The organism is Flavobacterium nitrogenifigens, from assembly GCF_003254565.1.
GTDB classification, from domain to species: Bacteria; Bacteroidota; Bacteroidia; order Flavobacteriales; family Flavobacteriaceae; genus Flavobacterium; species Flavobacterium nitrogenifigens.
The window spans coordinates 1-96,437 of sequence record NZ_QJRI01000162.1; the positions used below are offsets into that span (position 1 = coordinate 1).

87 protein-coding genes are annotated in these 96,437 nt (G+C 38.9%); 33 read left to right on the forward strand and 54 right to left on the reverse strand.

Annotation, left to right across the window (positions count from 1 at the left end; translation table 11 throughout):
* From DM397_RS03580 to DM397_RS03625, 9 genes are all read right to left on the reverse strand, one after another.
* A partial coding sequence (locus DM397_RS03580; protein WP_111376229.1) for a xylulokinase occupies window positions 1-1,479 on the reverse strand: 1,479 nt, incomplete at its 3' end.
* A gap of 164 nt (window positions 1,480-1,643) precedes the next feature.
* Window positions 1,644-2,678: a glycoside hydrolase family 43 protein gene (locus DM397_RS03590; protein ID WP_111376230.1), complete on the reverse strand. Its 1,035-nt coding sequence runs from the start codon at window positions 2,676-2,678 to the stop codon at window positions 1,644-1,646.
* 21 nt (window positions 2,679-2,699) lie between these two features.
* A complete protein-coding gene (locus DM397_RS03595; protein WP_111376306.1) occupies window positions 2,700-4,133 on the reverse strand; it encodes an MFS transporter in 1,434 nt (477 codons plus the stop codon).
* A 256-nt stretch (window positions 4,134-4,389) separates the two neighbouring features.
* Window positions 4,390-5,496 carry an endo-1,4-beta-xylanase gene (locus DM397_RS03600; RefSeq protein WP_111376231.1) on the reverse strand — a complete coding sequence of 369 codons (1,107 nt, stop codon included), beginning with the start codon at window positions 5,494-5,496 and terminating at the stop codon, window positions 4,390-4,392.
* 51 nt (window positions 5,497-5,547) lie between these two features.
* A complete protein-coding gene (locus DM397_RS03605; RefSeq protein WP_111376232.1) occupies window positions 5,548-8,154 on the reverse strand; it encodes a glycosyl hydrolase 115 family protein in 2,607 nt (868 codons plus the stop codon).
* Window positions 8,155-8,292: 138 nt separating this feature from the next.
* Complete coding sequence (gene uxuA / locus DM397_RS03610) at window positions 8,293-9,456, reverse strand: mannonate dehydratase (protein WP_111376307.1); 1,164 nt, start codon at window positions 9,454-9,456, stop codon at window positions 8,293-8,295.
* Between the two features lie 123 nt (window positions 9,457-9,579).
* On the reverse strand, window positions 9,580-10,317 hold the full coding sequence (locus tag DM397_RS03615) for an SDR family NAD(P)-dependent oxidoreductase (protein WP_111376233.1): 738 nt from the start codon (window positions 10,315-10,317) through the stop codon (window positions 9,580-9,582).
* A 167-nt stretch (window positions 10,318-10,484) separates the two neighbouring features.
* Window positions 10,485-12,638 carry an alpha-glucuronidase family glycosyl hydrolase gene (locus DM397_RS03620; protein WP_111376234.1) on the reverse strand — a complete coding sequence of 718 codons (2,154 nt, stop codon included), beginning with the start codon at window positions 12,636-12,638 and terminating at the stop codon, window positions 10,485-10,487.
* 258 nt (window positions 12,639-12,896) lie between these two features.
* A complete protein-coding gene (locus DM397_RS03625; protein ID WP_111376235.1) occupies window positions 12,897-13,925 on the reverse strand; it encodes a LacI family DNA-binding transcriptional regulator in 1,029 nt (342 codons plus the stop codon).
* Between the two features lie 299 nt (window positions 13,926-14,224).
* On the opposite strand from DM397_RS03625, the gene DM397_RS03630 reads away from it, so the two are divergent.
* Window positions 14,225-16,852 (forward strand): glycoside hydrolase family 3 C-terminal domain-containing protein, encoded by a 2,628-nt coding sequence (locus DM397_RS03630; RefSeq protein ID WP_111376236.1) that lies wholly within the window; start codon window positions 14,225-14,227, stop codon window positions 16,850-16,852.
* A gap of 72 nt (window positions 16,853-16,924) precedes the next feature.
* Entirely contained in the window at window positions 16,925-18,961 is a 2,037-nt protein-coding gene (locus DM397_RS03635; RefSeq protein WP_111376237.1) for a transketolase family protein, read from the forward strand.
* A gap of 220 nt (window positions 18,962-19,181) precedes the next feature.
* Here DM397_RS03635 and DM397_RS03640 read toward each other — a convergent pair whose 3' ends face one another.
* From DM397_RS03640 to DM397_RS03750, 24 genes are all read right to left on the reverse strand, one after another.
* Window positions 19,182-19,514 carry a helix-turn-helix domain-containing protein gene (locus DM397_RS03640; RefSeq protein ID WP_111376238.1) on the reverse strand — a complete coding sequence of 111 codons (333 nt, stop codon included), beginning with the start codon at window positions 19,512-19,514 and terminating at the stop codon, window positions 19,182-19,184.
* Window positions 19,511-19,822 (reverse strand): hypothetical protein, encoded by a 312-nt coding sequence (locus DM397_RS03645; RefSeq protein ID WP_111376239.1) that lies wholly within the window; start codon window positions 19,820-19,822, stop codon window positions 19,511-19,513. The genes DM397_RS03640 and DM397_RS03645 overlap by 4 nt, the downstream gene beginning before the upstream one ends.
* A 22-nt stretch (window positions 19,823-19,844) precedes the next feature.
* Entirely contained in the window at window positions 19,845-20,978 is a 1,134-nt protein-coding gene (locus DM397_RS03650) for a hypothetical protein (RefSeq protein WP_239457787.1), read from the reverse strand.
* 30 nt (window positions 20,979-21,008) lie between these two features.
* Complete coding sequence (gene traN / locus DM397_RS03655) at window positions 21,009-21,842, reverse strand: conjugative transposon protein TraN (protein WP_111376240.1); 834 nt, start codon at window positions 21,840-21,842, stop codon at window positions 21,009-21,011.
* A gap of 12 nt (window positions 21,843-21,854) precedes the next feature.
* Window positions 21,855-23,147 (reverse strand): conjugative transposon protein TraM, encoded by a 1,293-nt coding sequence (gene traM, locus DM397_RS03660; protein ID WP_111376241.1) that lies wholly within the window; start codon window positions 23,145-23,147, stop codon window positions 21,855-21,857.
* 4 nt (window positions 23,148-23,151) lie between these two features.
* The gene (locus DM397_RS03665; protein ID WP_111376242.1) at window positions 23,152-23,403 is read right to left on the reverse strand and encodes a hypothetical protein; all 252 of its coding nucleotides are present in this window, start codon (window positions 23,401-23,403) and stop codon (window positions 23,152-23,154) included.
* A gap of 7 nt (window positions 23,404-23,410) precedes the next feature.
* Window positions 23,411-24,031 (reverse strand): conjugative transposon protein TraK, encoded by a 621-nt coding sequence (gene traK / locus DM397_RS03670; RefSeq protein WP_111376243.1) that lies wholly within the window; start codon window positions 24,029-24,031, stop codon window positions 23,411-23,413.
* Window positions 24,032-24,043: 12 nt separating this feature from the next.
* Window positions 24,044-25,252 carry a conjugative transposon protein TraJ gene (traJ, locus tag DM397_RS03675; RefSeq protein WP_111376244.1) on the reverse strand — a complete coding sequence of 403 codons (1,209 nt, stop codon included), beginning with the start codon at window positions 25,250-25,252 and terminating at the stop codon, window positions 24,044-24,046.
* A 4-nt stretch (window positions 25,253-25,256) separates the two neighbouring features.
* Window positions 25,257-25,892: a TerB family tellurite resistance protein gene (locus DM397_RS03680; RefSeq protein ID WP_111376309.1), complete on the reverse strand. Its 636-nt coding sequence runs from the start codon at window positions 25,890-25,892 to the stop codon at window positions 25,257-25,259.
* A 4-nt stretch (window positions 25,893-25,896) separates the two neighbouring features.
* Window positions 25,897-26,517 (reverse strand): hypothetical protein, encoded by a 621-nt coding sequence (locus tag DM397_RS03685; protein WP_111376245.1) that lies wholly within the window; start codon window positions 26,515-26,517, stop codon window positions 25,897-25,899.
* Window positions 26,518-26,528: 11 nt separating this feature from the next.
* Entirely contained in the window at window positions 26,529-27,215 is a 687-nt protein-coding gene (locus DM397_RS03690; RefSeq protein ID WP_111376246.1) for a conjugal transfer protein TraI, read from the reverse strand.
* Window positions 27,212-29,701 carry a TraG family conjugative transposon ATPase gene (locus tag DM397_RS03695; RefSeq protein WP_111376247.1) on the reverse strand — a complete coding sequence of 830 codons (2,490 nt, stop codon included), beginning with the start codon at window positions 29,699-29,701 and terminating at the stop codon, window positions 27,212-27,214. The genes DM397_RS03690 and DM397_RS03695 overlap by 4 nt, the downstream gene beginning before the upstream one ends.
* Window positions 29,702-29,728: 27 nt before the next feature.
* Window positions 29,729-30,043 (reverse strand): DUF4133 domain-containing protein, encoded by a 315-nt coding sequence (locus DM397_RS03700; RefSeq protein ID WP_111376248.1) that lies wholly within the window; start codon window positions 30,041-30,043, stop codon window positions 29,729-29,731.
* The gene (locus DM397_RS03705; RefSeq protein WP_239452901.1) at window positions 30,043-30,306 is read right to left on the reverse strand and encodes a DUF4134 domain-containing protein; all 264 of its coding nucleotides are present in this window, start codon (window positions 30,304-30,306) and stop codon (window positions 30,043-30,045) included. The genes DM397_RS03700 and DM397_RS03705 overlap by 1 nt, the downstream gene beginning before the upstream one ends.
* Before the next feature lie 210 nt (window positions 30,307-30,516).
* Window positions 30,517-30,960, reverse strand: a complete 444-nt coding sequence (locus DM397_RS03710) for a hypothetical protein (protein ID WP_142479119.1) — start codon at window positions 30,958-30,960, stop codon at window positions 30,517-30,519.
* Between the two features lie 77 nt (window positions 30,961-31,037).
* A complete protein-coding gene (locus DM397_RS03715; RefSeq protein ID WP_111376250.1) occupies window positions 31,038-31,271 on the reverse strand; it encodes a hypothetical protein in 234 nt (77 codons plus the stop codon).
* A complete protein-coding gene (locus DM397_RS03720; RefSeq protein WP_394364554.1) occupies window positions 31,244-31,780 on the reverse strand; it encodes a YoaK family protein in 537 nt (178 codons plus the stop codon). Before DM397_RS03720 ends, DM397_RS03715 begins: the two co-directional genes overlap by 28 nt.
* Entirely contained in the window at window positions 31,711-31,887 is a 177-nt protein-coding gene (locus DM397_RS23770; protein ID WP_162615457.1) for a hypothetical protein, read from the reverse strand. The genes DM397_RS03720 and DM397_RS23770 overlap by 70 nt, the downstream gene beginning before the upstream one ends.
* Before the next feature lie 259 nt (window positions 31,888-32,146).
* On the reverse strand, window positions 32,147-32,896 hold the full coding sequence (locus DM397_RS03725) for a hypothetical protein (RefSeq protein ID WP_142479120.1): 750 nt from the start codon (window positions 32,894-32,896) through the stop codon (window positions 32,147-32,149).
* A gap of 52 nt (window positions 32,897-32,948) precedes the next feature.
* Window positions 32,949-33,875 carry a PTS sugar transporter subunit IIC gene (locus DM397_RS03730; RefSeq protein WP_111376252.1) on the reverse strand — a complete coding sequence of 309 codons (927 nt, stop codon included), beginning with the start codon at window positions 33,873-33,875 and terminating at the stop codon, window positions 32,949-32,951.
* Window positions 33,876-34,135: 260 nt separating this feature from the next.
* Window positions 34,136-34,432, reverse strand: coding sequence for a hypothetical protein (locus DM397_RS03735; RefSeq protein ID WP_142479121.1), 297 nt, complete (start codon window positions 34,430-34,432; stop codon window positions 34,136-34,138).
* Between the two features lie 40 nt (window positions 34,433-34,472).
* Window positions 34,473-34,655 (reverse strand): hypothetical protein, encoded by a 183-nt coding sequence (locus DM397_RS23775; protein ID WP_162615458.1) that lies wholly within the window; start codon window positions 34,653-34,655, stop codon window positions 34,473-34,475.
* Between the two features lie 305 nt (window positions 34,656-34,960).
* Window positions 34,961-36,508, reverse strand: a complete 1,548-nt coding sequence (locus tag DM397_RS03745; protein WP_111376254.1) for an alkaline phosphatase family protein — start codon at window positions 36,506-36,508, stop codon at window positions 34,961-34,963.
* Between the two features lie 178 nt (window positions 36,509-36,686).
* Window positions 36,687-37,865, reverse strand: a complete 1,179-nt coding sequence (locus DM397_RS03750) for an FAD-dependent oxidoreductase (RefSeq protein ID WP_111376310.1) — start codon at window positions 37,863-37,865, stop codon at window positions 36,687-36,689.
* 263 nt (window positions 37,866-38,128) lie between these two features.
* On the opposite strand from DM397_RS03750, the gene DM397_RS03755 reads away from it, so the two are divergent.
* Complete coding sequence (locus tag DM397_RS03755; protein WP_111376255.1) at window positions 38,129-39,109, forward strand: AraC family transcriptional regulator; 981 nt, start codon at window positions 38,129-38,131, stop codon at window positions 39,107-39,109.
* Window positions 39,110-39,188: 79 nt separating this feature from the next.
* On the opposite strand, the gene DM397_RS03760 is transcribed toward DM397_RS03755, so the two are convergent.
* Window positions 39,189-39,869, reverse strand: a complete 681-nt coding sequence (locus tag DM397_RS03760; RefSeq protein ID WP_111376256.1) for an aspartate/glutamate racemase family protein — start codon at window positions 39,867-39,869, stop codon at window positions 39,189-39,191.
* Window positions 39,870-40,308: 439 nt separating this feature from the next.
* Here DM397_RS03760 and DM397_RS03765 point away from each other — a divergent pair, with 439 nt between their 5' ends.
* Complete coding sequence (locus DM397_RS03765; protein WP_142479122.1) at window positions 40,309-40,563, forward strand: hypothetical protein; 255 nt, start codon at window positions 40,309-40,311, stop codon at window positions 40,561-40,563.
* A 232-nt stretch (window positions 40,564-40,795) separates the two neighbouring features.
* Here DM397_RS03765 and DM397_RS03770 read toward each other — a convergent pair whose 3' ends face one another.
* From DM397_RS03770 to DM397_RS03815, 8 genes are all read right to left on the reverse strand, one after another.
* A complete protein-coding gene (locus tag DM397_RS03770; protein ID WP_111376258.1) occupies window positions 40,796-41,563 on the reverse strand; it encodes an HD domain-containing protein in 768 nt (255 codons plus the stop codon).
* Between the two features lie 72 nt (window positions 41,564-41,635).
* A complete protein-coding gene (locus DM397_RS03775; RefSeq protein WP_317048798.1) occupies window positions 41,636-42,418 on the reverse strand; it encodes a YoaK family protein in 783 nt (260 codons plus the stop codon).
* Between the two features lie 126 nt (window positions 42,419-42,544).
* Window positions 42,545-43,228 (reverse strand): Crp/Fnr family transcriptional regulator, encoded by a 684-nt coding sequence (locus DM397_RS03780; RefSeq protein ID WP_111376259.1) that lies wholly within the window; start codon window positions 43,226-43,228, stop codon window positions 42,545-42,547.
* 489 nt (window positions 43,229-43,717) lie between these two features.
* Window positions 43,718-44,104: a DUF983 domain-containing protein gene (locus tag DM397_RS03790; protein ID WP_239457789.1), complete on the reverse strand. Its 387-nt coding sequence runs from the start codon at window positions 44,102-44,104 to the stop codon at window positions 43,718-43,720.
* Window positions 44,105-44,178: 74 nt separating this feature from the next.
* The gene (locus DM397_RS03795) at window positions 44,179-44,757 is read right to left on the reverse strand and encodes a PhnA domain-containing protein (protein ID WP_111376262.1); all 579 of its coding nucleotides are present in this window, start codon (window positions 44,755-44,757) and stop codon (window positions 44,179-44,181) included.
* A gap of 122 nt (window positions 44,758-44,879) precedes the next feature.
* Window positions 44,880-45,476 carry a class I SAM-dependent methyltransferase gene (locus tag DM397_RS03800; RefSeq protein ID WP_111376263.1) on the reverse strand — a complete coding sequence of 199 codons (597 nt, stop codon included), beginning with the start codon at window positions 45,474-45,476 and terminating at the stop codon, window positions 44,880-44,882.
* A gap of 818 nt (window positions 45,477-46,294) precedes the next feature.
* The gene (locus tag DM397_RS03810; protein WP_111376265.1) at window positions 46,295-46,603 is read right to left on the reverse strand and encodes a hypothetical protein; all 309 of its coding nucleotides are present in this window, start codon (window positions 46,601-46,603) and stop codon (window positions 46,295-46,297) included.
* A gap of 781 nt (window positions 46,604-47,384) precedes the next feature.
* Window positions 47,385-48,338 (reverse strand): hypothetical protein, encoded by a 954-nt coding sequence (locus DM397_RS03815; protein WP_142479123.1) that lies wholly within the window; start codon window positions 48,336-48,338, stop codon window positions 47,385-47,387.
* An 836-nt stretch (window positions 48,339-49,174) separates the two neighbouring features.
* Between DM397_RS03815 and DM397_RS03820 the strand changes: the two genes are divergently transcribed.
* Together DM397_RS03820 and DM397_RS03825 are read left to right on the forward strand one after the other, a co-directional pair.
* Window positions 49,175-51,622 carry a TonB-dependent receptor gene (locus tag DM397_RS03820; protein WP_111376267.1) on the forward strand — a complete coding sequence of 816 codons (2,448 nt, stop codon included), beginning with the start codon at window positions 49,175-49,177 and terminating at the stop codon, window positions 51,620-51,622.
* Between the two features lie 45 nt (window positions 51,623-51,667).
* Window positions 51,668-52,789 carry a PepSY-associated TM helix domain-containing protein gene (locus DM397_RS03825; RefSeq protein WP_111376268.1) on the forward strand — a complete coding sequence of 374 codons (1,122 nt, stop codon included), beginning with the start codon at window positions 51,668-51,670 and terminating at the stop codon, window positions 52,787-52,789.
* Here DM397_RS03825 and DM397_RS03830 read toward each other — a convergent pair.
* The gene (locus DM397_RS03830; protein WP_111376269.1) at window positions 52,774-53,799 is read right to left on the reverse strand and encodes a hypothetical protein; all 1,026 of its coding nucleotides are present in this window, start codon (window positions 53,797-53,799) and stop codon (window positions 52,774-52,776) included. The genes DM397_RS03825 and DM397_RS03830 overlap by 16 nt on opposite strands.
* A 198-nt stretch (window positions 53,800-53,997) precedes the next feature.
* Between DM397_RS03830 and DM397_RS03835 the strand changes: the two genes are divergently transcribed.
* The 9 genes from DM397_RS03835 to DM397_RS03875 all read left to right on the forward strand — a co-directional run bounded on the left by DM397_RS03835 (window position 53,998) and on the right by DM397_RS03875 (window position 61,381).
* Window positions 53,998-54,513: an RNA polymerase sigma factor gene (locus DM397_RS03835; RefSeq protein ID WP_111376270.1), complete on the forward strand. Its 516-nt coding sequence runs from the start codon at window positions 53,998-54,000 to the stop codon at window positions 54,511-54,513.
* Between the two features lie 49 nt (window positions 54,514-54,562).
* On the forward strand, window positions 54,563-55,462 hold the full coding sequence (locus DM397_RS03840; RefSeq protein WP_111376271.1) for a FecR family protein: 900 nt from the start codon (window positions 54,563-54,565) through the stop codon (window positions 55,460-55,462).
* Window positions 55,463-55,546: 84 nt separating this feature from the next.
* Entirely contained in the window at window positions 55,547-57,997 is a 2,451-nt protein-coding gene (locus DM397_RS03845; protein ID WP_239457790.1) for a TonB-dependent receptor, read from the forward strand.
* Window positions 57,998-58,137: 140 nt separating this feature from the next.
* Complete coding sequence (locus DM397_RS03850; protein WP_111376273.1) at window positions 58,138-58,542, forward strand: winged helix-turn-helix transcriptional regulator; 405 nt, start codon at window positions 58,138-58,140, stop codon at window positions 58,540-58,542.
* A 29-nt stretch (window positions 58,543-58,571) separates the two neighbouring features.
* Window positions 58,572-58,964 (forward strand): OB-fold protein, encoded by a 393-nt coding sequence (locus DM397_RS03855; RefSeq protein WP_111376274.1) that lies wholly within the window; start codon window positions 58,572-58,574, stop codon window positions 58,962-58,964.
* A 23-nt stretch (window positions 58,965-58,987) separates the two neighbouring features.
* The gene (locus DM397_RS03860) at window positions 58,988-59,830 is read left to right on the forward strand and encodes a DUF5777 family beta-barrel protein (protein ID WP_111376275.1); all 843 of its coding nucleotides are present in this window, start codon (window positions 58,988-58,990) and stop codon (window positions 59,828-59,830) included.
* Between the two features lie 19 nt (window positions 59,831-59,849).
* Window positions 59,850-60,254: a cytochrome c gene (locus DM397_RS03865; RefSeq protein ID WP_111376276.1), complete on the forward strand. Its 405-nt coding sequence runs from the start codon at window positions 59,850-59,852 to the stop codon at window positions 60,252-60,254.
* A 5-nt stretch (window positions 60,255-60,259) separates the two neighbouring features.
* Window positions 60,260-60,814, forward strand: a complete 555-nt coding sequence (locus DM397_RS03870; RefSeq protein WP_167511675.1) for a YceI family protein — start codon at window positions 60,260-60,262, stop codon at window positions 60,812-60,814.
* A 120-nt stretch (window positions 60,815-60,934) separates the two neighbouring features.
* Entirely contained in the window at window positions 60,935-61,381 is a 447-nt protein-coding gene (locus DM397_RS03875; protein ID WP_239457791.1) for a hypothetical protein, read from the forward strand.
* Between the two features lie 253 nt (window positions 61,382-61,634).
* Here DM397_RS03875 and DM397_RS03880 read toward each other — a convergent pair whose 3' ends face one another.
* The 4 genes from DM397_RS03880 to DM397_RS03895 form a co-directional block, all read right to left on the reverse strand.
* Window positions 61,635-61,835, reverse strand: a complete 201-nt coding sequence (locus tag DM397_RS03880) for a YqaE/Pmp3 family membrane protein (protein WP_204251872.1) — start codon at window positions 61,833-61,835, stop codon at window positions 61,635-61,637.
* A gap of 109 nt (window positions 61,836-61,944) precedes the next feature.
* A complete protein-coding gene (locus DM397_RS03885) occupies window positions 61,945-63,123 on the reverse strand; it encodes a hypothetical protein (protein ID WP_142479124.1) in 1,179 nt (392 codons plus the stop codon).
* Between the two features lie 50 nt (window positions 63,124-63,173).
* Window positions 63,174-64,040, reverse strand: coding sequence for a helix-turn-helix domain-containing protein (locus DM397_RS03890; RefSeq protein ID WP_111376279.1), 867 nt, complete (start codon window positions 64,038-64,040; stop codon window positions 63,174-63,176).
* A 42-nt stretch (window positions 64,041-64,082) separates the two neighbouring features.
* A complete protein-coding gene (locus tag DM397_RS03895; RefSeq protein WP_111376280.1) occupies window positions 64,083-64,766 on the reverse strand; it encodes a hypothetical protein in 684 nt (227 codons plus the stop codon).
* A gap of 325 nt (window positions 64,767-65,091) precedes the next feature.
* Between DM397_RS03895 and DM397_RS03900 the strand changes: the two genes are divergently transcribed.
* Together DM397_RS03900 and DM397_RS03905 are read left to right on the forward strand one after the other, a co-directional pair.
* Window positions 65,092-66,762 (forward strand): helix-turn-helix domain-containing protein, encoded by a 1,671-nt coding sequence (locus DM397_RS03900; protein WP_111376281.1) that lies wholly within the window; start codon window positions 65,092-65,094, stop codon window positions 66,760-66,762.
* Between the two features lie 74 nt (window positions 66,763-66,836).
* On the forward strand, window positions 66,837-67,013 hold the full coding sequence (locus DM397_RS03905; protein WP_111376282.1) for a histone H1: 177 nt from the start codon (window positions 66,837-66,839) through the stop codon (window positions 67,011-67,013).
* 61 nt (window positions 67,014-67,074) lie between these two features.
* Here DM397_RS03905 and DM397_RS03910 read toward each other — a convergent pair whose 3' ends face one another.
* On the reverse strand, window positions 67,075-67,356 hold the full coding sequence (locus tag DM397_RS03910; RefSeq protein WP_111376283.1) for a helix-turn-helix domain-containing protein: 282 nt from the start codon (window positions 67,354-67,356) through the stop codon (window positions 67,075-67,077).
* A gap of 499 nt (window positions 67,357-67,855) precedes the next feature.
* Here DM397_RS03910 and DM397_RS03920 point away from each other — a divergent pair, with 499 nt between their 5' ends.
* From DM397_RS03920 to DM397_RS03930, 3 genes are read left to right on the forward strand one after another with little or no spacing between them, the layout of a single operon-like run.
* Window positions 67,856-70,879 (forward strand): SusC/RagA family TonB-linked outer membrane protein, encoded by a 3,024-nt coding sequence (locus DM397_RS03920; protein WP_111376285.1) that lies wholly within the window; start codon window positions 67,856-67,858, stop codon window positions 70,877-70,879.
* A gap of 10 nt (window positions 70,880-70,889) precedes the next feature.
* Window positions 70,890-72,272 carry a RagB/SusD family nutrient uptake outer membrane protein gene (locus tag DM397_RS03925; RefSeq protein WP_111376286.1) on the forward strand — a complete coding sequence of 461 codons (1,383 nt, stop codon included), beginning with the start codon at window positions 70,890-70,892 and terminating at the stop codon, window positions 72,270-72,272.
* Window positions 72,273-72,284: 12 nt separating this feature from the next.
* Window positions 72,285-74,942 (forward strand): S9 family peptidase, encoded by a 2,658-nt coding sequence (locus tag DM397_RS03930; RefSeq protein WP_111376287.1) that lies wholly within the window; start codon window positions 72,285-72,287, stop codon window positions 74,940-74,942.
* Window positions 74,943-75,000: 58 nt separating this feature from the next.
* On the opposite strand, the gene DM397_RS03935 is transcribed toward DM397_RS03930, so the two are convergent.
* The 5 genes from DM397_RS03935 to DM397_RS03955 all read right to left on the reverse strand — a co-directional run bounded on the left by DM397_RS03935 (window position 75,001) and on the right by DM397_RS03955 (window position 79,102).
* Entirely contained in the window at window positions 75,001-75,276 is a 276-nt protein-coding gene (locus tag DM397_RS03935) for a DUF6520 family protein (RefSeq protein WP_111376288.1), read from the reverse strand.
* Window positions 75,277-75,400: 124 nt separating this feature from the next.
* On the reverse strand, window positions 75,401-75,670 hold the full coding sequence (locus DM397_RS03940; RefSeq protein WP_091133775.1) for a DUF6520 family protein: 270 nt from the start codon (window positions 75,668-75,670) through the stop codon (window positions 75,401-75,403).
* An 87-nt stretch (window positions 75,671-75,757) separates the two neighbouring features.
* Complete coding sequence (locus DM397_RS03945) at window positions 75,758-77,290, reverse strand: MauE/DoxX family redox-associated membrane protein (protein ID WP_111376289.1); 1,533 nt, start codon at window positions 77,288-77,290, stop codon at window positions 75,758-75,760.
* Between the two features lie 298 nt (window positions 77,291-77,588).
* Window positions 77,589-78,650: a DUF932 domain-containing protein gene (locus tag DM397_RS03950; protein ID WP_111376290.1), complete on the reverse strand. Its 1,062-nt coding sequence runs from the start codon at window positions 78,648-78,650 to the stop codon at window positions 77,589-77,591.
* Between the two features lie 29 nt (window positions 78,651-78,679).
* Window positions 78,680-79,102, reverse strand: a complete 423-nt coding sequence (locus DM397_RS03955) for a single-stranded DNA-binding protein (protein WP_111376291.1) — start codon at window positions 79,100-79,102, stop codon at window positions 78,680-78,682.
* 487 nt (window positions 79,103-79,589) lie between these two features.
* Between DM397_RS03955 and DM397_RS03960 the strand changes: the two genes are divergently transcribed.
* The 7 genes from DM397_RS03960 (at window position 79,590) to DM397_RS03990 (ending at window position 91,107) form a co-directional block, all read left to right on the forward strand.
* Window positions 79,590-80,699 (forward strand): DUF4238 domain-containing protein, encoded by a 1,110-nt coding sequence (locus DM397_RS03960; RefSeq protein ID WP_111376292.1) that lies wholly within the window; start codon window positions 79,590-79,592, stop codon window positions 80,697-80,699.
* A gap of 288 nt (window positions 80,700-80,987) precedes the next feature.
* A complete protein-coding gene (gene avs4 / locus DM397_RS03965) occupies window positions 80,988-85,697 on the forward strand; it encodes an AVAST type 4 anti-phage nuclease Avs4 (RefSeq protein ID WP_111376293.1) in 4,710 nt (1,569 codons plus the stop codon).
* A 200-nt stretch (window positions 85,698-85,897) separates the two neighbouring features.
* Window positions 85,898-86,920: a hypothetical protein gene (locus tag DM397_RS03970; RefSeq protein ID WP_111376294.1), complete on the forward strand. Its 1,023-nt coding sequence runs from the start codon at window positions 85,898-85,900 to the stop codon at window positions 86,918-86,920.
* Window positions 86,921-87,225: 305 nt separating this feature from the next.
* A complete protein-coding gene (locus DM397_RS03975) occupies window positions 87,226-87,684 on the forward strand; it encodes a heme-copper oxidase family protein (protein WP_111376295.1) in 459 nt (152 codons plus the stop codon).
* A 99-nt stretch (window positions 87,685-87,783) separates the two neighbouring features.
* Window positions 87,784-88,758, forward strand: a complete 975-nt coding sequence (locus DM397_RS03980; protein WP_111376296.1) for a hypothetical protein — start codon at window positions 87,784-87,786, stop codon at window positions 88,756-88,758.
* A gap of 231 nt (window positions 88,759-88,989) precedes the next feature.
* Window positions 88,990-90,072, forward strand: a complete 1,083-nt coding sequence (locus tag DM397_RS03985; protein ID WP_111376297.1) for a hypothetical protein — start codon at window positions 88,990-88,992, stop codon at window positions 90,070-90,072.
* Between the two features lie 189 nt (window positions 90,073-90,261).
* Window positions 90,262-91,107: a hypothetical protein gene (locus DM397_RS03990; protein WP_111376298.1), complete on the forward strand. Its 846-nt coding sequence runs from the start codon at window positions 90,262-90,264 to the stop codon at window positions 91,105-91,107.
* A gap of 178 nt (window positions 91,108-91,285) precedes the next feature.
* On the opposite strand, the gene DM397_RS03995 is transcribed toward DM397_RS03990, so the two are convergent.
* Window positions 91,286-91,597, reverse strand: a complete 312-nt coding sequence (locus DM397_RS03995; protein WP_111376299.1) for a hypothetical protein — start codon at window positions 91,595-91,597, stop codon at window positions 91,286-91,288.
* Window positions 91,598-91,935: 338 nt separating this feature from the next.
* Between DM397_RS03995 and DM397_RS04000 the strand changes: the two genes are divergently transcribed.
* From DM397_RS04000 to DM397_RS04025, 6 genes are all read left to right on the forward strand, one after another.
* A complete protein-coding gene (locus DM397_RS04000) occupies window positions 91,936-92,370 on the forward strand; it encodes a hypothetical protein (RefSeq protein WP_239457792.1) in 435 nt (144 codons plus the stop codon).
* Window positions 92,360-93,049, forward strand: coding sequence for a VIT1/CCC1 transporter family protein (locus DM397_RS04005; protein WP_111376301.1), 690 nt, complete (start codon window positions 92,360-92,362; stop codon window positions 93,047-93,049). Before DM397_RS04000 ends, DM397_RS04005 begins: the two co-directional genes overlap by 11 nt.
* Window positions 93,050-93,162: 113 nt before the next feature.
* A complete protein-coding gene (locus DM397_RS04010; RefSeq protein WP_111376302.1) occupies window positions 93,163-93,600 on the forward strand; it encodes a thioredoxin family protein in 438 nt (145 codons plus the stop codon).
* On the forward strand, window positions 93,584-94,534 hold the full coding sequence (locus DM397_RS04015) for an FAD:protein FMN transferase (protein WP_239457793.1): 951 nt from the start codon (window positions 93,584-93,586) through the stop codon (window positions 94,532-94,534). The genes DM397_RS04010 and DM397_RS04015 overlap by 17 nt, the downstream gene beginning before the upstream one ends.
* On the forward strand, window positions 94,531-94,764 hold the full coding sequence (locus DM397_RS04020; RefSeq protein WP_111376304.1) for a DUF4266 domain-containing protein: 234 nt from the start codon (window positions 94,531-94,533) through the stop codon (window positions 94,762-94,764). Before DM397_RS04015 ends, DM397_RS04020 begins: the two co-directional genes overlap by 4 nt.
* Window positions 94,765-94,780: 16 nt before the next feature.
* Window positions 94,781-95,965: a DUF3570 domain-containing protein gene (locus DM397_RS04025; protein WP_111376305.1), complete on the forward strand. Its 1,185-nt coding sequence runs from the start codon at window positions 94,781-94,783 to the stop codon at window positions 95,963-95,965.
* Window positions 95,966-96,437: the final 472 nt, after the last annotated feature.

Genomic DNA, 96,437 nt, shown 5'->3' on the forward strand with positions numbered 1-96,437 from the left:
TTTAGTTGTTAATATTAATTCTAATTCTTGTTTCCATTTCTTATAAGCAGCTTCGTAAGGTTCTTTATTATGAAGCGGCAAAAACGTCATTACATGGTCGTTATCGCTTACATTAGCTCCAAACTTGCTATAATTACCATCTTTTAAGCCAACTGCTCTTGCCGCGCCAACCGCTCCGGTTGTATTGTAAATTTCAATTTCATGGCCAATTAAAGTCGCCACAGTATTGGAGAAAATCTCAGAACGGAAAAGATTATCATTTCCGGCTCTTATGACGTTAATAGCTGCATTATCATCTTTTAAACATTCCATTCCGTAGACAAACGAAAAAGCGATTCCTTCCAAAGAAGCTCTGAATAAATGCGCGCTATTATGAATATTCAGGTTGAGGTTTAAGAAATGCGTACCAATTGTTTTGTTGTTGAACATACGCTCAGCACCATTTCCAAACGGAATCACAACAACGCCTTCTGATCCAATTTCAATATTTGAAGCCTTTTCATTCATTGCCTCATAACTTTCGTTCCCCATATTATTGCGAAGCCATCTGTACTGAATTCCAGCTCCGTTAATATTCAAAAGTTTACCCACTCGTGGCGTTTCCAGTTCGTAGTTTACATGGACGAAATTGTTTACTCTAGTGCTTTTTCCAGAAGACATTTCGCTAACTGCATAAAAAACCCCAGAAGTTCCGCCCGTAGCCGCCACTTCTCCAGGGTTTAATACATTTAATGAAAGAGCATTATTAGGCTGATCTCCTGCTCTATACACAATAGGAATTCCCGCAGGAAGACCAGACTCTGCTGAAGCCTTTTCAGTAACAACTCCCTGATTTGTAAAATTCTCTACAATTTTTGGAGTCATAGACTGGTCGATTCCGTAGTAATCCAAAAGCCAATCGGCTACTTTATTTTCTTTATAATCCCAAAGCATTCCTTCAGACAAACCATTTTTAGTAGTCGTTACTTCGCCTGTCAATTTCAAAGCGATGTAATCTCCCGGAAGCATGTATTTAGCAATTTTGCTATAAAGCTGAGGTTCATTTTCTTTAACCCATTTTAGTTTTGAAGCCGTAAAATTCCCTGGCGAATTCAATAAATGCGACATGCATTTTTCTTCTCCAATTTCGGAGAAAGCCTTATTTCCAATTTCAACGGCACGGCTATCACACCAAATAATTGAATTTCGTAAAGGAGCGCCTTCTTTGTCGACAATTACCAATCCATGCATTTGGTACGAAATACCAATTCCCTGAATTTTAGAAGCATCAATATTCGCTTCTTTAATGGCTCTTTTTGTTGCCGTACAAATGTGCTGCCACCAGATTTCAGGATCCTGCTCTGCCCAATCTGGGTGAATAGAAAGGATTTCCATTTCATTTTGAGGCTCATTCAGAACAATGATTTTTTTGCCTGTTTCTGCTTCTACCAAAGCTGCCTTGACAGAAGAACTTCCAATATCATAACCGATATAATACATACTATAATGATTCTCTTATTATTAATTTTGTCGGCACATAACACCTTGTTTCTTCGTCATGTGCAATAAATGCCGCTGCTTTGGTTCCCATTTCGTTAAAATCAGTCGAAATATAGCAACACAACCGATTGTAATTTTTGCGAAATTTTTTTACGCAAAAAGCCCTAATCAATCAATCTTCTTATTCCGTATGGATCAATCGTAATTATAGAACCATCTTCCAAATAATCAATTTTGGTTACTTTCATGCTTCGCAAATGCGTTACCCCTTTTGACAAACTCGAATCGTGGTAAAACAAATACCATTCGCCTTCTACTTCACAAATTGAATGGTGCGATGTCCAACCTACAACTGGATTCAAAATTCTTCCCTGATACGTAAATGGCCCATACGGATTATTGCCAATAGCATAACAAATAAAATGCGTATCGCCTGTCGAATACGAGAAATAATACTTTCCGTTGTATTTGTGAACCCAAGAAGCTTCAAAAAAACGTCTGGCATTATCTCCTGCCAAAATCACTTTTCCGTTTTCATCCAAAATTTGAATTTCTTTTGGTTCTTCGGCAAATTCCAACATATCATCTCTTAACAAAGCTACTATTGGCCCTAAAGCTTTTTCTTCAGCCAAAGGTTCTTCGTTATTTTGATCGTACTGATGATTACGGTACTTCTGAAGCTGTCCGCCCCATATTCCTCCAAAATAAATATAATGTTTACCATCTTCATCTTCAAAAACAGCAGGATCTATGCTGTAACTTCCTTTTATCGCTTCTTTTTCAGGAACAAAAGGCCCAACTGGCGAATCCGAAATGGCAACGCCAATCTGAAAAATTCCGTTAGCTCGTTTAGCTGGGAAATACAGATAATACTTTCCGTTTTTATGAGCTGCATCAGGTGCCCACATTTGCTTTTCAGCCCAGTCAACATCATTTACATGCAACGCAACACCATTATCAACTGCTTCTGATGAAATATCTTCCATAGAAAAAACATGGTAATCTTCCATTCCGAAATGATCGCCATTATCATTAAACGGAATTCCGGCATCAATATCATGAGATGGATAAATGTAAATTTTTCCGTTGAATACATGCGCCGAAGGATCGGCTGTGTACATATGGGACACTAAAGGCTTTGAAATCGCCAGGTCATTAATTTCCTCAAAATTAATGTGTTCAATGCTATCTTCAGGCATAGTTATATTTTGTTTAAATGATTAAGCTCTTCTTTGTTTTAGTTCGGTTTCGATCTGCACTTCCATTTCTTTGTTAATTTTATAGAAAAACAGCAATCCGGCTCCAATTAAAAATGGAATTGCAGGAAAAATACTCACCAGTAATTTGATTCCATTTATGGCAGTTTGAGACTGCTCTGGTGCATTTGGAACGTAATGGAAATAACCCAAAAATAAAGTGGTTAAAGCACCTCCAACACTTAATCCCGTTTTTAGTCCAACCATCATTGCAGAGAATATAATAGCAGTTGCGCGACGGTTATTGAGCCATTCTGAATAATCGGCAACATCGGCAATCATTGCCCAAAGAATCGGAATCGTGATTCCGTAGAAAAATCCGTGCAGAATTTGAGAGAAAAACATCAGACTAATTGATGTTGGCGGATAAAAATAGAATGCAATAATGAATAAAGTCGAGATGAATAAAAACACCCCAAAAACATTTCTTTTTCCGTACTTGTCTGCCAGATTTTTAGAAAGTGTAATGCCAACAATCATAAAAATAATTCCGCCTGCATTAAACAGTCCGAAACCTGCTGAAACGGGGTCATTCCCAAAATGATTCAATCCGATATTGGATAAAGCATCTAAAATAGGCTGAATAAAAATGGCTAATTGCTCTTTATCAACATAATTTTCAAAATAATACACATACGAACCACCTTTCATTGCCAAAGTCACAAAAACCAAAGTCGTTAGCGAAAGCATAATTATCCAAGGCCTGTTTTTGATTAAATCGCTTAAATCTTCTCTTACGCTTGACTTTTGTTCTGGTTTGGGAATGATTCGTTCTTTTGTAGTTAAAAAAGTAATTAAAAGCATGATTGTTCCAATAATGGCCAGCGCAGTCATTACTTTTTCGATTCCGATCGCTTTATCTCCGTTTCCGGCACTTTTGATAATGCCAAGCATAAAAACCTGAACAAAAAACTGGGCAAACATCACCGCAACAAAACGATAGGACGACATACTATTTCGTTCTTTCATATCACCCGTAATAACACCGCTTAAAGCAGAATATGGCAGGTTGTTTCCTGCATAAAAAAGCAGCAGCAAAGTATAGGTGATAACTGCATAAATTACTTTTCCTTTGTATGAGAAATCGGGAGTTGAAAACGCCAATAAAGCAACTGCTCCAAGCGGAATCGCTGTCAATAAAATCCACGGCCTGAATTTTCCCCATTTGGTACTGGTTCTGTCTGCCAAAACCCCAATAATCGGATTAAAAATAAAAGCTGCTACCAATCCAACAATCAGCATAATGATCGAAGAATCTGTTGGCGATAAGCCGTAAATGTCGGTATAGAAATACGCCAAATACGTCATCAGAGTTTGAAAAACTAAATTGGCTGCTAAGTCTCCTAAGCTGTATCCAATTTTTTCTTTGATGGATAGTTTTTGTGAAATGTTAGTCATTCGTGGGTTTGTGGTCATTTTATTGATTAGTTATGTAAGCAAAAGTGTTTTCCAAAAATAAAGCTATTCAGTTTTTTTGATCATTTCTCATTCTTTTAACTGCTAATATCATGGCAGTTTTCATTAAAACAATCGGTTGTGTAAAATTATACAAAAAAACATATTTTACAAATTTACTTTTCTTTATTTAATTTATTTTTCAAATCACAACCGATTGTTAATTAATTTGTAAAAATCCAAGTATTTTTAGCAGTTATTATTTGGTTTCTTTAAGATTTAAAATACTGCTGTAAGCTTTTTTATGCCTTAAAGTCGCATCAAATGGCAACGGATAATTAGTTCTTCCTTTTATTGGCCAATCGTTTAGCCAAGATTGTCCGTCATGAACTCCCCAAAAAGTAACACGGCTGATTTTATCTTTGTGTTTCAAAAATAATTTAAAAATCGATTCATAACGTTCTGCAAGTTTGTTTTGAATAGAATCAGGCAATGCTTTCGGATATGGATTCATTTTTGCGCTTCCTTCAAATTTTTGACTAATCTCTGCTCCTTTCAAATCCCACGGATTTGGCAAAACCGTAATATCTAATTCTGTGAATGCTACTTTAAGCCCTAAAGCCGAATATTCTAAAATGCTTTTTTCTATTTCTTCGATTGATGGACTTTCCAATCGCCAATGTCCCTGGATTCCAACTCCATAAACTTTTCCGCCTTCGGCTTTTATTTTTTTGATTAAAGCAATCGCTCCTGCTCTTTTTGCAGGTTCTTCGATATTATAATCGTTATAATATAATTCTGCTTTTGGATCTGCTTTTGCCGCTAGTTTGAAAGCGTTAACCAAATATTTTTCGCCCAATGTTTTCAAAAAAACAGATTGTCTTAAAGTTCCATCCTCATTCAAAGCTTCGTTTACAACATCCCAAGAGTTGATTCTGCCTTTGTATTTGGAAACTATTGTCGTAATATGATCTTGCATAAATGCTTTCATTTCCGTACTGTCGGCAATCTTTTCCATCCAAGGCGCTAATTGGCTGTGCCAAATCAGAGTATGTCCGTGAATAAACATCTTATTCTTTTCTCCATACGCCACAAATTTATCAGATAAAGTAAAATCATATTTGTCCTTTTGCGGATGCGTAAACATAGATTTCATGATGTTTTCTGCCGTAATTGCATTAAATTCTTTTCGAATCAAAGAATCTTCTTTTTTGTCTTTTTCTTCGATTTGATTCGCGCTTAAAGCAGTACCAATGTAAAAATCATCTTTGTAAGCATCTTTTAATGAAGCGGTTTCTTTTTGCGATGTACAGCTGACAGCCAGCAAAGTTGTGACGGCAACTAAATAAGGTTTAATGCATTTCATATTTTTTGGTTTAAATAGTTAATAGTTTTTTTCTCTTAACGGAGATAGTAATCATTCCTTCCTAAAACTCTGTGGCGGTCCCAAATACGACTGCAAAACTTTTCCTTCTTGGATTTCAATTACAATTTTTTGAAGCACTAAAGCAGGATCAATTCCGTAAATTTTCAAAACATGATTTCCTGCTTTTTCAATTTTATGAGTTGAGGCTATAATTTTAATATTATTCGCAACAGATTCTGCCCAAGCTTTTTCCGAAGAATCTGCGTTGAGGTTCATGATTTGCGGTTTCTCATCATCAAAGCCGATTCCGTATTTTAATCCGTCTCCCTTTTTAAAATTGATTGTTGGCGAAAAATAGGCATTTACTTTTATTTTTCCTTTGCTAAAAAAACAAACAGTGTACTCTAACCTTGGAGACTGTTCCGAAATCTCAACAGGTTTACTATTCGAAGGCTTTAAAGTTACTCCTGATGATGTTTTTCCAAGATTTGGAATTATCGTCCATTTTACAGAATCTGAATTTATTGCTTTAGTATAATTTTCACTTTCTATTGAAATGTAACCGTCGTTCTCAATAAAACCATGAGCTTGAGCTAAATCTTGTTTTTTGCTAATTGATGTCTCTTTTTTTAAAATCTTTTCAGCGGTAATCACTTTTACCGCTTGAACTGCAGGCGCAATTTTCTTTGTTTTCGGCATTACATTTTTATCAGGCTGCTGCCAATTATCATAACCTATATGTGTCTGAGACATCATGTGATTCCACTTCCCATTGGCTATTTGGGCATGATAATAATTTGTGAGCTCGGCATCTTTTTCAAATAACGTCTTTACTTTTTCGCCATAATCATTTGCAGCGACATTTCCCTGTTCTGCATACAATTGATTTTTAGCCTGCGCCACATACAACTCATTTAAATTAGCGCTTGCCAAAACAGGAAATAAAACCAGCTGATAAAAAGCACCTTTGTATTCTGGTTTCAATTTTTCATTTACCGAATTAGCTTTTTCAACCAGTTTCTGATATTCTGCAACAATCCTATCTGCTTCATTATAATTCGTTATACTATATGTTCTTGAGTCTAATAATTCAGGCTTTCTTCGTGAGTTATATTTTGTATATAATTTCAAAATCTCTGCAATTTCAGCTGTAAAATGATTGTCAAAATTCTTTTTAGCCCAATCTGCATAATACTGTTCTAAATTCCCAGCATTGAACTTTTCAGGGTTCCACGCCATGTCCAAGAAAAATTCAATCGGAAATTCCATTGGTTTGATGTCTCCCACATTTACAATCCAGATTTTATCGACACCGTATTGATACGCCAAATCCATTTGTTCCCAAACTCTTTCAATTTGATTCGTGTTGATCCATTTGTAATTTCTTGGGCCGCCCACATAATCGTAATGATAATAAATGCCATAGCCGCCTTTTCTGGGTTTCGAATCCAGTTCTGGAAGTTTACGGATATTTCCCCAATTATCATCACACAGCAAAAGCGTAATATCATCGGGAACTGTCATGCCTTTGTCATAATAATCCTGAACTTCTTTGTAAAGCGCCCATATTTGCGGAGTTTCCTCTGCTGGCTTTTTCGTAACTTGTGAAATGATATTTCTTTGTGTTTTTACAATATTTTCTAATAACTCAATCGCAGTTCCTTCCGTCATAGGTTCGTCGCCGTCGCCACGCATTCCAATGGTAACGATGGTTTCCTTGTTTCCCATTCGTTTAATTCCGTCTTTCCAGAATTGAATCAAAGCTTCTGAATTGGCAGTAAAATCCCATTTCCCGTTAGATTTTCCCCATTCGGCATGGGCTCTCGTTAAGGGTTCATGATGCGAAGTTCCCATTACAATCCCGTATTCATCAGCCAAAACAGCGTTCTGCGGATCTTCAACATAAAACATTCTGCCCCACATTGCCGGCCATAAATAGTTGCCTTTCATTCGCAGAATCAATTCAAAAACTTTATCGTAGAATTTCGAATTGAAACCTCCAAATTTTTCGAATGCCCAGCCAGTTAATGCTGGAGCTTCATCATTTATAAAAATCCCCCTGTATTTTACTTTTGGCTCTCCCTGCGAATGAATTCCAGGCCTAACATGCAGTTCTGATTGTTTTTTAACTGGAACATCAGCCCAATAATACCAAGGCGAAACTCCAATTTGATTAGACAAATCATAAATTCCGTAAATCGTTCCGCGTTTATCAGAACCCGCAATCACCAGCGCTTTCTTGATTCCTTTAAACGGATTTTCAATTACCTGCGTGGCAAATTTTTCCCATTTCCCCTGAAGCAGATTCGCATCAATTTTTCCTTTTTTGGCTAAATGATTGATGATTTCACTTTTTCCAAGTGTACCAATAATAACAACAAAATCTTCTGCTTCTGAAATCTTTTTAATTCTTTTCGGATGTAAATCGGAAACCTTAAAAAGATCATTTTCCAAATGTCCTGTCACTTTTAAAACTCCTGCATAATCTTTATCGTCAACCAAAATTGAAGCTATTTTCCCATTGCCTACTAAAGGAAAATTTTCTTTAGAAGCCTGATTGACTACATATTTTTCTGGATTTATCGCATATGAATTTGTGCTTAATCCGATTAGGAAAAACAGCAGGATTATGTATGAAGTTTTAATTTTTAAACACATAGCGTGACAACCTTTTTATTTAATCTCGCAAAATGGCAGAGTCGCATAGCAATTCTTTTTAAGCCTTTTCAAAACAAAGCTTTGCGGCTCTGCCACTTTGCGGGCAATTCTAAGCGCATTAGATTTAGAAAACTTTAATTATAAATTCAATTTATACCCAATTCCCATTTCCAAACCTCTTAACTCCGCCAAACCTTTTAACCTTCCCGTCAACGAATAACCCGGATAAGTTTCAGCTGCTTCATCAACTCTATGCAGAAAACCGTGATCTGGGCGCATTGGGATACTAATTTTAGTTTTATTCGCTAACACCAGCAATTTCTCAACAATCGCTTCCATTTTAACATCACCGTTTAAATGCTCTGATTCCCTAAAAATAGTTTCGCTTTCGCGGATAGTATTTCTCAGGTGCAAAAAGTGAATTCGGTCTCCAAAATCGTCTATTATTCTTTCCAGATTGTTTTTTGGATCGGCACTTAACGAACCTGTGCAATAACACAATCCGTTTGCTGCTGATGGAACGGCATCAAAAATCGCTTTCAAATCTTCTTCTGTTGAGACAATTCTTGGAAGGCCTAAAACCGAAAACGGGGGATCATCCGGATGAATGGCTAATCTTTGTCCATTTTTCTCCGCAATCGGAGTTACTTCTGATAAAAAATAAATCAGGTTTTCTCTTAGCTTTTGATTATCGATTTCAGCATAATTTTCTAAAAGAGACAAAATCTGTTCTGCTGTAAAATTGATTTTGCTTCCCGGAAGTCCTAACAAAACATTTTTAAACAATAATGCTTTTTCATCTTCCGATAATTGATTTCCAAACTGTAACGCTTTTTCTTTTTCAGCATCAGAATAATCGCTTTCCGAATCCGGTCTTTTTAAAAGAAAAACATCAAAATAAGCAAACGCATTCTGATTATAGAGCAAAGCCCTACTTCCATCTTCGTTTATAAAATTATGATTCGTTCGCACCCAGTCCAGAATCGGCATGAAATTGTAGGTTATGATTTTGATGCCGCACTGCGCCAGATTTTGCAAGCTGATTTTATAATTTTCAATGTATAGCAGATAATTTCCAGAAGCTCGTTTGATTTCTTCATGAACAGGAAGACTTTCAACGACAGTCCATTCCAAGCCGTAATTGCGAATAATCTCCTGTCTTTCTTTTATCGCTTCAACAGTCCAGATCTCGCCAACAGGAATCTGATGCAATGCCGTTACAATTCCTGTTGCGCCCGCTTGCTTAATATCGATAAGTTTTACATTGTCTTGAGGTCCAAACCAACGCATGGTTTGCTGCATTTTTATCATACTTATTTTTTTTTATCTCGCCAAGGTGCAAAGGCGCAAAGTTTTTATTCAAAAAAGCTTAAAAAGAAAAATACCTTGCGGCTTAGCGTCTTTGCGAGCCATTTTCAGCATTCGCTAAAACCCAATACTATTCCCGCCATCAACAGGCAATACTGTACCTGTAGTATATTTTGATTCGCTTAAAGCAAAATAATAAACCGCATCTGCAATGTCTGAAGGCTCGCCTAAATAGCCCATTGGCGTTCTTCCCAATACTTTATTTTTTCTTTCCGGATCGTTATCAAGCGCTGTTGATGACATTTTCGTTTTAATGAATCCTGGAGCAATACAGTTGGCACGAATGCCAAACTGAGCCAATTCAACAGCCATAGCACGCGTCATCGCTTCAATAGCGCCTTTGCTTGACGAATACGCAATTACTTTTGGAATTCCGTATTGTGATGCCATCGAACTGATATTAATGATGCTTCCGCCTCCGTTTTCTTTCATGTTTTTAATCACTTCTCTGCTTACGGCAAAAACGCTCAATAAATTGGTGTGAATTATCGAAAGGAAATCTTCATTTGTTACCTCGGGAATTTCTTTTTTCATATTGATTCCGGCGTTGTTGACCAAAATATCAATCGAACTGTTTTTGGCAATGCTTTCAATCATTGCCGGAATTCCTTTCAAATCATTTAAATCAAAGATTACAGGAATGGCATTTTCTCCAATTTCTTTACAGGCGTCTTCTGTTTTTTCTTTCGATCTGCCAATTATATAAGTTGTGATTCCGTTGTCGCAAAGCTTTTTTGCCGTTGCAAAACCTAATCCCGAATTTCCTCCCGTTACAATTGCCGTTTTCTTGCTCATAACTTTTATGCTATATTTTTAGAATGCTGCTAAAACGGATTCGCTATCGCGAAAACGCTTATTTACACAGATTTTTTATTTACGATTTTAATTGGAAAAAATCCGTTTTTTCCCGTGTCTTCGCAATAGTGAATCTGCGTCATCTGTGTTACAATTATCCAATTTATTTATCCATTTCCCGGTGCAAAAGGAAATTTTAATGATTTAAAATACTCTAATGTTTGTGTCGGTTTTTCTACTCCATCAGGAAGCGCTTTTCCTGAAAACTGCTGAAAATACAGCAAACAGGCATCGCGCCACCACTTTGCTTCTTTATGCTGAATTTCCAATAGCATTTTCACTTCATTAAATCGTTCACTGTCTATATAGTTTTCAGTTTTGTTCCAAACATCCTGCATTTTTCTAACCTGATCTACACCTTGCTGATATTTTAGCGCCAAGCCATTCCAAAGCGTTTGTCCGTTTTTCAGTTTATAATCCCATGAAAGATGATGAAACCATAGCAGCTCTTTTTCAGGACAAGTTTCTACATTATCAAAAAGTTTGGCAGCTTCCGGTGCATATTGCCAAACAGCATCTGTTCCTGACTTCGATCGGTCGAAACCTATTCCGTTTTTATCTGCTTTATGATAATACGTCGGATTCCATTCTGGTCTTGATAAATTGGAAACCCAAGGTCCTGGTCCGTAATGATGCCCTGTATCCATAATATGATGCAAACCAAGCGGTGTCATATAATTGACAACGGCTTCACGCGATTCAATCATGATATTTTTTACTGGCTTAATGAAATTTTCATTATTAGAAAATGTGCTTCTCAACCATTCCTCTGCAATAACTTCAGAATCTAAATACGGATTCCATGCCAATCGTCCGAAACCGTACCAATTGGCTTGCGCAAAAGGATGTCCTGTCCAATTTAAATCGTTACCAATATTAGCAACACCGGCAGTTCCCGTTAGTTTATTTTTATATAAAGTGCCATCAACAACTTTAGCAACCGTTGAACCTTTTCCTTTTTGAAAGGTATCCGATTCCAAAACTTCCTGAAATAATTTAGGCAGAAAAACCAAATGTGCGCTAAAACCTAAATATTCCTGCGTAATTTGAAATTCCATCATTAAAGGCGTTTTTGGCATGGCTCCAAATAACGGATGAAACGGCTCTCTTGGTTGAAAATCAATCGCTCCGTTTTTGACTTGAACCATTACATTCTCTTTGAATTTCCCGTCATACGGCTGAAATTCGGCATAAGCCTGTTTAGCGCGATCATTGGCATCATGTTCAGAATATACAAAGGCTCTCCACATAATTACACCGCCAAAAGGTGCAACGGCATCAGCCAGCATATTAGCGCCATCAACATGATCTCTGCCGTAATTTTGAGGCCCTGGCTGACCTTCTGAATTGGCTTTTACCAAAAATCCGCCAAAATCTGGAATTCGTTTATAGATTTCAGCCGACTTATTTTTCCACCAGTTAATCACTTCAGGATCTTTTGGATCGGCTGTTTTTAGATTTCCGATTTCAATTGGCGCCGAAAATCTTGCCGTTAGATAGACTTTTATTCCATAAGGTCTGAAAACATTGGCTAATGCTTCCACTTTTTCCAAATACTGCGGAGTCAGAATTAAGGCGTTTGCATTTACATTGGTTAAAACCGTTCCGTTAATTCCGATTGAGGCATTCGCTCTAGCGTAATCAATATAGCGCTGGTCTATAAAATCTGGAAGTTTCTGCCAGTTCCATAACGAAAATCCAGCATAGCCACGTTCTACCGTTCTGTCAAGATTGTCCCAATGATTTAAGATTCTGATATTCGTTTTTGGAGAATCAGCAATATTTAAATCTTTAACCGATTTATTGGTTTGCAATATTCTCAGGAAATGAAAAACGCCATACAAAACAGCAATATCATTCTTTCCTGTAATGACTATCTGCTTTTTATTTTTAAGTAAAATGGCTTTGATAACAAAACCTTCAGTATTGATTTTATTCAAATCAGCTTGCAATTCTGTTTTGATTTCGGAACTTAAATTCATTTGTGAGCCAACGATTAGATTATTCTCTCCTTTTACGTCTTTTCTGATTTCAGGAATACTTCCTAACATATCCGCAAATCCAGTTTTGAGTTCTTTTTCAGCAATTTTAATGGTTTCAGAATTTCCTAATACTGCAATGCCTTTAAGATTGTTCTTGTATTCAGAAGCTGCTGTTGAATCAGCAACTGTATTATACTGAAGCCACAATTTATAATCCTTTTGCGCTGCGGTCGAAAAGGAAATAAGAAGAAACAGGAAAACAAATCTTAATGAAGTCATTGGCTTTAATTTATTCTTGACAATTTCATTTTTACAACATCAATATTTTACACCTTATTAAAAGCATATAATAAAATTTTGAACCGAAAAATGCATTATTCTAAACAAAACAATAATTGCAATCGGTTGCGTAAAAATATAGGATTGTTGTTTAAGAAAAAAATTTTGGATGCCTTTTTTTCAAAAAAATAATTTATTTAACAAATAAAAGCAGGATAATTACAAAAACTATCCTGCTCTGTAGCATCTTAAAAATAATTACTTTTGAGTAGATTCTCTCGCGAGTACTTCTGTATTTAAAAAAGTGATTTCTTTCGCATCGTCATTTTTAGACGATTTCAAATTCTTAATGATAATTTCAGCTGCCGCTTTTCCCATTTTTTCTGCAGGATGCGTAATAGTCGATATATTTGGATCAATAATCTGCGAAATTGGATCATTATTAAAACCAATTACTTTAAAGTCTTCGGGGACTCTGATTCCGCGTTTTTTTGCAGTTTGAACTGCGCTTACAGCCAAAATATCTCCTGGTGCGAACAATCCGTCCGGAATTGGCTTTAAATCAAATAAAGCGTTGCTGCCCTTTACCCCGTCTTCATATGTAACCGAATTCAAGTTGATAATTAATTCTTCGTCCACTTCGATATTATGATCTTTTAAGGCTTCAATATAACCTCTTTTCCTTTCATTATACAAGTTTCCCAATTCTGAACCAGCAGAAAAATGGGCAATACGGATGCAGCCTTGTTCAATAAGATGTTTGGTTGCTTTGTAACCTGCTGTATAATTGTCAATTACAACTCTAAAAGTATTATATCCTTTTGGAACTCTATCCACAAAAACCAACGGAATATTATTATTTGAAAACTGATGGAAATGAGCTGTATCGCTTGTTTCCATTGCCAGAGAACAAATTACGCCGCTTACGCGATTGCTATATAAAGATTTGGCCATATTAACTTCTTCTTCATATGAGTCGTGCGACTGCATAATAATTACGGTATAATCCGATTTTTGAGCCGCGATTTCGATTCCGCTAATCAGAGAAGATAAAAAGGGCTGTGTAACGGTAGGAATCAAAACGCCAATGGTTCTGGTTTTGTTCCCACGCAAACCTGCTGCTAAAGTATTCGGGACAAAACCCATTTCTTCAGCGGTTTTTTTCACTTTTTTAATCGTCTTATCACTTATCGTGTGATGATCTTTTAAAGCTCGTGAAATAGTAGATGTTGCCAGATTAAGCCTCTCAGCAATATCATAAATCGTTACATATTTATTTTCTTCCATTACTATTATGATTAGTCGTAAATTTTGAACATAATTTAAAAAGTTTAGTACAGCAATTCAATACCGCCTGTTTTCGTTTTACATGACAAATTTACTTATAACAAATTTACTTATAACCAATAGAAAACGTAAACATTTATCATCAAAAATAATTAAAAAAAACAGTAAAATGGCATTATTTATCAAATAACACTCTAAAGTTAAATTATTTTTCTTTCCTTTACACAATCGGTTGCAATTTATTTTAAAATAAAAAATACAGCACTTCATCAGTCCCAGCATCAGTAAAATTTATTTATATGAAAACAAAAAAAATAAAATATCAGATCCTGATATTAATCTCTCTTTGGTGCACTGCACAGAATAAAGATTCTAAATTTCCTTTTCAAAATACTGATCTCACTTTTGAAGAACGAGTAGAAAACTTAGTGGGGCAATTAACATTAGAAGAAAAAGTGGCACAAATGCTAAATGCGGCACCTGCTATACCGCGACTGGGAATTCCTGCTTATGACTGGTGGAACGAAACGCTTCATGGGGTCGCTAGAACTCCTTTTAAAACAACCGTTTTCCCGCAGGCGATTGCAATGGCCGCTACTTTCGATAAAAACTCGCTTTTCAAAATGGCCGATTATTCTGCTCTAGAAGGCAGAGCCATTTACAATAAGGCTGTTGAACTTAACAGAACCAACGAACGTTATTTAGGGCTTACTTACTGGACCCCAAATATTAATATTTTTAGAGATCCCAGATGGGGACGCGGACAGGAAACTTATGGAGAAGATCCTTATCTGACAGCTATTTTAGGCGATGCATTTGTCAAAGGCCTTCAAGGAGATGATCCTAAATATCTTAAAGCTGCAGCCTGTGCAAAACACTATGCTGTACACAGCGGGCCAGAATCTCTACGCCACACTTTTGATGTGGATGTAACTCCATATGAACTTTGGGACACCTATCTGCCCGCTTTCAAAAAATTAATCACCAGCTCTAAAGTTGCAGGGGTTATGTGCGCTTACAATGCCTTTAGAACCCAGCCATGCTGCGCCAGTGATATCCTAATGAATGACATTCTAAGAAATGAATGGAAATTTACCGGTTATGTCACATCTGACTGCTGGGCTATTGATGATTTTTTCAAAAACCATAAAACACATTCTGATGCTGCATCTGCTTCAGCCGATGCAGTGCTCCATGGAACAGATATTGACTGCGGAACAGATGCTTATAAATCGCTTGTTCAAGCTGTTAAAAACGGACAAATTACCGAAAAACAGATTGATGCTTCTGTAAAACGTCTTTTTTTGATCCGTTTTAGGCTGGGCATGTTTGATCCTGTCTCAATGGTTAAATATGCACAGACTCCAAATTCAGTTCTAGAATCAGAAAATCATAAGGAGCATGCTCTAAAAATGGCCAGACAATCTATAGTAATGCTTAAAAACGAAAGAAATACGCTTCCATTAAGCAAAAAACTGAAAAAGATTGTTGTTTTAGGTCCAAATGCAGATAATTCAATCTCAATACTTGGAAATTACAACGGAACTCCATCAAAACTAACAACAGTTTTGCAAGGCATTAAAGAGAAAGTCAGCCCTGAAACTGAAGTGGTTTACGAAAAAGCCACCAGCTTTACAAATGATACATTACTGGTTTACAAAGATCTAAAGAGCCGTTATTCTTATGAAGGAAAACAAGGCTTTAAAGCTGAGTATTATAATAACAATACCTTATCTGGCGCACCTGAAACTACGAGAACTGAATCTGAAATAAATAATTTCTGGCAGGAAGGAGAAATGGTTGCCCAAAACATCAAAGCAAATCATTTTTCGGCACGCTATACTACCAATTTTAAAGCAGATGAGGATGGTTCAATTACTTTTGAAGTGGCTGCAGATGACGGTTACAGGTTTATTGTTGACGGTAAAGAAGTTATAGATGCCTGGAAAAAAAACCGATGGGGAGCAAAAACATACAAACTGCAAACCAAAAAAGATTCTGTTTATAAACTAGTGTTGGAATATTGGCAAGGTGAAGGAAAAGCTGAAGTGGCTCTGCAAACCGGGAATTTTATAAAAACAGATTTTGCGAATTTAATTGGGCGCCATAAAAATGCAGATGCCTTTATTTTTGCAGGAGGCATTTCTCCCCAACTTGAAGGAGAAGAAATGCCTGTTGATGCGCCCGGATTTAATGGTGGAGACCGTACTTCCATCCTACTTCCAGAAGTGCAGACAAAACTTCTAAAAACGCTTCAATCTTCTGGAAAACCCGTAATTTTTCTCATGATGACCGGCAGCGCAATAGCTGTGCCTTGGGAAGCAGAAAACATTCCGGCTATTCTAAACATATGGTATGGCGGACAATCTGCTGGAACGGCCTCTGCCGATGTCATTTTTGGCGATTACAATCCTGCAGGAAGACTTCCGGTAACCTTTTACAAAGACGATTCCGATTTGCCTTCTTTTGTTGATTATAAAATGGACAATAAAACATATCGTTACTTTAAAGGCACTCCTTTATACGGATTTGGCTATGGCTTAAGCTATACTGAATTCAAATACAGCGCAGTAAAAGCTCCTGCAAAAATAAAAAAGGGTCAGCCAGCCACTATTTCTGTTAAAGTAACCAATGCCGGAAAAATGGAAGGAGAAGAAGTTGCGCAACTGTATTTAATTAATCCAAATGCATCCATAAAATCTCCTTTAAAAAGCCTCAAAGGATTTGAAAGGTTCAACTTGAAACCTGGCCAAAGTACCGTTGTCAATTTTGCTCTTTCTCCTGAAGATCTTTCTTATGTGACAGAAAACGGAAGCTTAAAACCATATGAAGGCAAAATTCAAATTGCAGTTGGAGGTTCGCAGCCAGATGAAAAAAATCGAACAAAAGGCAATATTATAACTCAAACTTTAGAAATAGAAAAATAATTAATTAGCAGTGCCTTTGGATTTTAATTTTAATCAAAGGCATATCATTAGCATTTATTAAAAAACTTAAAAATGGACAAGACAATAGACCAATTATCAGCAGATAATATTAGAGCTTTAGCAATATCAATGGTTGAAAAAGCAAATTCCGGACATCCTGGAGGATCAATGGGAGGAGCAGATTTTATGCACATTTTATATTCTGAATATTTGAAATATGATCCAACTGAAATGAACTGGATTTTTAGAGATCGTTTTTTTATGGACGCTGGGCATTTATCTGCATTAATGTACGCCCAATACTATCTTTTGGGAAATTATGAAAAAACAGATCTTGAAAATTTCAGACAATGGGGTTCTGTAACGCCTGGCCATCCAGAAATTGATGTAAAGAGAGGTATTGAAAACACATCCGGTCCATTGGGACAAGGGCATGTTATGGGCGTTGGAGCTGCCATTGCCGCTAAATTCCTATCTGAAAAATTCGATAATTTATTTGATCACAAAATATATGGTTTTATAACAGACGGAGGCATTCAGGAAGAAATTTCGCAGGGAGCAGGAAGGATTGCAGGACATTTGGGATTAAACAATTTTATCATGTTTTATGATTCCAATGATGTGCAATTATCATCCATGACTGACGAAGTAACGAGTGAAAATACAGCCGCAAAATATGAATCTTGGGGATGGAAGGTCATAACTATTGATGCTCACAATCATACCCAGATACGTTCTGCGTTAAACGCAGCAAATGCCGAATTAAAAAGGCCTACGCTTATTATTGGAAGGACAATTATGGGAAAAGGCTGCGTAACTTCTGAGGGCACATTATACGAAGGGCAATGTGAACTTCATGGCAAACCTATCGGGGCAACAAAAGCAGACTTTATAAAGACACTTGAAAACTTGGGCGCTGATCCACAAGATTCTTTTGCCATTTACAGCAGCGTTGAAGGCCATTATCAAAAAGTTTTAGAACAAAAAACTAAGGATGCTGCAGAAAAGAAATCAAAAATTTTGGCGTGGGAAAGCCAAAATCCTGAATCTGCTATAAAAATCCAGCAGTTCTTCAGCGGAGAACTTCCTGAAATGGACTTCAGTTCTATATCTCAAAAAGCTAATGCGGCAACACGCGATGCTTCTGCGGAGGTTTTAGGCTATTTGGCTGAAAAAATAGAAAACATGATTGTTTCTTCTGCTGATTTGTCTAACAGCGATAAAACGGACGGTTTCTTGAAAAAGACTTCAGTGATGCAGAAAGATAACTTTAGCGGAGCATTTCTTCAAGCAGGCGTCGCCGAACTTACAATGGCCGCAATTGCAAATGGAATGGCTCTGCATGGCGGAGTAATTCCTGTTGTAGCCACTTTCTTTGTTTTTTCTGATTATATGAAACCAGCCATGCGTCTTGCTGCAATTCAGGAGCTTCCTGTAAAATATGTGTTCACGCATGATTCGTTTAGAGTCGGAGAAGATGGGCCAACGCATCAGCCGATTGAACAAGAGGCTCAGATCAGGCTTTTAGAAAAAATTAAAAACCATTCTGGCCGTCAAAGCTTTTTGGCACTGCGCCCAGCCGATGCGGCTGAAACTTCGGTAGCTTGGCAAATGGCTGTTGAAAATAAAACAACTCCTACAGCATTAATCCTTTCAAGACAAAACATCAAAGATCTTCCGTACAAGGATCCAAAATTTGCAGCTGCATCACAAGCTAAAAAAGGGGGATATCTAATTAAAGAAAACCAAAATCCAGATCTTACTTTGATCGGAAACGGATCTGAGGTTGCCACTCTTTTAGAAGCAGCCTCTGAATTGGAAAAAACAAAACAGTTAAAGATAAATGTTGCTTCCATTATTTCTGAGGGCATTTTCAGATCTCAACCAAAAGAATATCAAGAAAGCATTATTCCAAAAGACGGATTGGTTTTCGGTCTGACAGCCGGTCTTTCTATTAATCTTGAAAGTTTAGTGGGTTCTCGAGGAATTGTCTATGGTTTAGATCATTTTGGCTACTCAGCTCCAGCTTCAGTTTTAGATCAAAAATTTGGATTTACGGCTGAAAATATTAGCAATGAGATTGTAAAATATTTAGGAATAGCACATTAGAATTGCCTTCTATTTTGCCACAAAAAAGTAAGCCTATTTTATTTAAGTTATTGGCTTAATTTTTTATGCAACAAAAAGCCAGGCCAGTTTGAATAAAAATTATAATTAAGAAAGCTGTTTTTTCATTGTTATAAAAGCCCTTGTGTAATTTGAGCATCGGGTACAAATAAGATACAAAACAAAAAGCCTGCAAATTTTCTGCAGGCTTTCCAAAATAATCCTATTTATTAAATCTCTGATCCGCTTCCCGCTGCATTTCCGACATGGTTTTGATCCTCCCGGATTTGATCCACTCCAGCAGTTCTGACCTTATAAAATAAAGTTTCTTGCCCTTCTTGTTGGCGGGCATTTCCTTTCGGCATACTTTCGAATAGATGGTGGCCACCGATAGATTCACGAGCTTTGAGGCCTCCAGAATGGTCATTAGGCCCGGATCAAAATCCTCAGGAGGCTTATTGTCCCTGATCTGTTTTACCATACGCTCAATGCTCTCCACACGCATCACAAGGGTTCCGAGTATATTGGGAAGATCCTCAAAAGCAAAAGGCTTCATGGCTCCATTAATTTACGCAGTTCAAAATCAAAAAAATATATCCGGCTTGCCCTTGTCTTCTTAAAAGAAGGCTCATAGCGCAGGTATCCGTACTCATCGAGCTCCCGAAGGCATTTATGGTAGGTGCATGCGGAAGATATCTTAGCCGTGGGCGCCAATTCCCTTCTGAAGACTTCAACAGGATTGGCAAAGCCTTTGGCAGACCTGAACTGCAGAAGGGCCGCATAAAGGGCTATATGCGCCGTGCCGATGCGCCCGTCCTTTTCAATGGCAGAAAAAAAGTCTGCCAAGGGTTTCACGCTTTCCATAATCCATCAATGATCACCTGAGTTAAATCGACGGCGATCTTCTTTTCGCCTTCTTTTCCTTCTTCTCCCCCAAATCATCTTCCTTCCCATCAGCGCTCTTCTTCTCCCCTTTGGAGATATCTTCCTTGGAATCCTTCTGCTTCTGCTCCTGGCTTTGCCTGTCATTGATGCGAAGCATCGATTCGTCATACACCCTGATGGTCTTGAACTGCGGATTGGCCTCCACAAACCTTCTCTTTTCCTCGCCATTGACAACAAAAGTGACCGATTGGATATTCCCTTTTTTAAGCGAACCAAGCAGACTCTCTTTAGACTCGGGTGTCTGAAGCTCCTTAATGGAATGCTTCTCCAGAGCCGCCTGAAGATTATAGCCGTAATTCTGGTGGTAATGGTTCATCTTAAAATTTCCGTTTGGCTCGGCATCCTTAAAGTCCAAAGAAATCCAAGAATTATATTTCTCGCCCTCCTTGGTCATAAGATCCTTATTGACCGATCTTCCTTCCAGCAGATTAAAAGCCTCCTTCATTGTAAAATTATTATCCTTTCCCATATAGAAGATCTGCTCCAATGTATGTGGAGCCCCTTCCTTGGAGAGCATGGCCTTATAGGAGTTGAAGAAATACAGATCGCTCCGGTCGGATTTCTTAAAGCTCAGCTCGCATTTAAAGGCGCTCTTCTCAAAATTGGCTTCATGGAGAACCGTAAATTCCTTTTCCCCTTTTCCCAGCTGCTCTTTTAATATGGGCTGCAGCGCTTCCCCAAAACCAGCATACTTGATCTGGTCTGCCAAAAATTCTAAATTCTTCTCATTCATGATACTTCCATTTAAATTATTCTCTAAAAATTCTTTCCTTTCTCTTTCGCCCCTGGCAAAACCAGTTATATCAATCGCCTCAATAGAGGACAGGTCAATTCCGCTTTGCATAAGCGCATTTAAATCATGTATCAGCGACTTTACAGGCAGTCTCTCAAAGTATTCTGCATCGTTAGCCATTACAGCACAATATTCCTCTGCTTGCTGCGGATCGCGAAAAAACTCCAGCGTATCACTGTTATTAACCTGATCAATATTAAAGGCAACATCCGTGTAGCCGAGATAAGCCATTTCTTGGGCGTAACCCAGCATCATTTCACTGTCACTTAAGTCGATTGTCATAGTGCTGCTATTTATTTTTATAAATCTGAACTACAGTGAAAGCATTTTATCTGCCATGTTTTTAATGTCAACATCCAAGTTTCTTCCGCCATTCTTTTCAATAAGCTGAATTGTGAGGTATTTTTTCTCAGGAATGGTAAATTTGCCAAAAGCAAAAACTTTTACAACCTGAGATTTATCAGGTATAACCAGCGAAGCTGAAGTTGCATACAGCGGCACCATTTCAATTTCCTGTGAGGCTGTCCGTTTTGATTTCCTCTGGTCTCTTATAAAAAACCGAATCTGGTCGATGTCATAATTTATTTTCGATTTGTTCTCCAATGCTATCCTGAAATACATAACATCCTGGCTTATAAAAATGCCATTGACTTCAAGGCCCATTTGAAACTTTGAACTTTTAATCCCGCTTGCTTTTTTCTTTTTGCCTAATGCAAGCCAAGCCCCCTGTTCGATCTTTTTCTGATTATCGTTCTCACGAGAGAAAAGGATATCTTTATTAACTGCGATGCCATCTTCCGCCTTAATATTTAAATCGGAGCAGCCGTCATCGTAATTCAGGACAAACACGTATAGCCTTCCATCTGAAGTTACAGCTGTTAGATTGGTCTGAAAAAAATACGGTTTGGCAGCCTTAATCAGCAGTACATTCTCCACCCCTTTTGCTTTTTGCACCAGCACATCTGCGCTTCCCTTATCTATGCTTTTAATGGCATAGGGAAATACTATGCTTGTGGTTTTAGAAAAACCAATTTGGAGATTTTTGTAATGATCTTCATAAAATGCAGTTTCATTTCCTGATCCCTGAGGGTAAGCTGAAATACCGGCAAGACATGCAAGCAGCAGCAGATAGATTATTCTTTTCATCTCTTCTTTCTTTTAAGGTTTTAAATTCTTTTGTTTTTCATCATATAATAGCACCCTATAACCTGCTTTTACAAGCACTTTAATGAGTTTCACTTTTTTACTGAAAAGGCTTTTTGCCGCTTCAATTCCCATCTCTGCCGCCTGCGCGCCCCATGAATCCGAAATTCCGGCAAGACCGAGACTCTGGATGGAACGGTCCGCCGATGCTTTGGCAGCATCCCTGCTGATCGCCCCAGGAATATAGATGCCTTCAATCCCGTCAATATCGTAAACAGCCAGCTCGACAGGAAATATGGAATTACCATACTGTATGTTTGCAATCTTTACCTCAAGCCTCTCGCCTTTTAAAGCTGCAGTTCCGTACAGGAAAGTATTCTTGGGTATCGCTGTTCCCTGCAGGAAAACATCATGCGAAAGTCTTAATTTGACCATCGATCCGTTGACAATAGTCAGTGTCTGATGCACAACCGCTTCAATGGAATTCTGGATCTCTTCAGCAGCCTTCACTTCGTCCAGAGAATAAAATGCATTTGTTTTTACAGGATTCTGCGCATTGGCATTCCGCTCAAGGGAGCTCATGATGTTCTCCGGCGCTTTTTTCTGCACTTGATATATTTTTCCCTTTTTACTGTCAGATGATTCTTTAAGCCTTTCCTGCACGCGCTGCGGATGCTGTATATCCAAAATATTTTCCAGCATACCGCCTAACTGCTGAAGTTCAGGATCAGGTTCCTCAGAAGTGCCCATTTGCGATATCATCTGCTCCAAGTTTTTTATCGCATCCGGTTCGCTTTTTGATGCCCCATAGTTTTCAAACTCCCGCATATCCTGGCCATAAGCATTAGGGACAGCAGGCTGGCTGATTGCCTTTTCAAGAGCCCTAAGCTTCTCATAAACTTTCTGCTCATTGCGGTCCTGAAAAGGCTGCGAATTAAAAGCCGATCTGCTTTTTGGAAGCATGCTGGAGTCAAAATCATCCGCAGAAAAAGGACTGGCTTTATCTTCAGAGCCTTTATCATCAAAATAGTTGGGATCTTTCTTTATCTGCTCCCGCAGTTTTATAGAATCCGCTGCCGCCTGATCGTAATAGCCCATCTTGTCCAATGCTGAGTCTCCTTTAAATTTAGGCAGCGGCAGATTAAAATTAAATCCTTTCTTTTCAGCATTCTCCCCTGTTTTAACTTCCATTCGTCCTCCTCCTAGGCAATAGAATAGGAATGTTAGAAACGGAAGCGTTATAAGAGGCAGCATTAAAAGCAATTTTCTCTTTTTAGACTCCTTTAGCGATATTGTTTTCTCTTGCATAATTTTAGTTTTTTAAGTTGATTTTCTTAGTTTTTAAAACTTCTGGAACCCCAGCCTCTTTATAAAATGCCCTGTACAGATTGTAGATCAGAAGCCCTGATGTTAAAACCGTAAATAATAGCAGTGCCCATATGAGCTGTCTCTTTGAAAGGCCACCTGTGAATCCTTTCATTTTTTCAGCCCATCTTTTCTGCGCCAGCAGATAAAACTTGTGATAAACCATTGGCTCAGTGCGTTTTTTAAATAAAGATTTCATATGAATTTTATTTTCTGGTTTCAGCCGAGATATCCTTATTTTCAACAGTATTAAAACGCTCGATCAGAAAACCGTGCGGATTATTGTCGCTTCTGGATACATTTCGAAGCGCACCTTCAGTAATCAGGCTTCTTTTTATAATGCTGGTAGTGCGGATAATGTTCTGTCTGGCATAACATCTAAAACGGTAGGGATATTCTCGGATATCAATGCTCACACTATCAATCTGAATGGTCTGGCTGATGTTCCCGGATATAATTCCTGAATAAAAATTATTTTCCTTCAGATCATCATAAATGCGCTTGGCGCTGTCGTCTGCCAGATACAGCGCTTTTGTGATATTGGCTTTAATCACTTTATCGTCAGGGTCAAGGGTAAAGAAAAACTTGTGAAAGGTTTTCACATGATCCCTGGCTTCCACAGTCACATTATCCTTTCGATCTGACGCATAAGCTTCAAGCGCTTTGCCATTGGCCAGAATATACACTTTGTCCTGCATCATCCTTACGGTCTGGAAACTTTTATACAGTGCATAACAGCACACTGCCATACACCCAACAATTACAAGCATTGTAAAACCTCTCACATATCTGAAAGCGGCATCTATATTTTTCATTTTAGCAAACATGGGATGTTGGTTTTAAGTCTGTTTGGAATTTCCTTTGAGCTTATCATTCATGTAATTTCCCTTCTCTTTAAAATAGGGAGCATTGCCTGCTGATGAAGACATGCTCTGCGACATTTGCCCAGCAGCATTTCCCATTGCATCCATTGCCATGCCAACCCCATGCGAGGTTTTGGCAATTACTGAATTGGCAGAACTGCCAAGCATACTGGTAACTTTTTGGCCAAGAGCTCCGCCCCCGGCTGCATGGACAATATAATTGGCAACTGACGGAACAGTGAAATAGCCTATGATTCCAATAATCATAAAAATGAGGTAAGCCATATCGGTCCGGCTAAAAAAGGTGTCTCCACTTGCCTCCACCTGCGATAAATCCAGTTTGAGCATCAGTTCCTGAATTTTCCCAATGATGCTTCCAAAAATATTCGCAACGGGAAGCCATAAATAAATGTTTATGTATCTGGCAAGCCAGACGGTGAGGGTATGCTGAAACCCGTCAAATACAGCTATGCCAAATACAAGCGGCCCTAAAATGGAAAGCACTACAAGTTGGAATGTCCTAAGGGTATCAATGCACAAAGCCGCTGCTTCAAATAATACTCTGAGCACCTCGCTCATCCATTCCTTAACAGAATTCCGAAAATTATAGGATGCTTTCTCCATGGCAAATTTGACATCGTTTCCGATACCGGCAATCAAGCTCTCATCGGAAGGATCTTCATCATGAGTATATTTATACCACCTGTCACGGTCCCCGGTACCGGAAACCCCTACATACATCCGCCATGGATCCGTTTCTCTGATTGCTTTTTCCTTTTCTTTCAAAAGAACTGCCACAGCATTATTGGATCCTGTCACCATAGCGGCCGTAGCAGTTACAGTCGGTTTCATAACCCCGTTGATAAGAGCAAGAACAGATGGAAAAATCATGATGCAGAACCCAATCGCAAAAGGTCTGAACAGGGGATAAAAATCTATAGGTTCAGCGTTTGCAATATGACGCCAGACTCGGGAAGCAATATACCAGATCGTTCCAAAACCAGCTATCCCCTGCCCTACAGCCAAAAGATTACTGCACAAGGGCATCATCTCATCATAAAGCTGGTCCAACACGGAGTGCAAACTCTGCATATCATCTCCGACGCCTTGAGCATGAATAGCAAAAGGCATAAACACTGCTGCATTTAAAAACAGAATTCTCTTTAAAGATTTATCTATGTTCATCGCATTAATTTTTTAAATCAAGAAGTTCTTTGGAAGCATAAACATCTTTCTTTTCCTTTGCTCTCTGCAGCACCAGCATGCTTGATGATTTATTAAAGCCTCTCAAAAACAACAGTTTATCCTGCATCTCCATATAAATAGTATCAATTGCCAGAAGCCTTTCATCGTCTGACATTCTCAGCTTATCAGCTGTAATTGCCATAGTGAGTTCATCAAGGTTTCTTAAACTCTGGTTCAAAAGGTTTCCATAAACTTTCTCAAAATAATTGATCTCCTGCTGGCTGAAACTTTCACTTTTTATAAATCTGGAAAGTCCTTTTTTGCTTTCTTTTACCAACAATATCTGGAAGTTCACGATATCTCCTATCTTTTTGTAATTCTTGACCGTTGGGCTTACCTGCATAAGGGCATCCAAGAATGTTTTATGAAGGCTGAAATTTCCTTCAGTCATATCTTTAACTGTTTTGTAGCCTCCTGAAAGCAGCTCATAACCCTTTTTCATATCGCTGAGAATCTTTTTGAACTGCGAGAGTTTTTCAATGTTTAAGATCAGCTGCTGGATTTCTGCCGACTGCGCATTTATGCTGCTTGGGATAAATCCAAAAAAGACCAGAAATACTAAAATCAATATCCTTTTCATGGCGTCAATTTTTAAGTCCGTAAATGCTTTGTGCGGATTCAGCACTTCTTTTTTCATGAGATTTTGACAATGACAGTAACTTTGCTTCATTGCTAAAAGACAGACAGAAATCGTAATTCTCAACCATCGTTTTATGCAGCCCATCAATACGCGCTATTCTTTGGTCATCTTTAAGCTCCAGTTCTGAATCAGTTGTAAGAACCAGAAGCTGGTCCAAAGTTTCATTGCAGCTTTCCAGCAGCCTTTCAAAAGAACGCGCAATATAATCGAGCTCATTTCCCTGAAATAAATCATCAGTCTTGAGTTTAGCATAAGTGCTTTTATACATTTTCACTATCTTAAACTGCAAGGAGATGATCTCTGCTGTTTTATAATAGTTTCTCACCCTCGGATTAATCTTCAATAACGATGTAAAATAATCACCATGGAGATTAACTTCTCCCTTCTTTACATCACCAATGAAATTCAGACTTTTCGAAACAGCTGAATATCCTTTTTTAGCATAATCCATGTAAACCTGAAGTGCAGCAATCTGCAGCAGCAGTTCCTTTCTCTGCCTGGCCTGCGCGTGAATTCCTTGACTTAAAAGAAATCCCGTGAAGAGCAGTATGATTACTTTTTTCATAATATTTAATTTTATTGCGGAATTCCGTAAAATTCTTTGACTTGATTTGCATCAGCTTCTGTTTTAGCCCTCTGGAGGCTAAGCATTATATTCTGCCGGTTAAACAGCATCAGGTCATCATAATTGGCGTTGATTTGGTCTGCAGCTCTATTGATAATTTCCAGCCTTTTCAAATCACTCATCTGCGTTGAGAAAGAATCCAGGATTAAAAAAATTTGGTCGATGTTCTTAAGGCTTTCTTCCAGAATTCCGGAATAAACGCGCTCCATATACTGTATCTCGCTTTCTTTAAAATGGGCATCCTTTTTAAAAAGATTCCATGCCCTTTCATATTCGTGAACCAGTCTGGTCTGTTTTTTAGTGACATCCTTTATCCTCTGATAATAGGTTATGATTGATTTTACTTTGGCGAGTTCCTCGTAATAGCCTTTGTAAAGTTCTTTCTGCTTCTGGGTCCAGTCCGATATCTCATCGAGCTTTAATTTTGACAGGACATTTTCAACTTTTTTCTGTGCATTCTGAAGCCATATGGTCTTATTCTGCAGCCTCTGGATCCTCAGATCAATTGCTTTTATAACTTTCTTTGTTACTGCCTTTACAATTTCCAGTATCGGCAGCACTGCAGCCGTTTCAGCAGGTCTCACAGGGGTGCTGATAAGCAGCAGGCAGACCGCACTGGCAATTAATCTCTTTTTCATTTTTCCTTTTCATTTAATTGTTTTCCTTCCCTCATATCCTGAGCCATTGCGGCTATTCCTTTTTTGATGTCCCCGCCAAACTTCTCGGCGTAGGCATTCATTTTCACTTTCTCGCTTTCTTCAGTAGTATATGCCAGATATTCCTCCAAGGATACCTCGGTTCTATACACTTTAGAAAGCATGCCACCAAGGGAGATAAAAACTTCTTTGTACTTCTTATTGGGATCATTGGCCTTGTTTACCGAAAGCACAAGCGCTTTTTCTTTCTCGGTCAGTCCCAGAAGCTCCTGAATCTGATCAAACTTGTTCTGGTATTTGCTCTGGTCCAAAAGGATCTTGCAGTCGCTGTTATTGATGATGGCCTGTTTTACTATGGGAGAAGAAATAATATCCTCCACTTCCTGCGTAACCACAACTGCCTCTCCAAAGAACTTCCTTACCGTTTTAAACAAATACTTAATGTATTCTGCCATTCCTTCCCTGGCAATTGCCTTCCACGCCTCTTCAATGAGTATCATCTTGCGGACACCTTTCAGTTTTCGCATCTTACTGATAAATACTTCCATAATAATGATGGTCACAACTGGAAAAAGAATCGGATGGTCTTTGATATTATCCAATTCGAAGACAATAAGCCTTTCTTTCAGAAGATCCAGATTCTCTGTTGCATTTAACAGATAATCAAACTCACCTCCTTTATAATAGGGACGCAATACATATAGAAAGTTATTCACGTCAAAATCCTTCTCCTTTACCTTATCATCCGACAGAATCAAAACAAACTCCTCTTTCAGAAATTCATAAAAGCTGTCAAAGCATGGGAAAATATCCGAATCGGCATCCAGCGTTTCATAATACAGCTGTAGGGCATTTGAAAGCGCCACATACTCGCTTCGGTTAAAGGTTTCATCGTCTTTTTTCCACAGCGCCAAAAGCAGCGTTTTAATGCTTTCTTTTTTCTCGGTATCCAGAGAGTCCCCTTCTGAAATATAAAAAGGGTTAAAGCGTATCGGATTCTTTTCATCGTACGTGAAATAATAGCCACCCACCATATCGCAGAGCCCCTTGTAGCTGTGCCCGACATCCACCAGCACTATATGCGTTCCCTGCTCGTAGTAGCTTCTCACCATATGGTTGGTAAAAAAGGATTTTCCGCTGCCCGAAGGCCCGAGTATAAACTTATTGCGATTCGTGCAGATTCCCATCCTAACAGGCTCATCGCTGATATCCACATGAACCGGTTTTCCGGTCAGCCTGTCTCCAAGCCTTATACCGCAAGGACTCAGCGAAGATCTGTAGCCAGTCTCCATGTTCAGAAAACAGACCGCCTGCTCTGTGAAAGTATCAAAAGTGTCATTCATTGGAAAATCCCCTTCATTGCCTGGAATTCCAGCCCAATAAATCTGGGGGGCTCCAACCGTTTCCAGCTTGGCGGCCGCATCCATCTGGGCAAGTGCTGATGACACCTTGTTCTTAATGTCCTTGAGCTCTTCTTTATCCGTGCTCCATGCCAGCACATTAAAATGGGCCTTTACGGGAAGCCTCTGCTCAGACACGACTTCATTCAGGAAATCATTAGCGGCATCTCTGGCAATCATATTTCCCCTGCTGTAAGCCGACAACGACTGGAGCCGAAGCCTCTTGCTTTCCAGCTTCCTAATGGTTTTCTGAGCATCCTCAATAAAAATGTACTGGCTGTAGATATGATTGCACGACAAAAGCTGCCCTAAAGCTGATGCAAATCCTACGCTAAATTTGGTTCTATCAGTCGAATAGCGGTCAAAATTGATTCTGGATCCGCATAGGCCCGGCAGATCGGCCGCATCGCCAAGAGTAAAAAGCTGGCAGCGTTTATCTCCCACTTCCAAGCCTTCATCAAATCTGATATCGCTGAAAACAAATGAATCTTCCCGCTCCGATAAAAAACAATACTTTTCCACCAGCCCGATCCTTCTGCTCCCGCTTCTAAGCCATTCATTTTTCATACGCACCAGCTTTATGAATCCGCTGTCCTCCATGATCCTTTTAAACTGGCCGCAGACATCTGTAAAGTCCTGCAGCAGCTGCGGTTTTAAAGTTTCCTCGGGAACTATGGAACTCCTTAGCAGATTAGAAAACAGCGAGGTTGCATTTCTCCTTCCCTGCGGCTTTTGGGTCAGCATAATATAGCAGGAATGATCCAGAAAAGGCCTTTCGTTAAAAAAACGCTCGCTGCTTTGGCTCAGAAAACTGCTGTCCCCGCTTGAGAAATCAGCTTTATATTTCCTTTCTAAAAACCAGTCCTGCTTATGGAAAACGCAAAACTTCGGCAGCACCTTTAAAGCTTTTATCCACGACTGGTGGAAAGCTTCATATTCCTGATCCGAAAGCGTAAAAATCTCAGGCAGCTCCGCCTTAAAAACTAAAGTTATATCCCCTTGTTTTGACAATATGCAGTCATGCTCCACTGCCATAATCGGCAGGAGCTCTTCCATCCTCTTCTCCATCCCTTCCTATAAATTAACGTTCTATAGCTACAGCTTTATATAAACGCCCCTGCTGCGCACCTTCACGCAGTTGGGAATGCGCTTTGAGGCAATGGCTTTCATCAAGCCATGCTCTCCATATCTGGCGCTCATCCTATATATCTTAAAAACCAGAAAGGCCCCTGCAATTCCGATAAGCCCAACACATGCAAGGGAAGGCATCCCTGCAATAAAAAGCGCGGCAAAAAGTATCATAAGCGCCACTATTCCAAAACCTAAATACCAGATATACTGCGCTTTGAGCCCTTTAAATTCAATGCTTTGATTAATGCCCTTATTGATCCTGTAAACGCTGTTTGCCATCAGACCCCAAAAAAGGATTTAATGACCGTAGCCACCACCACTAGAAACACGCAGCTGCCAAACCATGCCGCGGCGACCTTTCCCGTATCGGGATCGCCCGCATTCCACTTCTGGTACACCTTCACCGCTCCGATAAGCCCCAATATGGCTCCCACAGCGTACATCAGTTCGGTGCCCGCATCAAAGTAGCTGCGCACCTTCTGGTTGGCCTCATTGATGCCCGCCACCCCATCCTGGCTGTAAAGAGCCCCTGAATAAAGCATCAGCAGGGACAGTGCTAAAGCGCCCGATATATTTTTAAGCCTTCTCCATAAGAATTTCAATCTCCAATTCCACCTTTTCATCTCCCATCATTTAAATTAAACCATCACTTGAAATAAAAGCAGAGAAATGCCGCTGCTACAGCTTCTATCTCCTTGTCACAAACCGCCATACCGCACTAGAGCGAACAGGGGCATTCCTCTGCATAAGATTTACGCGCCGCTCTCCCAGAGGCCGTCCATCTCTTGAGCGCTGAGCTCAAAAACAGGATATCTGCGGCTCTTCAAAACCATAAGGGAATTTATTTTTTCACGCAAAGCGGACTGCTTCACAAAAGGGTATTCAGACAACACAAACTGCAGATAATGTTTGAATTCCGTTTTGGACACCCCTCTAGCATCGCTTTCATCAAATGCATACAACAATTTGGAATACAGCTCTTTTACATCTTCAAGCGTACTGAAAGATTCTTTGAACTCCGCAAAGGGGCTATCGCTTTTCATGTCCTCTGCAGCCAAAGATTGGCGCCTAACCCCCCCTTTCAAAATCGAAATGAACTTCTTCGGATAGTACCGAAAGATTACAAAACCGTACCACAAAAAAAGAAAAACAACAGCTGCAATCATAAAAGCCTTCCATGAAACATCTCCAAGCATAACCATCCTATTTAACATTATACATCCTTTTCCGAAAACTGGAACCATTCCGATTTCATTGCAGGGCAAAGGAACAATTACGCAAGGCCTCCTGCAAGTACAACTTTTTCTGTGCCTTTCAGTACCCCTCCGATTTCAACAGCCTGCTTTATTCCATGGCAAAAAAAAACTCCCGGAACATTCCAGGAGTTTCTGCGTACATATGCTTTTAAATTTAATGGCCGAACTGCTTCCAAAATCAGAGCAGGCTCCCAACTATCGAAAGCAATGGCGGATTTACGGATTACTTGCGCTTCTTCCTCTGTCTGCATCTTCTTCTGGCCAGCCTAATTTTCAGCCTAAGATTATCATAAAGAATCCCTATGGCCAGAAGCAGCGCGGCGGACAATAGGGCCACGATCCCAACTTTGGAATACAGCAGGCCTCCTGCAATGCCTCCCAGAAAGAAAAAGCCGATTATCGTAAAGCGGAGCCTAATGGAGGAAAACAGCCTGCGCCTTGATTGCGCATCCCTATAAAAAAACAGCTGGGAGAGCTCGATCCCTAGATCCGTAAAGAGCCCTGTGAGATGGGTTGTCCTCACCACAGCATTGGAAATTCTGGTGACCAGCGAGTTCTGCAGCCCCATGGCAAAAAGCCGGCAGCATTGACTGCTCCCGCAACAAAAGACAGCAGTGAGGCAATCTGCAGATTGTGCTTCGAATTTCTTTTTCTGCCCTGATGGATAAACATTTTTTATAAATCTTTTTTTCAGGCGCAACAAGCAGGCACCCGATGCATTGAGAAACGGTGCGTTCCCTTTCCGGCAGCGCCTCCCCAAAAACTTTTATTATTTCCGAAGTTATGCCAATAACTGATTTTTGGGGATGCCGCAGGATTCAAAAATAGCTGGTTGTAGTTAATCTGAACAATGATTAGATCTTTCAAAAAGAAGCCAGAGATTAGAAAAGCTAATCTCCGGCGGCTATAATAACAAAAAAGTCCGATTTTAGTGCTCCTTGAAATTCTCCTAAAAATCGCCCTTAATCCCATGAACTTCAGATACGAAAATAATATAAAAATCCGAACTATTTTTTTGATTTAAATCAAGTTTAAGCCCAGTGGAAAAAAGGTTCGAATGGACTTAAAAGAAAACTGAAAAACAAATTCCCATTGCTTTAAGCGATAAAAAAAGCCTTAAGCCCATTTATCTTGATCGGATGATGTACAGCTCGTTTGGCCCGTAAGCTTTGCGCCTCACCAAAAAGCTTACACAGGAGATTTTTTGAAATTCAGCCGGCACCCGGTAAAGGCTTATGCCCAGTTCATAATCGTTTCTTTCATATCTATTCGAGAAAAAATTCCTGGCCGACACTTCCCCATCCTTAAGCTTCAGAACTTCCTTCTGCATCTTTAAACCAATATAGGCAGTGCCCTGCCAGGCCATATTTCTGCCCGGTCCGTTGGGGCTGCCAAGCCCCCTAAAAGGATTCAAGCTAAGGGTGCAATTCTCTTTATGAAAGTGCACCACGCTGACCGCTTCATTTTTAGCGCCGAGCACGTCCTCCAATTTCACGCAATGGCCAAACTCGGTCTGCTGCCCCATTTCCTCTGCAGATTCCATTTTTGAAAGCAGGACGCCCTTCGCATCAAATATATAGGTGCAGTTCCTAATTATGGCCAGGCTCTTCTGCTCATCATAATACTGATGCTTTAAAGGGAGAATGAATTTATGGTTTACAGTGTCAAAATTTATCCTTTCAGACAATAGGTCCTGGGGAACAGCTTTTGAGACGGGAACAAGGGCATAATTCTCCGCGCTGATGCCCATCCGGTAATCTTTATAGGCGGCATCATACCGCATTTTTCCATACAATGCCGATAGCCAGTAAACTGCAGCACACAGTATGAAAAGCGCAGCTCCCAATAAAAGCATGGTTATCCTTCTTCTTGCCATCAAATTGGCTGTTATGGTTATCTATTCTATAAGTTCCCTTTAGGGTAAATTCCTATCGGCAGCTCTTCCTGATCTCATCGAGGATCCTATTGGACCTGTTGAAAATAATCTCTTCCTCCCCGCCGCCGTTTGGCCTCCAATGCTCCGAGGTTATGGCTTTATTTCCGCTTTTATAGGTCCTTCTTGAGACCAATGCGCTTTTCATTGCGTCTTTGGTCTCGATATCCGCTTTCGTCCCTAAATATTTCGCCGCAACTTTTGGCATTTCCCAAAAGCATTCCGTCCCATCACCAATGTCTATTATTCTGCTTTGGGAATCTTTCGGAAACAGCCTGTTGAGCCAGAACTGCTTTTCATATTTCGCATAGATCGGAACGGCGTTCAAATAAAGCCGATACCCAGCATAATGTTCTGTAAAATCACTGTCCGCAATATAATTGTAATAGGCAATGGCTTCAATGGACTGCCATGCCATAAAACAGCTCTTGTCAAACAGCGGCATTTCAACTGTGATTCCCCTATCATCGGCAGACAGCCTATTTCGCCTCTTCCGCATCAGTTTGAGCCGCTTTTCGGAAACCGCAGCCCCAAATATCAGACCATGGATTAAAGCCAGCGCAAAAAATGCGGATAGGCAGACGGCTATCCAGCCTGACAGGCCGATATCCCATTTTAATTGAGCGGCAAAAAACAGCGGCAAAAATCCTGGAATTGCGAATATTAAAAGCAACGCAATAAAAACGCCTAAAAATCCATATCGCGGTTTTGGACTTAGAAGCTTTAGCATCGCTGCTTGAGAAAACCATCCTGAAATGCCCCTAAAAAGAATCGATAGCGCAACAATGATAAAAACAGCAGGAATTATAAGAGGGCCTACTGTTCTGGTTCCGCTTTTCAGATCAAAAAAGGCCATTGCCAGACCTGCTGCCAGCATAAAAATCCCAGCGGCCTGCTTAATTTTTCTCTCATTCAAATCCATACAAGCTTTTCAATAACATGCATTCCGTTTTCCAGTAGCGCTCCATTTCAGCTCTTCCTATTCTTCAGCAATCCGATTGCCGATCCATTAAGAACCGCCCTCAGTGCAATGCAAATTTCAGAAAAAAGACAATCTGGATTCAGCCCAATATAAATTAGCCCGGAACAATCCGATATCCGCAAAGGTTTTAGATTGATTCGCGTCAATGGACCAGGGCATAGTAAAAAAAAGATATTGGAAACAGAAGAAGTGCAGATCCGCTAAATCGGCCTTTTTGCCGCTATGCGCTGCAGGCCTAAAATGGTGAGGCAGCTTTCATCGGTATCGGAATCTATGGCAGCAAGCCCAAAATTTTCCAATTCCAATAAGGCTTCCATGATTTTTGTCTCATTTTCAATACCGTTGGCCGATGAAAACCAAGAGGAAGAAGGGCTGCTAAGCGCTTCGGCCATCTCTTCAAAACTAAGGCTTCTGGGATAAGCGCTGCCAAGAACGATCAGCATCTGATCTAAAAACTCGCTCTTGTTCTGCTTCTTGCCTATATTCGTCTGATCCATATCTTTTTGCATTTAAAACCATAAGTGGCTAATATATAATTTATATTCCGATATCATCGGCTTTATCCGAATTAAAAGTTGGCGACATTGGCCAGCTGCTGCAAATCCAGAAGCTATATCCTTCTGTCTTCCATCCAGCTAAGCCTCTCATCTTTAAAATCATAAAGCACCCTAGCCAGGGTTTCGTTAATGGTGCCCACCATATTGGCCAGACTAAAATCATTTTTTTATCAGAAAATTAAGCCGTAAATTGTACTGGAATAATTGGGTGGCAGTTATTTTTGAGAACAGAAAAAAGAAAAATGTTTTTGGTACCCTACGCATTGGCTCCAGAGGTTAGCCGCTCTAATCTCTGGTTTCTGCCCCCTAATTTAATTCATCTGCAGCCAATTATCAGACCCTATATTGAACGCTTCAATGAGCCCAAAATCAAAAATAGACAAAGGGCGTTTGCTTTGCGAAGATTTAAAAAGCCCCTGAAAACATAAGTCTTCAGGGGCTTCATAATTTAAAACATTCGGCAATTGGTCACTGAAACCTTTTTATAAATTCCATCATATCGCCAATGGTCTGTATCTCTTCTTTTTGGGTATTGCCCAGCGCTCTGGCCTTCTCAATATGCAGCAGGCTGCTTAGCATGGCTTTCTGAAGCCCGTTTAAGGGATCCCCGCTGGTGTCCGGTTCAGGAAGCAGCTCCCTTAAGTCAATCCCTGACGGAATTTCAGGCCAATCTGCCCTTTTCTGATTAGAAAAAACTTCTGTAAATGGCAAAACCTCAGGATCCCTGTCCCTATCGGTCAGCGGATCCATCTGCCATTTCTGGCAAACCGTCTTTATGAATGAAGTGTGCTCAAATTGTCCGCTGACTACCGTCTGCGGCTGGATATAGGAAGACACCATTATCATCGGAACGCGCACCCCTAGACGGTCAAAGCCGAAACCGCACTCGCCTTTCATGCCAGCAGCAGGCGGTACCGTACCTGGCGGCGCCACATGGTCATAGCAGCCTCCGTGCTCGTCATGGGTGATGATGAAAAGTATCTTGTCCCTTTTGGGGCTTTTTCTGATGGCATTGTACACTTCGCCGATGAGCTCGTCTCCCAGCTTCACCGTCCCGACAGCCAATTCATGGTTCACTGCCGACGGATGCTGGTCATTGTGCTTATGCAGAAACTGGGGTTCCACAAAGCAGTATTGCGGCAGGGTGCCAAACTCCAGATCAAAGAAAAAATCGAGATGCCCGTGCGTATTGTCTTTTCCCTCGCCGGTTCCATTGACTATATAGGTCAGGCTCAAAGGCGCAATAGGCGAATAGACCTTCCATGAAACATTATTATCGTTCATGCGGTCAAAGATGGTCGGCAGCGACCAGACATCCTTTATCCATGAATCCATCCCATGCAGATCGCCATCAATGCCTGGAAAACCTGTTCCATCCTCACCAAGGGGATTAATTACTTTTCCCCCTGAACTTGCCGCATGCCAGAATGCCCGATTGCAGTAGGTCTGGCTCGGCACCGAACAGTACCAGTGGTCAAAAACCGCAAACTCTTTGGCTAAAGTGGCCATTGCAGGAATCTGGTCCGGCTCAAAGCACTGCATGATCACCTCATACTGTTCATAGGTAGGATTATCAATGCTGTAAGCTGACCTGAGCGTATTTTCGTAATCGTTGACAAAGCCATTCATGCTGGGCTCGCCCGGGGAAGCCGGCAGATTATAAGGCGGTGCCATTTTATAGTCAGCCGCTCCTACATTGCTCTCAGGGATGATGGAATTGAAAAGCTGCGTATTGACATGAGGGTATTCCTCACCCGGATCCGGATAGGGCATCGAGTAGCTCACCGCCCGCGAAGGGGAAATGTCCGTTTTCTCTGGATAGCCCGCCGCTCTGGCTGGAATGGGGTTCGCATAGTCAATATTGGGATTATAAAGCCCTTCAAAAGGCTTTTCAGGTGGCAGTTCGCCATTTTTATAGAGATAGCCTAACAGATTGTCAAATGAGCGGTTCTCCAGCATAAGCACCACAATATGCTCAAAAGTTTCCAGTCCGTCAAATTGGTTTGCATTTTCCATATTCCAGCTGTTTTTTTAAGTTACTAAATATAAGTAAATTACGGCAATTAAAGCCAAGCCTGCGCAAGTAGTTCTACCTGTTTTAAAAGCTGGCCCCAGAGGCGCACTTATCCTAGCTTGAAATTGCTTTACTCCTAAAAAAGAATGGCCGTTTTATCAGTCTTTAACCGCTTCAAATTTAACTCTTGGGTGAATAGGTCCAGCCATAAATCCAATCAAGCCTTTGGATCTGCCTGCCTATAAAAAAACCGATTAAGCGGTCACGAAACCATGCTCCCATTGGATTGCTCCTGGTTTTAGAATCACCAGTTTTTCTGGCGCTTTTTATTATTTTTTCTACTCTGGGCTGGCGTTCAGACTGAAAAATCTGAAACGCAGTGCTGTAGTCGCCATGCAATTTTAATGACTCGGCAATTGCAATTGTGTCTTCTAGAGCCAATGACGCTCCCTGTCCAATATGAGGAGAAATGCCGTGCGCCGCATCTCCAATAAGGCAGACCCTGCCTTTATGCCAATGCAGAAGCTTAGGCACATCGTAAATCGGATAGGCAATAATCTCATGGCTATTTTTTATAATTTTAGAGAACAGAGGATCATCATTTTTATGGACATCTATTAAATGTTTCTGAATTTCGGCTTTTAGCGTTTTTTCCATTTCCTGCCGCTTTGGCTGCAGCTCTCTAAAGTAATTGTTGAACCACCAGACTTCCCCCTTATCAGAAACCGAATAGGCAAAAAATCCCCTTTCGCCAAAAGTCATCTGTATTGAATCCAACGGCTCTGAAAGTTCAGGAATCTTCGCATAGCCGCCAGTTGAGATAAGTTTGGTGTATTTGAGAGCGGAAACTCCAGGAAACAGCTGTTTTCTAACCTCGGAAAACATTCCGTCACAGCCTATCATAATATCGCCTACGGCTTCAGTTCCGTCAGCAAAATATGCGGTCACTTTTCTGTCTGCCTCACTATACCTTAGAAATTTTTTATTATAGTTTATTTTTATACCTGCAGCTTTTGCCGCCATTCGGACATATCGGTTCAGGTTTGCCCTTTTAATCTGAATGGTCTCTGCTCCATACTGCTGCTTCTGATAGGCCGTGCCCAGTTCTGCTATCTGCCTTCCTTTGGAATTAAAAAATTTCATCGAACCGGGAGCATAATCTTCTTTGAGCAGCTTCAAATCAACAAATTCTTTCAATACATTCAGACCATTGGGAGTGACGCCTAAAAAGGCGCCCTCTTTTATATTCTCTTCTGATCTCGATTCAAATATTTCAGGCTCAAAGCCTATTTTTTTCAGCTGTAGAGCCAGTATTGGCCCTGCTGCGCCCGCGCCTATTATAATCGCTTTTTTATCCATTGCTTTTCTATTTGATTTATAATCCGTTTTATTCCTTAAATAATTAGCGCAAAACACTGATCCAGCAATACCCTGAGTTTCCCCATTGTATCTCTTTTCCTGCAAGCCATAGCTTCAATAATCCTTCTGTGAAGCATCAGTCTGCAGAGTTTTTTCTAAATTTGCTATTGTCTGTTCCCTGCTTTGTCCCACTATGCAAAACTATCAAGCTTGCAGAAAACGGAGTTGCAAAAAAAGGAGTCAGGCTGGCAAATTAAGGAGCAATGGGATTTGAATTAAAAAATGATAAAAAGGCGCTTGAAATAGCCTTTGATGAAAATGATTTTAGCAATCACGGCTTCAAAGAAGACGTTTTTGAAATGAACCTGCCTTTTGGGCAAGTAACGGGCAGGCAATGGCTTTTTGACGGCATCAAGATTCTATATTCTGAAACTAATCTTGACAGCCCTGTCGAACTGGACTGGAAAGGAGATACGGAATTGGTAGCCATGCATTTTAACCTCCAGGGAAGAACCTCCATCAAACAGGATGGAATGGACAATTCTTTTGAGCTGAATAAAAATCAGCACAATTTATTCTATGGCACCAATGCTGAAGGCAAAATGAAATTTGATGAATTGCGGATGAAGTCATTTATGATTCAATTCGAAAAGAATTCTTTTTTGAGAATGTCCAAAGACGGGAATGAATCCCTTAAAAGGTTTGCCGGCAAAATAGCTTCGGGAACCCCTTCGGCTTTTTCAAATTCCAATCTCAATATCAATCTGCCCATACAGACCTGCATCAATTCTATTTTGAATTGTGAGTACTCCAGCGGATTAAAAAGATTGTTTCTTCTATCCAAAACAATTGAGCTGCTTGTTCTCCAGGCGGAATCATTCAATGCTTTTCAAAATTCAAAATCCCAATACATAAAACATGATTACGACAAAGAGCGGATCGTATTTGCCCGCGATTATCTGGGTAAAAATATTGAGTCGCCTCCCACACTGGCAGAATTGTCCAAAATAGCAGGAATAAACGAATACAAGCTGAAGCGGGGTTTTAAAGAAATGTTTAATCAGACAGCCTTCTCCTACCTGTCTGACTTGCGTTTAGAGCTGGCAAAAAACGATCTGCTTGACGGCAGAAAACTGGCTTCTGAAATCGCATTTGAATTGGGCTACTATTCATTGCAGCACTTTAGCAATGCATTTAAAAAAAAGTTCGGCATTGCCCCAAGTCAGGTTAGACGCTCTAGATAAGTCAGTGTAGCTGCTTCTTTATTACATAAAAACACCTGTTCTCACTAACACTAACTGTTCTCAATCATGGAAAAACGCCTCATGAAAGCATATAATCCACGATGGCCTGCGAATGTATTTTTGCGGTATCAAAAACCGGCACTGCAAAATCATCCTCGCTGATGAGCATTGGGATTTCCGTACAGCCCAGAATGATGCATTCTGCACCACGGACAACAAGATCATTGGCAATGGCAATATAGCTGGCTTTGGTTTCAGGATTGATAAGTCCAACACCCAGCTCTTCTTTTAGCGTATATTGGATATAATCCCTTGTTTCTTCTTTTTCGGGTATCAGCATCTCCAGTCCATGCTCTTGCATCTTGCCGGCATAAAAATCCATCTCCATGGTAAACTTTGTGCCCAGCAATCCCACTTTTTTAAGCCCCTGCCTCTTCACGGCCTTTGCGGTCTCTTCCCCTATATGGATAATGGGCAGTCTCACGGTTTGCTGAAGCCTGTCTGCAAAAAGGTGCGCTGTATTGGCGCATAGGGCAATGCCTTCTGCCCCGCTTCTTTTAAGGCTTTCACAGGCCTCCAACAGTAATTCAAAGGAATTTTCCCAGCTTTTGGCCTGAACATCCCCAAAATTAAGGGAATAGATGATGCACTGGGCGGCATTCAGTCCGCCCAGCCTTGCATTTACACCTTCGTTGATAAACTTGTAATAATCCAATGTTGACACCCAGCTTATGCCGCCTACCAATCCTATTTTTCTCATGTTTTCTTAATTTATGGCTGTTTAGCCTGCAACTGCCTGCCGATTTCAGAGCCGATGCTCTCATTTTAAATGATCATTAAACACATCTCTTCCAAAAGACATAGATAACTTTGGCTGTTTTACGTCTGCTAATTTACACAAAATACTGCCTTTTAACCTTGCCCGCAATTTCATCAATATTGTCACCGCGGTCTAGACATTAGAGAAAATCCGATGGCACGGGGAAGAAAGCTCCAAAAAAATATCATCACATAAAATTGATACACAGCTGGCCAAAAAAGATTCCTTCCCCAGTCGTCGATAGATCGGGTAAACCGAAAAGCGGAAAAAACTCAAAAAAAAAACAATCTCTCCATTTAAAGCATCCAATGCCGGCAATATTCCATTAATTTTGCACTATACAATCTACACTCTTAGAAAATTCCGAAACATTGCTTCATTGGAATTCCTGAAGATGCTGGAAAGCTTAAGAAAAATGAAGAAGTTTGAAATAAAAAAGACAGAGCAGAACCAATGGCTGGTATCCCACAACGAATTCCCCAGGTTCACCTGTCTTTTTGAAGATAAAAAATTCCATTACTCAAGGACCATAACAGGGCTTTTGGACCCCACAGGCAGCCCTGAAGAAATACAGCCGCTCCAGAAAATGGAAAAATGGCTCTCGCGCTACCATATGGACAAAATAAACGGCTGAAAATTTTGCGCCAACCAATTTCGGCCAGGCACATTTGCCTGATCCGTGCCCAAAATAGTGCGCTGGAACTTGCTTCGCCAGTCCGCTAACGCTCACGTGCAGCGTATAGCGGGAAGAGCTCATAAAAAAGCATTGCATATGCCTAAAAAATCTGAGCCATCGCTTCTCTGGATTTCCCTCCTTCCAATAATTCAACAGTCACTCCCCCCATATGAATCTGCTAGTGAAGATTTTATGGAGCCAATCTGTTATAGTGCTGCAGTTTCATTCTGCCAACCAGGCCATTGAGATAATCCAGCAGCACCAGCCCTTCTTTTTCAGTAATCCTGCCGGCCAAATAGCTGTTCAATTCATCATTTTCATCGGCATACAGCTTGATTTTTTCCTGATTATTGCCAATGATGCTGAATTCCAGATTGGCAATCCTATCAGCGAGTTTGATTATGATTGCATTTTGGTTCAGGACTATTTTTTCATACATTGCCTGTTTCCTTTCTTTCCTGTTTTCCCCCTTGCCATCAGTCAGGGACCATACTATTTCAAAAATATGTATCCCAAACCTGTCAATTATTTCATCCCTGTCCGTATCTGTATCTTCCAGCACATCATGCAGCCAAGCGCTGCTCCATAAATCGATATTCATTTCAGTGTCAGGCAAAATGCCATTGCGCAGCAATACGCTAACTGCATTTACAAGGTGCACCTCATAGGGGTATTTTCCATATTTCTGGTTTCCATGCTTTTCAGCCGCAAAACTTCTGGCCTCATCCACTTTTTTTCCTAATGCCCTTATGGCTGTCTTATAATCCATGGCGTCGCCTTCATCGAGCCAGCCGGAAGCATACCTGCTCATAAAAGATTTTAAGGAGCTCAAATCGCCATTCCACCGTCCATTTTGGAAAGATTCCAAAGTGCCTGCAGAATCTCCAATTCTGCCTTCTTTAATTCTATAGAGCGTTTCGATGCCGTTGTGGCTGCTGATATAATATTTATACTCCATTTTGGTAAGATTTAATAGAACTTATATTTTAGATTAGATTAGATTAGATTAGATCGGATTGGATTTGATCTGCTATTGTTTTCTTTTTAATTTGCGCGCAAGCAGGATTACATTTAGCTTAATATTGTCATAAATTAAGCCCGCAAACAATATAAGTCCTCCAAGAAATAATGCCTGCAGCCCTATTTTTGAATAAAAAACGCCTCCTGTAATGCCTCCAATGAAAAAAAAGCTGATAATAATTATCCGCAGCTTAATTGAAGAGGAAAGTTCAGCTTTCCTATTTTGCTCCCTATAAAAGAAAAGCTGGGACAGCTCAATGCCCAAATCGGTAAATAGGCCGGTTAAATGGGTGGTCCTCACTACGGAATTTGAGATTCTTGTAACAAAAGAATTCTGCATTCCCATTGCAAAAAGCAGAATAAAGGAAATTAAATTTGGAAAACCGGCCTTTAAGCCATCTCCAAAGAAGGCAATAAAAAATAAAATTGCAATCTCAATGCAGGCAGGAATGAGATGCACGATATTTTCTCTTTTGCGCACTACCAGCTCCATTAGAAGGCTCGATGTGAAAGAGCCCATAAAAAAGAAAAATATATAGCCAAAGCACGTCAATGCCGCTAAGAGATCAAGCTTGAAGATTTCATCTACAAAAAACGCAAAATGGCCCGTCACATTGGTGGTAAGGGTCTGGACTGAAAAAAAACCTGCCACATTTACCATCCCGGCAACAGACGAGAGAAGGGCGGCAATTTTTAGATTGTGCCTCAAACTTCTTTTTTTTCCTCGGTGCTTAAACATTTCCAGCAGTGCTTTTATAAGTTGGCGAAGCATTACTTTTAAAATGCCTTTCATTTGTAAATAGGGCAATTTTTCTTTTTGCCTCCTTAACATATTGCTGCAAAGAAGGGGCAGCTTTCCTCTCTTCAAACAAAATTCTGCCCAGCCTGGCCAGATCAGTTAATCTTCATAGCCTTGCCATCAATAAAAATTGGCTATGCGGATCAATTGCTGGAAATTAACCAGCTGGATCTTGCGCCCTTCCATCCATATAAGATTTTCATTCTTAAAATCATGGAGCACCCTTGCCAGAGTTTCATTTACAGTGCCTACCATTTTGGCCAGATCCCCCCTGGAAAGGGTAATAAAAACATTTTTCTGGCCATCATCTGTTTTATATTTATCATGCAGAATCAATAGGCTAAGCGCTACGCGCTCCCTTACGGTCCGCTGCGATAAAACAGCCATTAGATTTGCCACCACGCTAAACTCATGGCTGAGGCATTTTAAAAGCAGACGCGAAAACACTGCAGAATTATTAAGAATATTAAAAAAATCCTCTTTGGATATAAATGAAATGACTGAATTTTCAATGGCCACAGCGTTATCTCCATATGCCTTCTCGCTTAGTATGGCCGTATAGCCGAAAAACTCTCCTGAACTGTAGATGTAAATAATCTGCTCCCTTCCATCATTATCGACCTTGTGCTTTTTGATCTTGCCTGTCTGAATATAAAAAATGCCTGTAGGCAGCGTCCCTTCGGTAAATACTGTCTGGTTTTTAGCATACTTTCTGCTTTGCATCACCTTTTCAAGCAGGTCCCTATCGCTTTGGGGCAGCTCATTTAAAATATACTGGTTATTGAAGATGAATTTTGAAATCATAGCTGTATCAAAGCTACAATATTTTTCCCTACTCCATATAAAACTTGATTTAAATCAAGTTTTATACGCCGTTCCAATCAGCTGGATCGATTTCAAAACCTTTTGCTTTTGCAGCATTGACCCCTGAAATGATAAGCCGGCATATGTCGCTGTGCCTTGCAGACCGGTCCGTCGCAAATTTTAAAAGCGTTAAAGAATCTGCCAATGAAGAAATCTCTAGCGGCGCACCTATTGTCCAATGAAAGAGCCATAAGGGCATTTAAAGAAATCCTATCTAATCTGAATGCTGGCCGATAAAAACACAGAAAAAACAGCCAGTGCAAGCGCTATAGCTATAAAACTTGGCAACCGGCAATGCAAAACAAGTGCGCTATCATAGCGCATAAGGCAAAAGGCTGCCGCCACTGCCAATGCCATATCAGATAATCTAAAAAAAGGGAAGAGCATCAGTTAAACGCTCTTCCTTTTTCCGGTCAGGAGTTTTTTAAATTATTCTTTTTTTATTGCCGCTTTCGGATCATAGCAGACAAACATATTGATATAAATATTTCGGGATAATCGCAGCAATATCGGAAACAAAATTACCAGCACTGCAGTAATTGCAATAAACGATGTTTTTATTCCGGAATCAAAAATAAGATATGAGATGGCAAAAACAGCAATTCCAACCCCGACATTCAACCCATAGCTTACATACATTGCGCCAAAAAAGAAAGAAGGCTCTATCTGATATCTTAGCCCGCAATGGCTGCACTTCTCATGCATTTTTAAAACAGAGCCCAAATGCAGCAGGTTTTTATCCACGTACATATTCCCATTCTGGCATTTAGGGCAGCTTCCCGTTAAAATGCTATTTAATCTGCTTCCTTTCTTCATCTTCGAAATATCCATTTAAAGCTCCAAATCCATGAGCCACGGTTTAATTTTAAGTTTATAGATGCCCTGAGGGACTATCTCTTTACAAATTTGGTTAAAATCACGATAGCCTGCCCCTCTATTTTCCCTTCGATCTGCTCATGGTTGCCATGGACCAAACGGATGTTTCGAACTGCCGTGCCGACTTTCGCATTTAAAGACGAACCTTTTACATCCAAATCTTTGATAAGGGTCACCGTATCGCCATTTTGCAGGATATTGCCATTGCTGTCTTTGTGGAAATTAATGGCCCCGTCATCGGTATGGTCTCCGGCTGCTTTTGCCCATTGCAGATTTTCATCATCCAAATACATCATATCCAGCGCATCGGCTGCCCAGCTTTCATTGCGAAACCGGTTAAGCATGCGCCATGACACCACCTGCACGGCCGGCACTTCGCTCCACATTGATATTGGCAGAAAATTTTTCCAGAAAGCATCATCCAATTCCTCTTTTTTTTCAATTTGGCGAAGGCATTTCTCATTGATTAAAATCCAACCGTCCGCCCCTTTATTTTGGGCTGGCGGAACTTCATAAGCAACTAGATTTTTATTGATGTCGCTCAATTCGCAGACATTTCCGCTTCTCTTTTTTAATAATTCCTCTAATTTCATTTTATTTTATTTGGAAATAAAGTTTACAGGCTTCTCAGAACATATTTTAAATCCATATATCCTTCACAGTCCCTATTTTAATTGATTCTATTTGGCAGCGTTTATAGATTTCATGCTCCAATTTAAGCCGTTTTTCTCCAGAAGCTTAATACCCCGCCGTGCGAAACGGATTCTAGGCTGAAACTCTTTGGAACCTCTCTGCAATTGCTCCAGTAGGTAACCAGTTTTGTGCCAATGGGAGTTTTCTCCAGCTGGCCTTTAAGATAAGCTGTATATAAATTATACAGTTCCTCGCTTGGATCAATTGATTTGTCAATGCGGGCCGTTAGATCTATATTTTCCTGAAATGAATTGAAAAAATAGAAAGCGTCATAATCCAAAAAAGATATCTCCATAATATTTGAGTGTATGAATTCTGCATTATCAATCTTATATTTTTCGGCAATTTTCCGCGATAATTTTATAAGCGATTCCCTTTGCTCGACCCCATAAAAAATCCCATTGGTTAAAGCGGCCCCCACAAGGCAGAATTTTCCAGCCCCCGAGCCTATATCCAATACCCTTTTACCAGGTTTGTCCACCAAAAAACCAGCCGCTTTTCTGGCTATTTTTACAGGTGTCCAATGGCGGGCAGCCAGCTTCTTTATCCTAATAGGGTACACTTGGTTAAACTCGTTATCATCAATAGATCTATTTTGCTTGAGCTGTTCAAAAATCATTTTATAAATACTTTTGCATTTGCTGCAGTTGGCTTAATTTTCCCTGCTAAATGGAATAATTTTACAAGTGGCAAAAATATAGAGAGTCCCAATATATTTAGCTGATTAATATCTTTATAAAATTTGATTTAAATCAAAAAAAAAAGAATGGACAGAAAATGTAATATAACTGGCCACTTTGGCAGCCGAATATTATCCATTAGAGATAAATAAATAACCCATGGCATAAATAGAGGGCAGGATATTTTTAGAATCTGCCCTTAAAGCCGGAAAAGTGCCATCTTCTTTCCAGCAGCGCTTCCCCAAAAAGCTTTTCCAATTAAAGCAAAAGCAGCAAACAGCTTTTTTTTGGGGATGCCGCAGGATTCAAAAATAGTTGGCTATAGTTAAAAATGAATTAATAGTAAGATCCCTTGCAAAGAAAACCAGAGATTAAAGAAGCTAAATCTCTGGCGGCAATAATAACAAAAAAGTCTGATTTTTAGCTGTCTGAAATTCTCCTAAAAATCATTCTCATTCCCATGAACGTGAGAAGCGAAAATAGCATAAATATCCGAACTATTTTTTTGATTTAAATCAAGAATTCCGTCAAAGGATTCCGATTTCAATTATAAATCAGCAGCGATATAAGAGCTGCCCTAAATTAAGGCTCCAAAACGCAAAGCCCTTTATTAAGCCCACGACATTGCCACACTCCTTTCGTTTTATCTTTATATTGCACGCATTCTTCGCGTATGCATCTTGATTGAACCGCATTATATTTCCCATTCTCCATTTCAGAAAGGCATTGCAGATGGAAATGCAGACCAATAAAAAAATCATACAAGCCGCAAAAAAAATCTTTTTCCGGCAATCCGCTCCAATCCTAAAACGCTGAGAGAGCTTTCATCGCTATTAGAATCTATAGCCACAAGGCCTAAACTTTCCAATTCCAATAAGGCCTCCATGACTCTTGACTCAATTTCGATGCTGCTGCCCGATAAGGATGCGCCGCTGCCAGGGCCGCAAAACATTTCGGCCATTTCTTCAAAAGCCACGCTGCAGGGATACGCATGCCCTAGAACGATCAAAATCTGATCTAAAAACTCGCACCTGCCTTTCTCCTTCCCAATATCCATTTGATCCATATATTTCTAAAATTCAAAACCGTTATAGGCTTATATATAACTTACATTCTGATATCTTCCGCTTTATTCGGACTAAAAGTTAGCGGCATCGCCCAGCTGTGAAAAATTGAACAGCCGTATTCCAGATCAGCCTATCATCATTAAAATGGCGGCCATCTTTGATCTGTCTAATGCCGGCAGACAGTACTCAAATAGCTTGCCGAAACCGAGAAAAACCCTTCTGGGGAAATTGGCAATGAGCTGAATTAAAATAGCCGGGTCATGTCAAAAAACTAATATCATAATTTGCCTAAATAATAAAACCAGAGATTTAGCGGCTAATCTCTGGCCCTATAGTTCCATAACAAATAAATCCTACTAAAATCCTGATAATAGCCGCTGCTCAATTCTAGGAGTCTCCAAAGACTAAAATACAATTAAATGCTTTGCAAAAAATTTGATTTAAATCAAGTAAATATTTTTCAAGACAAACGTATCGGCAACATTTTTAATATTTTAAAAAAATCGCGAGACAAATCGGCAAACCAATAAAAAAAGTGAATTCAAGATCTTCCCATTAAAATTGCGAATCTTTCTAGCCCCTTCTGCGCCACTGGCCAAAACCAAAACTTAGAAAAAAGGAAAAAACGCATAACCAACTAAATGGGGATGCAAACTGTAACTGGAAATAAAACAAATAAGAGCAATTATCCGAAACAAAAATTTATTCTGGTTTCCCTTTCTTGAAGACATCCTCTAACAAAGGCTCTCTTAAGGCGGCAGAAAGATGCCTCTGCTTATTTTAAAGATTAAGTTTGGTTACGGGAAATTTAACCACAAAAAGATTTCTTACGTCCTCATCGTGTTCCCAGACCTTAACGACAATGCCTTCAGATATTCCTACAAGCGAATCGTTTTTAAAAACTTCCAGTTTTGCTCTTATCGGATAAACTTTAATGCGGTAATCATATTCTGTCAGTTCGATCTTTTGCTTATTAGTTACCTTGTATAAGGCAAGAAAATCATCAAATGTTACAGGAAAATCCAGACTATCACTGCCTCTCTTTAAGCTATCAAGCCATTTATTAGTTTCCACAACCTGCATTAGCCCCTCAAAACTTGATTTAGCCCACTTTTTATTATCTTTTAAACTATTGATTTTTCCTTTAAAATCCCTATAATTCCTTATCAATTCAATAGAGCTTAAGTCCACGCTCTGGATCAATTTTCTGTCAAACAGCTGAGTGCTGGATATTATATCTAATGAATTCCCCGAGATAAAAAAACCATTCTTCCATCCCTGTACATTAAGAGAATCTAGATCTTTATCCTCGATTATCCTTAATTCCAATTCTGCTGTGTTCTTAAAGAAGTCAGGCGCTCTTTCATCAGCATTGTCTATGTGAAATGTAACTCTTGCCGTAATATCTTTAATTTTAATAGCGGATAATTCCATTACAGCCTCTTTTATTTCTTTATCAGCTGAAATTGGCGGTGATACCATCCACCAGATCAAAACAAGAATAAAAACAGCAATACCGGAACCAGCCTGCATAGTAATTTTTCCAAATTTAGTTTCCGGAGACTGCCCAGTCAGCCTAACCGAACCTGAAAGAAAAAATGCAAATAGGCCAGCCAGTAAAGATGAGGCAAATGCCATCATTCTTTGCTTGTAAAATGGAAGAGTATCAGGAGAAAATAAAAAAATATAAATAAAAAAAACTAAAAGCACCGAACCAAAAATGTAGGTTCCCATTTTCTTGTCATTATAACTCTTCGTTGCCATACATTGCATCGTTTTACATTGGATATATCTTTGCTGTCCAATTCTGTTACACGCTGCTATCAAAATTAAGAAAAAGATAGATATAAAAAATCAGTATAAATACGTATTGCATTATATTTCTTCATTTCGTGGTTCCAAAGCAATATAATAAGATTCTGCCGCATCTCTCAAATAAATCTAGAAGCAATCTTGAATCCAAAAATTATACGGCCAATTTGCAAAACGAACGCTTGTTATGGACTTTGATAACGGCAGTATCCGAACCGCTTTTATCTATGTTTATTATTCTTGGCCGGCCAAAAGAAAGCCGCTGCATTGCCTTATTTACCCGCTAATCTGTATAAATAGCACCTAACTCCTTTTACTTATATATTAGTCTCACCCAATCTCCAGCTCATCCCTACTCCTCCGAAATTTATAAAAACTGCGAAAATTTCCGTGTCAAAATCGGGGTGCAGGTTTTGGCTTTGGATGCAACCTCCAAAATTAAATGCTAAAATAATATCTCTCATTTCAAATTCACTTACTTTTAGGTAACTGCTTTTAAAATGGAAGAATCCTGCCTTACTAAATTAAAAATAAAAGATGTCCTTAGTCAAACCTAAATAAAACGGTAAAAACCAATTACTTAAATATTTTCCATTGATTAATTTAATCCGTTCAAAAACAAACAGAATTAAAAAATAAGGAGCTAGAATTAGTTCGCGGAGATTGCCCCTTGTTTAACAAATGGCTTCTAATATTTAAATTATTTGTATTTAGTCTAAATAAATAATAAGTTTGCGGACGAAAAATAAATAACCGCCATGAAATTAACTTTCTCTTTCTTATTACTGCTCGCCTTTCTGCATATTGGTTCGGCGCAAAATGCTAAAATTACCGGAAAAATTATTTCCGAAAATAACGAAGCCGTCTCTTACGCTTCCATATCAATTAAAAGTCCTAAAAAGAATGCTGTTTCTGATGACAAGGGAAATTTTGAAATTGCAAATCTTGCTGCCGGAAACTATACAGTCTATTTCTCTGCGATGGGATTCACAGCAGAACAAAAAAACGTTGAACTGCATGAAAATGAAAATCTCGATATTTCCATTACTTTAAAAGAAAACATCAATGCGCTGCAGACTGTAGAAATTACCGGACGCAAAGAAAAATCATATCGAAATACCAAATCTTTTATCGGTGCCAAAACAGAAATCGCTTTAAAGGATTTACCGCAGGCTGTTTCATATGCCACAAAAGAGTTAATTGCCGATCAGGGAGCAATTCGCGTGGGCGACGTAGTAAAAAATTTCAGCGGTGTAAGCCAGTTTACTTTTTACGACGATATCTCCATTAGAGGTTTTAGAATAAACGGAGGAAGCAATACGCAATTGCTAAATGGCATGCGAACCTCTACCGGATTTTGGAAACAGCCTCTGGCAAACTATCTGGAGCGTGTGGAAGTTTTAAAAGGACCATCATCGGCACTGTTTGGAAATGCTTCTCCTGGAGGAGTTTTAAATCGTGTGACCAAAAAACCTTTGGATCAGGCAGCAAACAGTGTGAGTTTTTCTACGGGAAGTTTCAACACTTTAAGAGCTTTAGCCGATTTCACAGGCCCTTTAACCGAAGATAAATCGCTTTTATACCGTCTGAATCTAGGTTACGAAAATGCCAACTCATTCAGAGATCTGCAATACGATAAGAATATTGTTGTAGCTCCTTCCCTATCTTTTCTTCCGAATGATAAAACAAGCGTAAATTTTGATTTGATCTACAGCAGTTCGAATGGAAATCTGGACCGCGGACAATCCACTTACGAAAACAGCCTCTACTCTACAAAAATTTCAAATTCGTTAAACTCAACAAACGATTATTTAAAAGAGGAAACCTATATCGTTACAACTTCCTTAAATCACCAGTTTTCAGATCGCTTATCGTTTTCGGGATCTTATATCAGAACGGGCTACAACGAGGATCTTTTAGAGCATCGCGGTGCCAATAAATATGCTTCTGCCGCAGACGGGTCTACAATCCCAACAGCAATTGAAATGCAGGTTTTCCAACGCAAGCGCAAGCGTTATATCGACAATCTTTCCACTTTCTTTAAATACGAAGCTAAAACAGCCGCTTTAGGCCATAATCTGATAGCTGGTTTTGATTATGCTCAGGAAGAGGTTCCCGCAGGAGGTTCGCAATTGACTGCAAGCGGTTACCGAAATGCCGCCAACAATGGCTTTATTGCCACTTATAACCCTGCAAACAAATCCAATTATTTGTTGGATTCTAAAGGAAATCCAGTGCCAAACGTAGCTCATTTTGATTTGAGCAATCCATTTGCATCGCAGCAGCTAAAAGATATGAGCAAATATTTTTATGCGGCGCGCCAGGTTGACCCAACCTATTATTCATTGTATGGAATCTATATTCAGGACCATATTAAATTTGGCGCTTTTCAGGCTTTAATCGGTATTCGCTACGATGAATATTCAGATAAAGTAAATTACAAAAAAGCTACAGAAACAAAAGTAAAACAGCATTCGTTTTTACCGCGTTTTGGCCTTACTTATACCCTTAATCCAAATATTAACCTATACGGAACTTATGTTCAGGGCTATAATCCTCAAACGGCGTCTACTCTGGCAAATCCAAATGCAGGAGGGCCATTTAATCCATTAGAAAGCAATATGTTTGAATTTGGAGGAAAATCATCCTGGTTCAACGAAAAACTTTTTGTGACGGTTGCCTTATTCAAAATACAGCAGAAAAACACATTGTATCCTGCAAATGATCCGTCGAATCCAGATTTAATGAGATCTATTGGTGAGGAGGAATCTAAAGGGATCGAAATTGATATTAATGGAAATATCACCCGCAATTGGAGCATTTCTGCCGCTTACAGCTATAATGAAGCTTTTATTACAGAAAGCCCCATTGAAGTCGAAATTGGAAGACAAAAACCAAATACGCCTCGACAGCAGGGCAATATCTGGACTCGCTACAATTTTACGGATGGCGCTTTAAAAGATTTTGGAATCGCAATGGGATCTAATTTTGCAACAACACGCACCATGAGCCAGACCACTACGGAAACGCTTCCTGGATATACCTTATTCAATGCCGCTTTTTACTATAATATCAATAAGTTTAAAATTCAGCTGAATGCTAATAACATTCTAAACAAAACCTATTGGGTTGGAGGATACGACTATATCCGCTTATTCCCTGGAGCACCTTCAAACTGGCTTTTGACCCTTGGCTATTCTTTCTAAATAGCTTTAACTGCATTTAAAAAATATTTTTCATCTCCTATCTGCATGAATAAAACATTTAAAAAAAATATTGGGTATTTACATTTATGGCTCGGACTAGCGTCCGGGCTTATTGTATTTATTGCAGCCCTTACCGGAAGCATTCTGGTTTTTGAAGAAGAGATTGATTCTTTTATACATCCTGAATTCTATAAAGTTTCTGCCATCGGAACAAAAAAAATGCCTGTCGATCTTTACCTTGCTTCCATTGAAAAACAATACAGAATTACAGCATTAGACCGAATCCAAACTTATCAGGATCCGGCGAGAACCGCAATTATTTCCGGAACAGATGCCGATAAAAAGGATCAGGTTTTCTCAGTAGATCCGTATACGGGAAAAGTATTGGCTGCAATTCCAGAAAAAAGCAGGTTTTTCTCTATCATTTTAGATCTGCATCGCCATTTAATTCTAGGAGAAGTTGGAAAGTTTATCACAGGCTGCAGCTGCCTTATTTTTGTTTTCATGCTGCTTTCGGGGCTAATTTTATGGTGGCCAAAAAAGACAAAAAACCTAAAGCAGAGATTGACCGTAAAATGGAACGCTTCTTTTAAAAGGGTTAATTGGGATTTTCATTCCAATTTTGGCTTCTACAGTTTTCTATTCCTTCTGATAATCTCTTTGACTGGATTAACGTGGTCTTTCAAATGGTTTGAAAGCGGCATTTATCTATTAGCAGATGGAACAGGTAAAAAACCTTCGGCTAAAGTTGAAAATCCGACGAAAACAGATCCAAAAATGGACAAAACTTATTTCTATCAAAACATACTTTCTAAAACAGAAAACATCTATAAATACAAAGGCGATACGCAGATTAGAATTCCATCTGATACCATAAACAGCATTATGGCTATTAAATTGAATCTTGAAAAATCCATTCCCAATATTTCAAGCATGGCTTATTTTGACAAATATACAGGCAAGCTTTTGAAAATTAGGCCATATGAATCCCTGAGCAGCGGAGATAAAGTGCGACGCCTAATTTATCCGATCCATACGGGAAGCATTTATGGCTATCCAACAAAAATCTTAGCTTTTCTGGTTTGCCTATTTGCGGCAACATTACCCGTAACAGGATTTCTTATCTGGTTGGGAAGAAAGAAAAAGAACCGTTACTGTTTCTTCTGAAAATAAAGATAATTAGTCGTTGCCCCTGCGTCTCGCAATCGTATCTGAGAATTATTAAACTCAAACAATTTCCAGTTAAAATTCAATTTAGAAAGCACTCCAGTGCTAAAACTTATATTTACTGCCGTAATCCCGTTTTGGACTGAACTCTCCCACTGCCCAGTTTCTGAAACTCCTGCTTTGCTGGCAACTACCGATTTATCTGTTTTAAATACAAATGAATAATCGCTGTAATTTGAAGTCTTAACAGTGCCATCATAAAAATAGGGTATTTCCCAAGAACCTTTTGTGATGGCTGCTGTAAAATCCAACTGCACAAGATTATTTTCAGGACAATAGTCTATGGCATATTTAATGGCATTTTCAAACTCGAGATTATTTGAAATCGATTTTATCTGACTATTATAATCCGTAATTGCGATAGGGTACTTTAGAGATATGTACTGGCTTTCATTTAAATTTTTAATAAAATTGAAAAAGGCCTCGTCGCTTACTATCGATTGAGAACCCGCTGCTTGATTGGTGCTGTTGTAGCTATTAATGGTTATCGGATAATTGATATTCAGACCGTTGATTTTGGATAAAAGATCCGGATAGAGATTCCAATAATCAATCAAAGAATCAAAATCTGCCTGATTTGGAATCAGTTTTTCGATGTAATTGTAGTAGACCATCGTTACCGGAAAATCTATTCTTACAATATCCTCATCATAATTGCTGGCGTTGATGTTATCCAAAACTTTCTGATAATCGGCTGTGGCATTAACCGCAATCTTCTCATTGTTTACCGTAACGGCATACGGGAGTTTTATAGTGCAATAACTCGACCCGTCAATCATATTGTCCTGTACGGTTTTAACCATCGCAACCCTCTGCAGATAAGCTGTAAGCGGAGAAACAGCAGTAATTGTCCCCTGCGAAGTAGTGTTTTGTTCGTCTATTTCACTTTGGCAGGAAAACAGCAAGAACAGGAAAGCTGCAATTGATAAATATTTTTTCAAAAGGAACATATTTATGTTTTTACAAAGGTAAATAAATTTTGAAAGAAACTGTTTTTTAATACACTGAATCAAGGCTTTCATAATTTTCATCTATGCTAAATTATCAAAAACCAATAGCATTTTATTCCTCAATAAAACAATCATCTCTACTTTTACCCTACTTAAATTAAAAACAAATACTTTTACGCTGAAAAATTGAAACTCTACATGCCAGACCAAAACCAATCCAATACTTGTGATGAAATCATTTTTTCGTCTTTCTTCAAAAGCCATGCAAAAGCGCTTCGAAATTTTCTATTCTACAAATTCGGAAACGCAGAACAGGCAGAAGACATAACTCAGGAAGCATTTGTTAAGCTTTGGCAGAACTGCGCTTCTGTGCCTTTAGAAAAAGCAAAATCATACCTTTACACTATTGCAAACAACAGCAGCCTCAACCAGATTTCGCACCAGAAAGTGGTTTTGAAATATGAAAAAAACTTTACCGGTTTGGATAAAACAAATGAAAGTCCGGAATATCTTCTGGAAGAAAAACAGTTTCAGGCAAAACTTTTAAAAGCCATCGAAAACTTAAACGAAAAACAGCGCACTGCTTTTTTGATGCACAGAATTGACGGAAAAAAATACAGCGAAATTGCCGCGGAGCTAGACATCAGCGTAAAGGCTGTGGAAAAACGCATTCATTTGGCTTTGTTAAGCTTACGCAAAGAAATTGATTTATAAAAAGTAGGGTAAATTCAGTTCTAATTGTTTTAATTAAATATACGATAAAATGAAAAAAGATCGCTTATTGGCTAAATGGCTCAACGACGAATTATCTCCGGATGAATTGGCAGCATTTGAGGCAAGTCCCGATTTTGAAAAATATCAAAAGATAAAAAAATACACCAATCATCTCGAAGCAGGTGATTTGGATGAGAATGCTATGCTATCGAATATTTTAAGCCAGAAAAAAACAGCTCCAAAAACGGTTCCATTATACAAAAAATGGATCTTTAGAGCTGCCGCTATTTTTGTCCTGGCTCTTGGAATTGCCTTTGCAATGAAAGTTTTTATCCCTCAAACAGAAACTGCCGATCTTGGAAAAAAGACTGCTTTTTCATTACCCGATAATTCTGAAGTGGTTTTAAATTCAGGTTCTGAAATACACTATAAAAAATGGAATTGGAACAGCAACCGGCATTTGGAACTAAAAGGAGAAGCCTATTTCAAAGTGGCAAAAGGCAGAAAATTTGAAGTGCAGACCAATCTTGGAAAAGTAACTGTTTTAGGAACGCAGTTTAATGTTAAAGCCAGAAAAAATAAGTTTGATGTTGCGTGTTACCAAGGGCGTGTAAAAGTAACTTATGGCAACGCTGAAATTCTATTAACCCACGGACAAAGCGTTCGCTTTGAGAGTGGAAAACAGATAAAAATGACTGTAAGTTCATTACAGCCAGAATGGATGAATGACCAGATCTGTTTTTATAAAGAAAACATAAGAAACCTTTTAGATGAAGTTGAAAGGCAATACAATATTAAAATCGATTTGAATGCCAAAGACACCATCTCCCTGTTTACAGGAAAATTGCCTGCAAAAGATCTCAATACAGCTTTGCAGATTATTGGCACGACTTATCATTTAGAAGCTAGAAAAGTTTCAAACAGCAAAATAATTTTTGACGAAAAATAAATGTTCCGCCCCAAAGAATTCCATTTTTTGTTTTTTCTCTTTTTTCTTGTCCTGAATCTTTCTGCTCAGGACAAAGGAAAGGTTATGCCTTTTAAAAAAATAATAATTGATATTGAAAAACAGTATGGCGTGAGCTTTAATTATACCGAAGACAATATTGAAGGCCTCGAATTAAATCCTCCCAAGAAATCATTTTCATTAGACCAAAAACTGGAATATCTTGGAAAAAGAACCAATTTATCTTTTGAAAATATAGGCAACAAATTCATCAACATCTATAAAAAGGATGCTGTTTTAAAAACGATTTGCGGCTATGTCTTATCTTCGATAGATAAAAAGCCCATTGAAAATGCCAACATCAGTTTAAACAATAAAAATCATTTTACAACTGATTCAGAAGGCTATTTTGAGTTTAGTGAAGAAAGCAGAAATACTTTTGCAATCAGCCATGTCGGTTTTGCATCAAAGAGAATTACGGCAGGCAATACAGGGGATAAAGACTGCATTCAAATCCTACTGGAACCTGAAATAACAGAATTGCACGAAATTAAAACCAATGCTATCCTGGCTTCGGGCATTTCAAAAAACACTGATGGATCTTTTGAAATTAAACCCAAAAAATTTGGTATTCTTCCCGGTTTAATTGAACCTGATGCCTTGCAGACCATGCAGCAGATTCCGGGCGTAAACAGTCTCGATGAAAGTGTATCAAGCATCAATGTTCGAGGCGGTACGCACGATCAGAATTTATTTTTGTGGAATGGGATACGAATGTTTCAAACGGGACATTTTTTTGGTTTAATATCTGTTTTCAATCCAAATCTTGCGCATACTATTTCCATCTATAAAAACGGAAGTTCTGCCTTTTACGGAGAAAGCGTTTCAAGTGTAGTTGCGATTTCTTCCACTCCGGAAAAAGCAGAAAAAAATTCATTCAGCGCAGGAATCAATATGATTAATGCTGATGTATACGGAAAGTATAATCTTTCTAAAAAAAGCTACATCGAAATTTCGGCGCGTAAATCGATTACAGATTTTATAGAAACCCCTACCTATCGGGAGTACTTCAATAAAGTATTTCAAAATACTACAATCACAGATTTTTCGCAGAACCAAAATCTCAATTATAAAAGCGATAAAAAATTTGGCTTTTATGATGCTACGATAAAATATGCTCAAAAAATAGGGATCAAAGATCAAATAATATTGGATTTAATAACCATAAAAGATAATCTAGAGGTTGTTAAAAGTGCCGCTTCATACAGTATCAATAAATCGCAAAACAATAATTTGCGCCAGCAGAATTACGGCGCAAATCTCTCATGGAGAAGAAACTGGAACAGCTTCAACACCACCAAGATTAATATCTATAATTCTTCGTACGAACTTTTGGCCAATCAAAACACAGCTTACGAAAACCAGACTGTTATTCAGGAAAACACAGTCAATAATAATGGCGTGAATTTAGAGAACAATCATATCCTAAACTCTAAATTTAGCTTCAGCGACGGCTATCAGTTTAATGAAATTGGCATTACAAATTTAGAGCAGGTAACCAATCCTGATTTTTATCGTAATGTAAAAGAGGTTTTAAGAACTCACGCTTTAATTCTGGAAGGAAAATATAGCGATACCATTTCCCGAGTATATGCAAAGGGCGGAATGCGGCTTAATTATATTGAAAAATTCAAAAAATATATTGCAGAGCCCAGAGTTCAATTGGGTTACGGAATCAGCAAAAGTGTGACTTTAGAATTACTTGGCGAGCTAAAAAGCCAAAACTCCCAGCAGATTATTGATCTGCAGAAAGATTATTTCGGCATCGAAAAAAGACGCTGGATTGTTTCCAATAACGGCACAATTCCAATACAAAGAAGCAGACAGCTTTCATTAAACCTATTCTTCCAAAAAAACAGCTGGCTTCTGGATATCGAAAACTTTTACAAAAAAGTAACCGGAATAACGACCTCCAGCCAGGGTTTTCAGAATCAGCTGGAATTTGTCAGAACTACCGGCGATTATGAAATATGGGGAACAGAAATGCTGATCCAAAAAAAAATAAACCGCTTTCTTACGTGGTTAAGCTATACTTACAATGAAAACAATTATCATTTTACCAATTACGAATATCCCCGTTTTCCAAACAACTTTGAGCTGACCCATACTTTATCATGGGCAGGAATTTATGAGAAAAACAATTTCAAGATTGCTCTTGGCACAAAATGGTCTTCAGGAAGGCCAAAAACATCTCCAGACTTATCTCAAATTGATCTTTCTGATCCTGTACTGGTTTACAATAAACCAAACAACAGCAATCTTCATATGTTTTGGCAGGTTAACCTCTCTTCAACCTACAAGTGGGAAACCGCAGAGGGAATTCAATATAAAATTGGCGTATCAATCTTAAATATCCTAAACAGAAGAAATGAAATCAGCGAATATTACAGAATAAATACTTTAACCAATTCTATAGAAGAAGTGGACACTTTTTCGCTGCAAAGAACTCCAAATCTGAGTTTTAGAGTTTCATTCTAATATCTTTTCCGCAAGAGTTTTTTAAAACTCTTATCCTGCATTTTATTTTTTTTACAAAAATCGCAATTCTTTGGTAGGGTAATCTTTACTAAGGCTGTTTCACTATAGAATCATCATTTGATTTGAGACAGTTTTAAAGCATGGATACACAAGAAAATTCAACATCCAATAAACGGAAGATCAGATTTGCATCACAATGCAAATCTGAAATAGCATCCATTATGGATGCCATTTACATGATCGGCGGAAAATGGAGAATTCCCATAATCCTGACCCTTATGCAAGACAGCAAACGGTTTTCTGAAATTCAGAAAGAAGTGCACAAAATTGCTTCCAAAGTTTTGGCCCATGAACTGAAAGAAATGGAACTAAACGGATTTGTTGAAAAGAAAACAGATGATCAAAGCCGCGCTAAAACCGAGTACCAATTAACCGATTACAGTTCTTCGCTTGAACCTATTATCAAATCATTACGGGATTTTGGCCTACAGCATCGAAAAAAAATGCGCGATGAAAGCCATCAAGTAAAAAAGAGCGCTGGCTGATTATTATCTATCACTAATACAAACCAAATATGAAAAGAAAAAAAACAGCAATTCTAGCCGCAATATTACTGCTAATAGTTTCTGGGGGCATCTACTTTTATTATGGAGTCATCTTTAAAGAAGCCCGCAATATAGAATCAGAAGCTCCAGATTTTAGTTTAACGGCAAAAAAACTTCTTGAAGACTATACCGCAGATCCTAAAAAAGCAGATGTATTATATCTCAACAAAACTATTGAAATAACAGGAGCTGCAACCAAAGAAACCGATTCTGCAATTGTACTTGAAAATAGCGTTTTCTGCCTTTTCAAAGAAAAGCTAAAAGACAAAATGATCGATAAAAAAACTACGATTAAAGGCAAATGCATTGGATATGACGAACTGTTTATGGAAGTCAAAATTGACCAATGCAGCATTAAATAACCCAAACCAATACTAATTAATTTATGAAGAAAATTCTAGTTCCGTTCTGCCTGTTTTTAGCAACACTGGCCTATTCTCAGGATGATTTACTAAAAAGTCTTGATTCTACTCAGACAGAAGAAAGCTATTCTACAGCAACCTTTAAAGCTTTACAGCTGGTAACGCTGCAGACCACAAAAATGCCGGCTAAAAAAGAGTTTTATTTTGTGGTTTCACATCGTTTCGGCTCTGTAAAAGATGGCTTTGACAGTTTTTTCGGCCTTGACAATGCCACCACAAAACTTGGGGGAATTTATGGCATTACAGATTGGCTATCAGCGAGCCTTTCCAGACATACTTTAAACAAAATGTATGAAATCGGATTAAAGTATCGAATGGCAAGACAAAACGATAGTTTCCCTCTCGACATTGTTGGATACAGTGTGGCAGACATCAATACTTTTTTGGAAAAAGACCAGTACCCGGGCTTAGAATCCAAACATCGCATGACCTATGTGCAGCAGGTTTTAATTTCCAGAAAAGTGAGTGAAAAATTCTCATTAGAATTAGTGCCATCCTTTATACACAAGAACCTTTACAATCCTGATATAGAAAGGGACAATCAGTTTTCTTTTGGCGGCGGGGGACGCTATAAAATCACGAAGAGGCTGTCTGTCAATTTAGAATACATGCACAATTTTGATAAGCCGGACTTTTATAAAAATCCGCTGTCTGTGGGCCTTGATATAGAAACTGGCGGACACGTATTTCAATTAATATTTACCAATTCACAATCTATGAGCGAGAGCGGATACCTTACCAATGCTTCTGGCGACTGGGGCAAAGGAGATTTCTTCTTTGGCTTTAACCTTTACCGAGTTTTCTAACAATTAAAAACGATAAATCATGAAAAAAACAATCGCACTTACAATTTTACTCGCTGCATTGGCAAGCTGCAGTGATTCTGATACAACTCAGGAGATCGAAACGCCAACAAGTCCAACGAACCCGACAAACCCGACAAACCCGACGGATCCCACAAATCCAACAACTGCTATTACCTACAATAAAGATGTAAAATCTATTATTGATGCCAATTGCATAAGCTGCCACTCAAGCGGAAGATCGGCATCTTTCAGACCATTAACTACTTATGCGCAGGTAAAAGCTGCTGTAGAAAATGCTGGTTTATTAGGCAGAATTCAATTGCAAAGCGGCCAGCAGGGACTTATGCCTCAAGGCGGCAGAATGGCTCAGGCTAATATTGATCTAATTGTAAAATGGAACACCGATGGCTTAAAAGAAAACTAATTTTTATGAAAAAGCCATATCTAATTTTCTTAGCGCTACTGCTTATTATAGCAGCACATACTCAGGGAACTGCGCAAAAACTAATTACAAAAACAGGGAACATAAAATTTCAGGCATCCATGCCATCTTACGAAGAAGTTGCCGCCGAAAGCAAATCAGTATCGGCTGTTCTGGATCAGACAACGGGGGATTTTGCCAGTCTGGTGCTTATAAAGGGATTTCGTTTTAAAGTGGCGTTGATGGAAGAGCACTTTAATGAAAATTACATGGAATCTGAAAAATTTCCAAAAGCAACTTTCAAAGGTAAAGTTGAAGATTTTGACAGTTCAAAAATTACAGCTTCACCCAAAAATTTCACATTAAAAGGAGATCTTACCATTCACGGAAAAACAAAACCGGTCTCAGTGATTGTAAAAATCTCCAAAGTTCAAAATGGAGTTAAAGCCATTGGTTCATTTGAAGTAAAACCTGAAGACTTTGCCATTGAAATACCGAGTCTTGTGAGAAAGAAAATTGCCGACAAAATCGAGATTGATTACAATTTTTCATTAATTAAATAATCTCTTTCAAGAATCAGCCCTATCCAGATTTGAAAGAGCATTAAACATGGCAAATATTCTGTAGGCCGGTGTGAATTTATAGCGCCGGTCTCTTTTTTTTAACCTTAAAATTAAATTAAAATGATCTGCAGAAATTACATTGTTACCGGAGAAGATGTAAATGATTATATGGTTATGGAAGATGCCGCATACATTTCATATGCCCTTCGGCTGTTATATCATTTTTTATTCAATAACGGATTTTCAAAAGAAAAACTCAATTCCATGCATTTAGGCTTACAGGAAGGAAATCATGAATTAATCTGCCATAAAGCTTTGATGTTTACCCAATCCTTTTCAGTTGAAATGAAATATTGCCATATAGGGGACACTATCAATTTCAAGAGCCGCTTTTCTAACTCAAACAATGAATGCTGTGCAGAAGTTATAAAAGAAGTAAAATGGTTTGATCCAATCAGCAGAGAAGTTGTTAAAACGCCTAAACAGGTTTTGTCGCATCTGCCAGAGACTAAAATGCAATTAAATGCGGCGCTAAGAAATCAGATCAGCACCAATTCCAAAACTTGATTAAAATCATTTTTTTTCTTAAAAAATTCTACCGCAAATTAGCGAATGCAATTGAGCGGCATCTATTATTGAAAACAGGAAAAAAGAAACTGCAGCCGCCAGCGGATTTTAAAACCTTCGGCCATGGCAAATTTTTAGCCCAAATCATCCGGCAGCCCCAATAGCCTTCTTAAAAGGTAAAGCCATCAGATCGATTGCCAAACCTTAAAAAGGCGCCATCTCAGATTGATGGATCACCAGCTATTGGCCGTTCCTACTTTGCCTTCATTGCCCTTATCATTTTACCGGTCCTTCTATCTGCTCGTGCATTCTGAAGCGACACTACAGCCCATATGGCCGCGGGAATCCAACCGATAAGCGTAATCTGAAGGATAAGGCATAAAAGAGCCGTAAGAAGCTTTCCTCTGAGAAGAAAAGACAGTGAGGGAAAAAATATGGCAATTAAGGTCATCATAGTTTTTTGGTTTTAATGATACGGTAAAAAAAGAATTCAGATCTAAAAGAAGTAAGACGCCTCTCAACAGATTTTGTTTCAAAAGAACATCAGATAATCAAATAGGCATTCAATACGACCTGATTTTCCTGATCATCTTCTCCAGAGTGAGTATGGCAATATTCTTGTCGTTCTCCTCCGCATTATAGGATTTGCTGCGCACCGACTGATAGGACAGATCCCTTTTAAAGGCCGTGGAGAGATGGGGCACTATCCTTTGGAAGACAAGGCTCATCGATCTGGACTTCACCACGCGAGCCTCATCGGCAGCGCGAAGAATAATCCCGATCTGATCTGCCGAAAGATCGCACTCGAGCTTATTTTCATGCTTCTGGTCCGAACTGGCAAGACCTTGCCCACCGGCAAGCTCCATCTGTTTTTCCAGATACTCAAGCTCGCGTCTGAACCAGTTCTCCAATACTGTTTTTACAGGCTCAAGCCCTGCATTAAAAAACAGCTTTCCGCCCGAAGGGATCTGGGTGACCTCTTTAAGATGATACGATAAAAAACCGAGTTTTTCAGAAAGGCTTTCCCGCTCTTCCAATCCGGACATAAAACGGCTTATCAGCAGATTGATATAAACGGCGCTGTTGAAATTCAGGCTGACCAGCTTCCGGTCCAATAGGGCAATCATCGCTTCCTCCTGCGAATAGTCAATCTGCAAAAGCTCATTTAAAAGGGTCCTCTCATAAATAACCTGGCGGAAAGTTGCTCTGCTCCTGCCCTGCATCGAAAGAGATTGGCCCAGTTCCTCCACAACCGCTCCTAAAGCCTGCTGCACCTGCCCGCTTCCTGTTTGAATTTTCTGAAGCCTTTTCAGCTTGAGCCGCGCCTCTTTTCTTGAAACCAGCAGATACACAATGGGCATCCTTTCATCCAAACTCAAATAGCCCGAATAGCGCTGCTCCAAAAATGACAGCAGACCATCAATACATCTTATGATATCCTCACCACACCTTGACAAGGCAGCATTCTGAAAGGCATCCTCTTTCTGCCTGTCCGCCATCGCATCCAATAGGAAAATCAATGTCGAATGGTACTTTCTGACCAGAAGGCGGATCTGCTTTTTGCGCTTCAGTGCAAATATTTCGTTTTTGATCCTCACCTGGATCTTCACCGACTCTTTTGCCGCGTCTTCTGAAATCGCAACCAGCTGCTCTCGCGTTAATTCGCCATCCATTCCATTGGAGCCGAAACGCTCCAATATCAGATCATCCAGCCATTCTAAAGGATATCTATTGTTCATCATTTTCATATTTCAATTGCAGTTAATACTAAAAACTAACGACTCTTAAATCTCTAGGGGCATTTCGAACGGTATTCAGATGGGGATACTGAAGTTGATTTTTTAAAAAAGCTGCTGAAGGATGAAATGGAATCAAATTCCAATGCTTCCGCAATTTCAGCAATGGTTAATTTGGATTCCTTGAGCAGAATCAATGCGTCAGCCGCCACAGCTTCCATTATTATTCTCTTTGCCGACATGCCTGTCACTTCTTTCAAAATTCGGTTTAAATGGGCAGAAGAAATGCATAATGCGCCAGCATAGAACTTTACATTATGCCGGTTTCTGCTATGGATTGATAGGACGGTGAAGAAACGTATGGCCAGGTCTTCATTTCTTCTGACGGGTAGCATAGCATTAAAATTCTGGACGCTGTAGATAGCCAAAAGCTCATAAAGGAAAATATCGAAGCCAAGGCGCCAGAGCGCAGCGCTAAAATTTCCCTGCTGTTTATTTTTAAAAATATTATACATTAATTCATATGCCAGCGAAAGCATTGTAAAATCTCCGCTTGCCAGACTGGTCTTCAAAGGATGGTTCCAGATGAAAAAATAGAGCCAGTGCGGCGCTTCTCCTTGATACATGCTTTTCAATGCTGAAACTGAGGAAAAGGAAACTAGATAAAACTGGAATCTGTTTCCCATTCCAATCACTCTGCAGGATAGCTTTCCGGGTATCAGCAGCAGATCATTTTTGCCTGCTTTATATACGGCATCAGAAAACTGTATGGTCAGAGAACCGCTTCTAACCAAAAGAATTGAAAAGTTCTGGGTTTCAAATACGGCCTGTAAAGAATTTTTAAATTCATACTTTTTAATGGCATGGACTGCAAACCCTTCTCCAAGCTCATCAAACCTTCTGGTTAATAGATTCTGAAGCATAAAATATCAACGCTGGATTTCAATGGCATCATCTTATGCAGATCAGATTAGACTGCTCAGAGAAGCTATTATTAAAACAAGCGCCAGATTATCAGCCTCAAAAGGCGCATTTATGCATTTGCTTCCCGCGGAATGGTCCCAGTCTCTGTCTTTGCGCTCTTCTTCAGAATAGAGTGAATATCTTGAGATGGAAGAAACAGTCAGAAGAGTGTCTTTCTCATCGGAGATAATCGCTGTGCTGCTGATAAGCGTCTGCTCATATGCGGCTACAAATGCATAGAGAACGCCGAATTCCTCATGCCTTTTTGAAAGCAGGCTCTCAAGAAAAGCGATCAAGTTGCTTTTTGATTCTGCCGTGAGAGCGCTCTGCTCTACAATGGCTATCAGCATATTGTCCGGATCAGCCATAATGGCTTGCACCATCTCATCGGTAAATGGAATTATCCCTTTGCCAGACGCACCTGATTTAGAAAAACTGCGCGAAACAAACTGAATCTGTTCAGCCATTTGGGCAGCTGATTTCGGCATGCCACTATTCTTCTGGTATAGGAATAAATCTTCATAAAATCTTTTTCCTTTGTAATCCATGGGATTCAGGGCATTATCAGGAAAATGAATTTCTGGGTCTGAAGCTAAAGGATCAGAAGAGCTTTCACTAATTTGGGATTCCTGCGAACAGGAAAAAATAAAAAATGACAGGGTTGCACACAATAGAAATTTTTTCATGGTTTTAGGTTTGTTACATTACCGAGAATTGCTTCTCAGTCCATTTTACCCGGGCCAGCAGAACTTTTGTCAGGCACGATGCCGGACATTTTGCTTTTGAATTCGAAACAAAGCTATGCCCCCAAAAAAATACCTGCAACACAAATACGATGGCATTTCAGAAAATCCGCTATGGATTTTCCGACAATCCACACATAACTTTAACAGTATTTTTCCTTGATTCACAATAGTTTGCGCTATATTTGGCTTATACATCCACCCTAATCAGCTATATTTTCCCTCTCCATATCCTTTCCCCTCCAATTGCTAACTTAAACCTGCTTCTATGCGAAATGCTGTTCTCATCTGCCTGCTTATTTCATTGCTCAGCCATGAAATCTCCGCGCAGAAAAAAAGCTTCAAAGTTCCCGATTCTCTTAAAAACAAAAGTTTCGACTACCTCGACGATAGAATATACAAGCTCAGAAAAGATACCGCGGCCGCTTCCGCATATGTCTACGCCTATCTATACAAAGCCAGAAAGCAGCGCAGCTTCAAAGAGACAGTCAACGCCTATAAGAATTTTATGCATCAGGCTCCGCCCGAGCTAAAGCCCACCTATGCTGACAGCATGATCTATGAGGCGCAAAAGTCAAATAACGATGCCCTGATCGGCTCTGCCTATCTATCAAAAGGAATACTGCATTACGGAAATAAAAAATTGGGTGAAGCCCTGGATAACTATCTTACCGCAAGCAGCTACATATCCAAAACAAATGACCAATATCTTATCTATAAAGCCAAATACCATATTGCGCTTGTAAAATTCTACATCGGCTATTACGATGAAGCGGCGACGCTGTTCCAAGAGTGCATTGCCAACTTTAAAGACCATCCAAGACCCTATTTAAATTCGCTCCATTGTCTTGGCATCACTTACAACAAATCGGGCAATTACGGCATGTGCTCGCAGAATAACGCGCTTGGTCTTGCAGAGTGCGAAAGATTAGAGATTCCCGAAATGAAACCATATTTCATCCATTCGGAAGGTATCAACAGCTATTTTCTGAAAAACTACCGCAAGGCCGCCGCCGAGATCCAATCAAGCCTTCCCGGAATACAATCCTTTGATGATTTTGCCAATATATCCATCGGAAACTTTTATATAGGCAAAAGCCATATGGCGCTAAATGAAATGGAAAAAGCGCTTCCTCATTTCATTAAAGTGGATGAGATCTTTAACCTGCATAATTACCTGCGGGCCGATCTGAGGGAAGTGTATGAAATACTGATAAAATATTACAAAGGCAGAAATGATCTTGAAAAGCAGCTCCACTACATTGACCAGCTCCTCAAAGCGGACAGGCTTCTTTATGAAACCAATAAGTACCTCATCAGCAAAATCCATAAGGAATATGATACTGCAGACCTGATAAACCAGAAGAAGCAGATCAGCGAAGAGCTCCTAAGGGAAAGGCAGAACCGCACCATCCTTACAGCAGCGTTTGCAGCTCTTCTAGCCTTTGCACTATTTCTCCTCTATCGGCATTACAAGAACAGGACCATCTATAAAAAGAACTTTAACCTGCATATGAAGGCTTTTAGCATGGATTCTAAAAATAAGCCAAAAATCAAAACAGAACGGCTGTCCATATCAGCAATTAACTGCGATACCGCAGCTGAAATTCTAAAGCTGCTTGATAAATTTGAAAATGACAAAAAATTCCTAGTGAAAGACTGGAATCAGGGAACCCTGGCCGCATACCTCAACACCAATGTAAGGTACATTGCAGGCATTATAAGCCATTACAGAGACAAGGGATTTAATGAATACATAAATGAACTCAGGATTGACTATATCATTTCGCTGCTGCACAGCGATTCCAAATACAGAAAATACAGCAACAACGCCTTAGCGGAAGAAGCAGGATTCAGCACCACGCAGCGCTTTTCATTTGCCTTTAAAGCCAAAACCGGAATGCCCGTAAACTTTTTTATCGAACAGCTCACCAAGTAAATTAAATTTTAAGCTTTACCTTTTCTGCTTATCGATAAACCATTACATTTGCCATGTAATTTAAAAAAACAGAAATGAAAGATCTAATCGCAAAAATCAATGCTGAGATTGAAAACTTCAAAACAGAATCAGAATCTTTAGCTGAAAAAGGCGTTAAAGCTGCCGGCGCAAGAGCACGCAAATCATCTTTAGAGATTGAAAAACTTTTAAAAGAATTCAGAAAAGTTTCTATTGAAGAATCAAAGAAATAATCTATTTGATCTTACTTTATCTAAAAAGCCCTTCAGTTGAAGGGCTTTTTCATTGTAAATATTATATTTTTTTTGAACTTATAATTTTCAAACCTCTATCAACTTCTTCAACTCGTTTAAAAAAATCAGAAAGAGATATTTCGTAATAACTACAAATTTCGTATAGTGTGCTTAAACTAATATTTAGGTTCGCTGATTCATGACGTCCAATATGAATTGTAAGATTTTTATTTGCTTTTATATCATTAGCAACTTTTTCTTGAGACAAACCTGTTTTTGAGCGAAGTTCTTTCAGAACAAGCTTTACCGCAGTTAAAAGTTTATCATTTTTAATTTGTCTCATAATACTTCAAAGCAACCAAGAAAAAAAATCACAAACAATGACATACTTGTCATTTTATTCTTTATATTTACTCCATATTTCTTAAAAAAAATATTATTTTTGCGACTCTTCAAAAAAATATTGAAGCATTCGCTTTGAATCTCGGACGGAAAACTGGTAATTTTTAGCAACGGGATGATAAGTAAGATGCTCACGTCTTTGTGGCGTGGGCTCACTTATTGTTGCATGGTATGCCAGTACCTCCGTTCGATAAGCTGAGTTCCGCGCCTTTTTTAAACAGGAAACTCTCTGTAAATTCTTAGCCAATCCTTCTTCCTTTTTTAAGTTTCGCAACATGCCTAACTTTAAAAAACCATTGTGCCTATGCATTAATTATCCATTCTTGTTATATACTTAAGCTCTAGTCTTAATATATATAACTAACCCTCTGCTTCAGCGACCAAACTTCAACAGAGGGTTCTAGTCAGTCAAATCCTTTTAACTAACCAATCCCAATATTATGAATAATATTTCATTTTCCAAGGATGGAAGAGCTCTTTATTGCCTAATTTTTACAGGCATTCTGCTATCTTTCTCATCCTCTTTAGCATCAAATCCTACACGCCTTTTCAAGTCTATCTTTCAACAGCATAAAGTGCAGGGAAATGTTACAGACGGCACTAATCCGCTTTCAGGAGTCACCATTGCTGTAAAAAACAAATCCAATGTTTTGGCAATTACAGATTACAATGGACAGTTCGAAATCGCATGCGCTCCTTATGACACCTTAACCGTTTCCTATTTGGGCTTCAAAACCGCTTTTATAGCGGTTCAGGGGCGCACTAAAATAGCAGTCAAGCTTCAATACGACACCACAACACTTCAGGAAGTCAAAATAAATGCGGGATACTATTCCGTTAAAGAAAGCGAGCGGACGGGAAGCATAGCCCGAATCTCATCCAAAGAAATAGAGATCCAGCCCGTGACCAATGTTCTGGCAACCATGCAGGGACGAATGGCCGGAGTAAATGTTGTCCAGACCACAGGTGCGCCCGGCGGAGGTTTCGACATCAAAATCAGGGGACAGAATAGTCTCCGGAGCGATGCCAATATGCCTCTCTATATTATTGACGGAGTCCCCTTTTCTTCGGATCCAATCGGACATTTCCAAACCTCAAGCCCTTTCCCTACTGTTTCAAGCCCATTAAACAGCATTAATCCCGATTCAATAGAAAGCATTGAAGTTCTTAAGGATGCAGATGCCACGTCAATCTACGGGTCTCGGGGCGCAAATGGGGTTGTTCTCATTACCACTAAAAAAGGGAAAAAAGGAAAAACCTCCTTCTCTATCAACAGTTCAACAGGAGCCGGAAAAATAACCAAATTTCCAGACCTCATGAAGACAGAACAGTACCTTGCCATGAGAAGGCAGGCATTTATAAATGATGGCCTTGCGCAATACAATGACTGGGACTATGACATCAACGGAACTTGGGACCAGAACAGATACACCAACTGGCAGAAGGAGCTTCTCGGCGGTACTGCGCAGATCAATGATCTGCAGGGAACCATATCGGGAGGATCGGAACAGACACAGTTTCTGCTCAGTGGCAACTACCATCAGGAAACAACGGTTTATCCGGGAGACTTTCGCTATAAAAAAGGCGGAATGCAGCTCAATTTGAACCATCTCTCTCAAGACGGCAAGTTCCGCATCACGTTCTCAGGCGGCTATAATAGCCAGAATAATAATCTGCCTGCCTATGACCTGAGCTTTGATGCAAGATATCTTCCTCCCAATGCGCCTGCGCTTCACAATCCTGACGGAAGCCTGAACTGGGAAAACGGCACATGGGAGAATCCGCTTCGGAATCTCAATGCGCAATTCCGTTCCCAAACCAGCGGTCTGATAGCCAATACCGTGCTTTCATACGAGATCGCAAAGGATCTCACCATAAAAAGCAGCTTTGGCTTTACCGATCTGAAGAGTTCCGAAACAAGAACCCAGCCCTCCACCATTTATAATCCTGCCTATAATATCACAAGCGCGCGCTCTGCCATATACCTCTATGGCACGGACCGCTCATCATGGATTATCGAGCCGCAGCTAAACTACAGCAGAGCCATTGCAAAGGGAAAACTCGATGCGCTTATTGGAGGCACTTTCCAGAGCCAGACAAACGATATTCTATATCAGACCGCAAACGGATTCAGCTCTAATAGCCTAATCTACAATCTTGCTGCGGCCAAAAACATCACCATATACAGCAACGACCAGACCCAGTATAAGTATCAGGCCTTTTTTGCCCGCATCAACTACAATTGGAAGCAGCGCTATATCCTTAATCTCACAGGCAGACGGGACGGCTCTAGCAGATTTGGGCCAGGCAACCAGTTTGCCGTATTTGGGGCCGCAGGTGCCGCTTGGATCTTCTCACATGAGAATTTCCTAGCCGACAGCTCTTGGCTTAGCTTCGGCAAGATCCGCGCTTCCTATGGCACAACAGGAAACGACCAGATCGGCGACTACCAGTTTCTAAACACCTACACCACATCTGGAATAAATTATGGAGGAATGACGGGACTCCAGCCCTCTAGGCTCTACAATCCGGATTTTGGATGGGAAATCAACAGAAAACTGGAATTTGCCCTTGAGCTTGGCTTTCTGCAGGACAGGATTTTCACTACTGCTTCCTGGTACCGCAACCGATCCTCAAACCAGCTGGTCGGACTTCCCCTTCCCGGTACGACAGGTTTTCCCTCACTGCAGGCCAATCTGGATGCAGAAGTGGAGAACAGAGGGTTCGAACTTACCCTTAGAACTGTTAATTTTAACGGTTCAAAGTTTAAATGGTCCACCAGCGCAAACATCTCTTTTGCCCAAAACACTTTGCTGCGCTTCCCTAATCTGGAAAGTTCGACCTACAGCCAGAAGTACCGCATAGGCCAGCCATTAAACATCCAGCTGCTTTATAAATACAAAGGCGTGGATCCCCAGACAGGCATCTATCAGTTTGAGGACCTGAACAAAGACGGCATCATCTCCTTTCCCGATGACAGGCAGACTGCAGTGGATCTCAACCCTGAATTTTACGGCGGTGTGCAGAACCAGCTCAGCTATAAAAGATGGAATCTAGATTTCCTTTTCCAGTTTGTAAAACAGAAAAGCAGAACCTATCCGATGGGGCCTGCCGGAATGATGTCAAACCAGCTCCAGCGCATGAACCCGACATGGACGCAGTCCGACCACACCGCTCCGTACCAGATTGCAACCACAGGGTATAATTATCAAGCCATAATGGGAGATTACTACTATACGTTCAGTGACGGAACGGTGGCTGACGGGTCTTATATCCGCCTTAAAAACATAGCCCTATCATTTGACCTGCCTTTAGGGCTTCAGGAGACGGGCTGCAAAATCATGCTTCAGGGACAGAATCTGCTTACAATGACCAAATTCAAAGACGGCGATCCTGAATTTGGAGGCGCAGGCTTTCTTCCGCCCCTTAAAATAATCAGTGCGGGCATACAACTAACATTTTAACTATCCGAAGATGAAAAATACAATCATAAAACTATTTGCAGCCGCCGCCCTTCTGCTTCAGCTGTCTTCATGCGACTCTTTTGTCGAAACCGATCTTCCAAAATCACAGCTTACCAATACGGATGTGTTCGAAGATTATGCCACTGCTTCAGCTGCATTAGCCGATATTTATGCTAAAATTCGAGATAAGGGAATGCTTACCGGCGCCTATACCGGCCTGTCGCTCCAGCTCGGAAATTATGCAGACGAAACGGTGTCTTATGAAAATGCCTCAAGTTCGGGCGCCGCCTTCTACAACAATAGGCTGCTGCCTTCCACCACGGCACTGCAGGATTATTGGAATGCATCCTACAACCAGATCTATGCCGCAAATGCGCTCATAGAGGGAGTGGAGAAAAGCCAGAATCTTTCCGCTGAGAATAAAAAACAGCTAAAAGGGGAAGCTTTGTTTATTAGGGCGCTAGTGCACTTTTATCTCACGAATCTTTTTGGCTCCATCCCCTACATAACCGGCACAGACTATAGAAAAAACAGCAAGGCGTCGCGCGTGAATATTCAGAAGGCATATGAATATGCAATTGCAGACCTCAGCAGCGCTGCAGAGATGCTTCCCGCTCTTTACAGTCCGACTGACAGGATACGCGCCAATAAATGGGTGTGCCGAGCCCTGCTATCAAGAGTGTATCTGTATAACCGCCAATTTGCAGAAGCTTCAAATGAAGCATCTGCCCTTCTCAATGAAAACAGCCTATTCTCATTGGAACAGAATATTGACCGCACTTTTCTGTTAAACTCCAAAGAAACCATCTGGCAGCTGCAGTCAGCATTTGCAGGCCAGAATACGCAGGAAGGCATTGCCTTTATTTTTATCAGCACTCCTCCTTCGGTAGCTTCCCTAAGCCCAGAGCTCTTCCAATCCTTTGGTGCAGATGACCTTCGCAAGTCGCATTGGATCAAGTCCCTCTCAAATGGCTCCTTTGTCTGGCACCATGCATTCAAATACAAGGAAAGGGACAATACGGCACAGTCAAAGGAATATTCCGTTATCTTCAGACTGGCCGAACAATACCTTATCCGCTCGGAATCAAGGGTTCGCCAAGGCGATCTAATCGGCGCTAAAGAAGATTTAGACAAAGTCAGGCTGCGTGCCGGACTTGATAAAACCGAAGCGACAACCGCAGATGAAATCGTAAATGCCGTACTGCAGGAGAGAAGATGGGAGCTTTTCACAGAGCAGGGCCACCGTTTTTTCGACCTCAAGCGTCTTGGAATGCTTGACAATGCCTTATCGCCAGTGAAGCCCGGCTGGAACACTGAAGACAGGCTCTTTCCGATACCTGAAGCTGAACTGAGCACCAATCCATATCTTCAGCCGCAGAACCCTGGCTATTAATCCAAAAACGCTATGCCTATACAATATTTTCGTTCTGCATATATCGGAACGCCATTTAAGAATTTACCTTTATTTTTAGTTTTTTTATTTGTTTTGCAATTGGAAACCTGTCCCCTATGGGGGCAGGGATTGCAGAAAAAAGAGCTGCAGGAGAAAGATTACCGTCTCTGGGCAGAAACCTCCCTTGACCGCTTTTCAGCTGATGCCCTTTGGGCGAGCTATTCGGTGCGTTATGAGAATGGTACCGATACCCTGTTTATCAGAAGCACAACTGACAGCACTAAAACCTACCGCATTCCAGCAGCATACAACTCCCACTTTACCGTCAATCAGTTCTTTTATGCACAGAGCGGAAACAGCCTTCATTCCATAGACCTAAAAAACGGGGAGCACGACTCTATACCAGATGTGCTTTCGTATGAATATGCCGAAGTTTGCAATCTGATCATCCTGCTAAAAAGAGATCCCGAAAAGCAGCAGTCGCTTTTGATCCAGCCCCCACGCGGAAACACTTTAAAACCAATAGCCCATGCGGCACAATACTCTCTGAATCCCAAAAAGGACCGTCTGCTCTTCACGACCTCCAGCAATGGCAGACATACCCTTAGCCTTATGAATCTGCGAAAAATGGCCGAAAAGCAGATCACTTCAGGCCCAGACCGATATACTGACTTTTCTTGGAGCAGAGACGGCAGGGCTGTCGCATTTTTTTCCCTATCGGAAGATAAAAAGATAAAGTCGCTGTTCTTCTACAGAACTGATCTGAAAAAACTCTTTGAATATAATGCCACCTCCAAAGGATTCCCTGAAAAAACGGCAATGGCAACTGCTCCTCCTGATAAAATCTTAATTTCAGAAGATCTCAAGCACGTATTTTTCCATATCAGAAAAGAACAGGCCGATGCGCTTTCCCAATCCTCCTTGGAGCCTGAAATCTGGAATGCAAACGACAAACTGGTGCACTCCTACAGAAATATTGCAGGCAAGCCTGCTGAAATGCTTAAGGTAATGGTGTGGAATCCCGAGCAGGGAAAATCTGAAATGGTCAGCACAGAAGAGCTGCCATCAGTATTTTTTAACGGAAATCAGAAGTACGCTATACTTTCCGATCCGCTCCAATACGAGCCCCAATTCCACCTGGACGCCCCACGCGACTATTATCTTCTTGATCTTGCCACCATGAAGAAAAAGAAGATACTCGCAAAGGCTTCTTCCTTCTATGAATATCTGACGGCATCTCCAGACGGACGCTATCTGGTTTATTTCAAAGATGGAAGCTGGCGGACTTACGATATAGAAAAAGACCGGCATGCCGATATCACTCGCAGCCTTAAAACGGCCTTTGCGGGAAAAGTGAACAGTCTGGTTTCCATCAGCGCATTTGGCAATCCCGGCTGGAGCAGCGACAATGCCGAATTGCTGCTTTACGACCAGTACGATATCTGGGCGGTAAAACCGGATGGTTCTTCCGCAAGGAGGCTTACCCATGGACGCGAAAAAGAAATTGTCTACCGCTTTGGCGGCAATCCCAGTACATCTCCGCTAGTCTTTGAATATGGGAGCCTGAAGCCGGCAGCATACGATCTCACTAAAGAAGTCATTTTAAATGGAAGAGGCGCAGATGAAAAAACAGGCTTTTTTATATGGAAGCAGAATAAGAGGGAAACGCCAATAACTTATGAAGATGCATATGCTGACCAGCTGCATTATTCGCCTTCAGCAAAAAAGTTTCTGCACTGCAGGCAGCGCTTTGATCTTCCGCCCCAAATTGTCCTTCATGAAAAAAACAGGAAAGACAGAATCATTTTCCAGAGCAACCCGCAGCACGAACAGTACTATTGGGGAAAAAGCGAACTTATACATTTTGAGAATTCAAAACGCCAGAAGCTTAAAGGCGTTTTGTACTACCCTGCCCACTATGATCCAAAAAGGAAATATCCCATGATTGTCCATATCTATGAAATCCAGTCAAGAAAACTGCATCAATACCATATGCCTTCACTGCACAATGAAACCGGATTCAATCCTGCGGTATTCACCTCTAAGGGATATTTTGTTTTCCTTCCCGATATCCTGCTGGAGGAAGAAAATATGGGACCTTCCGCGTTGGACTGCACTGAATCGGGAATCAAAAAAATACTCTCCATGGATATTGCAGATCCCGATTCCATAGCATTAATGGGACATTCTTTCGGAGGCTATGAAACCGCCTTCATTGCAAACCAGTCCCAACTCTTTAAAACGGCCATCGTAAGCGGAGCCATTGCAGACCTGAGCCGCTTCTATCTGACCATAAACTGGAGGACAGGCAGGCCTGACATCTGGCGCTTCCACGGAGTGCAATGGAATATGAATGGCAAGGATCCTTTTAATAGCCCTGAAGATTTTAAGCGAAACTCTCCTATCTCTTACATAACTGATCTAAAGATTCCCCTTCTTACATGGAGCGGTAAGGCAGACACGCAGGTGGATTGGCAGCAGAGTGTGGAATACCATTTGGCACTGCGCCGTCTGGGCAAAAAAAATGTGATGCTGCTCTACCCTAATGAGCGCCATGGGCTGGCAGACCCTTCCAATCAGGAAGATCTGACGCGCAGAGTGCTGCAGTGGTTCGACTATTTCCTAAAAGAGAAAAGAGATGCCGATTGGATCCGCACTGCAATGGACTGACTCCATGCAGCAATAAAAAAGCCGTTCAATGAGAACGGCTTTGTTTTCTTAGTGCTCCCTAAAAAGGGCGCCAGAGCGTTTCCACGCATCTGCCCTGCGGATTCTTGCCGTATGCAATTGGGCCGCTTGATCCTCCCAATCTGCAGATAAAAGCGCTGGGAGTGTCGTTGCAGGCAACGGCAATGCTGCATTCGCCCTGCGCATCTAAAGTGTACCCTACAGCCGGAGCTCGGCGGTTTTCACTATTCCGATGCGCCGAACATGCAAAAGCGCCCGTTACGGCAAGCAGTACAGCTAAAAGCGGCAGACATTTTTTTAAAATAATCGTTTTCATAATTTTATCTTTTTTAAGTGCGGCATGCAAAATGACACCGCTGTTCCCAATTAAAAATTCAGATGGTCTTATTTGCAATACCGCTCCGGAAATCCGGAACGGTAGAGCGCCTAACTAAAGGCTGTTACTGCGGGCGCCAAAGCGATTCGACGCACTGCCCCTGAGGATTCTTGCCGTATGCAATCGGTCCCGATGTGCCCACACGGCAGATAAACAGTGACGGATTGTCGTCACAGGCCACTGCCATATTACACTCGCCCTGGGCATTCAGCGTAAAGCCGACTCTAGGGGCAAAACTCTTTGAAGCATTCTGCGAAGAAGTCGCAAAAGCTCCAGTAATTGCCGCAACAACTGCTGCTGCCGCAATTCCATTTTTAAAAAATAGCGTTTTCATAATATAAATATTAGATTAAACTCTGATCTACTTTTTTCTACAGGTTTTCGATCTGTTTCCTGATACTGGCCGGTATATCTTAAAATGTCAGTTCTGCACAAAACCGCCATTTTTAAATTCTTTTTTCAATATATCCCTGAATCTATAGGCCACAAGACTGTTGCCTATCAGCGCAAAGAAACGGTCTCTTGTGACGAAAAAGCTGCCCATCTTATGGTCCTGCAGATTATAGATCGGAAAGCTCATCAGATACATGCTTTTTTCCATATCATAAACATCTATTACGGAAGCCTGCTCCCAGAGCTTGCTGTCCTCGAACTTTCCCTTGATCTTTGAATTGATAAAAAGCAGGTTCCCGCACACTGCAGCATTGGCATTTACAATCAGCGGCGGCGCATTCATCGTGCGCTCTTTTTTCCCTTTGAGGTAGGCCACTTTTATCTTTGCTTTTGAAACGGTGTCAATGGTATTGCCTCTTCTGATGAGATCTCCCTTTTTTGCGGCTATGATAAATTCGTTTCTGTAAAAATAGACGTACACCAATCTTTGCACCTGCTCACTGTAAAGCAGCACCCCGTCAGTATCAAACACCCCATCAATCTGCTTTTGGAGCAGCTTGCCGCTATACTTGACAGGCGGTCTGGCGTTCTCGCTGAAAACACCTAAAATATGCGCCAGATTCTTCCCGTCATTCGAACGGAATCCGGCTGCAATGCTGTCCATATGCACCAGCTGCGTAAAGTAGGGCATCCCTTTTATTTCATGGTTAATTTTCCAGTCTGAAGTATTTCCCCTAAAAACCGCAGGCACGGTGCCGTCTTTTAGGAAGAAGAAAGATTCCTGCACAGACACTATGGGCTTTTGGAAAAGAATCCCATTAGCATCAAAAACGATTTTCTCCGCTTTCAGGCTTCGCAGACGCGCATCTGCCGATTTTAGATGCAGAGGCGCGGTATAATTTCCCAGATAGATCCGTCCGTGCGACTGCCCTGCAAAGTAGTAGGAATTGTATTTTAAGTCCAGCTGTCTCTCAAACATAGCAGGATGCTGGGGATAGCGTCTTATGAAAGGGTTCTCAAAATGCATGATGCTTTCCGAGCACAAAAACAGAATGATTATCATCACTGCGCTGCTTCCGACAGTGAATATCATTTTTAATAGAACTGAAAATGCTTTTTTTCGAGATTTATAGGTTCTTTCTGCATTATGGTGCAATACAATACCCAGTCCTGCCAGCAGAACAAATATCATGTTAAAAATCAGATGGCTTGTCCAGCTCATTTTCTCTAATATCCCTCCGCACGAGCATGGCACAAATGAACTGTAATTTAAAATAATAAAGATATAGACTGTAAAGAGGCTCATTAGGCTGAGCGCCAAAAATAAGGCTGCCATTCTAAATTTTGGAATCATCAATAAAAGAGCAGTTAAAAATTCAAGAGCAAGGACTGCAGGCGCCACCCATGAAGCAAATGCGCTTATCAGCGGAGATTGTCCAAGCTGTATCTGAAAGTTTTCAAAATCAAGCATTTTACTTGCCGCCGCATAAACAAAAAGCAGAATATATAAAAGACAGATAATGTCTACTGCGTTTCTTTTTATTTTGTTGTGTAAAATCATAATCTGAAGTTTTATTGCTGCTAGTGACTAACAGAATTAATATATCTTCAAAATTACATCGTACTTTTCCCATAACAGTTGTAAAAAACAGGCTTCTATTTTGGAAAAACAAATAAGCACTGTTTTCTAAATAGCTGTAGAGCTAAATAAACCAAGGTTGCTAATCATAACAAAAACTGAAAAATTAACTATAATAACTTTCTAAAATAAAACGCGCTGCAAATCTGCGATTTGCAGCGCAACCGGCATAAGGATACAGGCAGTCTACAACCTCCTGTATCCACAATCTGAAAAAGCCTTAATTCTGCACTATATAAGAGCTAAACCCTTTAACAGCAAAGTCAAGGCATAGATTAAAGGCCGCTTGACCGCGAAGCTGCGCCGTCCCTCCCATTAAAATCGAAGATAGCTTTGCCTCATCGTCCTTATATTTTCTAACATTCTGAAAATAGCCCGCCACGGCATTGTAAGCCCCAAATACGGTTCCTTGGGTTGTGGCTGTCTGCTGGGTGGGATGAGCCATTGCATATTCGAACGCATTATCCACCATGTTATTGAAACAGGCAGACAGCTCTTCGCTTCGCCCTTCCTGCAGTTTTTTAAGAACTTCCCTGCTGGGAGCCATAGCATGCTGGATCAGTCTTTTAACCTCCTTATCGGATATGCGTGCCTTTGTCCAGTAGTTAAAAACTGCTTCCAGACTGCTGGACAACGTATCCGATATCCCCATTACTTTATGCGCCTGCTCCAAGCGGTCTTTAGCATTTGAGGTGTGGCGGATGCGCACCGTATTGGTTTTGGACTGCATGGCAGCGTTAAGGGTATTGGCGCATACGATTCGTATCGGCGTAAAAGCTGCCGTAATGCTTCCGCTCCCGTCATGAGAGGTGGTGAGGAAAAGATATTTCTCGATCAGATCATCCTTTCCCACTCGGATATAATCGGGAAGCTTTGCCGTGATAAAGATCCTCTCGCCATTTCCCAATGCTCCTGCGGTTTCATATAGTATGCCGTCACCGCCCACTATGCTGTCAAAAAAAGAAAAGGCATCCCTGTTCTGCACGATATGGTAATCTTTCCCGACAACGCCCAGCACAGTATCTGTGTCTGTCCGCACCGTGCTGCAGTAATCTGGAACATCCAGCCTGCCAGCAGTTATAAAGTCCTGCGTCACAATCGGAGCTGAAGGCGTAAAAAGCCTTCTTTTCTCCACTTCAAAATCCAGCCCCGCACGCGCTATCGCCTCGGCGCTTGTCGGATAATCTTCCACTGTCTGTCCGAGATTGTGCCAAGGCTTTTCCTTCACACTGAAAAAGCTGTGCTTTCCTGTCTGCTCGTTAAAATAAATATGATGCGCCATGATTTCTGATCTTTAAATTAAGCATGCCGTTAAAAAGGCATTTCATCACCCACCTTGCCATTATCCTTTTTAGCGGCAGTCCTGCCGTTTCCCTTCTTAGCACTACTGGTGCTTTCGCCTTCATCTGCCTTATCAGCGCTTCTTTTGGCAAAAGCCAAAATATTGAATGCATTGACATGAAAATCAATGCTTCCGATCGGATTTCCGTCATTGTTGATATACACATGCATGCCCAGCCTGCCGCTCAACAGCACAACAGCACCTTTTTTGATCCATTGCCCCGCCTTCATGCTTATCCAGTACGAACATCTGATAAACGTTGCCACCTCCTTATACTCATGGCTTCCTGCTGGCTTATAGCGGTCATTGACCGCTATGGTGAAACTCAAAACCTCTTTCTCTCCTGCTCTGCGCACTTCCGCATCCCTAGTAACCCTTCCTGTAATTTCCATAACCTTAAAATTTAATAGTGAATACATTATTTCCAGCCGACCAATAGCCAATGACTGCACCAATGGAACATTTAACCAATAGCCTTTGCTCAGACTGCCCGCTTCCCTTAACTCCCGCTCCGCCCCTTAAAATTTGTTTTCAAAAGAAAAACGGAAAAAAGAAAGCAAGAGGCCAAGCGAAAGCTAAAGGATGCGGAGTGCTATAAGTCCCGAAGGGCGGATGGAAAAAAAGTGGAATCCGTTATGCGCATGCAGCAGACTTGCTGGCGCTATCTTGGCTGCCTTTTATCCGTTTCGAATGAAACCATGCACTTCCTGAAGATTCTCATCCTCCTGTTAATAAGACCTAGAGAAGCTTACTGCCAATAGCTCAAAAAGCAAAACAGCATAAATAACAAAATCAATAACAGGTAATTACACTGATAAAAAAACGGCATAAAATTGTAATTTAGAAATCTCAAACAGTGCAATCAAAACAATGTGAAAAATGGCGCAGCAGAAAAAAAACACACCAAAAAACCATCACTTTGTGCCCCAGTTTTTCCAGCGTTTCTTCTCTTATGAAAACAACAGAAAAACTATTGGAATGTTCAATACAAAGCTTAATGAATTTAAAACACAAGTGCCTATTCCGTCACAGCTAAGCATCGATAATTTATATGGCAGCGATGGAGAACTCGAAAAGTGGCTTTCAAAGCTCGAAGCAGATTCAGCGCCAATCTTCAGAACAATGTGGGAAAAAGAAAAACTTCCCATAGCGCAAAGTCAAGACCATTCAAAAATGCTGCATTTCCTTATCATTTTGGATCTTCGAAACCCCATCAGATTCAAAATCCTGAACAGTTTCGCGCAGAAACTCCCAAACACTAAATCTAAAATCAGCGAAGGCAACGTTTCTGCAGATATGATACCGGGCTTACAAGAACAGCAGTCTGACAAAGGAAAACTGCATTCCTTAAAATCTGCTGAAGCATTGGTAGGAGATCTGTTAAACCTAAAATTTAAACTTATAAAAAATGCCACTTCTTGCCCTTTTATCATCTCGGATAATCCGCTTATTATGTATAACCAATTTTTAGAAAAAAGAAAACCCCAATTTGGCAGCCAAAGAGATTTTGGAATAAAGGGATTGCAATTTTTTCTGCCCCTAAACGATTCATATATGCTAGCTGTATATGATTCCGAAATATATAAACTGGGAAATAAAAAAGAGCATGTAGTAACCATAAATGATAAAAGAGGCATCGACCAGCTTAATCTTCTTCAGTTTCTAAACTCTGAAACTACCGTCAACTTCAGCCATAGAGCTACTGAACATTATATTCGGACAATCTATGAAAAATCAAAAAAGTTTAAAAAAGCCAACGAGGACTTCATTAACGTACATGAAATGAAAGTTCCAAAAGAGTCAGAAAATTTTACTGCGCAAATGATAGAAATGGGAGTGTCAGATCTGAATATTAAATTATCACTTCAAAAATTAAATTTTATTACAAAATCCTGTGCAATTAAACTGAATACCATTTCAGACCTATACAGAAAAGATGTAAAATTCAAAGGTTACATGCATGTTGTCTATACAATAACACCAATATAAAAAAATTAAAAGAATCCGTTCAGATAACCTTTTTATCTGTGACTTCTACTTGCGGCAAGATGTCCGGTTGTATCACAACCGATATCTTACCACCTATTGCCTCGGAACTCGGCGGTGGAGAAATCATAAATTTTTAAGATCGAAAGACACCAAAAATATTAGCCAAAAGAATAAATATCATAAAAAAATAAAAATAATTTGTAATATAATTTTACTCGTAAACTTTAAATTAAGTTACGATTTCTGATATAAATAACATTAATTTTACTGTTATCTTATAAAAAAATTATGGTTGAAATTAATTGGAACATATTTAAAGCTAAATTTTTCGAAAGAGAAACAAAAACTTTTGAAAGCTTGTCTTATCAACTTTTCTGCTTTGAGCATAATCAACCTTATGGCATTTTTAGATTCAAAAATCAAACAGGTATCGAAGTGGAGCCTATCTCAATTGAAAATGAATCAATAGGGTTTCAGGCGAAATATTATGATACAAAAATTTCAGATAACAAACGAGATATCTGTGACTCCTTAGATAAGGCAAAATCCAAAAACCCTAAATTAACCAGGATATATCTTTATATCAACCAAGAACTTTCAGAAAGTTCTAAAAAAGGATTGAAAGAACCGAAATACAAAATTGAAATTGAAGAACATGCGAAAAAATTGCAATTATCACTTGTATGGCGTGTACCAAGTCATTTCGAGATCCAATTAGCAAAACCTGAAAACAATTATTTATGTGAATTTTACTTTAGTAACTCGCTTAATATTGTTGATTTTATAAAATCTGTAAATAATCATACAGAGCATATTTTATTCTCTATTCAAAATAACATTAAGTTTAAAAATACAACAATACAAATAGATCGTTCTCAAATATTGCAAAAATTACAAGAACCAACTGAAGAAGGGCAAGTAATTATTTTAAATGGAGACGGTGGATGTGGCAAAACTGCGATTATCAAAGACCTTTACCAAAATGTCAAAGAAAAAATCCCTTTATATGTATTTAAAGCAATTGAGTTCAATGTTTCAAACATTCACGATATATTCAATAAATATGGCAAGTACACTTTTGATGATTTTCTTGATGTTCATAAAAATGAATTAAATAAAATCATTGTCATAGATTCTGCAGAAGCTCTTTCTGATATTAATGATAATCATATTGTCTTTAAAGAATTTTTATCAGCGTTACTTAAAAACTCATGGCAAATAATATTTACTACTAGGAATAATTATTTAGATGATTTAAGATTTCTATTTTTGCAAGTCTATAGAATAAAGTTTAAATCTTTATACATTGAAAATCCAAGTATAAAAGAACTTACAGAATTATCTACTATTAATAATTTTGAATTACCTATAAATCCATTACTATTAAAATTATTGCAAAATCTTTTTTATTTAGATGAATACCTTTCTAATTATAATGAGTTTGACAACACGACAAGTTATGATTATTTTAAAAATGTATTATGGAATAAGAAAATACAAAATAGTTCTTTTACAAAAAACAATATTCATATTTTAAGAGAAAAATGCTTTCTGTCAATAGCAAAAGAAAGAAGTGAAAGCGGGCAATTTTACATTAATCCACTAAACTGTAATGAGGAAGCACTGTCTATGCTTCAAAAAGATGAAATTATAAAATATGATTCAGATAATGGAGGATATTTTATAACACATGATATCTACGAAGAATGGGCGCTAGCAGTAATTATTGAAAGGGCATATAATAATTCTGAATCATATGACGTGTTTTTCCTAAACATAGGAAATTCACTTGCAATCAGAAGATCTTTTCGTAAATGGCTATCACAAAAAATAGCCGATAACATTTTAAGTGTTGATGCCCTTATCAGCTATGCTATTACCGACCCTAATATTGATTTATTCTGGAAAGACGAAGTACTTATAACAATTTTACTTTCTGAATATTCTTCTAATTTTTTTGAAAAATTTGAAAACTTTGTTCTCTTAAATAAATTTCAAGTATTAAAGAGAATTGTTTTCCTAATTCGAATAGCATGTAAAGAATTGGATGATGTTGTTAATGATCTTGATGAGAAAAATTTAAAGTATCTCTTCACAAAACCAAAAGGTAGTGGATGGAATAGCGTTATTCTCTTAATTTATTCTAATATCTCCTCATTTGATAATAATAATTTATCATTTTTTTTACCAGTATTAATTGAATGGACTAAAAAAAATTATACAGGTGAGACCACAAGGCATGCAGGCTTAATCGCATTGAATTTGTATGAAAAAATTCAGCATGATGACTCAGAATTAAAATATCTGAATATAGAAAAAAAATTAGTTGAGATCATATTATATAGTGCTATTGAAATCAAAGATGAACTGGCAGTTGTTTTTGAAGAAATAAAAAATAATAGCAACTCAAACTTAGATTCGCCATATATAGAATTAGTTAACTCAATCTTGACTTCTACTCATGAAAATCTAATAATAATTTCAACATTACCAATCCAAGTAATAGAGCTAGCAAATAAGTTTTGGAAAAACATAGAAAAAACTGACCATCCATATTATAGTATGCACAAAGATGAATACAATTATGGAATTAGAAACTTAGGTAATTCTGATTATTCTCCCCCAAGCGCATACCAAACGCCAGTTTATCAATTGCTAAGATGCGATTTAGTAAGTACCTTAAATTTTATAATTGAATTTACAAATTATGCAATTTCTAATTATTACAAGGAATCCAAATTTGCGAATAATCTTGAAAAAATTGAATTAAAAATTAGCGAGAACGATACGCAAACTATATTTATCGGATCTGAAATTTGGGAGATGTATAGAAGTGGTGGTTCTGCTCCTAATATTCTAAAATCAATGCATATGGCACTTGAAAGATATCTTTTAGATATTTCCAAAAATCTGCCTGATGCTGGTCTAGAAAATTTGCTTAGATATATTCTGAAAAAATCTCAATCCGGATCAATTGTAGCTGTTGTTGCAAGTATTACTTTAGCAAATCCAGACAAATTGTATAATATTGCTAAAATTCTTTTTGCTTCACCTGAAATTCTTTTATTAGATAGATTATGTGCTTATTCCGAACACCAAAATGAGTGGTTAAGTAATATTGGATTTGGTTTAAATAATGAAGATCAATATTATAGGGACGAGAGGAAGGAGTCTGCTAAATTGCCACATCGAGGAAATACTCTTGAAAGCTTGATGATAAGTTATCAATTTTTTAAGAATGAATCTATTTCAGAGCAGATGGCTGACGATCGACAACAGGAAATTTATTCAATTATTGACGATTTGTATACTAGATATCCAGAAAAATCAAATTCCTCGGAAAATCACATGGTTTTGAGACTACTTATTGCGCAACTTGATAGAAGAAAAATGGAGCCAATAGTGGAACATAAAGATGATAAATTATTAATTAATTTCAACCCTCAAATTGCATCAGATTTAAAACAGCACAGTATCGATGCTCTTAAAGTAGCTGAAAATTTTTCTAGGCACACTCAATTAAAACTATGGTCTCACTATAAATTTGATAAGAGAAACGATCAATCAAATTATGATAAATACAATAATAACCCAAAGCTCGCTATCAAAGAAGCTAAAGATATATTAAGGGAAGCACAAAACCCTAAAAGCGAATATCCATCCTTATTTAGCGATGAAATTCCTGCTTATGTTTGTAGTGCAATTTTAAAAGAATTCCCCGATAAGGTTACTGAGAATGACTTAAAGTTTTGCAAAGAAACACTGCTTAAATTTGCAAAAAATCAGCTTCAAGATGATTATCAATATCAAATTGCAGATGGTGTAGAGGTTGCCATATCTGCACTACCTCATGTTGTTAGTTTATTTCCAGAAACGCTTCCTGAAGTAAAATTAATTTTACTTCTTACTTTACTTGACAACACTGCAATTGGAAATTACAAGCAAGTTTGTGATTATGCAATTCAAACTATAAATGGTGATCTGAAAATTATGCACGGTGATTTTTGTGAGGAATTCATTATATCATACTTAGAATTAAAACCTTTATTAGATAAACTAATAAAAAGTGAACCTCCCAAATTTAATTCAAGAAATAATTTTATAGAAATTTTCACAAAAAAACATGCTAAAGAGATTAAAAAGATTCAAAAAGAAAAAAATAAGTTAGAAAATTTCAGTCCAGAAAATTACAGTTTAGAAATACTAGAGCTAACTTTTAGACTTATCGCTACTGATACAAAAAATGAAAAACTGTTAAATTTCGTGGAAAAAATATTACCTCACTTAGCTGATAAATTTCTTAAGAAAGATTCAGAACTGACTATTAATTATTCATTTCGATCAAATTTTTTTAAGCGTTTTGCAGAATTTATTTTACTTAGAGACGTGACTAATATTTCAAAATTCGTTACACCTTTTGCTGATAAACTTAGTGGTAACAGAGAATCTGTTCAATTTTTGGAACAATTCATATTTGTAGAGGATAAATTAAACTCATATGAGCCTTTCTGGGCAATGTGGAATAATATTTATAAAAACATTATTCCACATTGCATAAAAAACAGTGGGCATTATACAGAAGACCTTCTTAAAACATATATGCTCGCATGGTCATATTGGAATAGTAATGCTATAGATTGGCATAGCCTTCGAGACAGAGAAAAATTATTTTATCAAAGGATAACTGTCGATCTAGGTCATTCAGCAATAACATTGTATTCAATATCAAAAATTCTTAATAGTATAGCTAGTGATTTTTTAAACGAAGGTATGATGTGGATAAGTCAAATGATATCCTTAAATTCCTATTCAAATTTTAATCGTTTGGAAAGCGATACAATTATTTATCTCGAGAATGTCGTTCGAAAATTTGTCTATCTTAAAAGGGAAAATATAAAAAAAGATCCCAAAATAAAAAAACAGGTTCTTATTGTTTTAAATTTTCTTATTGAAAGAACTTCTGTAAATGCATATTTATTAAGAGAAGATATTCTATAAGTAGAATATTTTTTTTGAAGCACATTAAAATATTAATTCTTTTTAATTATATGTCAAATATTTACCGGCGTATAACTTAACATAATTTGAACTTACTACCTAAAATCTGCATAATTTCTTTAAGTCATGTAGAAAATGTTTCATCGGGCATAACAGTAGCAAAATGATACAAATAGATATTCTATCAAAACAGACAAAATATGGGAGACATCAATAAAATCAAAATTATACACGAAATTAAGAACAAATTTAGTGTTGATGATATAATATTAAAGAAGTTCATTGAGCAAATTGAAAATTCAAATTACAAAGATAATATTGAAAGATTTTTTAGAGGTTACAAAGTTGAGGACAATTTTCACGTTCTCTTCTCTGCAATGCCTTGGGTTAAACTTATTCATGAACTTGGGCAAGTACAACTACCAACTTTATCCAAAGAGACTTATCAAGTTCCTGACTTCACTATCTTCTTTGAAACCAGTAAGAAAGAACATAGACCAATTCTATTAGAAGTTAAATCTGTAAAAGGTGATAGCCAAAGTTTAGAAGTTATGTCCAAACAACTAAACGCTTGCGTAGAGTATTCCAAAATTGTTAGCAATACTTTTTTATACGCAATCTATTGGGATAAATATCAAACTTGGACATTAAATGCAATTGAAAATTTTGAAGTAAAAACAAAAAAACATAAAATTACGTTTTTCGATGCAATTACGAATGACTTGTCAGTAATTGTAGGTGATATTACTTTTTTGATAAATCAACCTATTTATCGTAAGACAATTTGCAATAAGAGTATTACAGATAGTAAAAATCCACAGCATCAAAAATTTGGAGTTATTATTTCAGATAGTGTTTCGATTAACAATATAAATTTTATTGAAATAGAAAGTTTTGAGTCTGCTATTATTGATTCAAGTATAAAAATGAAAGTTATTGATACAAAAATAGATGGAGACAAAACCACGATAACTGAAATATCAAACATCAACTACTTTTTAAAATTAAGCACACTCACGCTAAGACACTTAGCTGTTTTCAATGTAAAATTAAATGAGCAATATGCTGACATATCAAGAAGGATGATTGTAGAATTTTTCAAAAAACTAAACATTACAAAAAGTTTCTCAATCCCAGCAGTTAAAACAGTAACTTCTGATATTTTGTATAAACAAGCTTTTGAAGAAAGTTGGGTTAATAAAAACTATTCTTTGACAAAATAATGATTAGAAGAGCAACTTCTTAAATAAAAAAGCTCTAACGAATAAAATGAAACGTCTAAAAAAACAAGTTCCCTAAACTTAATCTAAAAATAGTTTTGTACGTGAAAAATTTGTGCTTTAGGAAAAAAATCTTGCTTCTTTAAAACCTGCATATAAAAGCAGTTACAAGCGATTTGCGGATTAAAGAAATTATCGTTTTTATTCCTATCTTCGTTAAACCGAAAATACTCTCGGTTTCAAAATCCGCACACGACTTGTAGTTGCGTTGCGGAATGAACGCTAGCTGAAAGCCAAAAAAAATGTAAATGAGAAATTTAAAATCATATCATTACTTCTGGATTGTAAGTTCAATAATCTTACTTATTGGACTTTCAAATCTTAAGAATGAAGATTCAACAATTGATGTAAATATTCATGATACTTACTACGTAATAGAACATTTTCTGTTAGCAGAAATCTTATTTTTCGGTTATCTATTTCTAGGCTTAGGATATTGGCTTGTAGAGAAAATTTTAAAAAAACAACTAATCTCAATTCTGACCAGAATTCATACTTCAATACTAATAGGTAGTTTCTTAGTTTATTGGATTGTCATTCTTTACACCAAAATTTTATCTAAGGAAGATGATATATTTAATAATAGCTATGAAAAAATCAACATCACATTAATGACTATGTTCTTGGCAATTATTTTCATTGCACAACCAATTTATATAACAAATATTTTAATTGCACTCTTTAGAAAGAAATTGACCATCGGCTAACCGCGCATTTAATAAAATGCCGGTTCAATACATAAAAACAAAATATTAAACATAGATAATTAAATATAGCCTTACATAATTAATAAATAGAAAATTAGATTGGAAAATATAATAATTTCGGAATCCGAAAAGAAAGAAATATGCAAAGAACTTAAGAATGGATTTACATCTTTTTTTCACTTTTCATTGAAATTAATTGAAGACTTAAGCGAGGAAAATAACAATTTAAAATTTGCAGTAGTAAATATGCAGATATCTCTTGAATTATTTCTTAAGTACTATTTTTTAATGATAGATGAACCTGAAAGGGTTTTTACAATAAAAAATAGAAATAGAAGATTTCGAGACTTTTCAGAAGTTTTGAAATCTTATTATTCAATCTCGGGAAACAACTATTATGCTGATAAAAAGAACTTAATATCTATTCTTGAATCAAGAAACGATATTGTACATAAAGGAAAATATAAGAAATGGGATGATGATTTAGCTAATTATATTATTACTTGTATCTTCTTTATTCAAGGAAATTTTAAAAATTTAACTAGCGAAACATTATTAGGGACACAATACCATCCTCATAAACTTTCTAATAATTGGACGTGGAAAACAGGTTCAAGTAAATTTGCAAGAAAAATTGCTGATAAATTCGATGATGAACCATTAGAATGTCCACATTGTTATTCAAGGTCACTCATAAATAAAGAAATATTCGAGTTTGATGACCAAGGAGAAATTGAAAATTATCAATGTCTAACTTGTCTTTGTGAAGTTGATACTCAAATTCATGGAGCACTTATTGAATGCTGTGAATGTAATAAAAAAGCATATTATGTAGATAAATTAAATATTCAATCAGATAAGACACATCTTGGAGCGTGTTTCAATTGTGGAAATAAAATGGATTTGAGGCATTGTGAAAATTGTGACAAATTTTACTTTCACGACCTTCAAGAAGAAGAAAATGAATTTGATGAGAATTATTTCTGCAGTAATGATTGTGTTGAAGTTTTTAAAGAAGATTATGATAGATTGAATAAAAAAAATGCTGATACTATAGAAAATACTAATATTTAAAATAGAAATTTAAGCGAAATATATTTTATAAATCAAAGAGGTCTAGCAAAAGTTGAAAATTAGAACTAAAAAATACAGCTTGTAACAGCCGTTACACGAGATTTGGGCATTAGACTGAATTTAAAAATAGTTTTGTACTTGGAGAATTCGTGCATAATGGAAAAAACTCGCATCTTTTAATCCCAAACCTCGTGAAGCGCCAGAACGTTAGCTGTAATAATTGCCCAAAATATGATAATAGCAAAAGAAACTGGCTTTGCCGGTGATTTATTTATACCAAATAATAAATTTATCCAATTAACAGGTGGTTATTATAATAAGCCTGAACTTAAAACATTAACAGCAATTTCTGATTTATTTTTAATTCACAACATAGTTTACTTTAGAAATGACTTAGGTACTATAAAAGAGCTATTTGATACTTTTTCATCTGATGAGGTAGATGAATTAATTAAAAATAATAGAATTAAATTTTATGACCCCTTATTTTCAAAGCCTTTTGAAGATTCGAGTAAGAATATTGAATATATTGAAAAGAAATTATCAGAATTAAATGATTCTCATTCTAGTTTTTTTAAGGAACATTTAAATATTACAAGGGTAATGAATCAAATAGTCGATAATTTGGTTCAACCAAAATTGGAAGAAGATTTTGATAAAATAAAAATAGAATTAGATGAATTATTCTATAATAATGACTTCATGCCAGATGAATTCTATCATATGGACAGAATTATCGGCTATAACCAAGGAATCGAAAAAATTAGAGAACTCGCGAAAATTGGTATTACATCGACAACATTAGATAACGAAGTTGAATATTATTTAAATATATGCAATAGAGCAAGTATTAAAAAAGATAACAAAAACTTAAGAATAGAAGATGTTGATATTAATGACATATCAATAACGGAACAATTTCATCAATTTAGAAATATGCCTACTTTAGTTGATTTATTACACTCATCGGAGTATCCAACTAAAAGATTTCTTGATATAATTAATTCTTCTGAGGCATATGATTTTAAAAATTGGATACAAGCAATTGATGAAAAAGATGTTGATATTCGAGATTATTATACTCGAACTTTTAGTAATTTACCAAGTAAAAATAAGTGGATTGATTGGATAAGATTTGGAGGTGTAACAATCTTATCAGGAATTTTAGCAAGTATTATTTCAAGCAATCCAGTGGTTGGTATTGGAGTCTCCTTGGGTGCAGGTGCATTAGATAAAAAATTGGGAGATGACCTAATAGATAAAACTGCCTCTAAGTATAATCCAGAATGGTGGATTAGATTTTTAAATAAATAAATAAATAAATAAATAAATAAATTAATACAGCTAACACGGGTTTTACGTCAGGCGGGCTGACGTGCAAACTTGGAGCTTTGTACTGCAATTGAACTTTAGTACTAAATTGAAACTTTGTGCTCCGAAACCCGCCCGAACGCATAGCCCGAAACCGTTAGCTGTAAGCCTACCAAAATCGTCAAAACAATTATGACAGCAATTGCATCATTTTATTCAATTAGTGAATCTGGGAATAAAACCTTATCAATGATTAGTGATAGCAGAATAAGTTGGATTTTCCCCAATGGAACGCGAGAAACATATGATTTTTCACAAAAAATATTTCAATTACAAAATTCTTTAGATGTGTTGGGATATTGTGGAGATAGTTTCTTTTGTCTTATGAATCTTTCTCAAATAATATCTTATTTAAATAATTCCACTGTATTTACAAACAGTAACTCTTTTTTGGCTAAGAAAAATATGATATTTAAAATTTTGGAAGATTCTTTAAATCTTTATCCTTCGAGTGTAGAACAGGATTTTACAATTTATTGGAATTCACTAATTGGAAATGAATTCTATTCTCACGGATTCAGATATTTAAAAAAAAATGGAATTCTTAAGGATAAAAAAATCAAGTTCCCGACTACTATGAAATGGGTTTTTTATGATGGATCTGGAGGTAAATACTATTTTAAAGCACTTAAGAACTTGAACTTTGAAGACTATAATTTTTCCAGAACTTACTTTAAAGCACTAGTCGATATAATTGAAAGTAAAATCGATTGGCAAACTGGAGGTCCACCTCAGATGATTTCTATAAGAAAAGAATTTAACGATATCCAAAGTACGTCTGTTATTTACAACGGTCGATTTTATTTGCATGGGATAGAAGATCAATTAATTTCTGATCCAGTAAAAGTTGAATATAGAGACCTGGACTTCAATTTTTATACGGCAGATTATAAAAAGCGAAACAATTATACCAAATCTTTCAAAAGAAAAATGAATTTGGAAAACTGGCGAAATTCTATCACTAAGACCAGCAGCTAACCGCCGTTAGGCTTAATTACGGGATTTTCCTGACTGGAAATCAGCAGTTAACGAAGAAGATCTTATCTTGCCAGAGAGAACTCAGTCCGCTTTGCCGCAACTGCGCCTAGTATCAAAATGTTAGTCGATAGCTTACAAATAACACAGTAATAATTGAATATTCAATAAAAGCATGAAATCAAAAAAAATATACTTTCGAATATTTGTGATTTCTTTGCCTTTTATCATGGGGCATGCCGGCTTTTGCCGCATTTCTGTGGAGGGCTATGTCAAAATCCTCCCCGCTGCAAAGCTCCTCGAAATTCGGTCCCGGAAAATGCAGGGGATTGGCATATAAAAAAGCCCTGAACTGATCCATTTCAGCTTTCGTAAAACCGCCGGCAAACTTCCCCTGCGGTTTAAAGTTGTACCATGTAATATTAACTAGCATTTTCTCCCATTCGGGAATGCAGTCAAAATGAGCAAACTGGCTATTAATGCGGTACATCATATTTTTCTTAGAATTTGCTGAAACGCAGAAAAACAGTAAAAAGCTTTCAATCGATTTTTAGGCTAACATACGCAGATTAAAAGCATAAATTTAATTTTATGCTAAATTTAGAATCATTCTGCTTCCCCTGAACCCCGTTTTGGAAATTATTCCCCTTTGGTTTTGGCTTCCATAACCATAATGCTCCAAATGGAGCGGATCTATATTTGCGGTCAATTACATTGCAGTCCAGCGGCTGGTTATTGCTAATTAGGCATGACTATGCAAATTATCGGAAATTTAGAACCATTCTAATAGCTTTATTCCAATATTCAAAGATGATTTAAGTTAATTTTATTATGAATTTGAAGCAACGCAAAATGAGTATTCTTGATAAAGGCCAAATGCAAAGAGTCCTTATGGATATAGATAAAAAAATCAGCAGCTTAAACAATCAAAAAATAACTGCTTTATTTGATGCCATAAGATTAAGCAATAGAGAAGATATTCCCAAAGATTTTCTGGACTGGGAAAGCATCCTCATTGTTGTGCCTAACCGGAATATCCTAAATGAACTCAAAAAGTTTAAGGATTCGATCTCCCGGATCTCCTTTATGGTAAACCCCCATGCGCACCAGATTCATATCTATGACTTCAACGAGTGGAAAAACAGCACCAGAAATAAATCACAATTCCAGATCAGGGAACTGATGAAAACCAATTTCGGGGGCACTCGGAAAACCTCTGAAGACCGTGACTGGGTAAAACTTCTCAATAAAAACCATGGAATCTGAAATTCACTACATCAACAGAAGCGGCTGGCTCAGGGCTGCAGTCCTTGGAGCCAATGATGGGATACTTTCAACGACAAGCCTTACGATCGGTGTTGCCGCTGCCAGTACAACCAGAGAACCTATTTTGCTTGCAGCAGTCGCTGGATTAGTCGCTGGGGCTCTGTCTATGGCGGCAGGCGAATATGTATCGGTGAGTTCGCAGTCGGATGTCGAATCAGCCGATCTGCAAAGGGAAAAAGCGGCACTCGAAAATATGCCCCGCGAGGAACTGGAAGAATTGGCGCAGATTTATATCCAACGGGGGCTCAATGAAAATTTGGCACGCCAGGTGGCCTCTGAACTGATGGCTCATAACGCCCTTGAAGCCCACGCCAGGGATGAACTGGGGATCAGCGAAATCACACAGGCCAATCCGCTCACTGCAGCATTTGCATCGGCAGTATCTTTTATCATTGGAGGTTTTCTTCCGCTGCTGGTGGCAATTTTTGCTCCCATTAAAGACATGATTTTTTACCAGTATGCCTTTTCAATTATCTTCCTTGCTTTTTCAGGAATATTGGCAGCTAAGGCGGGAGGATCAAATATCCGTAAAGCAGTTCTTCGAATCTGCATCTGGGGCACCTTCGCTATGGCGGCCTCAGCCCTGGTCGGATATATTTTTGGAGTCCATACTGCTTAAAATAGGAAAATAAGGCTTGTAACGGCTTTAAAAAATTAATTCAATCTTAAGCAAATCAAAAAAATAAGATTAAAGGTTATTCGTTATTTCGTACAATACTTAAAAAGAAAAAAATGAAGCTGATTACCATATTCCTTGCAATGACAGCTGCACTTTCTATAAACTGGGAGCCCGACTTTAATAATGCAAAAAAAACTGCGGAAAAAGACCATAAACTAATCTTATTGAACTTCTCAGGTTCAGACTGGTGCGGACCATGCATTATGCTTCGCAGGGACTACCTTGAAAGCCAGGGATTCACCGATATGGCAAACGAAAACTTAGTGCTTGTCAATGCCGATTTTCCAAGAAAAAAGAAAAATATAGGAACAGCTGATCAGGTAAAACGCAACGAGGATTTAGCTGAAATATACAACAAGGAAGGAAGTTTCCCTCTGACGCTTCTTCTAGATGCCCAAGGCAGAGTAATCAAAACCTGGCACGGAAAACCCAATGCATCGCCCGAGCAGTGGACAGCCGAAATAAAAGCGATCTGTGAAAGCCGAAAATAACATGCCAGAGAATCAAAAATATTCCAGATCCCTGAAACTCATGGGCAACAGCTTTACCATTACTGTTGTGGCCGAAAATGAGGAAAAAGGAAATGAGGATATCAATCTGGCCATTGAAGAAATCAGCCGGATTGAAAGGCTTTTGACTACTTATAAAGAAGACAGCCAGACTAACATCATTAATGAAAATGCAGGAATCAGGCCTGTTAAAGTTGATCTGGAAGTTTTCAGTCTTATTGAAAGATCCATCGGGATTTCAAGAATCACACAAGGCGCCTTTGATATCACTTATGGAAGCATTGATAAAAGCCTTTGGAATTTTGACAAGTCCATGACCAAATTGCCGGACGCACAGGCTGCAAAAAAGATGGTGCACCTGATCGATTACCGAAATATAATCCTTGACAGGGCAAACATGACTGTATTTTTGAAAGAAAAGGGAATGCGGATCGGTTTTGGCGGCATCGGAAAGGGCTATGCAGCTGAAATGGCAAAACAAGTGCTACTTGAGCGCGGTGTCCAAAGCGGCATCATCAACGCCAGCGGCGACCTTTCTGCCTGGGGACTGCAGCCGGACGGCAGGAAATGGACCATCGGAGTGGCTGATCCAGACTCACCCAACGCGGCATTTTCGTACATGGAAATTTCTAATAAAGCTGTTGCGACCTCCGGAAATTATGAAAAATTCGTAACCATTAACGGTAAAAAGTATTCGCATACAATTGACCCAAATACAGGCCTTCCAATAACAGGAATCAAAAGCGTTACCATTATAGCTTCGAATGCGGAATTTGCAGATGCAATGGCCACCCCGATTGCGGTTATGGGAATCAGGGCCGGATTGTTCCTAATAGATCAGATTCCTGATTTATACTGCATTATAATTGATGAGGGCAATAAAATTTACACATCCAAAAACATTAATCTGAAATGAAAAAGCCAACGCAAAAAAATCTCATATTTCTATGCAGTACTGCTCTTGCCGGCCTGCTTTCTACCTCTTGCACCAGTGTCAAGGAATACCAGAAAGGAAAACTCAACGATTCTGAAATGGTGCTTTCCAACAGAAAAATAGAAAAAACGGAACTCAGTTTCCAATCCTACCGAGAAGGAGCTTCCGGGGCAAATGCAGGAAAAAGCGGCGGAGGCTGCGGGTGCAATTAATTATACGCCTTAAAAAATGAAAAGAGTATTTCTTACAGGAGCAGCCCTTTTGGCACTCTTCCAATCAAGAGCGCAGGATATCCCGGTGGATTCTACAGGCTATAAAAGCAGAAAGCTGAAAGTCGAGGAAGTAAATCTGGTATCGAGCTATTACAGCCAGAATGGGAATCATTCTGCAGTAACCGGCGGGATCGGAACCCAGAAGCTTACCGATATTGCCAACACCATTGATGTCAAACTGGTCAAATACGGAGAGACAGGCATCAAGCATACTTTTGATATCGAGGCGGGAATCGACCACTATACCTCTGCGTCTTCTGATATGATCGACCTGAGCGCCAACTCTTCAGCCTCTTCATCAGACAACAGGTTTTATCCATCGCTGACTTATCTTAGAGAGAACGAGCAGAAAGGACGCACTATTGGTATCGGGGTTTCTTCCTCAACCGAATTTGATTACCAGTCTTTTGGAGGCAACATCAGTTTTTCTCAGAAGAGCAAAGACAGAAACGGAGAGTTTACGGCCCGCCTGCAGACTTTTATTGACCAGCTTAAACTTATCCAGCCCATAGAGCTCCGCGACCCAAACAGCGAAGGCTATGGCAGCGCCAACAGGAATACCTTTGCCGGAACCCTAAGCTATTCTCAAGTCATCAACCAGAGGCTTCAGGTGATGCTTGTGGGAGACGTGATCAGCCAGAACGGCTATTTGAGCCTTCCATTCCACAGGGTTTATTTTGCAGACGGCTCGGTGCATCAGGAAAAAATGCCTGATACGCGTTTGAAGATTCCTATTGGATTAAGGGCAAACTATTTTATGGGAGACAATATCATCATCAGAGCCTATTACCGCTATTATACTGATGACTGGAACCTGAAAGCGCACACGGCAGACCTTGAAATTCCAGTAAAATTGACCCAGGCTTTTTCGCTCAGCCCATTCTACAGGTATTACTCTCAAAGTGCGGCCAAGTATTTCAAGCCATACGGTGGTCATACAGCCGCTGATGAATTCTACACCAGCAATTATGATCTGTCCAAATTCAACAGCAGTTTTCTGGGAATGGGGTTGAAATTTACCCCTCCTGCAGGCATATTCGGACTCAAGCACTGGAATACTCTGGAGATCCGCTACGGCCACTACACCAGGTCCAATGACCTGACCTCTGATATCGTAAGCATCAATATCAAATACAGATAGCCAACGGTATCATAACGCACCATGCCTAAAGGCCCTTTAAGGTTTCTCCAGGCAGAAAGCTTTTTTGAAGATGCTAAAAACAGGCAAAACTGCCTGTTATGGCAAATCATTTTACTGATTTTACATGGAATCCCAACTAGGCAGTTTGAAATTTGTATCATTGAACTGGTTCACTATAAATTTTGAAAGCCTGAGAAATTGATACTTCTCAGGCTTTATATTTTTTCTGGCGGGAACATAACTCGATCCATTTCTTGCAAATCTCACTAAACAATCTGTGACCGAATAACTATCAAATTATATCTGTCCGTAAAATCATCAGCCCTTTTTTCCCAACTCCCCTTCGCCGGCCAAAACCAAACAAAAAAATCTAATAAAAAATAAAATCAATCTGCAAGAAAACAAAAACTAACTAACTAACTAACTAACTAACTAACTAACTAACTAACTAACTAACTAACTAACTAACTAA

Bases quoted from the DNA above. Each gene is read 5' to 3' on its own strand.
- DM397_RS03890 (WP_111376279.1), bottom strand. From the start codon at position 64,040: ATGCTTCAGAATCTATTAACCAGAAGGTTTGATGAGCTTGGAGAAGGG.
- DM397_RS03620 (WP_111376234.1), bottom strand. From the start codon at position 12,638: ATGACTTCATTAAGATTTGTTTTCCTGTTTCTTCTTATTTCCTTTTCG.
- DM397_RS03930 (WP_111376287.1), top strand. From the start codon at position 72,285: ATGCCTATACAATATTTTCGTTCTGCATATATCGGAACGCCATTTAAG.
- DM397_RS04025 (WP_111376305.1), top strand. From the start codon at position 94,781: ATGAAAAGAGTATTTCTTACAGGAGCAGCCCTTTTGGCACTCTTCCAA.
- DM397_RS03895 (WP_111376280.1), bottom strand. From the start codon at position 64,766: ATGAAAAAATTTCTATTGTGTGCAACCCTGTCATTTTTTATTTTTTCC.
- DM397_RS03755 (WP_111376255.1), top strand. From the start codon at position 38,129: ATGGGATTTGAATTAAAAAATGATAAAAAGGCGCTTGAAATAGCCTTT.
- DM397_RS03590 (WP_111376230.1), bottom strand. From the start codon at position 2,678: ATGCCTGAAGATAGCATTGAACACATTAATTTTGAGGAAATTAATGAC.
- DM397_RS03710 (WP_142479119.1), bottom strand. From the start codon at position 30,960: ATGCTTGGAGATGTTTCATGGAAGGCTTTTATGATTGCAGCTGTTGTT.
- DM397_RS03945 (WP_111376289.1), bottom strand. From the start codon at position 77,290: ATGATTTTACACAACAAAATAAAAAGAAACGCAGTAGACATTATCTGT.
- DM397_RS03640 (WP_111376238.1), bottom strand. From the start codon at position 19,514: ATGAAGCCTTTTGCTTTTGAGGATCTTCCCAATATACTCGGAACCCTT.
- DM397_RS03725 (WP_142479120.1), bottom strand. From the start codon at position 32,896: ATGGCAAGAAGAAGGATAACCATGCTTTTATTGGGAGCTGCGCTTTTC.
- DM397_RS03595 (WP_111376306.1), bottom strand. From the start codon at position 4,133: ATGACTAACATTTCACAAAAACTATCCATCAAAGAAAAAATTGGATAC.
- DM397_RS03975 (WP_111376295.1), top strand. From the start codon at position 87,226: ATGAGAAATTTAAAATCATATCATTACTTCTGGATTGTAAGTTCAATA.
- DM397_RS03885 (WP_142479124.1), bottom strand. From the start codon at position 63,123: ATGATGAACAATAGATATCCTTTAGAATGGCTGGATGATCTGATATTG.
- DM397_RS03875 (WP_239457791.1), top strand. From the start codon at position 60,935: ATGATCTGCAGAAATTACATTGTTACCGGAGAAGATGTAAATGATTAT.
- uxuA (WP_111376307.1), bottom strand. From the start codon at position 9,456: ATGCAGCAAACCATGCGTTGGTTTGGACCTCAAGACAATGTAAAACTT.
- DM397_RS03840 (WP_111376271.1), top strand. From the start codon at position 54,563: ATGAAAAAAGATCGCTTATTGGCTAAATGGCTCAACGACGAATTATCT.
- DM397_RS03900 (WP_111376281.1), top strand. From the start codon at position 65,092: ATGCGAAATGCTGTTCTCATCTGCCTGCTTATTTCATTGCTCAGCCAT.
- DM397_RS04005 (WP_111376301.1), top strand. From the start codon at position 92,360: ATGGAATCTGAAATTCACTACATCAACAGAAGCGGCTGGCTCAGGGCT.
- DM397_RS03685 (WP_111376245.1), bottom strand. From the start codon at position 26,517: ATGAAAAAAGTAATCATACTGCTCTTCACGGGATTTCTTTTAAGTCAA.
- DM397_RS03925 (WP_111376286.1), top strand. From the start codon at position 70,890: ATGAAAAATACAATCATAAAACTATTTGCAGCCGCCGCCCTTCTGCTT.
- DM397_RS03645 (WP_111376239.1), bottom strand. From the start codon at position 19,822: ATGGAAAGCGTGAAACCCTTGGCAGACTTTTTTTCTGCCATTGAAAAG.
- DM397_RS03700 (WP_111376248.1), bottom strand. From the start codon at position 30,043: ATGGCAAACAGCGTTTACAGGATCAATAAGGGCATTAATCAAAGCATT.
- DM397_RS03995 (WP_111376299.1), bottom strand. From the start codon at position 91,597: ATGATGTACCGCATTAATAGCCAGTTTGCTCATTTTGACTGCATTCCC.
- DM397_RS03960 (WP_111376292.1), top strand. From the start codon at position 79,590: ATGGCGCAGCAGAAAAAAAACACACCAAAAAACCATCACTTTGTGCCC.
- DM397_RS23775 (WP_162615458.1), bottom strand. From the start codon at position 34,655: ATGATTTTAGTCTGGCCAATATGGTGGGCACCATTAACGAAACCCTGG.
- DM397_RS03770 (WP_111376258.1), bottom strand. From the start codon at position 41,563: ATGGAGTATAAATATTATATCAGCAGCCACAACGGCATCGAAACGCTC.
- DM397_RS03800 (WP_111376263.1), bottom strand. From the start codon at position 45,476: ATGATTTTTGAACAGCTCAAGCAAAATAGATCTATTGATGATAACGAG.
- DM397_RS03735 (WP_142479121.1), bottom strand. From the start codon at position 34,432: ATGGATCAGACGAATATAGGCAAGAAGCAGAACAAGAGCGAGTTTTTA.
- DM397_RS03780 (WP_111376259.1), bottom strand. From the start codon at position 43,228: ATGATTTCAAAATTCATCTTCAATAACCAGTATATTTTAAATGAGCTG.
- DM397_RS04000 (WP_239457792.1), top strand. From the start codon at position 91,936: ATGAATTTGAAGCAACGCAAAATGAGTATTCTTGATAAAGGCCAAATG.
- DM397_RS03730 (WP_111376252.1), bottom strand. From the start codon at position 33,875: ATGGATTTGAATGAGAGAAAAATTAAGCAGGCCGCTGGGATTTTTATG.
- traK (WP_111376243.1), bottom strand. From the start codon at position 24,031: ATGTTTGCTAAAATGAAAAATATAGATGCCGCTTTCAGATATGTGAGA.
- DM397_RS03650 (WP_239457787.1), bottom strand. From the start codon at position 20,978: ATGACAATCGACTTAAGTGACAGTGAAATGATGCTGGGTTACGCCCAA.
- DM397_RS03695 (WP_111376247.1), bottom strand. From the start codon at position 29,701: ATGGAGAAGAGGATGGAAGAGCTCCTGCCGATTATGGCAGTGGAGCAT.
- DM397_RS03745 (WP_111376254.1), bottom strand. From the start codon at position 36,508: ATGGAAAATGCAAACCAATTTGACGGACTGGAAACTTTTGAGCATATT.
- traJ (WP_111376244.1), bottom strand. From the start codon at position 25,252: ATGAACATAGATAAATCTTTAAAGAGAATTCTGTTTTTAAATGCAGCA.
- DM397_RS03835 (WP_111376270.1), top strand. From the start codon at position 53,998: ATGCCAGACCAAAACCAATCCAATACTTGTGATGAAATCATTTTTTCG.
- DM397_RS03820 (WP_111376267.1), top strand. From the start codon at position 49,175: ATGAAATTAACTTTCTCTTTCTTATTACTGCTCGCCTTTCTGCATATT.
- DM397_RS03705 (WP_239452901.1), bottom strand. From the start codon at position 30,306: ATGCTTTATTCAGGGGCTCTTTACAGCCAGGATGGGGTGGCGGGCATC.
- DM397_RS03630 (WP_111376236.1), top strand. From the start codon at position 14,225: ATGAAAACAAAAAAAATAAAATATCAGATCCTGATATTAATCTCTCTT.
- DM397_RS03810 (WP_111376265.1), bottom strand. From the start codon at position 46,603: ATGGATCAAATGGATATTGGGAAGGAGAAAGGCAGGTGCGAGTTTTTA.
- DM397_RS03775 (WP_317048798.1), bottom strand. From the start codon at position 42,418: ATGAAAGGCATTTTAAAAGTAATGCTTCGCCAACTTATAAAAGCACTG.
- DM397_RS03605 (WP_111376232.1), bottom strand. From the start codon at position 8,154: ATGTGTTTAAAAATTAAAACTTCATACATAATCCTGCTGTTTTTCCTA.
- DM397_RS03985 (WP_111376297.1), top strand. From the start codon at position 88,990: ATGATAATAGCAAAAGAAACTGGCTTTGCCGGTGATTTATTTATACCA.
- DM397_RS03825 (WP_111376268.1), top strand. From the start codon at position 51,668: ATGAATAAAACATTTAAAAAAAATATTGGGTATTTACATTTATGGCTC.
- traM (WP_111376241.1), bottom strand. From the start codon at position 23,147: ATGCAAGAGAAAACAATATCGCTAAAGGAGTCTAAAAAGAGAAAATTG.
- traN (WP_111376240.1), bottom strand. From the start codon at position 21,842: ATGAAAAGAATAATCTATCTGCTGCTGCTTGCATGTCTTGCCGGTATT.
- DM397_RS04020 (WP_111376304.1), top strand. From the start codon at position 94,531: ATGAAAAAGCCAACGCAAAAAAATCTCATATTTCTATGCAGTACTGCT.
- DM397_RS03815 (WP_142479123.1), bottom strand. From the start codon at position 48,338: ATGGGAACCTACATTTTTGGTTCGGTGCTTTTAGTTTTTTTTATTTAT.
- DM397_RS03990 (WP_111376298.1), top strand. From the start codon at position 90,262: ATGACAGCAATTGCATCATTTTATTCAATTAGTGAATCTGGGAATAAA.
- DM397_RS04010 (WP_111376302.1), top strand. From the start codon at position 93,163: ATGAAGCTGATTACCATATTCCTTGCAATGACAGCTGCACTTTCTATA.
- DM397_RS03860 (WP_111376275.1), top strand. From the start codon at position 58,988: ATGAAGAAAATTCTAGTTCCGTTCTGCCTGTTTTTAGCAACACTGGCC.
- DM397_RS03845 (WP_239457790.1), top strand. From the start codon at position 55,547: ATGCCTTTTAAAAAAATAATAATTGATATTGAAAAACAGTATGGCGTG.
- avs4 (WP_111376293.1), top strand. From the start codon at position 80,988: ATGGTTGAAATTAATTGGAACATATTTAAAGCTAAATTTTTCGAAAGA.
- DM397_RS03600 (WP_111376231.1), bottom strand. From the start codon at position 5,496: ATGAAATGCATTAAACCTTATTTAGTTGCCGTCACAACTTTGCTGGCT.
- DM397_RS03715 (WP_111376250.1), bottom strand. From the start codon at position 31,271: ATGCAGACAGAGGAAGAAGCGCAAGTAATCCGTAAATCCGCCATTGCT.
- DM397_RS03635 (WP_111376237.1), top strand. From the start codon at position 16,925: ATGGACAAGACAATAGACCAATTATCAGCAGATAATATTAGAGCTTTA.
- DM397_RS03910 (WP_111376283.1), bottom strand. From the start codon at position 67,356: ATGAGACAAATTAAAAATGATAAACTTTTAACTGCGGTAAAGCTTGTT.
- DM397_RS03790 (WP_239457789.1), bottom strand. From the start codon at position 44,104: ATGAAGAAAGGAAGCAGATTAAATAGCATTTTAACGGGAAGCTGCCCT.
- DM397_RS03950 (WP_111376290.1), bottom strand. From the start codon at position 78,650: ATGGCGCATCATATTTATTTTAACGAGCAGACAGGAAAGCACAGCTTT.
- DM397_RS03870 (WP_167511675.1), top strand. From the start codon at position 60,260: ATGAAAAAGCCATATCTAATTTTCTTAGCGCTACTGCTTATTATAGCA.
- DM397_RS03625 (WP_111376235.1), bottom strand. From the start codon at position 13,925: ATGGAAGAAAATAAATATGTAACGATTTATGATATTGCTGAGAGGCTT.
- DM397_RS03760 (WP_111376256.1), bottom strand. From the start codon at position 39,869: ATGAGAAAAATAGGATTGGTAGGCGGCATAAGCTGGGTGTCAACATTG.
- DM397_RS03970 (WP_111376294.1), top strand. From the start codon at position 85,898: ATGGGAGACATCAATAAAATCAAAATTATACACGAAATTAAGAACAAA.
- DM397_RS03750 (WP_111376310.1), bottom strand. From the start codon at position 37,865: ATGGATAAAAAAGCGATTATAATAGGCGCGGGCGCAGCAGGGCCAATA.
- DM397_RS03680 (WP_111376309.1), bottom strand. From the start codon at position 25,892: ATGAAAAGGATATTGATTTTAGTATTTCTGGTCTTTTTTGGATTTATC.
- DM397_RS03795 (WP_111376262.1), bottom strand. From the start codon at position 44,757: ATGAAATTAGAGGAATTATTAAAAAAGAGAAGCGGAAATGTCTGCGAA.
- DM397_RS03880 (WP_204251872.1), bottom strand. From the start codon at position 61,835: ATGATGACCTTAATTGCCATATTTTTTCCCTCACTGTCTTTTCTTCTC.
- DM397_RS03865 (WP_111376276.1), top strand. From the start codon at position 59,850: ATGAAAAAAACAATCGCACTTACAATTTTACTCGCTGCATTGGCAAGC.
- DM397_RS03665 (WP_111376242.1), bottom strand. From the start codon at position 23,403: ATGAAATCTTTATTTAAAAAACGCACTGAGCCAATGGTTTATCACAAG.
- DM397_RS03855 (WP_111376274.1), top strand. From the start codon at position 58,572: ATGAAAAGAAAAAAAACAGCAATTCTAGCCGCAATATTACTGCTAATA.
- DM397_RS03830 (WP_111376269.1), bottom strand. From the start codon at position 53,799: ATGTTCCTTTTGAAAAAATATTTATCAATTGCAGCTTTCCTGTTCTTG.
- DM397_RS03940 (WP_091133775.1), bottom strand. From the start codon at position 75,670: ATGAAAACGCTATTTTTTAAAAATGGAATTGCGGCAGCAGCAGTTGTT.
- DM397_RS03690 (WP_111376246.1), bottom strand. From the start codon at position 27,215: ATGAAAAAGAGATTAATTGCCAGTGCGGTCTGCCTGCTGCTTATCAGC.
- DM397_RS03905 (WP_111376282.1), top strand. From the start codon at position 66,837: ATGAAAGATCTAATCGCAAAAATCAATGCTGAGATTGAAAACTTCAAA.
- DM397_RS03615 (WP_111376233.1), bottom strand. From the start codon at position 10,317: ATGAGCAAGAAAACGGCAATTGTAACGGGAGGAAATTCGGGATTAGGT.
- DM397_RS03920 (WP_111376285.1), top strand. From the start codon at position 67,856: ATGAATAATATTTCATTTTCCAAGGATGGAAGAGCTCTTTATTGCCTA.
- DM397_RS03935 (WP_111376288.1), bottom strand. From the start codon at position 75,276: ATGAAAACGATTATTTTAAAAAAATGTCTGCCGCTTTTAGCTGTACTG.
- DM397_RS03955 (WP_111376291.1), bottom strand. From the start codon at position 79,102: ATGGAAATTACAGGAAGGGTTACTAGGGATGCGGAAGTGCGCAGAGCA.
- DM397_RS03850 (WP_111376273.1), top strand. From the start codon at position 58,138: ATGGATACACAAGAAAATTCAACATCCAATAAACGGAAGATCAGATTT.